Origin of the sequence: Marinobacter sp. F4218 (genome assembly GCF_019443085.1) — a bacterium.
Lineage (GTDB): Bacteria > Pseudomonadota > Gammaproteobacteria > Pseudomonadales > Oleiphilaceae > Marinobacter > Marinobacter albus.
Genome location: NZ_JAHZIL010000005.1, coordinates 1 through 114,691, shown reverse-complemented (window position 1 = coordinate 114,691; position 114,691 = coordinate 1). Strand labels below are relative to the sequence as shown.

Genomic DNA, 114,691 nt, shown 5'->3' with positions numbered 1-114,691 from the left:
TTTGTCTCTGCGAACCCGACCGGCCCCCTGCACGTCGGTCACGGTCGCGGCGCCGCAATCGGTGACTGCCTCTGCCGGCTACTGGAAGCGAACGGGTATAACGTGACCCGCGAATTCTACTACAACGATGCCGGTGCCCAGATCAACAACCTGGCGCTGTCAGTGCAATCCCGGGTAAAAGGATTGACCCCCGACGATGACAGCTGGCCCGCGGATGGCTATCGCGGAGACTACATCGTCGATGTGGCAGAGGCCTACCTGGCCGGCGAGACCGTGACCGCCGACGACCGCGAGGTCACCGCCAAGGCAGATCCGGATGACCAGGACGCCATACGCGAATTCGCCGTCGCCTATCTGCGCCGGGAGCAGGACCTGGACCTGAAGGCATTTGGCGTGCATTTTGACGTTTATTTCCTTGAGTCGTCCCTGTACGACGAGGGCAAGGTGGAAGCAACGGTCAATCGTCTGCGGGATAACGGTTTCACCTACGAGCAGGACGGCGCCATGTGGCTGAAGACCACCGAATTCGGCGACGACAAGGACCGGGTGATGCGCAAGAAGGACGGTGGCTATACCTACTTCCTGCCCGATGTCGCCTACCACCTCAACAAGTGGCAACGGGGCTTCACCACCGTCATCAACGAACAGGGTGCCGACCACCACTCCACGGTTACCCGGGTCAGGGCCGGACTGCAGGCCCTCAATGCCGGCATTCCGAAGGGCTGGCCCGATTACGTTCTGCACCAGATGGTGATGGTGACCCGATCGGGCCAGGAGGTGAAAATTTCCAAGCGGGCCGGCAGTTATGTCACCGTACGGGACCTGATCGACGAAGTTGGTCGGGACGCGACGCGGTTCTTCCTCGCCGCCCGTCGCGTCGACTCGCAATTGACCTTCGATATCGATCTGGCGCGATCCCAGACCAATGAGAATCCGGTGTATTACATCCAGTATGCTCATGCTCGCATCTGCAGTGTTCTGCGAAAACTCGCGGAGGAAGGTGCAGAGCGGGAACGCAACCAGTGCGTGGGTGACCTGTCGCTGCTGACTCTGGACGAGGAGAAAGAGCTCGCCAATCAACTCGCCAAGTACCCGGAACTGATTGCTAACTCCGCAGCTCAACGGGAACCGCATCATTTGACCCACTATTTGCGGGAGTTGGCGGGCCAGTTCCATACTTACTACAACGCTCACAAGGTACTCATTGAAGATACGGCAATTCGCGATGCCCGCGTGAGCCTCTACCTTGCGATTCGCCAGGTAATTGCCAACGGCCTCGATCTGCTGGGTGTCAGCGCTCCGGAAGAGATGTAAGTAACGACCATGTCCCGAGATTACGCCCGAAAAAACCGCTCGGCCTCGCCTTCCGCGACATCACAGAAAAGGCGCGCCAAGCCTTCGCCCAGCCCAAGGAAGCGGACTGCGCCGGCGGCACCCGCACGATCTCAGCACGGGGGCCTGTCGGTGAAATGGATCCTTTCACTGGCTGCGGTTGGCGGCTTCATCGGCTTCATTGTCTACCTGAACTCCCTGCCAACCGGCAGTGCACCGCAGGCAACGCAAGCCCCGGCCACCAAGACAGAGAGCAGCCAGTCACAAACGGTCGCCGAACCCGAGGAAAAAAAGCCCGGTTTCCGCTTCTATGAAATGCTCCCGGAATCCGAGGTCGTGCCGCCCAAGGTTGACGAGTACACCCCTGGCCCTGTGAAGCAGGATTTCACCTACCTGGTGCAGTCCGGCTCCTTCCGAAGCAAGGGCGACGCCGAGCGCCAAAGAGCCCAGATCGCCTTCCAGGGCCTGCGCGCCACTGTGCAGCGCATTGACCTGGACAGCGGATCCATCTGGTACCGTGTCAACGTGGGCCCTTTCACCTCACGGAGCCAGATGAATTCGGCGATCGACAAGCTGGTATCGATCAATATCCAGCCCCTCATCCGGAAAATTCCGAAGGAAGGTTAACCTGAACCCTGGGGAGAGCTTTTCGCGCTGTCGACAGGCTCTCCACTTGAATTCTCCTCCCACGCCTCCATAACTGCCCAATACCGATTTCAATCAGGCAATTGGAGCCCAAATGACTACCATACTTTCGGTCCGCCGCGATGATGAAGTTGCCATGGGTGGCGACGGCCAGGTTTCCCTGGGCAATACGGTAATGAAGGGCAATGCCCGAAAGGTTCGCCGCTTATACAATGGCAAGGTGATTGCCGGTTTCGCCGGCGGCACTGCCGACGCGTTTACCCTGTTCGAACGATTTGAGGCCCAGCTGGAAAAACATCAGGGTAACCTGACCCGGGCGGCAGTCGAGCTGGCGAAGGACTGGCGAACAGACCGGGCCCTACGCCGCCTGGAAGCGCTTCTAGCGGTAGCAGATAAAACCGCATCTTTGATCATTACCGGCAATGGCGATGTCATCGAACCCGAGGAGGGTCTGATAGCCATCGGATCCGGCGGCCCATTTGCCCAGGCGTCAGCGCGAGCCCTGCTGGAAAACACCGAACTCTCTGCCCACGAGGTTGTGGAAAAAGGGTTGGATATCGCAGCTGATATCTGCATCTACACCAACCACAATCGCACCCTCGAAGTGCTGTCTACCAACGAGTGACCCGGAGCGACCATGTCTGCAATGACACCCCGTGAGATTGTCCACGAGCTTAATAAACACATCGTGGGCCAGGAAGAAGCCAAGCGGGCGGTGGCCATCGCCCTGAGAAATCGCTGGCGTCGGATGCAGCTGGATAGCACCCTGCGCGACGAAATCACCCCAAAAAACATCCTGATGATCGGCCCCACCGGCGTCGGTAAAACCGAAATTGCTCGACGGCTGGCGAAATTGGCCGACGCCCCGTTCCTCAAGGTGGAAGCCACCAAGTTCACCGAAGTCGGCTACGTCGGGCGGGACGTGGAGTCAATCATCCGGGACCTGGCCGACATGGCCATCAAGATGCTGCGCGAGCAGGAAATGAAACGTCATGAGCACCGTGCTCTTGATGCCGCGGAGGAACGCATTCTGGACGCCCTTCTGCCTCCGGCGAGAGATTTCCAGCAAGACAGCCAGCGCAGCGAGGATTCCTCTACCCGGCAGCTGTTTCGCAAAAAACTGCGCGAGGGCGAGCTGGACGACAAGGAAATTGAAATCGACCTCAGCAGCAGCGGGGCCGGCGTCGAGATCATGGCGCCTCCGGGAATGGAGGAAATGACGAATCAGCTCCAGAGCATGTTCTCCAACCTGTCTTCCGACAAGCGCAAGACCCGGAAAATGAAGGTAAGTGACGCGCTGAAACGGGTTAAAGACGAGGAAGCCGCCAAACTGGTTAATGAGGAAGAGATAAAGCAGAAGGCCATCCAGGTGGTAGAGCAGAATGGCATCGTTTTCATTGACGAGATCGACAAGGTCGCCAAACGCTCCGAAAACACCTCATCCGACGTTTCCCGCGAAGGCGTCCAACGGGACCTGCTCCCTTTGATCGAGGGCAGCACGGTGAGCACCAAGTACGGCTCGATTCGTACAGACCACATTCTGTTTATCGCCTCCGGTGCGTTCCACCTGTCGAAGCCTTCCGACCTGATTCCGGAGCTTCAGGGCCGGCTGCCGATCCGGGTCGAGCTGGAGGCGCTTTCACCAGAGGACTTCAAGCGCATACTTACCGAGCCAGACGCATCCCTGGTTCAGCAGTATGAGGCGCTCATGGCGACCGAAGGGGTAAAACTGACCTTTGGCGAAGGCGCCATCACCCGCATTGCGGAAGTGGCGTGGAAGGTCAACGAAACCACCGAGAATATTGGCGCCCGGCGGCTGCATACAGTGCTTGAACGGTTACTGGAGAGCCTGTCGTTCGACGCGGGCGATCAGGTCAATGATGGCTTTGAGGTGACCGCCGACTACGTGGACGAAAAGCTGGGAGCCTTGGCCGAAGACGAGGATCTCAGTCGCTACATTCTGTAACTGCGGCAAAACGGGGGGGGGTGCGGCAATCGTGCCCCCTGCCTCCGGGTTTACTGGGCCTTGCTGAACAGGTGAGTCACGTTTTCCAGGCCCGATGCGAGCTTTCCCTTCTCGGCTTTTTTCTTCCGGCCTTTGGCCACATAAAGCGGAAGCATCTCCCCGTAGAGACTGGTGCTGATGGTTCGCTGCTCGTCTTCCAGCCGATCCCGGCGAAGCGTTATGCCGTACTTCGCCAGCTTTGGCTCCAGTTCGTCGGCCCGGTTCAACAGGTCCCGACGTGTCATCTGGTAAGCATGCTCACACACCATTCGACGGGACTGGAAGCTGAAGACATTCGAGAAAAACAGCTTGGCGTCATCCCGGGTTGGCTCGAACAGCAGGATATCCTTGTCCGGATAGTCCCGCGCGTATTGCGCAATTCCAGACTGCATCCGGGAGTAAACCATGGTTCGGAACATCTGGGACAGTAAGTTGGGCATGCCAGAGCGTGTCAGCTCACCCGGTTTCATGGTGCCCGCCCGAACCGCAGCACTGGCGTCAATCGGTACCTGGGGATTAACCGCAAACACCAAGTCCGCTCCATCCTCAAACGCTACCGAGGCGTGTAGCCCCTTACGCAGAGTGCCATCGACATAATACCGACCGTCGATATCCACTGGCACATACAGGCCGGGAGACGCAGTACTTGCCTGGATTGCCTTGGAAATCGGTACGTGATCAAAACCGGGCGCACCAAAGCATACGGCCTCCGTGCTTTCGACGTCCGCCGCAACGATATACAGGCTTCGCTTCAACTGCCGGAAATCGTTGGTGCGGCCAAGCATGGTAAATGCCCGCTTGAGATACTCGTGCAAACCCTCGTTATCGAACAGGCCCGCCGGTGCCGCCTGCGCAAGGATCGTCAGTGCCTCAAGAAGACTCTGGTCGTAAGGGTTGTTCACAAACCGCTGGACCGCCGTTGAAACCAGACCCGGGACCGCCAGCAACCGACTGCCCAGCTCTCGAAATGCGGGGCGATAGAAGACTTCAGGGTGGAATGGGTGAACCTCGGCTTCATTGCGAACGAAAATGCGGCACAATTGCGCTGTGGTCATCTGGTTGGCCAGATTGGCCGCCACGAAAGACCCACCGTTAACCCCAACGTAGACATCAATCTCATTGAAATCGAGACCGTCCAGGGCTTCATCCAGCGCTCGCAAGGCACCAATCTCATAAATCCCGCCCAAAGGCCCACCACCGCCGAGGGCAAGCCCTACGCGGGGAGAAGATTTGAGATCGGCTGGAGCTGTCATGATGTTTCCTTTTCCGGTTGGCGTTTCGGGGAATGACTTCCGAATCCGCAGTTACCCATAAACCTATCAGCAGGTTTTAGAGTACTCACCCTATATTCGTTCAAAACGAGACAAACGTTCAGGAAAGGGCCTTTTCAGCAAAGGCAATCGTTGTCGACTTGCCCGGGCGCAGATACCGACCAAAGCCCGCATTCCGCAGAGCGAGGTCAACGCAGCTCTTGATCACATGGGGAGAGTCCAGCAGCAGGACATCCTCCAGCAACTGCATCGCCCATTCCCGGCTGACGCTGCGAATCACCGATTTTACCTTCGGCAGACTGGCCGCGTTCATGGACAGGGAGTCATAGCCCATGGCCATCAGAAGCAACGCGCCACCCGGATCGCCCGCCAATTCGCCGCAGATACCCACCGGCTTGCCAACGACGTGGGCGTCCTGGGCGATGCGAACCAGGGCCTGGAGTACGGCCGGGTGATAAGAGTGGTAGAGCTGGGCGACCCTCGGGTTATTCCGGTCGACCGCCAGCAGGTATTGCGTGAGGTCGTTCGATCCCACCGACAGGAAGTCGACCCGGTCCGCCAGCTCACGAATCTGGTAAACCGCGGCGGGAATCTCAACCATCACGCCCACCTTGGGCATATGGATATCGTACCCCTCCTCCCGGACTTCGTGATAAACCCGGTAGATCAGGTGCAGGGACTCCTCGACTTCCGAGATATTGCTGATCATCGGCAGCATGATCTGGAGATTATTCAACCCCTCGCTGGCCTTAAGCATGGCCCGCACCTGAACAAGGAAAATCTCCGGATGATCAAGGGTGACCCGAATGCCGCGCCAGCCCAGGAAGGGATTTTCCTCCTGAATGGGAAAATAGGTCAGTGACTTGTCGCCCCCGATATCGAGCGTCCGCATCGTGACCGGGCTCGGCGCGAATGCCTCAAGCTGCTCCCGATAATACTCTCTCTGCTCCTGCTCGGACGGGAACCGGTCCTTGATCATGAACGGCACTTCCGTGCGATAAAGACCGATGCCCTCGGCGCCGTGAGACAGGGAACGGACCACATCCGTCATCAGCCCGGTATTCACCAGCAGCGAGACCCGATGATGGTCCGTGGTTTCGCAGGGCTTGTCTCGCAGCACCTCCAGCCCACGAATGAGCTCATCCTCCTCGTCACAAATAGCCTGGTAGAACGCTCTCAGGTCATCCGATGGCGACGCAAATATCTGCCCCTCGAAGCCATCGACCACCAACTCCTTGCCATCCAACTGGTTAACCGGAATATCCACCAGCCCCATGACCGTGGGCACACCCATGGCTCGGGCAAGAATGGCTACGTGAGAGTTACTGGACCCCTTGACGGACACCAGCCCAACGAGCTGCCCCTTCGGCACCTCACCCAACATGGCCGGCGTCAGCTCCTCACTGACCAGTACCGTACGGGCGGGGTACTCCAGGTGAAGCTGCTCACCCTCCTGAAGGTGGGAGAGCAGGCGGCGACCGAGGTCGCGCACGTCGACCGCCCGCTCCTGCAAATAGTGATCATCCATCATTTCGAAATGGCGAATATACTGCTGCACTACTTGTTTCAGAGCCCCCTGAGCCCAAACGCCTTCCCGAATCTGGTTGGCCACTTCCCCGGGCATGGCCTCGTCGCCCAGCATTCTCAGATAGACATCGAACAGGGCCTGTTCCTCGGGGCGTAACTGTGAAGCCAGCCGCTTGGCAACCCGCTCGATGTCTTCGCGCACCGCCTTTACAGCCTCGCGGAAAAGCTCAAGTTCCTGCTCTATGTCCTCGGTGGGCTTTTCCGGCACCACATCAAGATCGGCAGCCGGGTAAACCACAACTCCCTCACCAATCGCCACCCCCGGAGCACCTGGCACACCGCTAAAGCTGACGTCCCGGGCCTCTTCGCCGGTCAATGAAAGCCCGCTGATGGCTCCAGTTGCTTCACTGTGGGCAATAACGCCCGCCAGCTGCGCGGAGACCGTGACCAGAAACGCTTCCTCGCCCTCGTCGAAACAACGGGAGCTTTCCCGTTGCTGCACTACCAGGACGCCGAGCACCCGGCGGTGGTGAATAATGGGAACGCCAAGGAATGACCGGAAACGTTCCTCACCGGTTTCGGGGAAATAGCGATAACGGGGATGGGACGGCGCATCTTCGAGGTTGATCGGCTCCTCTCGAGAACCGACGAGACCAACCAGGCCCTCGGAGTAGGCCAGACTGACCTTGCCCACCGCCTCCCGGTAGAGGCCCTCGGTGGCCATCAGAATATAGCGATTGGTCGCCGGGTCCAGGAGATAGACAGAGCAGACCTCCGTTCCCATGGCTTTTTGCACACGCGACACGATGACATCCAGCGCCTCCTGCAAATCGCGGGCGCTGTTTACCTCTTGTACAAGACTTCGCAGTATGCTCAGCATGGCGGGGTCAATCCGTCATTTCTGGTGTTCCTTAAAGCGCCGAGTCTGCTCGCTCCGATGCCACTGCTCCATGTTGTAGAACAGTCGTGGCGCGAGTTCTCTCAGCGCACGTCGATACACTTCCCGTTTAAACGAGACTACCTGGCCGAGCGGGTACCAGTAACTAACCCACTGCCAGCCATCAAACTCCGGCGAATCGGTACCGTCCACGCACACCTGCGCGTCCGGTGACAGCATCCTCAGCAGGAACCATTTCTGTTTTTGACCCACGCAAACGGGGTGGGAATTATGGCGAACCATCCTCCGGGGAAGCCGGTACCTGAGCCAGCCTCGCGTGCAGCTGATGATTTCCACATCGCCGGCACCCAGACCGATTTCCTCACCAAGCTCCCGATACAACGCCTCTTCCGGTGATTCTTCGTGTTTGATACCACCTTGCGGAAACTGCCAGGAGTCCTGCCCAATTCGCCTCGCCCAGAGAACCTCGCCCCTGTGGTTAGCCAGAATGATTCCGACGTTGGGTCTGAAACCGTCTGAATCAATCACGGCACAGTCCTCTTAAAAGTCGGCAGACCGGTACAAAAATCAACCGGTCGGATTTATCCAAGTTGCTCTCATTCTTGCAGAAACCCAAGGGTTCGGCAAACGAAGCCGCAATCGCCGGGTCGTGATAGACTGACGCCCTCATGGCAGGCCCAGTGAACACCGGAGGTAATAGCTTGACGCTCGCAATTTTTGATCTGGACAACACCCTTCTGGCTGGGGACAGCGACCACGCGTGGGGTGAATTCCTTGTTGAAGAAGGGATCGTGGATGCTGAGGAATACCAGAAAGCCAACGACCGGTTCTACCAGGAATACCTGAACGGCGAACTGGACATCCTGCATTACCTCGGCTTTGCTCTCCAACCACTGGCGAACCACAACATGGATCAACTGGTGGCCTGGCGGGAAACCTTCATGGACAAAAAGGTCCGCCCCATGATGCAGCGCAAGGCCGGCGAGCTACTGGATCATCACCGTAACCAGGGCCATACGCTGATGATCATTACCGCCACCAACCGCTTCGTAACCGAACTAATTGCGGAAGAACTGGGCATTGAGCACCTGATTGCCACCGAGCCGGAACTGGTCAACGGCCGCTACACCGGTGAAGTCGCCGGAGTGCCGAGCTTCCAGGAGGGCAAAGTGGCGCGGCTGAATGACTGGCTGGAAGCCCACGGCAGAGATCTGGGTGGCGCCTGGTTCTACAGCGATTCCCACAATGACGTTCCGCTGCTGAAAGCCGTGGAGAATCCAGTCGCCGTGGACCCGGACCCCACTCTAGAGGCCCTGGCCCGGGAACATGGCTGGCAGATCATGTCTCTCCGGGACTGAAGAAAATCGGCCGGAGCCTTCAGAAAAAGCTGGTAAGGGACCGCACGAAACAGGATTTAATGTAATCGGTCTCGGGTATTCCCGGGATAACCGGGTGGTCCGGGGCCTGATGCCCCTGCTCCAGCAACTGCACGAAACGGTCGATCTTGCGGCCGCTGCTGCGAATGATATCGGTCAGTTTGTCCTGAGAAAGGTGCATGGAGCAGGAAGCCGAAACCAGAATGCCGTCGCGGTCCAGCAACCGCAGGCCCAGCTGGTTGAGCCGTGCGTAGGCCTGCTCCCCAGCCTTCTGGTCACGGCGACGGGGAATCAGCGCCGGCGGATCCAGCACGACGACGTCGTATTTCTCTTTTTCATCACACAGGGCTTTCAGCGCCTCAAACGCATCCCCTTCCAGGGTATCCACGTTCTCGAGGCCATTCAGACGGGCGTTGTGATGCACCGAGTCGATCGCTGATGACGAACTGTCAACACAGGTCACCTGAGAGGCGCCGGCAGAAGCGGCCTGAATGCCCCAACCGCCGACGTAACTGAAGACATCCAGAACCCGCTTGCCGGGGGCATAGGACTGCAGGCGCTGACGGTTCATCCGATGATCGTAAAACCAACCGGTTTTCTGACCGCCTTCCAGGGGCACCTCGAATCGCACCCCGTTCTCTTCCACCTCAAGCAGCGAGACCTGCGGACCGTGCGCCTGTTCCACATAAACATCGAGGCCCTCGACCTTGCGCATCTTGCCGTCGTTTTTGAGGATAATTGCCTTCGGGTGCACCAAACGCAGCACGGACCGAACAATGGTGTCTTTCAGCTGCTCCATGCCCGCCGTGGAAATCTGCACCACCACCGTGTCATTGAAGCGATCAATGACCAGTCCGGAGAGCCCATCACTGTCACCGAACACCCAGCGGTAAAACGGCTTGTCGAACAGCCTGTCCCGCAAGCTCAGTGCTGCCTCCAGACGCTGACTCAGGCGTTTCGGCGTCATGCCGTGATTTCCGTCCCGACTGATCAACCGACCACAGATTAGGGCATTCGGGTTGACGAAAACGGTACCCAAAGACTTGTCATTGGAGGCTTTCAACTCAGCCTGGACGCCGGCTTCAAATCCGGTCAGCGGCGAACGACGGGTATCGATCTCGTTGCTGTAGACCCACAGGTGGCCAGCCCGAAGCCTGCGCTCAGCGCCCTTTCGAAGATACAGAACCGGAAAATTCATAGCGACCACCTGACGGAAACAAACATGGGGCGGGGATTATACATAACCCCGAAATGACAGCACGCAGTGATGGGGGGGCGCCGGACAGGCCAGCCAGCCCTTCAACGCGGTTCCAGAGGTTATCCTTCGGCCGCCACATGCTCCGCGTAGGCCGCTGCATCCATCAAACCTTCAAGCTCACCCTGGTCAGTCAGCTTTACCCTGAACAGCCAACCATCGCCATACGGGTCGTCATTCACTTTCTCCGGCTCGTCCTCAAGCGCCTCGTTCACCGCAATGACTTCACCGGTCACCGGGCTGAACACGTCTGAGGCGGACTTGACCGATTCGGCCACGCCGGCCTCCTCACCACCATTGACCGTTATGCCCAAATCCGGCACGCCAATGTAAACGACATCACCCAGCTGTTCCTGGGCAAAGTCTGTAATGCCAACCGTGGCTGTGCCGTCATCGGAGATGCGGACCCATTGATGAGTTTCGATGTATTTGAGATCTGCAGGTATGTCGCTCATGATCGGATTCCCTGATTGGATTTTTTCGCGCAGTTTACCGCAAGAGCCTAACGCCAGCTAACATCACGTGCCATTGTCATGAACGATTTCAGGTAATCCACCTGCTGGTCCCGCTCGCGCAATCCCAGGAAGATCTGTTTTGCAATCCCGTGCTCACCCATTTGCACCGGCCTGACCGCCATTCTGGCGCCATACTCTGCCACCAGCCAGCGCGGCAGTGCTGCCACTCCTCGTCCGGCAGCAACCATCTGCAGCATAATGTCGGTGGTTTCAATCGTCTTGTGCCGAGCAGGACTGGCGTGGGCGGGCAACAGGAACCGGGCGTACACATCGAGCCGCTCGATTTCCACGGGGTAGGTGATCAGAGTCTCTTTTGCGAGGTCGGCAGGTTCTGCCCATCGAGCGTCCGCCAGCGGATGCCCGTCAGCCACCACCAGTACCTGCTCGTAATCGAACACCGGCTCGAACACCAGGCCCGGCCGGTGCAGAGGGTCCGGTGTCACGAGCATATCTATGTCGTAACCGAACAAGGCGCCGATCCCGCCAAACTGGAATTTTTGCTTCACGTCCACATCAACGCCCGGCCAACGATCCAGATAAGGACCTACCACCTTGAGTAGCCACTGGTAACAGGGATGGCATTCCATGCCGATCCTCAGGCTTCCTCGCTGCCCTGTGGCGAACTGACCGATCAGAGTCTCCGCGTGCTCGAATTGCGGCAGCAATCGGCCCGCCAGCGTGAGCAAATACTCACCAGATTGTGTCAAGCGTAACTGACGCCCTTCCCTAACCCACACTGCAGTGCCCAGTTGCTGCTCCAGCTTTCGCACTGAATGGCTGAGCGCAGATTGAGTCAGGTTCAGGGTTTTGGCAGCAGCCGTTAGGGAACCCCTCTCCGCAACGGCTCTGAGGATTTCCAGATGGTTTCGCTCAATCACGACCTCCCCCAAATAAATGAATTTTTCTCATGATTTACTGAAATAATACCATTATTTTTCATGCATAGACCGGGCTAGGCTAGAACTTCTCAATTCACTACCTGCAATCACAGGAGCACCTGGTCATGGCTACCACACACAATCTCGGCTTTCCCCGAATCGGAGCACGGCGTGAACTCAAGCATGCCCTCGAGTCGTTCTGGCAAGGCAGCCTCACCGAGAAGGAACTTCGCACTGAAGGCGCAAGCCTGCGTCGAAGAAACTGGGCAATACAGGCGGGGCTAGACCTCGCGCCCATCGGCGACTTCTCGTTTTACGATCAGGTCCTCGACATGAGCGTCACCCTCGGCAACATCCCTGAGCGGGCCGGCCTTGCTGAAGTCAGCGATCTCGATCGTTATTTCCGTGTAGCTCGAGGCCGGTCGGCAAATGACGACGACGGTTGTGCAATACACGCTGGCGAGATGACCAAATGGTTCGACACCAATTACCATTACATCGTCCCGGAATTCCACTCAGATACCGGATTTTCGCTGAATTCCGAACGCCTGATGGAGCAAATCCAGGAAGCCAGAGAACAGGGACTAACTCCCAAGCCCGTCCTCATCGGCCCGGTTACCTATCTCTGGCTGGGAAAAAGCAAAGACAGCAGCACTGACAAACTGAGTTTGCTGGATCGGTTGCTTCCCGTTTATGCCGCACTTCTGGACCGGATTGCCGCCGCAGGGGTGGAGTGGGTGCAGGTTGACGAACCGGTTCTGGTCACTGACCTCGACGCCGACTGGCGCCATGCTCTCAACCTCGCCTACCATGATCTGAAAACCTGCACGCCCAAGCTGTTAGTAACCACTTACTTCGGCGACCTGCGCGAAAACCTGCAACTGGCCTGTGAACTGCCAGTGGCGGGACTGCATCTGGACGCCATCAGCGCTCCCGAGGAAGTAGCACGGGTCGTGGATTGGCTACCTCCGCATAAAACCCTGTCACTTGGTATCATCGATGGCCGGAACATTTGGCGGACCGACCTGAATCGGACACTCGATTGGCTGGAGCAGGTGCACGACAGGCTTGGCGACCGGCTTTGGCTCGCTCCGTCCTGCTCGCTCCTGCATGTTCCGGTGGATGTCGACATTGAGCATAAACTGGACGCCGACATAAAAAGCTGGCTCGCATTCGCGGTTCAGAAACTGGACGAGCTGGACATACTTGCCCGGGCCCTGAATACCGGCCGCGCTTCCGTGCATCGTCAGCTGACAGAAAACGCCCGACTGATCCGGAGTCGGCAAGTCTCTGGACGAGCGCACTCGCCCGCAGTCACCGACGCACTGAGCAACCTGGACGGCCACACAGGCGCCCGCCAGGCACCGTACAGGGAGAGGATCGACGCACAACGCAGACAAACCGTTCTGCCGGCGTATCCCACCACAACCATCGGCTCCTTCCCGCAGACAGAGGAAATTCGTCTGGCCCGCCAGCAGTTCCGCACTGGCAATCTCACGGAAGCAGCCTACGTCGCCCGCATTCGCGAAGAGATTGCCTATTGTGTAAATCAACAGGAGGAACTCGGCCTTGATGTCCTCGTCCACGGCGAACCCGAGCGCAACGACATGGTGGAGTATTTCGGTGAACAGTTGAACGGCTATGCTTTCAGCCAGTTTGGCTGGGTCCAGTCCTATGGTTCCCGGTGCGTGAAACCGCCCATCCTGTTCGGAGACATTTCCCGTCCCAAAGCCATGACGGTGGACTGGATTCGCTATGCCCAATCCCTCACCGAGAGACCGCTCAAGGGCATGCTCACCGGCCCGGTCACCATGCTGAACTGGTCATTCGTCCGTGACGACCAACTTCGTAAAGACACAGCCCTGCAACTGGCCCTCGCGATTCGGGGAGAGGTCCTAGACCTGGAAAAAGCGGGCGTGAAAATCATCCAGATCGACGAAGCAGCACTGCGGGAAGGGCTCCCCCTTCGTCAGGCAGACCGGGCCAGCTATCTGGACTGGGCCGTCAATGCCTTCAGGGTTGCTGCCAACGGCGTCAGGGACGAAACGCAGATACATACCCACATGTGTTATTCGGAATTTAATGACATCATTGAGGCCATTGCCCGGATGGATGCAGACGTGATTACCATCGAGACCTCACGGTCCGACATGGAACTGCTCGATGCATTCAGGGGATTTGAGTACCCCAACGAACTGGGCCCTGGCGTCTACGACATCCACTCGCCCAACATCCCAAAAAAGCAGGAAATGGTGGCGCTGATGCAAAAAGCCGCGGAACGGATTCCGTCCACGCGACTTTGGGTCAACCCGGACTGCGGACTGAAAACACGGAGATGGGAAGAGGTGGTGCCAGCGTTGAGAGCGATGGTTCAGGCCGCCCGGGAGCTTCGGCAAGCCATTCAGTAGCCGGAGCTGTTCTGATCCAGTTCGAACTCAAAGTCCTCGGCCCGGCGAACTTCCGTCTTGAAGTCGCCGGATGCCATCAGCTCGAACCAGCGATAGCCCGGAGACAGCGGTTCGACTGAAAACCTGCTGGAACCGGACGTGAACTGGATACAGGTTGACGGCGTGGCCAGCAGGCTCACACCGTTTCTGTCCAGGGCGTGTTCCTGATGAATGTGCCCCCAAAGCACCATTTTCACCTGAGGGTATCGATCAACAACTTCCCAGAAGGCCTCCCGGTTACGGAGACCAATTTGTTCCATCCAGTCCGAGCCAATATTCACAGGATGGTGGTGCAGCGTGACCATGGTCGGGAGGTCCGGATGTTCGGCCAGGGCAGCCTCCAGAAAATCGAGTTCTGCCTGGGACAGCTCGCCGTAGACTTTTCCGGGCACGGATGAGTCAAGAAGGATACATTGCCAACCGCCCTCGACGATCGTCCGGCGATCAGCCTGATACTCGGCGGCAACGGATCTGAGTGCCTCGGCGCTGTCGTGATTACCCGCCAGCCAGGCGGAACCGCAGGCGAACACCCGTAAACTTTCCCCGAAAACCCGATATGCTTCCTCAGAGCCATCCTGCGCCAAATCGCCGGTCGCGAGGATGAGGTCCGGCTGACCATGAACCTTTAAGACCTCATCAATCACCGCGGACAGACTCTCCCGGGTATTCACACCCAGCAGCTCACCGTCGGCGTTCGCCATCAAATGGGGGTCAGTCAGTTGCAATACCCGGAATGGCCGGGCTTCATCCTTTGTGGTCATGGCGCTCTTGGTCAAATCAGTGCTCATCACTTGAACGTGGAACAAGTGTACGACGACAGCTTCCGGTTTTATCACTTTTGAATGCAACGGGAATCACATTCTGACCAGGCACCGGCGACATATTGCAATTTTTGACAACTATGACACACGGACCGGTTCGCGCCAGCCCACTTTAGTACTGTGTCCGGCGCCAGTTCGCCGGTCGTCAGTCCACGCCTTCACCGGCCGACCAGGCAGCGTGCTCCATCGGCAGGTGGCCGAAGCGCAGGCAGTAATCGAGCCAGTCCGCCAGGAAGCCGTTGACCTGAACTTTTTCGTCCGGATGGTGCATGAAGCGATTGGGGTAATCGTTGACCGGCGCAATCTGACGATCCCGGTAGCAACTGATGACTTCAGCCATAGCCGCATCGTGGTAGACACGCACCGTCATCTGGGGGTTATTCAGCCAGCGACCGGCATTATGGACCTGCTCAAGCAGGAGGGTTTCAGTGAATCTTGCAGTTTGCAGTACCTTGATCTGAACCCTGCCGAGGTACAGGTTTTCCCGGTGCAACTCGAACGCACACACAGGCTTGCCATCAACCTCAAGCTGGCGTAGCCGGCTCAAACGCTGGTAATTGCCGTCACACAGGGCCCCAAGCTGCCTGAGGTCCGGTACATAACGTTTCGGCTTCATGCTCCACTCTGTCATGGCGTCGCCTCTTTCCGGAGGCTTGAATGATTCAGTTCAAGCCATTGAAGAGCAATAATAGCCGCTGCGTTGTTGATCCGGCCATCGCGGATCATGCCAATTGCCTCTTCCGCACTGAAGACGTGGGCACGTATGTCTTCGTGTTCGTGCTCAACGCCAAAGAGCCCGCCGGCGCCCTCCGTGCTGATCAGGCCGCAAAACAGATGAACCATTTCCGTCGTGCCACCCGGGGAAACAAGGTAGTCGCAAATCCGGTGCAAACGACTGAACGTGAGTCCGGCCTCTTCCTGACCTTCACGCTGGGCGACATCTTCCGGGGACTCACCGTCTTCGTTCATTCCGGCCACAAGCTCCAGCAGCCAGGGCGACTGGTCGCGGCCCAGGACGCCAAGCCGGAACTGTTCCAGCAACACCACTTCGTCACGGACAGGATCGTAGGGCAGCACGCAGGTAGCATCACCACGGACAAACAGCTCTCGAGTAAACACCGGCATCTCCCGCCCGTCAAAACGCGGGTGCGTCAACCAGAGCTTGTCCATACGGAAGAAGCCCTGAAAGACGGTTTCACGTTTTTCGACTTTGACATCGCTGGCTGTGAACTGGAACGGCTTGGTCATTTTCTACCCTGTTTCGACAATGACTTTGAACGATAGCCGGTGCCCGTTGTTCATTGCAAGCTTCGTTCTGTGTCTCTGCCGCAAGGCCAAAAAAGAGCATCCCGCTCGGCTGCCCAGGCACCGCCGGAAGACGCCTGAACCCGGCCATCCCTGGCCCCGGACAGAAAACCTACACTTTGTCGTACAACTTGCTACCGGACTCAACGAACTCCCGTGACTTTTCCTGCATGCCGGCGTCCACGGCAGCAACCTCATCCAGGCCATGCTCCCGGGCGTAGTCCCGGACTTCCTGGGAAATCTGCATGGAACAAAACTTCGGCCCGCACATTGAGCAGAAGTGAGCGACCTTGGCCGATTCCTTTGGCAGGGTCTCGTCGTGGTAGGCGCGCGCCGTGTCCGGATCGAGTCCCAGGTTGAACTGGTCCTCCCAACGGAATTCAAAGCGGGCCTTGGAGAGAGCATTGTCCCGAATCTGTGCGCCGGGGTGACCCTTGGCAAGGTCGGCGGCATGCGCAGCAATCTTGTAGGTAATGATGCCGGTCTTCACGTCGTCCTTATTCGGCAGACCCAGGTGCTCCTTGGGAGTGACGTAGCAAAGCATGGCGCAGCCATACCAGCCGATCATCGCGGCGCCGATGCCGGAGGTGATGTGATCGTAGCCTGGCGCGATGTCAGTGATCAGGGGCCCGAGAGTGTAGAAAGGCGCTTCATCGCAGCATTCAAGCTGCTTGTCCATGTTCTCCTTCACCAGATGCATGGGCACATGCCCCGGGCCTTCGATCATGACCTGAACATCGTGCTTCCAGGCAATTTTGGTAAGCTCGCCCAGGGTTTCCAGCTCACCGAACTGCGCCGCATCATTGGCATCAGCAATCGAACCGGGGCGCAAGCCATCCCCCAGGCTGAAGGAAACGTCATAGGCCTTCATGATTTCGCAAATGTCTTCGAAATGCTCGTAAAGGAAGCTTTCCTGATGGTGGGCCAGGCACCATTTGGCCATGATAGAGCCGCCACGTGAGACAATCCCCGTGGTCCGGCTTGCGGTCAGTGGTACATGATGCAGCCGCACGCCGGCATGAATCGTGAAATAGTCGACCCCTTGCTCTGCCTGCTCAATCAGCGTGTCCCGAAAGATGTCCCAGTTGAGATCTTCGGCGACGCCACCGACTTTCTCCAGCGCCTGGTAGATGGGCACCGTGCCAATCGGGACCGGCGAATTACGGATGATCCATTCCCGGGTTTCATGGATATTCTTTCCAGTGGACAGGTCCATGATGGTGTCAGCGCCCCAGCGGATCCCCCAGGTCAGCTTCTCCACTTCTTCCTCAATGGAAGAACTGACCGCCGAATTTCCGATGTTGCCGTTGATCTTGACCAGAAAATTGCGGCCGATGATCATCGGTTCGGATTCGGGGTGATTGATATTGGCGGGGATAATGGCGCGCCCCCTGGCTACCTCCTCACGTACGAACTCGGGCGTGATCTCCTCCGGCAGATTCGCTCCGAAGGACCGGCCCGGGTGCTGGTCCTTCAGCAACCCCTTTTCCCGGGCCTCCTGCAGTTTCTGGTTCTCCCGGATGGCGATGTATTCCATTTCCGGAGTAATCATGCCCCTGCGGGCGTAATGCATCTGGCTGACATTGTGGCCGGTCTTCGCCCGCAACGGCTTACGCTCCTCGCTGAACCGGAGTGGATCAAGCTGCGGATCTTTCATCCGGCGACGGGTAAACTCCGAGGTGTAGCCAGGCAGGGGTTCAACATCATTGCGCTCGGCAATCCAGCCCGCGCGGACCGGCGCCAGCCCTTTGCGCAGATCGATGCTGGCCTCGGGATCGGTGTAGGGGCCCGAGGTGTCATAGACCATCACGGGGGCGTTCTCTTCTCCCCCCATTTCAGTGGGCGTATCACCGAGGGTGATTTCACGCATCGGCACGCGAAGATCGGGGCGGCTGCCCTGCACGTACACCTTCCGTGAATTTGGTAACGGTTTTATCGCTGCAGAATCTACCTGGGCGGAATCGCTGAGGTAGGAAGGTAACTCGGTCATCATTCGCTCCCGGAACTTGGGGTGGACGTCGGGTCGCGTATGACGGGGCTGGAGACCGGTTTTCCCCTGAATGCGGGGGTACTCTTGCCAATCAGCGGTGTGGTCTTAATTCCTACGCCGGTATTATCCGGATCAGGTCGCGGGTTCTGCGCTGCAATCTCAGCCGGCTGCCCTCTTTCAGTTCAGGCAGACCAGCACCCCGTCAAGACGCGAATCTTTTTTGTGCGGCACCCGAAATAGGTGCCGTTTGCAAGTGTAGAGCTGCGACTGATTATTGTCCATAATGGCCGACCAAAGCACTATCGACCGCATGTTGCAGCGCAGCTTCTGTGGTTCGGCAGCCATAACGGTGTATCCGGACGGAACGCGTACGTGCACAGGTACTCAGGAGATATAATGAAGAAACGACTGCTTTCCGGACTAGTTGGCCTCTTGGTGGCGCAGCCCACCCTTGCCATGGATTTGGTTGAGACCTATGAGAAAGCACTTTCCTATGATTCAGGAATTGCTGCCGCCCAAGCCAGCTTTGAAGCCCAGCAGGCCGCCAGCGACGTTACCCGCAGTGTGCTGTTGCCCCAGATCGGGGCATTTGGAGAGGCGAATTACATTGATGTGGACGGCCCGAACCAGGACAACGGCTATCGCGAACTCAACTACGGCGTTCAACTGAGCCAGCCCTTGTTTCAGGCCGATGCCTGGTTCCGCTACGATGCCAGCCAGTTCCAGACCGATTCTGCCCGAGCCCAATACAACCTCGCCCAACAACAGCTGATCCTGGACGTTGCGACGGCCTACTTCAACGTGCTTCGCGCCCGGGACACGGTGACCACAACGCTGGCAGCCGAGGCCGCCATCCAGCGGCAGTACGAACAGGCGCAGGAGCGTTTCGATGTTGGCCTGATTGCGATTACCGAGGTGTATGAGGCCAGAGCCAGCTACGACGACACCCGGAGCCGTCGCATTGTCGCGGAGAACCAACTGAACATTGCGCGGGAACAGGTGGCCCGTCTGACAGGCGAATACGCGGAGGATCTCGAGAACCTGCGGCAGAATTTCCCGCTGAGCCGCCCTGAGCCAATGGACCCATCGGCCTGGGAGACCAGCGCGCTTGAACAGAACTGGTCGATTCAATCCGCGCTGTATGACCTGAATGTCAGCGAAGCCAACCTGAAGGCCGCCAAGGCCGGTCATTATCCGACCCTGGACCTGAATGCCTCGTACGGGAACTCGAATACGGATGGCCTGGAGGACGGCGCCAGCTCGCCGTTCCAGCAACGGGATGGCACCACTACCCAGGGCGTCATTGGCCTGACCCTGAATGTGCCCCTCTACACCGGCGGTGGCACCCAGGCCGGCGTTCGCCAGCAGCGTTCTCTGGTGACGGTGGCCCAGGAGTCGCTGAACACGGTACGCCGGGACGTGCGGGTGAACACCCGAAGCCTGTTCCTGACCGTCAACAACAACATCGAAACCTCGTCCGCGCTGGAGCAGACAATCGTTTCCCGTCGAAGTGCGCTGGATGCCACCCGTGCCGGCTATGAAGTTGGTACACGCAATATCGTGGAGGTACTGGACGCCGAGCGCGCCTACTATGTGGCGCTTCGGGACTACGCCAATTCGCGCTACGACTACGTCATCAACACGCTACAGCTCAAGCAGGCAGCCGGGACATTGAGCCCGCAGGACCTGATCGTGCTGAACAACTGGCTGAGCGAGGACGCACCGGGCATTGAAGCCCTGGCAAACGAGGACAAGATTCTGGACGACCCAACCCAGTAAGTGCCAGAGGCGGGCGCCGGATGTCGCCCGCCCTAAACCCTCTCGATAATTCCGTCGACGACCTTCCCAAGTGCTCCACGATTCTTTTCAACCACGGCCAGGGCCCGGTCACCGATGGCTTTTCGCTCCCCGACATCATCAATGAGGGTAACGATGTGGGCGGCCAGTTCTTCAGCATTCGCAACCAGCTTGACGCCGGAATCGTCCAGCAAGCGCTGATAGATGGTTTCAAAATTGAACACGTGTGGCCCGGAGAACACCGGTATGCCCCAGGCTGCGGGTTCCAGCGGGTTATGTCCGCCGCGCTCAATCAGCGATCCCCCCACAAAGGCCATGTCACTGGCGCCGTAGAGCATCATGAGTTCACCCATGGTGTCACCGAGGTAAACCTGCGCGTCACCCGGCTCGGCCACCGCTGACCGCCTGGCCAGGTTGAACCCGGCTTTCTCGATTTTGTCCGCCACTGAGCCGAACCGTTCGGGGTGGCGCGGCACGAGAATCAGAAGCGCCTCCGGATGGGCGGCCAACACCTTCCGATGGGCCTCCAGCAATTGCACATCTTCGCCCTCGTGAGTGCTGCCTGCGATCCAGACAGCACGACCTGCCAACGTTGCCCGAAGTGCCAGGGATGCCCGTCGTACGTTCTCGGGGATGTCGACATCAAACTTCACGCTGCCGGTCACTGCCACTTTCGACGGCGCGACACCGATGCGGCAGAATCGTTCGGCATCTTTCTCTGCCTGGGCAGCCACCCAGCTAATGCTCCGCATCACGGGAAGCGCCAGACTCCGGATGCGCTCATAGCCCTGGGCCGAGCGTTCCGACAATCGGGCGTTGATGAGAAAGATGGGCACATCGAGCGCCCGGCACTGCCGTATCATGTTGGGCCAGATTTCCGTTTCCATGATCACCAGAATGCGCGGCCGGGCGCGCTTCAGGAAACGCCGGATGGAGCCGGGGGTGTCGTACGGCGCGTAGGCGTACCTCACCCGGTCGCCAAACATCTTTCGCGCCTGCGCCAGCCCCGTGTCGGTCATGGCGGTCATCAGAATGGTGATACCCGGATCTCTTGCCAGAAGCCGCCGGACCATGGGTCCCGCAGCGATGGTTTCGCCAACTGAAACAGCGTGCACCCACACAACGCTGCCCTTCGTACGAGGCACGATTCCGAGCCGCTGGTACCAGTTCCGGCGCAGTTCCGGAGCTCGGCGACCATGCCACCACAGGCGCACCAGAATGAAAGGCAGAAGTAGCCGGATCAGCTGGGAATAGATAAAGTGCAGCACAGAAGACTCCCGGTAAAACAGTACGGTATCATAGCCGAAAACCTATTGATTTACTTCTGGTTGATGCTGTTGACCGGCTCCTGGCGGCAACCAGAATTGCGAACAGGCAGGGACGTTCTTCAAGTGAAAAAGCAATACCGAAAGCTTCCAAGGAATACCGACTACAGTGCCTACCGCCACCCCCGCTGGTGGCCAACCTGGATCGGCGTGGCTCTGATGTGGGCCGTGGCGCAGCTTCCGATCCGCCTACAGTGGTGGCTTGGGAAAGTCGCAGGGCTTCTGGCCTGGCACTTGGCCCGAAGCCGCAGACACATAACCGAAACGAACATCCGACTCTGTTTTCCTGAGCTTACTTCTGCCCAGCAATCGGCGCTGGCGCGCAAATCATTCATCGCCAATGGCATCGGGCTGGTTGAACTCGGACTTGCCTGGTTCCGGAATCCGGCGGGGTTAACGGACATCACCACGGTTCATGGCCTCGAACATTTCGAACAGGCCCTGGCCCACGGCAAGGGCGTTCTTCTGCTAGGGGGCCACTACAGTACGCTGGACCTCGGAGGAAGCCTGGTCACCGAGTACATTGCTGCGGATGTCATGCAGCGGGACCACAACAACCCCTTGATGAACGCCGTAATGACCCGTGCCCGGGAGCGGCGCTACGGCACAGTGCTCGCCGCCAAGGATTTAAGAGGACTGTTCCGCAGCCTGAAAAAGAATCACGCGGTCTGGTATGCCACGGACCAGGACTACGGCCGCAAGGACATCGTCTTTGCCCCCTTCTTCAACATCCCGGCCGGCACCATCACTGCAACTTCTCGGATTGCCGAGCGCAGCGGCTGCAAGGTAGTCCCCTTCAGTCATGTTCGTCGTGACGACGCCCCCGGCTATGACATATTCTTCCACCCGGCTCTGGAAAACTTTCCGAGCGGCGACGATTTGCAGGACGCAACTTTGATCAACCGCACCATTGAGCACGAGATCCGAAGGGCGCCGGACCAGTACCTGTGGATGCATCGCAGGTTCAAGACCCGACCGGATCCCGATGACCCGGGATTCTACGGGCGTCAATAATCCGCATACTCAGAGAGGCCGGCAACCCATGACCGGGATTTATGTCCAAACCTACTGATCAGCAGAATACGGCGCCGGTGGTGTGGCTTCTGACCGACAACAAGCCGGGGCACCGCAACCAGCTAAAAGGCCTGGGAAACCGGCTTCGTGTGATCGCAGGGGCAAGCCTCTACTGGGTGGATGCCGGTCAGGTGAAGGTGTCTGTCTGGCGTGCCCTGCTGGCGATGGCTCCAAATGTTGACCAGGCCCTGCCGAAACCTGATCTGGTCGTCGCTGCGGGTACAGGTACCCACCGACTGCTGCTGTCGTTACGTCGGCTCAGGAAGGTCAAAACCCTCGTACTCATGAAGCCAGGTTTCCCACTTGGCTGGGTCAGCGCCGGCATCGTGCCTGTCCATGACGGTGTTAACGCCTCTTCCCGCGTCTTGCTCACCGACGGTGTCATCAATACCGTTACCCCGCTGGCGCGCATTACCGACAAACCCGAGGCTCTGATCCTGATTGGAGGTCCCTCTCATCATTTCGATTGGGACAGCGATGTACTGCTTGGCCAGGTCAATCACCTGATCGGACATTACCCGACCTGGCGCTGGACCATCAGCGGGTCGCGGCGAACGCCGGACGAATTGCTGTCCAGGCTGCAGGAGTTGGCGGGCCCCAAAATCACTGTGGTTGCTCCAGCCGAAACCCATGAGAACTGGCTGAGCCATCAGCTGGCAGCCTCACGAGCGGTATGGGTGAGCCCGGACAGCATGTCCATGGTATGCGAGGCGGCCACCTCAGGCGTCCCCACCGGCCTCTTCCAGTTTACGCCACACCCCGGCAGCCGGGTCGCCGAAGGCGTGAACCGGCTGGTTCAGGAGGGACGGGTGGCACGGTGGAGCGATCATGCAGCGGTGATGGCCGGCAAGACAATGCACCACGAGCCATTATGGGAAGCGGACCGGGCCGCCCGCTGGGTGATCGCACGGAATCTGCTTCCTGCATCAAAAAAGACGGAGTCAGGTAACGGGAGGAAGATCGCTTGAAGATTCTCCAGGCGCTGCCTGCGCTATACAGCGGGGGTGTCGAGCGAGGCACCGTGGAGTTCGCTTCGGATCTGGTGAAGCGGGGGCACGAGTCCTTTGTGGTATCCAAAGGTGGTCCGATGGCCGAACAGCTTCGGGGACAGGGTTCGACACACATTTTCATGCCCATACACCGAAAGTCCCCGACCTCCTTTGGTCAGATCTTGCCCATGCGCCGACTGCTGCTGGAACTGAAACCGGACGTCATTCACGTCCGCTCCAGAATGCCTGCCTGGATCATCCACCTGGCACTCCGGAGCATGGCCCCGCACCAGCGCCCCGCAGTCGTTTCGACATTTCACGGTATGTACTCGGTCAATCCATACAGCGCGATTATGACCCGGGCCGATCATCTGATTGCTGTTTCCCGATGCGTCAGGGAATACGTTCTGGACAACTACCCGGTGCCCGAGCATAAATTGACCGTGATACAGCGCGGTGTGGACATCAACGCCTTTCGACAGCGCGAACTCAGTCCGCAATGGCTGCAGCGATGGTTTCGACAGTATCCGCAACTGGCTGGCAAGAAAGTCATCATGATGCCGGGGCGCATCTCACGCTGGAAAGGCCAGATGGATTTTCTGGCCATGATGGCTAAGCTGGTTCGCCATCGCCCTGACTGTCATGGGATCATTGTTGGCGGTACCGAACCGGGCAAGGAGCGCTTTCTGGAGCAACTGGAGAGGGAACGCAGTCTGCTGGAACTGACCGACAAGGTCAGCTTTCTGGGCCAGCGCAATGACATGACCACGCTCTACCTACTGGCCGATGTTGTCTGCCACATGAGCACCAAGCCTGAGCCCTTCGGCCGAACCGTTACCGAAGCCCTTGCTTCAGGCACACCGGTCGCGGGCTACAATCGCGGAGGAGCCGCCGAAACGCTCCAGGCCTGTTTCCAGGCTGGTCTGGTCACCCCCGATGACACAACCGCATTCGCCGAAACCGTCCTCCGACTTCTTGATTCCGGGAAGTCTGCCATTGAAATTCCCCACCGGTTCCACCTCGAGGCGCAGACCGAGTCCACCCTTAAGATCTATGAACAAGTCCTTGAACGGCGCCAACTTCAGCAATGACCGACCGCGAAAAGCTCACCATCGCCCTGTTTTTTTCGACGCCCGGCACCACCTGGGGGGGCATGGAAAAGCACACGGCCGACCTGGCTCAGGCATTAGCCAAGCGTGGACACCGGATCCACGTCATCGGTCACAAGCGTTACCGGGAACACTTTCCCGATACGGTGCACTTTCACTCTGCACCGGTGAACCTTGGGCGGCGCAACCCCTGGCTCCGTTTCTACCTGAGACGGCTGGTTCTGGAGATCGTGCCGGATATCCTCCATGCCCAGGGCAACAAATCTGCCCAGTTGATCAAGACCATCAAATCGAAAAGCCGATGCATTCGCGTGGGCACAGTTCATGGCAGCAAGTCCAGTCACAAGGCGTTTCAGGGACTCGACAGCGTCATTGCCGTCAGCCCGCAGATCTTTGAAAGTCTTGATCACCCCGGCAGAAAACTGATCTTCAACGGCATCTTGCCGCCCCAAAAACGCCAGGAGGCCAGTGAGTGGCAGGTCCTGCCAAAGGGAGTGACCAACGTCGTTGCGATTGGCCGCCTTGAACCCGTAAAAGGGTTCGAGAACCTGATTCGGGCGTGGGCCGAACTGGCAGGAACCGGGACTGTCGCCCACCTCAGCATTTTCGGCGAAGGCAGCCTGCGATCCCGGCTCGACGGTCTGATTGCCGGTCTGGGGCTGAATGACCAAGTAACCCTGACCGGGTATCAGGCAGATCTGGGGTCGGTATACCAGCAGGCTGACCTGGTGGTGATCAGTTCCCAGCGTGAGGGCTTTCCCTACGTACTGATCGAAAGCCTGCTTGCCGGCTGCCCGATCATCTCAACCCCGGTTTCCGGCCCTGCATACTTGCTCCCGGAAGAGGCACTGAGCCTCGACTGGAAGCCAACCAGTCTTGCCAGCCTGCTCCGGGAGGCCCTGACCAACCTTCCTGCACTGAAGGAAGCCGAGACTGCCGCCATGGCTTTTGCGAGGGAGAAACTGACGCTTGAGCACATGGCCGATGAAACGGAACGGCTGTATCGGGACGCCCTGTCGGCAAGCAATGGTGACGGTAACTGAAGCATCCTTTTCGGGCTTACTGTTTTCGCTCAAGCTGTTCCAGAAGCTGCAGTTCTTTTGCCTTGGCCAGACGCATGAAGTTACGGTTCGCCGCCGTGATCGAGACGCTCAAACCAAACCAGCCGTTCAGGATCTGCTTGTGCAGCAGGTAATACTTCAGGAACTTCAACGGGAACTCAACGAACAGCCGAGCCCCGGATATACTGCGCCCCCGGTTTGCAATGAAACGCGCCTGTTCCGTCGAGAGTTGGCAGTATTTTCGTTCCATCTGCTCCAGCGAAATCAGCGTCCGGTGCAGGACATCGCCTTCCAGATCAAGCACGCGCCCGACCCGCACCTGCGGACGGTCGTTATTGCTATCCTTTTCCGCCTTGATGGCTGCGCGATTTCGATTATAAAGCCGGAGAATTTTCTTGGTTTTGTCATGCCGGAATGGATGCCCGGGCAGGGGCGGGGATAACACCCAGCGCATCCTGAAGCCGGCCACGTCCGGGGCAATGGGTCTGGAAAACAGCAACTTGATATTGGCAACCAGCGCGTCCGACAGCACTTCGTCCGCATCCAGATCCAGTACCCAATCATTACGACACAGGGAGGCGGCATAAGCCTTCTGGCATGCAAACCCCTCCCATTCGTGATGCACAAACCGGGCGCCAGCCTCCTCTGCAATGTCTTTCGTTTTGTCAGTACTTCCGGAGTCGACCACAATGATCTCATCGACCCAGCCGGCGACCTTCGCTAACGACTCAGGCAGCCGGGCCTCTTCATCCTGAGTGATGAAATAAACAGAAAGTGGCAGCTTCATCGTGACTCCTGATGGCAAAGTGCGGGTTTTCGGTTTGTAGCGGGACAATATTATGATACCCATGTGGTAAGATGGCGCGCCTAAATTGGTTCTTTTTCATGGCGTTCTCACACTCAAGATCGGAGTAAATTCATGATTCATCCTGTCATTATGGCCGGCGGCACCGGTTCCCGGCTCTGGCCCCTGTCACGACAATTGAATCCGAAGCAGTTCCTGAAACTGACGGACAGTCCCCTGTCCATGCTGCAATCCACGGTTGCCCGACTTGAGGGCATGAACGCTGACAAACCGCTGCTGATTTGCAATGAAGAGCACAGGTTCCTGGCGGCGGAGCAGATGCGGCAATTCGGTCAGGAAGATGTCCAGATCATCCTTGAACCCTGCGGGCGCAATACCGCTCCTGCCATTGCCCTGGCGGCCATCCAATTGTGTGAACGCGCCGGTAATGACAACCCGCTGATGCTGGTTCTGGCAGCCGACCACCTTATCCAGGATACCGAGGCATTCCAGAAAGGGGTTGCCAAAGCCGTTCCCCTGGCCGAACAGGGAAAGCTGGTCACCTTCGGCATAGTGCCAAGCCACGCGGAAACCGGCTACGGCTACATCCATCGGGGAACCGAACTGGCAAACGACTGCTATTCGGTGGATAAATTCGTCGAAAAGCCGGATGTGAATACGGCCAACGCCTACCTGACTTCAGGCGATTACCTCTGGAACAGCGGCATGTTCCTGTTTTCTGCCCGTGACTACCTGAGAGAACTAGAAACCCACCGTCCGGACATTCTCTCGGCCTGCAGGGCCGCTATCGCCGACGCAAGCAAGGACCTGCACTTCACCCGGGTAAACCCGCAACTGTTTGCGGACTGTCCATCCGAATCGGTGGATTACGCCGTGATGGAAAAAACCGACAAGGCCGCTGTTGTCGCCCTTGATGCCGGCTGGAGTGATATCGGCTCCTGGTCGGCGCTCTGGGACGTCAGCTCGAAAGACGATGCCGGCAACAGCCTGACCGGCGATGTCATTGCCAAGGACACGGCCAACACCCTCGTTCGTGCCGACAGTCGGCTCGTGGCAACGGTCGGTGTCGACAACCTGGTCATTATCGAAACCAAGGATGCACTTCTTGTGGCTCACAAGGACAAGGTGCAGGACGTGAAATCCGTGGTCGAACAGATTCGCAATGATGGTCGCCACGAGCACATGAACCACCGGGAAGTTTACCGGCCCTGGGGCGTATACGACTCCATCGACAACGGCGCCCGGTATCAGGTCAAACGCATTACGGTAAAGCCGGGGGCCAAACTCTCGGTTCAGATGCACCACCATCGTGCTGAGCACTGGATCGTGGTGAGTGGCACGGCGCAAGTGACCAATGGCGAAAAAACCTATCTGGTCACAGAGAACCAGTCCACCTACATCCCGGTTGGCCAGGTGCACTCACTGGAGAATCCGGGGGTGATCGACCTTGAGTTGATTGAGGTGCAGTCGGGCTCCTACCTCGGCGAAGACGACATTGTCAGGTACGAGGACCGGTACGGGCGCAAATGAGTAAACTCAAATACTTCGTGATCGCCGGCCTGCTGAGAATCGCCGGCGGTTTATCGCTGGCCAATGCCCAGAGAATCGGAAAATGGCTGGGCCTGTTGATCTGGAAACTGCCAACCAAGTCGCGACAGGTGACGGATACGAACCTCGCCATATGCCTGCCCGAACTAACCGACACGGAACGCGAAGCGATGTCCCGGGCCTCGATGATCCAGACCGGACAAACCATGCTTGAAGTTCCACTGATGTGGGAATGGCCGGTTCAGAGATGTCTGGCTCTGATCAAGGAAACCGAAGGCCTGGAGCTCATTGACGAAGCCATGTCCGAGGGCAAGGGACTGATCCTTCTGGCGCCTCATCTCGGGAACTGGGAACTGGCCGGATTATTCTTCTCGTCACGTTACAAGATGGCCGCCCTGTATAGCCCACCCAACATGCCCGAATTTGAAGATTATATGATCAAGGTTCGCGGGCGCCTCGGCTCGGAACTCGTTCGCGGTGACCGGCGCGGACTGGCGAGACTGGCTTCCATACTTCGGGAAGGTGGGGTAGCCGGCATATTGCCGGACCAATCGCCCAGAGGCAAAGGCAACGCCTTCGCCCCTTTTTTTGGCATGGAAGTGAAAACCATGACCCTGGTTTCCAAGCTGATTCAGCGTACCGGCGCGAACGCTCTTATCACCTACGCTGAACGCCTTCCGGACTCCAGTGGCTTCCGTATCGTGGTCAGGAAAACGGAAGCCCGTCTGGGTGACAAGGACCCGGTTATCGCGACAACCGCCCTGAACCGGTCGATTGAGCACTGTGTTCTTGAAATCCCTCAGCAGTACCAATGGGAATATAAACGCATGCGTCACCGCCCCCCCGGGGAGATCAATCCCTACAATCGCGATCGAGTCTGTTGATTCAGTGAGCACTGTGCCACGCCTGATCTGTTTATTCACTTTTAACTCTCGGATTTTCCTGACATGACTGTGCCCTCCCGGACTTTACCACCTGCGCTGCTTCTGGTCGGACTTGGCGGAGCTCTTCTGTCCTCGAGCATCCTGGCGGGCGCCACCCTGCTTCTGGCCATTGCCGGCGGTGTATTTATTGCCCGGAAATCCCCATACAAGGCGGGCTGGGACACGCCGAAAGAACTGCGATTGCTGCACTTCGCGTTCTGGTTCTTCGTTCTGGTCAGTGTCTGCTCGTGGCTGTTCGAAGGCTTTGACTACGAGGGAAGCAAAACCCTGGGCTCTCATGCACGGTTCCTTGTGTTCTGGCCACTGGTCATCGCCCTCAGCTACATTGGCTTGCGGGCACAAACGATGTTTGTCGCTCTTGGCCTTGTTTCGCTGTCGGCCATTGGCGCTTTCATATCAGCACTGGCAAGCCAGCTGTGGTCCGTCGACCACCTGCTGACCATGCGTTTCGGTGGTGGAATCAATCCGATAAGTTTTGGCAATCTTGCACTACTGGGGGGCATACTGACGCTGGTCGGCGCTTCGTTCTTCCTGCGAACCGGGAAAAGAGTCCCGGCCGCCCTGTTCGCCGTGGCCGGCGTTTCTGCAGCAGTCATATCCATGCTTTCCGAAACCCGAAGCAATCTGGTCGCACTGCCCTTTCTTTTGCTTGTCTGCCTACCTCTTGTCGGCAAGAAAGCACGAATTGCCGGCCTGATTCTGATTCCTGTCCTGCTGGCACTGGCTATCGTCTCCGGCGATCGCATGGCCCAATCCGTCCAGGCGCTGATGAACGGTGGTACCCTCGATAATGGCATGGCCATACGCTTGGAGGTCTGGGGACTGGCTTGGGACATGTTCATGGACCATCCATGGACCGGCGTTGGTTTGGGCGGCTACACACACGTCATTGAATCCGCTGTGGCAAATGGTGACGCGACCCAATACCTGCTCACCTGCTGTTCGGGGCACGCACACAGCGACTTCTTCAACAACGCTGCCACCAGCGGCATCCCGGGCATCCTGAGCTGGGCACTGGTGATTTTCATCCCACTGGCAATCTTCGCCCGGCATCTTTTCAGCAAACACCTCCCCACCGCACACCTGGCGACGGCGGGCGTTCTTGTCAGCGTCGGGTATTTTTTCTTTGGCTTGACGGAAGCCACGTTCAACCGGAATCTGTTTCTGACCTTTTACCTGCTTGCCATCGCGGGAATTGCCTCGGCCCTGTTTCACGAACTGAGTGCTTCGTATGTTCGGCAGCGCAACCGCAAGGTCTCTGCGACCATTATCACCAAAAACGAGGAAGCCCATATTGCCGATTGCCTGAAGTCGGCGCGACTGGTAGCCGACGAGGTCATCGTGCTCGACAGCGGCAGCTCGGACCGAACCGCAGAAATTGCGAGAGAGTATGCCGACGTAGTCGAAGTCACCGATTGGCCAGGCTTCGGCATTCAGAAGCAAAGGGCCCTGGAAAAGGCGACAGGAGAATGGGTACTTTCACTGGATGCCGACGAGCGTGTGACACCGGAACTGGCCCGGGAAATCAATCACCATCTTGCCGACCCCGACGCCGATGCCTACAAGCTGCCCTGGGCAGTTACGATCTATGGCACGCGTCTCGACTTCGGTCGCAGCGGCCGCGCGCCCCTGCGCCTGTTTCGCCGCGAGGGTGTGAGTTTTTCCGACGCCCTGGTTCATGAACGGATCCTGATTCCTGAGGGCCGAAAGGTAAAAACCCTGCGAGGCCGACTGACCCACTACACGCACCGGGATTTCGGTCACTCCCTGGAAAAAAGCGCCAAATACGCATGGCTGGGCTCACTGGAAAAACACCGCAAGGGCAAGAAAACCCGGACAATGCTATACCCGACGCTAAGAGGCCTGATGACCTTTGTTCAGGTTTATTTCATCCGGTTCGGATTTCTTGATGGCGCGGTAGGGTACTTGACGGCGGTGACCTATGCCCAGGTCACGTTCAATAAGTATGCAGGGCTATGGACGCTGTCGCGGGAGGAAAGGAGTAACAAAGCACGGGAATAGCCTGCTCTATTCCGGCACCGCGAACGAATGCAAACCCGTTGTCTTCACACCAATTTGGTGAAGCATTTCGACAATTTCGTCGTAGTAAGGAAGTCTGGATGCGAGGATCTTGTCATCAATCTGGAAAACCTGCATCTCAGGGAAAATCTTCTTGATCGTGAACAGGGCCGTTGAGGCAAAACTGTAGAACCCGAGGTAAGATTCTCCGGACAGGGCCACCTCGACCTCAATTGGGCGGCCCGCTTGCCGGATTTCCACCGGAAAGCCTCCAAGCACCTTCTCAAGCTCCTCGGGAACCTCCTTACGGTGGAGAAAATACAGGATGCGAGCATCTTTGTGGCGCTGGACTACGAGCTGCATTTGCATCTTAAGCTGCTCCAGTCGCTCCATTCCTCCAAAGGGCTGTCCGAGAAAGGCGACGACAGGCCTGTTTCCCGAACGTTGCATCTGGGTTCTGAATGTCCGTCGAAACAGGGGAAAATCGTGAACCTCTACGCTTATCCGTTCGGAATCAGACAAGGGGAAGCAAGTAAAAAAAGCGATAGCACTTGTGTCACGTGCCCGGTTGAGCTGAATACCCATGGCAGCCAGGATGCGCCGCTTCCCGCTCGAAACCCTGGAATGGAAAGTTTCATCGTGAATGGCATGGTAGTACTTGACGGTCGCCAGACCATCATCGACAAAGACCACCTGACCACTATCGAGACCAAGATAAAAGGCCTCGTGGACCCAGCTATTCTTGTTTCCGATAAAGAGGCAAGCAATCAAACGACTCGATAGCTTCCGGAAAATAGAGGCCAGCTTAAAATAAAACGATGTCTTTCCAAGAAATACTGTCTGCTGATCGTTCCAGCCCAACGAATCGGCCAGGAACGCCATCTGCGACTCCGTTTCTTTGTTGTCAGGCCTGGCCACAATCAATACACAAGAGTCAGCCGAACATCCATAATGCTCCCGAGCCTCGGAACAGCTGATGAGCTGCAACGGTGTACTGGCAACGAAAACGTTGATGGAACTCCGATTGCTGTTCAAGCTCTTGCGCTCCCGAGTCATGAAGGGTAATCGCTCATTGTACCTGCCGAAGGCCGTGCTTGAGTTCCCTTCGCAAGCGACGCCTCACCTTGACCTTTCTGAGTAGGTTTAGAGGCTTTCGTTTTAACCCCGACTGTTTGTTGACCAGAAAATCCTCTACCTCATCCAGAACCCGCTCGCTGGAACGGCCATCGCGAAAACTGTGCAGCTCATTGCAGAGCGCCCGAGTCTCGTCCATCAGATCCTGAGGGTAATTAAGCGCTTTTTCCAGTGCCGGCTCCACATCCCGCTCGTCATCCACATCTATGAGGTAGGGGCCTGGCATCTTTGTCCTGAAAGTAACCACGGGACGATCCAGGAACATGAATTCAAACATGATTGACGACGTGTCGCACAGCATGACGTCGGCTTCTGGCAGGATCGGCAGCAAGTCCTCATCACTCTCCACAAAGCGAAGGTGATCTCCCGAAAGCTTGCGATACTGCTCAACTACGGCTGGCTCCATCTTGGGATGAAGTGTCACAATAAACTTCCAACGGCCACTTGAAGCCAACTCCCCAATTTTCTTCACTAGAGCCGGCGCCGAAGTCACGGAGCGGCTAAAAGTCGATGCGTAGAACACAACAGGAAGCTCGCCCTGCCCACGAGGTCGCGGCCCTTGTGCCGCGTTTTTCAATAGCGGGTCCAGTTTCGGCCAGCCCGTGCGGGCAACCGCAAAATGTTGCTTAAGTTCAGCCAGTTGCTGGAATTTCGCAGTATCTTTCTCGGCGTGAGTGCAGTAAAGGTCAAACCAGCCCCTGATACGATAGTGGTCACTTTCATCTTCGCTACTGTGGCCACGTTTGTTGCGCGCCATTCCATGGAACACCTCGACCTTGATACCCGGGAAAAAGTAAGGAACCCAGTCTCCGGGAACAAAGGTGGCATCGGCGTTGAACTCCATGACCTCTTTCACGGTCTTGAGGTGACGCTCATCCGGACCCAGGGGCTCCGCTGTGCACCCAGCCACGAACCACGCCGCCTCTCCTCCTCGCCGGCGAATTTCGTCCTGCAGGGGACGAAGAATCGAGTAGGAATAGGGCTGATTGACAAAAAACAGATAACGGCGCATTCAGTTCCTGCCTGTTAAAGACTTATACAGATCCCCGGTCTCACGGATGGTCTGGGAGGTGTGGAAATGAGTGGCGATCCGGTTCTTGGCTGCCTGACCAAGCTGGGTCAGCAAGTCCCGATCGCGATACAGACGCTCAATCGCTTCAGCCAGCGCGGCACTACTTTTCGGAGGAATGACCAGACCGCTCACGCCATCCTCAACCAGTTCCGGCATGCCGCCCACACAAGTCACAACAGGGGTGACGCCATAAACCATCGACTCGATCACCGCTCGCGGCAACCCTTCCCGCTCTGTGGATGGCAATACAAAGACATCACTGGCAGCGGCAATAGCGGGGGCGTCGTTGCGGTAGCCGGTAAAATGAATTCGCTCAGAATGGGGTGACCGAGCGACCAGTTCTTTTATCTCCTCATTCTTGTCCACGTCACCCACCAGTAGCAAATGAGGCGCCACGCCCGACGGAAGCTCGCCCATCGCGTTCACCAGCACATCGAATCCCTTTCGAGGTGAGTTGCGCCCTGTGCAACAGACCACAAAGTCGTCTTCCTGAACGCCAAACTCACTCAGATCCGCAGGCTCCGCCTGATACCAGTCAAGATCATGCCCCTTGTAAATCCGCTGGAGTTTCGAGTCGGGAATGCGCATCCAGAGAAACTTCAGACTCGCCAGGTAGTCCTTTATGGCGTCCGCAACACAAACAATCTTGCTGACCCGCGGATGAAGGAACGTTATCCACGACTCGGGGTTGAGAAAGCTGATGTTCCCGATGACCCCGCGATAGGCAACGATCCTGATATCGGTTCCTTTCGATGCTTTAATACCGCAGGCCAGGGCTCTAGGATTATAGGCGTGAATAATCTCGTAATTTTTCTTAGTGAGCTGCTCCCGGATCGCGGCTATGCCGGCCTTGTCGAAGCGGCTTTCCAGCGCCATCGGCTGCGCAACCATGCCTTCATCAACCAGCCGCTGATAGTTCCGACCCTCGGGGTTGCACATAACGTCCACGTCGAAACCCGCCTTCTTCAGTCCGATGAACAGTTCTGTCTCCGGTCGGTCGCATGCGTCTGTCAGACACAGTACGGCTGGCAGCGAGGTATTTTTCTGTTGGTCGATCAAGCGGATTGACTCCCGTTATATCCGTTCATAAATGCATCCCAGACCTTCTGTTGCGCGGCTTCACCCGCGACTTTTCTCAGAGATCTGGCAAATCGTTCAAGGTTGGCATTTTTCCAGTTGGATGCCGATCCGGATGGCCTTATCTGCCCCTTATCGAAGTCGATCAGGTAGAACAATGATCCCTTGACCAGGACATTGAAGCAGTTCAGATCCGCGTGGCGAACGCCAGCGTCGTGGAAGCGCCGAATGGTCTGCCCCAACGAATACCAGTCATCGGGCTGAAGCTGAGTAATCAGCTCGGCAAGCGGCACCGTCTCGTCGAGCCTCTCAATAATAATGGCTGCTTGATACTGCACCGGAGACACTTTCCGGTACCAGGCAGCCACTGCCTTCGGTACCGGCAGCCCCATGTGGTGAAGTTGGTTCAACAGCCGAAACTCCGAGAACGAACGCACGTCCTGTTCCCGGGTATAGAAGTAAGCCCTTTCTGATAGCCTGGCTACCAGGCCACCACGACGATACTCCCGCAATACAAGCCGGCTTCCATCGGCATCAATGAACCAGGCAGCCCCGCGCCCTCCGCTGCTTACAGACTGGGCTTGCGCTCCCCAATAATCCGGATCGAACCAGTCAACTGTGACCCTGCCCTCGTAATCCGGATGAATGAGCAATCCTGAGCCCGCTCGCCGTTCACAGATTTCAGACTCGACCATGGATCCCCGTGCGCCAGAAAATGAGAGCCGTCCACAAGCCAGACAGGTATCGGGACGTCTGCCGGCGAGTAATATAGAATGGCGGCCAGTTTACCAATGATTAGCTGTAAACCTCTACAAACCTGTTTTCGAACATGCCATGGATCCCCTCCCAATGAAGTCGATCTGCATTCTCCGCCTGTCCGCCATTGGCGATGTCACACACGTTGTTCCCGTTGTTCTGAGCCTCCAGGAACAACTTCCCGGCGTAAAAATCACCTGGGTCATTGGCAAAATAGAAGCGAAGCTGATTGGCGACCTTCCCGGTGTCGAATTCATCATTTTCGACAAGAAGGCGGGTCGCCAAGGCTACTCGGAGCTGCGTCAAACCATGAAAGGTCACAGGTTCGACGCTTTGTTGCACATGCAGGTTGCCTTCCGCGCCAACCTGGCGTCGGCCTGCATTCGTGCCAGGCTCCGCGTGGGCTACGACAAAGCGCGGAGCAAGGACCTTCACAGCCTGTTCATCAACCGACGGATCCAGCCGGCTCACCACCAGCACGTCCGCGACTGCCTGGCGAGTTTCCTGGAGCCGCTAGGGCTCGAACCTGCCGCTCCAAAATGGATCATTCCCCTGGCCGACAGCGACCACGTCTTCGCCCGTGAGCATCTCGCGTCAGATCGACGCAATCTGGTGATCAGTCCATGTGCGAGCCACACACTGCGTAACTGGCCGGCAGACCATTATGCCCAGTTGGCCGACCACGCCATTCGCGCCCATGGAATGAAAGTAATCCTGGTGGGCAGTCCGGCGCCTTTTGAAGCCGACTATTGCGCTGCCATCGAAAACCGGATGACGGAAACCGCACACAACATCTGCGGTAAAGACACCCTGAAACAGCTCACCGCCCTCATGACACACGCCGATCTGGTGGTGGCCCCCGATACCGGTCCGGCTCACATAGCCAGCGCCGTGGGCACTGACGTCCTTGGACTGTATGCAGCCAGCAACCCTGACCGCTCGGGCCCGTACAACTCACTTCAGTGGTGTGTAAACCGTTATCCGGAGGCGCTGAAGCAATTCACCGGCAAGTCGGTCGAAGAGGCCCGATGGGGCACCAAGGCGGAGTTCGAAGGGGCGATGGAACTGGTCACGGTAAAAGACGCAACCGATAAGCTGGACCAGTGGATTGAGAGCAAAACCCGCCACTGATACGGAGCAGCCAAAGACTGCCGCCCCGTATCGGGGCTGCCGGGACTACGACTTCTTCGCGGTATAATCCTGATAGGACTTTTCTTCCACGAAACGTGAACCGAGCGCGAGGTTCACGTCTTTCTTGATCGCGGCGCGCTTGTCATTCGTTACGTATACCGCCCGGGCCAACTCAATAAAACGCGGACCAAAATCCTGTTCAGCTTCCTGGTCCCGGATATCGTCTTCGATCTCCCACAGTGCTTCATTCACGGCCTTGAGCTGTTTTCTCAGATCGGCGATGGCGCTCTGATCCTCGACGGCTTGGTCCCAGGTTGCGCTGAGCTCGTCCAGTTCCAGGCGCACATTCCTTACCTTTGCCTCATCCTTGATGCGCTCGGATTTGATTTCAAGGATCGTAATTTTGTCGAGGACCTCGCCGAAGGAGACGGGGACTTTAATGACGTCTGCCATGTGCTGTTCCTGAAAATTGAATGAATTTAAACAACAAGGCCGCCTGACTGTTCTGAACAGAAGGCGGCCTGGGGATTTCTCGCTGATCAGCTGTTAACCAGCGTCAACCAGCTGCTTCGGGCTTCGAGCTTGCCCTTGACCGCATCGAAGTACATACCCTGCAACTTCTCGGTAACCGGTCCGCGCTTGCCGGCGCCGATTACCCGGCCATCAAGTTCGCGGATCGGCAGCACTTCCGCGGCCGTGCCCGTAAAGAAGGCCTCCTCGGCGATGTACACCTCGTCACGGGTAATGCGACGCTCCTTGACCGGAATATTCAACTCGTTGGCAAAATCGAGGATGGTCTGACGGGTAATCCCCTCCAGGCACGAGGTCAGTTCCGGCGTATGCAGCACACCATCGCGAATGATGAAGATGTTCTCGCCCGACCCTTCCGCAACGTAGCCCTCGTTATCGAGCAGCAACGCTTCCTCACAGCCGCAGGCAATCGCTTCATTCAGGGCCAGCATGGAATTGATGTAGTTGCCGTTGGCCTTCGCCTTGCACATGGTGATGTTGACGTGGTGGCGGGTGTAGGAGGAGGTCCGCACCTTAATCCCCAATTCCTTGGCTTCCGGAGACATGTAGGACGGCCAGCTCCAGGCGGCAACCATCACATGAACTTTCAGGTTGTCAGCGCGAAGCCCCATGCCCTCAGAACCCAGAAACACCATGGGCCGCAGGTAGGCTTCGTCAAGATTGTTCTCCCTAACGGCTGCACACTGGGCAGCATTAAGCTCATCCTTGCTGAACGGCATCTTCATATTGAGGATGTGGGCAGAACGGAACAATCGATCGGTGTGGTCTTTCAGACGAAAAATCGCCGGACCGTTCGCGGTGTTATAGGCCCGCACACCCTCAAAACAGCCGAGGCCATAATGCAGAGTATGAGTCAGCACGTGGGTTTTGGCTTCCCGCCAGGGAACCATTTCGCCATCCAGCCAGATGAGGCCATCGCGATCAGCCATCGACATTCTTCGTTGCTCCTAAAAAAGCGGTTTTCGGGGAACCGGCATTCTAGCAGGAAATTTCTCAATAAAGAAACATAGCAAGCTAATTAATCATGATTCGTTGCCACATGGCCCGGATATACTCACGCTCTTCGGGAAAAGCAGCTGCTTCGACCTGGCTGTTGAGGTTCTGCAGAGCCCGCCGGTGAATGGTGGAGCGGAGGGCAATGAAAACATCCCGCAGCTTCTCCGTGTCCTCAACCGGCATGACCCCCACTCTCCCCAGCTCTTCCATCTGTCGAATGTTGTCTGACCACTGGGTCAGCTCGGGATGCTCTGAACTGTATGCCAGCATCAGATACTGAACCATGAATTCGATATCCACGATCCCTCCCGTGTCATGCTTGATATGAAACACTTCCTGCTGGCGATGGTCCGGTGTGCCCAGGCTGGCACGCATCCGCTCCCGCATGTCCACCACTTCCGCCCGGAGTTTATCCCGATCCCGAGGTTGGCACAGGATCTCGTGACGAATCGCTTCAAACCCGGCCAGCGTTTCCTGACAACCCGCTACCCCGCGGGCACGGGCGAGCGCCTGATGTTCCCAGGTCCAGGCATCGTTACGCTGATATTTTTCGAAGGCCTGAAGCGTACTGACCAGCAGTCCCGAATTGCCTGACGGCCGCAGCCTCATATCCACTTCGTAGAGCAAACCCGCCGGGGTCTGGGTATTGAGAATATGAACAATCCGCTGCCCCAGACGGGTATAAAAAACGGCGTTGTCGATGGCTTTCTCACCATCGGTCGAGAGCTCCGGATCGGCATTGTGTACAAACACCAGATCCAGATCGGAGGTGTACCCCATTTCGATACCGCCCAGCTTTCCGTAGCCAATGATCGCAAAGTCGGTTTCATAGGCGGAACCGTCCGCCCGCTTCGGATAGCCATGGCGACTCACCAGATTGGAAAACGCCACGTCAACAACGTGATCCAGCACCACCTCCGCAAGCCAGGTCAGATAATCACTGACCTTCATCAACGGCAGGGTCCCTTTCAGTTCAGAGGCCGCCAAGCGCAGAATATGCGCCTTCTTGAAATGGCGCAGGGATTCCATCTGCTCCTCAAGGTCCTCAAAGGGAATTCTCAGCATCTGTTGCCGCAGATCATCCTGCAATTCCTCCTTGGCCGGAGGATGGTACAGGCTTTCTGCGTTCAGAAGTTCATCCAGAAGCAATGGCGTTTCCGCAAGCTGCCGGGCAATCCAGGGGCTTTCACTACAGAGCTTGACCAGTTGGGTCCGTGCCCCGGGGTTCTCCAGCAACAGCACCATGTAGGCAGTCCGCCGGAGTATCGCGTCGACCAGTTGCAGAACCCGGAACAGAGTCTCGGAAGGGTTGTCGACCTGCGTCAGCGCCTCCAGCAAAACCGGCATGAACTGATTCAGGCGGGTGCGCCCCTGGGTCTGCATGGTCTGGACTGTCCGGTTTTCCCGAAGATCCTTCAGCGCCTGGCAGGTTGCCGGCGCATCCTCATAACCATGATCTGCCAGCCACTGCGCTGATGCAGCTTCATCGATTTCCGCCAGCCAGAGCTCATGCCAGCCTTCTTCGAGTGCCCCGGCGCCCGACTGGTCATCGTCATCGGTCGCAATGATGTTGGCAAAATGGGTTGCGACCCGCTGCCGGTGCTCATCCAGTGCCGTCTCGCACGAACGCCAGTCGTCATGCCCCATGATCAGGGCGATACGGGCCTGGCTCAGGTCATCGGCCGGTAACAGCTGGGTTTGTTTGTCTTCCATGCCCTGCAGGGCATGCTCGAGATTGCGCAAGAAAACGTACGCCTCTCTCAATTCCTTAACCACCTGCGGTGGCAACAGCTCAAGTGCCTCCAACTCCTGGAGGATAGCCAGCAATTCACGCTGCTGGAGCTCACGATCTCGGCCACCACGAATCAACTGAAATGCCTGCACCACAAACTCGATCTCACGAATACCGCCGCTGCCAAGCTTGATGTTGTTCTCAAGCCCCTTCCGGCGCACCTCACGGCTGATCATAGCCTTCATGCTGCGCAGTGATTCGAACGCACTGAAATCAATGTACTTGCGATAAACAAAGGGCCGCAGGCTTGTCATCAGAACCCGACCGGCGGACTGGTCTCCCGCCACTACCCGGGCCTTTACCATGGCGTAGCGCTCCCAATCCCGTCCCTGATCCTGGTAGTAGGCTTCGAGCGCGGCGAAACTGAGTGCAAGGGCACCACTTTGCCCATAGGGCCGCAGCCGCATGTCGACACGGAAGACAAAACCATCCGCCGTTATCTGATCCAGAGCCTGGATAAGACGTTGGCCCAGCCGGATAAAAAAGGTCTGGTTATCCAGAGAACGCGGTCCACCTTGAGTTTCCCCGTTCCCGGGGAACGCAAAAATCAAATCGATATCGGAAGAGACATTCAGCTCACGGCCACCGAGCTTACCCATTCCGAGCACGACCATTTTCTGGGGTGCTTCCTGGCCGGTGGCCGGATCCGTTCCCCAGGGCGTTCCGGACTGCTTGCAGGCATCCTCATAAAGCCAGTCGAGAGCCCCCTGAATACAGGTATCCGCAAAGGCACTGGTCGCAGCGATGGTTTCGTCCAGATCCGCCCAGCGCATCAGGTCGCGCCATATGATTCGGAACTGGGCCTCACGACGGAACTGGCGTAGCGCTGAATGCAGAGAGGCCTCATCGTTTACCCTGGCGAGGTACTCCTGCCAGCGATGCGCCAGATACTCCGGGGTCGTCGGCTCGCCGAGCGGACGGGGCTGGAGGAAGACGCGGACCTGCTCCGGGTGACGCTCGAGGGTCTGTCTCAGAAACAGACTGCGGGCCATGGCACCGGCCACCACCTCTTCAGACATCCCCTCAATTGCCTCCAGCCAGTCAGGAAAGCCCTCCGGAAATACCGATTCCCAACTGGAAGCGAGGTCTTCCGCTAAGGGTGCGGGAAGGGAGCTCCACGGCTCGGACATAATGCAAACCCCTGTCTCTCTGTTATATTTCCGGTACTGTATAACGAACTCAACCGCGACTGAACAGGCCGTACCCACGGATGCAGAGAAACCGACGCCCGCTTAATCCGGAACACCAGCAGACCCACCTCCCCATGGGGGGACTGATTCGGCACAGGATGAAACGCCTGTTCCTGATACTGGCGGGGCTCCTGTCCGTTCAGATTCTTGTCATCTGGACCGTCGAAGATCTGAACCTGTTCGAGTCAGTTTGGATTACCATGACCACGGTATCCACCGTCGGCTATGGGGATTTCGCACCCAAGACACTGGTCGGACGGTTGAGCACCATTCTGGTCATGTTCGTCGGGGCAATCACCCTGCTAACGCTGATCGTCAGTGACTTTATCGAGTACCGGTTCTATCGCCGGGAACGCATTCTTACCGGGAGGTGGATCTACAAAATGAACGACCACATCGTCATGATCAATACGCCTCAGAGTGGCGGCGAACAGTACTTTATGCGTTTTGCCTCACAGGTCCGCTCGGTACCAGGCTACGAGACCATACCGATCATGCTGCTGACCCGAAAGTTCCCAAACGGCCTGCCCACCGAACTGTCCGATGTCGGCATTGTGCACTACCATGGCTCCGGCTTCGATCCACAGGCTTTAAAAGCGGTTCATGCCGGCGGTGCGCGGCACATCATTGTTCTTGCCGCGGACGAATGCGATCCCTACTCGGACAGCTTGACCTTCGACATCGCCCACCGCCTCAGCGAGCGCAATCTGGGCGGTCGCACCACGGTGGAGTGTGTCTCCGATGACAATCGGTCGCGGTTCAAGGCACTGGGCATCCGGACCATCATCCGGCCGGTGCGAACCTACCCGGAAATCATGGTGCGCTCGGTCGTTGCGCCCGGTTCGGAAAAGGTTCTGGAAGATTTGTTCAACTATGAGCACGACCACCCCCACCGCTACGACCTGACCCTCGACGATCTCAACTGGGCGGACATTGTCAGCGCGCTGGTTCGCCATGGCATTGGCACCGCGCTGGCCTATATCGATAACGACGATGAAGTGATCTGCCACCCACCGACGACGGAGGAAATCGAAGGCAAGGGACTGATTGTCCTGGTTAAGTCCGCGAATACGCCGAGTGTCGAGCTGGTTCAGGAAGCGCTGGACAGGTACCGGGCCTTCATCGCCAGCTGGCACGAGAAAACCAAACCGGCGGCAAAGTCCTCGACGTAATCCTGAACGGCTGCTCAGCCGGCAACCAATGCCGTCTGCAGCTGCCCCAGGGTCACGCTCTCCAGCATGTCTGCAACCACCTTGCTGTCCTTTAGGGATTGGATGATGTTTTCGAACTGGACACCGACGCCATTCCGTCGGGCCGTTGCCGCGACACCGGTCAAGTCTACCTGGTCCAAAGGGAAGGGCTCTCCGGTTAACCAGCACAGACTGAGTCCATGAAGGAATTCGGTCACCGAGATCGCCTTAGCCTCACCAGCCCTGACAACCGGACCCGGAGCATAAAGCCCCGCCAGGTAATAGCCCTGCTCGGCCTTGCTCACCAGATTGAGAAAAACCGGGACTTGACTGGCCAGTTTTTGGGCCCAGCCAATCAATGCCTTTGAATCTCCGGCCTTCAGCTCGAACTCGACTTCGTTAAGCGGGCGGAAACGGGCGCCACTCAAGACCTGACCGCGATCAATGGCGACCTCAATGCTGCTGTGGTCGTCATGCAGCATGACGATCTGACGTTCGAAGTTGGTCTCGAAGACTGTTCGCAGACGCTCAAGACTGATCTGACCGGCCAGGGGCGTCTCTGCCAACAGCCCAAGATCCAGTTCAGCCGACGGTAAAGGCCATTCCCATTCCTGACGCCTGTGAGCGCCCGCCACAAAGTCGCCCTTTGTTTTCAGCGTCTGAATGAAGCGGTCACCGGACTGACGAACCCTGAGCGCGGCTTTCTGCCCGTTAAGCTCTGCATCCGGGGTGTCATAGTACCGGTTGATCAGCACTTTTTTGTTTTCCCGAGTGGCTTCGGGCTGATCCAGCAGCCAGTCCAATGCCGACGCCAGATCCTCTGGCTTGAGGGTGAGCTTTATTTCCAGCTCTTCAGCCATACAGCACTCCTGACACTATTGATCTTTTCAGAATACATAAAAAAACCGGCGACCCGAAGGTCACCGGTTTTCGATTACGACTGAATTAGTGGTTAGCTAAATCAGAAGTAGTAGACAGCACCAACTACGAGGTCAGTGGTGTCAACATCAGCAACGCCGCTGTCTGCGTTGTTCAGGTAACCTTCGACGTACACGTACATGTTGTCGGACAGGTTGTGCAGAGCCTGGGCAGTGATAGTGGAAGTTTCTTCGTCGGTGTTGTCCGCATCAGCAAACTCGTAGGACAGAGCGAAGGTGTTCGCGCCGATAGAGTAGCCACCGAACAGACCCCATGAATCGCCTACGTCCTTGCGGGTCTGGTACTGAGCAGTCACGCGCAGATCGCCAGCAGTGTAGCTACCACGAACACCATAAGTGTTTTCGTTGTTCACGCTGCTGCCATCAACGTTGCTTGAGTAAGCGCGGTCACCGTCGTTGGAATCCATGGCGACGGCCAGTTCGAATGCGTCAACTGAGTAAGTCGCAGCCAGCTGGTACGGGTAGGACTTCTCGCCCTTGTCACCGTCACCGTTGAACTGAACGGCACCGTGCAGCGCCAGGCCGCCGAAGCTCGGAGTGCTGTACTGGATCAGGTCGCCTTCACCAGTGTCGTAAGAGCCACCAACGCTCAGCGCAGCGTACTCGTAGTAGTTGGCGATTTCGTCAACGGCGCTCTCGTAGGTGGAGTCGTCAGAACCAACCCAAACCTGGCCGAAGCTGTCACCCTTCACACCGATGTAGGCTTCGTCAAATGCGTTCAGACCGCCGTTGCCAGCCTTGTCGTCCGCGTCGAATTCGAGCTCAGCCTTGAAGAAACCAGTGATGCCTGGCGCGATTTCGTGGTCGTGCTTGAAGCCGATGGTAGAACCGTTATCGTAGTGACCGATTTCGGAACCAGCGTCTTCTACGTCACGGTGGGCAACCGCCAGCTGGATGTTACCGTAAACGGTCGGCATGGAGTCCATCTTGGCTGCCAGCTCGGAAGCTGACATTTCCATCTGTGCCAGCGCGGAGCCAGAGAAGGTCGCTGCTGCAATAGCGGATGCGATGAGCGTTTTTTTCATTTTGCGTCTTCCTTTTTGAGTTAACTCAGGTTTTAGCGACGGGTTCTTATCCCGATTTTTTAAGGCATAACCAGTCTTTGCTGGATAGGCCCGATTCTGCATTACCCCTATGTCAGATTTGTTACACATGGGATAACTTTTCTTCTAGTTATGTAGACCCACTCTCCGGCAGGTCTATTTAGCTCAGTCACTTACAAGACTTTATTAAAGTCCTGCATGATGAACCTGTTTTAATACAGTGAACCTGTTTTTGCAAACATTTGGCGGTGCATTTTTAGCTCGTTTCGCACCAGAAACGCAAGTATTTATGCGATCCAGCACCAAGGAGCAACCTGAACCCTGTGTAACAATTCCGGGGCCAGATTATCTTTAACGGTTCTTAATCAACACGTTACATCAAAAAAAGTGTCACAAATACGTTACACAGGGGGGCAGAACCCGCTTTTGCGCACCAATAAAAAACATCAGGCACTGGACCGCACTTTTATTGTGCGTTACGGCCATACTAAACACCGTCATACCTCGAGCATGAACGTTACAGGGCCGTCATTGACCAGATGGACTTTCATATCGGCGCCGAATCGACCCTGCCCCACTCGTTCGCGTCCGATTTGCATCTGGGCCTCTGCAAGAAACCGGCGATACAGTTCGCTGGCGAGTTCAGGGGCGGCCGCGTAAGAAAAACCTGGACGGGTGCCCGATGACGTATCTGCGGCAAGGGTAAACTGGGGAACAACGAGAATGGATCCGCCGGTGTCGACAAGACTTCGGTTCATGCGGCCATGTTCATCGGGGAACACCCGGTAGGTGAGAATCCTGCGGCACAGGTTCCGAACTTCTGATTCGCTATCTTCACGCTCTACGCCAAGCAACAACACCAGACCGGCACCGATCGAAGCAATTTGCTCACCGCCCGTAACTACGCTGGCTTCCGATACTCGCTGGATCAGCCCTTTCATGCATCTCTCTGAGGAAAATCTTGCGGCGGAACATCAAATCGAAAACGAGTCTATCGGCGGGATTAACGAATCGCAACCGTCAAAAAGCACGACTAGCTCGCACTTTTCCCAGATTTTGCAACCACCTCTTCGACCCCTCTCAGGAGGGCGTCGACAATGGCAGGCTCGGAGGCGGAGTGTCCGGCATCCCGAATGATCCTGAGATCCGCACCGGGCCAGGCTTTGCTGAGAGCCAGAGCATTATCCAGCGGACACACCATGTCATAACGTCCGTGAACAATAATTCCCGGAATACCTGTCAGCCTATGGGCATCGCGAACTATCTGGTTTGGATCCAGAAACGCCTCATTCATGAAGTAGTGGCACTCGATTCGGGCGAGGGCTATCGCCACATGTGGGTGTCCGAAGTGCTCAACTACTCTCGGGTTCGGATGCAACGTCGCGCATCGCCCCTCCCATACAGACCAGGCCTTGGCGGCCTGAATCTGTTCCAGTTCGTTAGAGCTTGTCAGTTTTTTGTAATAGGCAGAAACCATGTCGGCACGCTCACCCTCGGGTACTTGTTCCTCGAATTCCTGCCAATAGTCCGGAAACACCCGACTGGCACCGTCCTGGTAGAACCATTGGATATCCCGCGGCCGACAAAGAAAAATGCCTCGCAACACCAGACCCAAGACTCGTTCCGGATAGGCCTGCGCGTACACCAGACTGAGCGTCGACCCCCAACTACCTCCGAACAGGAGCCAACGCTCCACGCCGAAAAACGAGCGAACGGTCTCCATGTCCTCAACGAGCTTATCCGTACTGTTGCCCTCCAGTTCCGCTAACGGAGTGGATCGGCCAGCGCCCCTCTGATCCATAAGGATGATGCGGAAACGTTCGGCATCAAAGAAGCGCCTTTGGTACTCCTCACACCCACCACCAGGCCCACCGTGAACAACGAGGACAGGGATACCTTCAGGGTTGCCGCTTTCCTCGACATACAGCTCGTGAGGGGACTCAACGGCAAGGCGATGCTGGGCATTCGGCTTGATTTCCGGGTAGAGCGTGAGCATCAGGCGCTCCTGAAAGGGGTTTAACCGGAGTGTAGCTGAACTGAACGAAAAAGGGGCAGGTCACTGCTGACCCGCCCCTTCTTTGTTACCACTGAAGACTTACTTTTTCTTCGCGCGCTTGCGCTCGTTTTCAGTCAACAGCTTCTTGCGCAGACGAATCGATTTCGGAGTCACTTCCACCAATTCATCGTCATCAATGAACTCGAGCGCCTGCTCAAGAGTGAACTTGATCGGTGGCACCAGGCCAATGACCTCATCCTTGCCGGAGGCACGCATGTTATCGAGCTTTTTGCCTTTGGTCGGGTTCATGACCAGATCGTTATCCCGACTATGAATACCACAGAGCTGACCTTCGTAAATCTCTTGCCCCGGGTCCAGGAACAGCTTGCCGCGGCTCTGGAGCGTTTCAAGTGAATAGGTCAGCGCAGTACCCGTTGCCATGGACACCAGAACGCCATTCTGGCGACTGGTGACATCACCCAACTTGATGGGGCCGTAGTGGCTGAAGGTTGATGTCAGGATACCGGTGCCTGAGGTCATGGTCAGGAAGGTATTCCGGAAGCCGATCAGACCGCGCGCAGGGATGGTGTACTCAAGACGCATGCGCCCCTTGCCATCCGGCACCATATTGGTCAGATCACCCTTTCGCAGACCCATCTGCTCCATCACGGAACCCTGATGCTGTTCCTCTATATCGACGATGACGTTTTCGTACGGCTCCTGCTTCTCGCCGTCGATTTCGCGAATGACAACTTCAGGCCGACCGACGGCAAGCTCGAAATTCTCGCGACGCATGTTCTCGATCAGAACCGACAGATGCAGTTCGCCACGCCCCGATACCTTGAACTTGTCAGCAGACTCGCCTTCTTCCACCCGCAGCGCAACGTTGTGCAGCAACTCCTTCTCGAGGCGCTCCTTGATGTTGCGGCTGGTTACAAACTTGCCTTCCCGACCGGCAAATGGCGAATCATTGACCTGGAAGGTCATTGATACGGTCGGTTCGTCGACCGTCAGCGCAGGCAATGCCTCAACGTTGGACGGATCACACAGGGTATCCGAGATGAAGAGTTCATCCATACCACTGACGCAGATGATATCGCCCGCCTGCGCTTCCTCAACCTCAACGCGCTGAAGACCGGAGTGCCCCATGATCTTGAGGATACGGCCGTTGCGTTTCTTGCCATCGGCTCCAATCGCGGTCACCGGAGAGTTGGTCTTGACCCTGCCCCGCATAATGCGACCGATGCCGATAACGCCCAGGAAGCTATTGTAATCGAGCTGGGAGATCTGCATCTGGAACGGCCCGTCCGGATCCACGTTGGGCGACGGCACGTGATCAACGATCGCCTGGAACACGGCATCCATGTTGTCGTCCAGATTCTCGTGATCGAGGCCTGCAATGCCGTTCAGGGCACTGGCATAGACAATTGGGAAATCCAGCTGTTCATCGGTGGCACCGAGGTTATCGAAGAGATCGAATACCTGGTCGACCACCCAATCCGGGCGCGCGCCGGGGCGGTCAATCTTGTTGACCACAACAATAGGGCGCAGACCCGCATCGAAAGCTTTCTGGGTTACGAATCGGGTTTGCGGCATCGGGCCATCAATGGAATCGACCACCAGGAGCACACAATCCACCATGCTCATCACCCGTTCTACTTCGCCGCCAAAATCGGCGTGACCCGGGGTGTCGACAATATTGATGTCGTAGTCATTCCACTTCAGCGCCGTGTTCTTGGCCAGAATGGTAATACCACGTTCTTTCTCCTGGTCATTGGAGTCCATCACACGCTCGTTCTCGAGCTCTTTGCGATCCAACGTACCGGACTGACGCAGCAATTTATCTACGAGCGTGGTTTTGCCATGGTCGACGTGAGCGATGATGGCGATATTACGAAGTTTCTCAATCACAACTATAATCCTGCGGCATGCTTTCCTTTGACCTGAGAGGGTCTATCAAGGAGGCCAAGCCTCTCACATGCCGTCTCAAATCCGTAAAATGAACCCATTATCCGGCACCGGGCGGCACCAGCGTCCCAAACGTGAAGCTCGGGGTAAAAATGAGGTGGCGCGCAGTATATCGAAAACTCCCTGCCGTTAATATGAAGAAAAACGCCTATTCCGGGAACACCCTTTCTGCACCATTTAAGGGCGACCCACATGGCATCCGCACCAGTTTTGTGCACCACATCGTCAATCTTGCACCAGTGGAAATCCCGCGCATGCTCCACAAATGGCCAAAACCCGCGTCATTGCTCGCTCCTGGAGCATGCCCTAAAAATTGGCAAGAGCCTTGCTTAAACGAACTCAGCCGAAATTTGCAGGTAAGTGGCAGGCGCTTTTGCTAAGCTGCGAATTCCTGAAGAAAAGATCGGATATCAGCTACCCTGAACGATCCGGCAAAACGAACATGAATGCGCCCGCTCACGCGGGATAACTTACGGAGCATGCACAATGTCCAAGACAGTTGATTTGATCAAAGAACACGAAGTTAAGTGGGTCGACCTGCGCTTCACCGACAGCCGCGGTAAGGAACAGCACGTCACCCTGCCGGCCTCCGAGGTAGACGAAGACTTTTTCGCGGACGGCAAGATGTTCGACGGCTCTTCAATTTCAGGCTGGAAGGGTATCAACGAGTCCGACATGATCCTGATGCCGGATGACTCCAGCTCCGTGCTGGACCCGTTCACCGAAGAGACCACCCTCAACATCACCTGCGACATCGTAGAGCCTTCTACCATGCAGGGATATGAGCGTGACCCGCGTTCCGTTGCCCGTCGCGCTGAAGAGTACCTGAAGTCCACCGGCATCGCCGATGGCGCCCTGTTCGGCCCGGAGCCGGAATTCTTCGTATTTGACTCGGTCAAGTGGGAAGTGGACATGAAAGGTGCGGGCTACTCCATCCACTCCGAAGAAGCGGCCTGGGTTTCCGGCGAAGATTTCGACCGCAACAACATCGGTCACCGTCCGGGCGTGAAAGGTGGCTACTTCCCGGTTCCGCCGGTCGACAGCCTGCACGACCTGCGTGGCGCGATGTGTGCCGCCATGGAGTCCATGGGCCTGAACATCGAAGTTCACCACCACGAGGTGGGTACTGCTGGCCAGTGTGAAATCGGTGTTGGCGCCAACACCCTGACCAAGAAGGCCGACGAAGTTCAGATCCTGAAGTACTGCGTACACAACGTTGCACACGCATACGGCAAGACTGCCACCTTCATGCCGAAGCCGGTTGTTGGTGACAACGGTTCCGGCATGCACGTACACATGTCCCTGAGCAAAGACGGCAAGAACCTGTTTGCGGGTGACAGCTATGCTGGCCTGAGCGAAGCGGCGCTGTACTACATTGGTGGTGTGATCAAGCACGCCAAGGCCATCAACGCCTTCACCAACAGCTCCACCAACTCCTACAAGCGTCTGGTTCCGGGCTTCGAAGCACCGGTTATGCTGGCCTACTCGGCCCGTAACCGTTCCGCCTCCATCCGTATCCCATACGTGAACAGCCCGAAGGCGCGCCGGATCGAAGTTCGCTTCCCGGACGCCTCAGCTAACCCGTACCTGGCTTTCGCCGCCCTCATGATGGCAGGCCTGGACGGCATCCAGAACAAGATCCACCCTGGCGACGCCATGGACAAGGACCTGTACGACCTGCCGAAGGAAGAGGCTCTGAACATTCCGGTCGTGGCCGAAACTCTGGCCGAAGCTCTGGATTGCCTGGAAGAAGACCACGAGTTCCTGACCCGCGGTGGCGTCTTCACTGAAGACATGATTCAGGGTTACGTCGAACTGAAGCGCGGTGAAGTCGAGCGTCTGAACATGACCACGCATCCGGTCGAGTTCGAGCTGTACTACTCCTGCTAAAAACAACCCGTTAATTCGGGATTGTGAAGAAGCCCCGCCCTGTGCGGGGCTTTTTTTGTGCACCCTCTCACAAGTGCCTGACGTCCTTAACGATATGTAACCAACAACCCGCCACACAGGCGTTGAAATGACTCCGGCGCCCGCAGATAATCAATTAAAATCATGGAAACAGGTGTGCTTATGAACCCGAGGACCGGATTAGTTGCCGCAGCCTTCCTTCTGCTGGCCGTTCCCGCAAGCGCTGAGGTCTACCGGAATGTAGACACCTACGGCAATGTCACGTACTCCGACGAACCGTCCGACGGAGCCGAGGCTATTGAGGTAAAGCCGGTTACCACGGTCACCCTGCCGAAACCCCAGAATGTTCGTGAAACCGACAAGCTCCTTGAGGAAGTGAAGCGCGAGGGCGCGGTTTATGAAAGCGTTTCCTTTGCCTACCCTGAAAATAATCAGGCGTTTAACACTGGCAGCGGTGACGTCCAGTTTGAGGTTCAAAGCACGCCCGGCCTTCAGGACGGTCATAAATACGAAGTCACCCTCGATGGCCAGCCCGTCGGCCAGACCACCTCGGGTAGCGTAACCGTCAGCAATGTGTTCCGCGGAACCCACGATGCACGCGTGCACATCGTTGATGAAAACGGCGTTCAGGTGAAAACCGGGCCAGCAATCACCTTCACCGTTCATCGCCCATCAGTCGCCAACTGAACCCAGAATCGCACCGATTTGGTGCGATCGCACCATAAACAAGCCATACTCTGACCAGCAACGGGGCGATTTGTCCGGGCTGGTCTCGATCCCTTCCTGAATACGCACCAGCTTACGGCATGTTTCAGTGCCAATTGGCGCCCATGCCCGTACTTTGCCCACTCTTTTGAGACGGACTTCCAAAGTGGTTCGCTTCTTGCAGAAGCCACGAAGTCATTACATTTACTCTGTCGGACCAACGGGATTCACGCATGGCATTGCCCACTGCCAATAAGAACGGCTACAAAAGCATTCTCGACAGTCTCACCACCGCTGTGTTGGTGCTTGAGGACAACCTGAAGATCCGTTACTTCAATCCGGCTGCAGAAAGCCTGTTCGAAACCAGCATGACCCGAAGCCAGGGCCAACCGTTTAGCGACATCCTGGTCGATTCGGAAGACGCTCTGAAAACTCTTTACGCGGCTGCTCAGAATGGCCAGTCCTATACCCGACGGGAGGCCGAATTCCGATTGACCAGCGGGGCCAATCTGACAGTCGATTATTCGGTAACGCCCATCAGCCTGGAACCGACCGAGTTGCTCATCGAGATTCAGCCCCGGGATCGGCTGCTGCGCATCAGTCGCGAAGAAGACATTATCTCGCAACAGGAAACCACCCGGATTCTGGTTCGCGGCATGGCCCATGAGATCAAAAACCCTCTGGGCGGGATTCGTGGTGCTGCGCAATTGCTCGACCGGGAGCTCAGTGATGAAGACCAACGGGAGTACACCCGCGTCATCATCGACGAGGCAGACCGCCTACGCAGTCTGGTCGACCGCATGCTCGGCCCGAACAAGGCTCTAAAAATCGCCCAAACCAATATTCACGAAGTGCTTGAGCGAGTCGGAACTCTGGTGGAGGCAGAGAGCAAGGGGCGACTGGTATTCCGCAGGGACTATGACCCCAGCATTCCGGAATTCCGCGGCGACAAGGAACAACTCATCCAGGCGTTCCTGAACATTGCACGTAACGCCATGGAAGCGGCGTTCGAGAACCAGAGCGGCCATAAGAACGAAGCACCGCCCACCATCATTTTCCGGACCCGGGCGCTGCGCCAATTCACCATAGGCCACCGGCGACATCGCCTGGTCTGTCGTGTGGATGTTATCGACAACGGACCGGGCATCCCACCGGATCTGCTGCAGAATATTTTCTACCCGATGATCAGCGGCCGTGCCAGTGGCACGGGCCTGGGTCTCTCCATAACCCAGAGCATCATTGGCCAACACCACGGACTGGTCGAATGCGAGAGCAAACCCGGCCGTACTGACTTCATCATCTTCCTGCCTCTGGAGGACACCCCATGAGCCAACCGGCAAACGTCTGGATCATAGACGACGATCGCAGTATTCGCTGGGTGCTGGAGCGCGCCCTTAACCAGGCCGGTATGCAGCCCCGCGTTTTCGAAAGTGGCGAGAGCATCATGATGCGCCTCGAACACGAACAACCAGACGCCATCATCAGCGATATTCGAATGCCCGGGGTCGACGGCATTACTCTGCTTTCGCAGATCGTCGAGGTCCACCCTGACGTGCCGGTCATCATCATGACTGCGCACTCGGACCTCGAAAGTGCAGTGACCAGCTACCAGACCGGCGCCTTTGAGTACCTGCCCAAACCCTTCGACGTGGATGACGCCGTTGCCCTGGTTAAGCGGGCCGTTGCGCACAGCCACGAAAAGAAAGCCAGCGCAGAGCCTCAGGCAGAAAGCACTCAGCGCAACGCCGAGATCATTGGCGAAGCCCCCGCCATGCAGGAAGTGTTTCGGGCAATCGGTCGCTTATCCCACTCCAACATCACGGTCCTGATCAATGGCGAAAGTGGCACAGGCAAAGAACTCGTAGCCCAGGCTCTGCATAATCACAGTCCACGAGCCAAGCACCCGTTCATCGCCCTGAACATGGCGGCGATCCCCAAGGACCTGATTGAGTCCGAACTGTTCGGACATGAGAAAGGCGCGTTTACCGGCGCGGGAGCTGCCCGGCAGGGCCGGTTTGAGCAATCCAACGGCGGCACGCTCTTCCTGGACGAGATCGGCGACATGCCCGCAGACACCCAGACACGCCTGCTGAGGGTACTGGCCGATGGCGAGTTCTACCGGGTTGGTGGCACCACCCCCATCAAGGTGGATGTGCGCATCATCGCTGCCACCCACCAGGATCTGGAAAAACTGGTTCAGGCCGGCTCCTTCCGGGAGGATCTCTTTCACCGCCTGAACGTCATCCGGGTACATTTGCCAAAGCTCGCCGAACGCCGGGAAGATATTCCTCGGTTGATGCAGCACTTCCTGAAGCGAGCAGCCAAGGAACTGGCGGTTGAGTCAAAAATTCTCCGGCCTGATGCCGAGGAATACCTCACCACCCTGCCCTGGCCCGGCAACGTCCGCCAGCTGGAGAACACCTGCCGGTGGCTCACGGTCATGGCCAGCGGTCGTGAGATCCATATCGACGACCTGCCGCCAGAGCTTCTGCATCAGGCCGAGACGCCCACCATTGGCACCACCTGGCAGGAAGGCCTGCGCAACTGGGCAGAACAGGAACTCAAACGGGGAAAGAAAGGCATTCTGGACAACGCCGTACCCGAGTTTGAAAAGATCATGATAGAAACGGCGTTGAAACACACCGGCGGCCGCCGTCGAGATGCGTCCGTTTTGCTGGGTTGGGGACGCAACACCCTGACCCGCAAAATCAATGAACTGGGACTGGACCATCCGGAAAATGATGACGATTGAGCCGCCAGGCTCTTTTTTCAGGGGCAGGTCGCAAGATCTGTCCCTTTTTTATTGCCCCGATCAACGTTCCTGCCAGTATATAACCCGGTCGTGGCCGCGATACACGCCGAACGTAGCGAGCCCGGCTGGATCGTCCAGTGAACCATCCCCATCCTGATCGGACTCAAACCAGACGGGCACATCCCAAACCAGGGTATCGGTTCCCTGCGTACCTTTCGGCTCAAGCCTGAGCGGCCCGCCACTGCCCGTCGTCAGGCTGCCTGCTCCCGCCACCAGGGCATGGTGAAGTTCAGGATCGGCGATGGGAGTCGTGGCCCAGGACGAACAGCCATCCGCCGCGTGCTCGACGAAGCGACTCCCGTTCCATACCTCAGCCCGGAAGGGCATGAACAACTCGCTCACGTTTTCGGGACCGTAGACGTTTTCTAGCTCCCAGCGCCCGTACCGGATCTCCAGGGGGGAAAATGGCGTTACGGATAACGGTGCCGCCGGCGCCATCACGCCATCGGAATCCCGAATGGCATCGACGGTTATGGTCATATTCGGAGAGAAGGCCGGCACCCGGGCGTCGACGGCCTTTTCATAGGTAAAGGAATCAGTGGTTGAAAACGAATAGGTCAGCTTCCCCGGGGCGGCAACGGACAACAGGCCGGCCTGCAGGTTTGAGGTAACGGGGTAGGCAGGGCCCGACAGGTAGGTCTGAACGTTGTCCGTTACCGGCTCGCTCCGGGCGACATCGCCAGCGGCCAGTTTCCGGAAACCGCCCTCCGTATAATTACTTGTGACATAGGTTCCTGGCCCCATCGCGAAAATGCTCAGCTCCGGTACAACGGCCCAGGACATCGGCTGACCGGAATAGACAAAGGCCGAACCGGCGCTACAGAAAGGCGCGAGCTCGCCGGATGAGACCACGACTTCAAATCGATTAGGGACGAAGCGCCCCACCGCCCCAGACTGCCCTGTGATCGCAGGCGCTACGCCAAGGTAGCTGGGGTTATCGGCGACCAATTCCAGAATTCCCACTTCGTTCCAGCCCAGGTTACTCGCAGTCGCCTCGCCATTGCTGAAGGAGGTGCCCGTTACATCCAACGTTCCCGACAGGATTCCCGCTTCGCCACCGGCGGGCCGCAAAAGGCTGTGGCTCAGGGTCACACCCTGGGGACTGCCTTCCTGGCCGTAGCTCGGTAAAACGCTGCCTTCGGCACCGACGGCGGACAGGACCAACTCAAATGTCTGCCCAGCCGACCTGAATACGGGACCATTTGCATCGGCGGCCGATGGATTGTCCGTTACCAAGAGATCAAACCGGTCCGGCCTGACAGTCCAAAGGGAGCTCTGCCCCGAGACAGTGAGCGGATTGCCGTCGGCATCGACGACAATCCCTGAGGTGTCGTCCAACAGGTTCAGTCGGTATTGCCCGACATCGCTGGTGATCAATGAGAACGCAGCGAGACCGCTATTAAAATCGAGCGTCAGGTTGTCCGACGAAGGCGCAGCGGTTCCCGGCGTGGCCGCCGAAGCACCAGTGTCCACAAGCGGCGCAGCGCCGCCCGGATCGTCGCCACTTCGTGAAAGCCAGGCCTTCACGTCCACCTGTCCGTCATAATCCGGTATCAGCCCACACTCACCATTCGCAGGATCCCGTCGGATCGCCCGCGCCACAAACAAGTGGTCACGCTCCGCCACGAGATCCAGACCGTTGGCATCGGCACTTTCGATCACCAAGACATTTTCAAGAAACTGGATCGGCGCCGAGCGGCCTTGCTGCCCATTGGCAACGCCAGTAACAACAACCCTGAGTTGGTCCGCCGTGGCATTAGCCAGGGCAAGCGATACGGTACCGTTATCGGCGCCGGCGAACTGGTAGCTCACAGTTCCATCATTATCGGTGTCCGGGCTCGGCGCCAAGGACCCGGTCGGCACATCTGACGCTGCTGCAGACCAGTTACCGCTTCCGGCGGTTGTCTGCAGGGACACCTGACCCTCGTAGTCCGTAACGACATCACCTTGTTGATCAAGAGCACGGATTGTCACCTCCACCGGTATACAGACACTGGCAGAAGATGGGGCACTTACCTCGAAGCGATCCAGGCGATTTGCCAAGGGAAGAATCGTTGCAATACCAGCCTGACTGGTGAATGTCCCAAACTGTGTTTCCGCGGAGGTTCTCGGGTTGCTCAGAACGACAAAAAATTCTGTCTGATCGGAATTACCAGAGTCAAACGTTTGCACACTTACGGTGGCCTGATCATCCCCGGCTGAAACCCGAATTGTGCCGGTCTCGGAGGAGTAGTCGGTGCCAGCTTTGGCAGAAAGATCTCGGGTCTCAAAGTCGATCAATAAATCCGAACCCTGATTCGCACTGAGGGTGACGGTGAAGACTGCGGTTTCGCCTTGAAAAACCTCAACATTATCGACACTGATGGCAGGCCCGGACACACCCTCATCGTTAGTATTACCCTCGGAGTCCTTGCCATCTGAGGCACCGGAACTCAAAGACCATTCACCATTTCCATCAGGGCTGCGACTGGCAAATTTACCACTATCGCCACCCACCAGACTCAGACGGGTATCGAAGGGCAGGTCATCGGGATCTGACGAACATGTAGGATCCTCTGAAGCATCGACTGAACTCCCTACACGAAGGTAATCAATGGTTCTGCCACTGGAATCCGAAAGCCGGACATCCATTCCTGCAAGATTAATACTCCCGCCACCCAGATTGGCCGCCCCCATCACCAACCACGGATAGGTGTTGCCAGACGCTCCGGAAACAGATTGCAGGCCACTGCAGCTGAGTGGTTTGTTGTTACCTCCCATCGCACAAAACTCCAGCTGCCAGCCACCGTAGATTGATGAGTCAACGCGCGACGAAAGGAGCTTGAGTTCAATGAATCCATCTTGTTGAGATACTTCATTGATCGTTGCCAAACCTGCGTAAGGTGAGCACTCCGCTCGCAGAAATTGTGGCAGGACCAAAAGGAACGCTGTGGTCGCTAGAGCTATGAAACGCCCTGTCAAAAGACGCTTACGAACCTTTGTCGATCTCATCGGACTTTGACCTCCACCACGCGCTCGGCCCGATCAATACCCGTTCCACATTGGCCGGTACTGGTCAGGGTGAAAATCTCTTCAGCCGGGCTTTTACCCGTCAGCTCGGCAGAAACCGATTCGCAATCCATAACGGCCCGACAACCCGACAACCCGGGAACCGTGAACGTTTTCGGCGACGAAACGGCACTGCAGCCGCTCCCCTCCAAGGCTTCACGGACACCGACCTGGGCTCCACTTTCCGCCGCAAACAGCGCTCGTTGAGACTGGATCTGCAAGCTTACAGCCTCCGCGCCGCCCTGCTGCAGTTGCGCCATGACAGCCACCAGAAGGGCCAGCACCGTGATCACAAATAACGCCACCGGTAGTCCGGCGCCGGTTTGTTTTCCTGGGCACGAATCAGGGGACATTGCGAACCTGAACCTCCTGGCTGACGTTGGTCATCTCGCCGGTTTGCTGACTTCGGACCTGGAAACGGAAACTGACAACGCCACTGCGCTGGAGTGTCGGTGGGACCACTTCAAAGTTCAGGGAGCCGGGAACCAGGTTACCGGCCACCACCTCGCGCCCCGGCATGGTTGCCGGCAATGCCGACGCCACAGCACTCTGGATTCCATACCCACGATAGCGAAACAGGAAACTGCTCTGCTGACAAAACGTGCGGGGCTCCTCAATCACAAAGAACTTCCGCTCCGGGGACTTGGCAGTGAAGCGGTGGTTGGCACCACCATTAAAGGCCACGGTCACCGGGGAAGCACCAGAGGGCAGCGTTGCCTCGGGCGAGATGGGCCCGGGATTACCGGTCGTATACAGGTTGCTACCGTATCCGTAAACGACGACTCTGCCACTGGCACTGGCGCCACCGGCCAGGGGGACCGCTTCAAAGGAGTCCGGATTCGCATTGCCGGGAAGATTCAGGTAGTTGGAGACCGCAACCACCGGCATCCATTCGATGCACGAGCCATCACCGTTCGCGCGGATGGATCCCGGCAGGGCTTCACGAAGCGCCCGGCTCAGGTGCTCGCTGATGATAACGGCGGAGAAAGACCGGAGCTGTCGCGAGCTGACATCGACGGCCCCCTGGGTTGAAAGTGCAACAAAACGAACCGAGATGGTCGCAACAATGGCCAGGAGCACGATCACCATGACCAGTTCGACGAGCGTAAACCCACGATTGCTGCCCATCAGAAATTGGCCCTGTATGCCGAGAACACAAAACGTCTGTTATCCGGGGCAGATACCAACACATCTATCCGTTTTGCCTGCGAGGCGGGCAAGCCCACCTCGCCGCCAGCACAGGTAATGGATACCTCGACCGAAAAGCCTGAATAGCCGGTGATACCACCCAACGCACTGGCGGGTGGTGTATCGCTGACGCCATCATAATCGTCGACATCGTCGAACGACGCTCGGGTCTCCGTACCGTCAGCGCCTACATTGCAGACGCCGGCATAACGGGGCACACCGCCTTGAGGCGTTTGTTCGTCGTACTTTTTCGCCAGAATTTCATCGACGTAGAGCTGCGCCAGGGCAATGGCCCGGGTTTCGTTCAATGGATCGGCACTGCGGCCGGAGATCAGTGCAAACGCACCGACTACGCCCGCGATGGCGATGCTGATGATCACAATCGTGATGACCAGTTCCACCAGAGTGGCACCCCGAATCTCCCGCCTCACGGCTGGCACCCCCCGGCATAGACGGCACCCAGGGAACTGATGCAGGTCTGGTAAGCGCTTTCGCCGTTGAAGGTGAGGCTGGTGTTGCCGCCGCCAACCACTTCGCCCCTGATGTTGAAGGTCAGGGTGAGTGGAAGTGACGCGCCGCTCAAGGTAGTCCCGGCGCGATCAAGAGAGAAGGTCCGGGCATTGGGCGTGCCCGAACCGACGGTAAACACGAAGTCTTCTGCTGTCTGATTAATCGTCAGTCGGCCTGCAGAATTCCCCGCCAGCGCTGCCTGCTGGGCAAGCAGCGTAGCAGCGGAGAGTTGCTGGGTGGCCAGCAGGGGGGAAAAGGCCGAGCGACTCAAGAACAAACTTGCTCCCACGGCTGAAATAATCCCAATCAAGACAATTACCACGACCAACTCTACAAGCGTATATCCCATGTTTTTCGAGTCACAGCACATAAACCTTTACATCCTGTGCAGAAATCGGGGCGGACTCCCTTCCCTGGGAAATCCTTTGTCATGCTAGTAGGAGTAGAATTTCAGGCTACCTTTACTCGCACGCATCGTTTATTGAAGAAACGACACCCGTGAGCTCGGAATAGCTGAAGTTGCAGTTGGGAACAACCGTAGTGCCATCGGAACCGAGCAGGGAGATAGTCACAGCATTCGAGGCTTCAGTTCCGACCTGAAATTCTGCGCTTAACTGGGCTGCAGTATCAATTCCACCGGTTGTGGCAGTTGGATAACCATTAGTGGTGTCCATATCTACCGACTGACCATCCAGGGAAACAGTACTTGCAGAGTTACCATCCGCAATCCAACGAGCGTGCGCGATCGACGCGGCGGAACGGACCGAACCCGCGGCACCGTTGATGGTTGCGCTTCTCGCATCATTCCCAAAATCCGCAAACCGCGGCAACGCAAACGCTGCCAAGATGCCCAGAATCACAATCACCATCACCAGCTCGATGAGGGTGAAGCCCTGCTCTTTTCTTGCCGCTACTGCATTCATCATATTCATGGTCGTACTCCAATTGCTCGCTTGAGTTTGTGTGTTAGTTGATCGTTGTTGTGATTTCGCCGTTATCGGCGTCATAGCTGATCGTGCTGCCCTGCCCATCCAGCTGATAGGTGAACAGGCAATCTCCGCTGGGTGCAGAGACGGCATAATCCGGTGTTCCGCCGGTGATCGTGGGCGCATTGGATTGCAGAACGCCAACCCAGACCTGTTGGCAGCGATCTACCGTCATGGCTGGATCCGTTGTGTCGTCGGTGGCTGTCGGCCAGCCATCGCCGCTCACATCAACGTTGTCGTTGCCGAATCCCTGTACATTCGCCGTCGCGACAGTCAAACCATTCGAAACCCACTGGGTTTTCGTCAGGGCCACGCCTGCCGCCAGGGCGCCCGCCGTCGCCCGGATGCTGGATTGATGCGCCTGCTCGGAAAGCTGGGCGAATCGTGGCAGGGCAAAGGCGGCGAGGATGGCCAGAATGGCAATCACCACCACCAGTTCAATCAGGGTAAACCCTTGCTGTTCCTTCACTTTTCTGTACTGCCTCATTGGTCAGCCTCATTCCCGATTTTTTGTGTTCGCTCTGTCAGTGTCCCGCATCCTGCACACGCACTGCTTCTCCTGTTAACGACACTGGCGCCAGTTTGAGGCCAGTCAATCGTTCCTGATGCTCCCGCTCTCCATTTTCGTTGCGGTCTGCATAGTCTGTTGTCACCGACCAGGCCAGAGGCTCCCCGACCGGTGCGCGCCGCCCGTTCAGGGTTATCGGCTGATTGGGGGTGAAAATTAGCCACCCACCCGTCGCTCCTCTGGATTCGTCACGCCAGAAACACCAGGTTCCCGGCTCCGATGCAGGCTTCTGACATGCCCCGGAATAGTTCGACCATCGATGCTTCACCAGATCGAAGGGGTTCAGCCCCTCCTGATCTTCCAACCGTCCATGCCGACTCAGCATCACCTCGGCCCCCTTGATGACCAGTGCAGCCCGCAGCTGGTTCATCACCATATTGGCGGCCTGCTCCTCGGCCTTTCGGGTTTCCCGCTCGAGTGCCCCGAGCAGGTACCACACCAGCGCTGCAACGACCAGCACAGAGACGCCGAACCGAAACGTTCGGGCCAGTGCGAGGCTGTCCGCATCTGACCGTTCCTGGGCCTGCACTCAACCACGCCCCATGGCGGCGGCTCCCAGATCCCAGATGGGCAGGAACACACCGAGCGCGAGAATCAGGACCAGGATGCCCATCGCCACAATCAGGATCGGTTCAATCGATTCCGCCAGCCGCTTGAGTCCGTAGTCCACGTCCTCATCGTAGAAATCCGCCACGTTATTGAGCATTTCATCGACGGAACCGGTTTCTTCACCGACCGCGATCATCTGCAGTATCAACGGCGTAAACATCTGGCTCTGCCGGGCGGTCCGGAGCAGGCTTTCACCTCGCTCGATACCCGCGCGCATTTCCTTGATATGACTGGAAATCCACGCATTGTCAGTGGCATCTGCCACGACCGTCAGCGCGTGTGTCACCGGCATTCCTGCCGACAGCATGGAGGCAAAGTTCCGGGCAAAGCGGCTCAGGGTGATCAGCTCCAGCAGCGGCCCGATGATGGGCATACGCAGCTTGTACCGGTCCCAGGTCAGCCGCCCCTTCTCCGTCTGCTTCCACTGGCGGAGCAAAAGCCCGCCTGAAGCTATCGCAAACAGCAGGACGTACCAGTAGCTCAACAGGAAGTCGGACGTTCCGACAAGCACCTGTGTCAGGAACGGCAGGTCCGCCCCCAGCTTGTTGAACACGGCCGCAAATTTCGGGATGACCAAAAAATTCACCACCATCAGGGCCGCCAGCAATGCGATTATCACAAAGGTTGGGTAGCGCATGGCCTGCTTCAGGCGGCGCTTGGTGTCCCGTTCCAACTCCAGGATATCGGACAGTCGTTTGAAGGCGTCGTCCAACATGCCGGTGTTTTCACCAACGTGGATCATCGCGACGAACAGTTCTGAGAAGACCCTGGGGTGAGCCTGCATGGCCGCGGCCATGGTGGTGCCGCCCTCCAGTCTTGAGGTTACGTCCGAAAGAACGTCCGCCAGTACCGGCGAACGGGTGGTCTCCGCCAAGCCACGCATGGTACGGATCAGGGGAATACCCGCCTTGGTCAGCGCATTCATCTGCCGGCAGAAGACGATCAGTTCGTCCAGCGTGACCCTTTTCCGGAACAGTGGAGTGCCGTTCAGGCGATCACTCAGCGAAACCTGTTCCTGTCGCTCATCAATGGTGAGCGGCGTAATGCCCCGGCGCATCAACTCGGAGGCAGCAGCGTCTGCACTCGCTGCAACCAGTAAGCCCTGTTGCACGATGCCGCGATCATCTTTACCCCGGTAGCTGTATTGCATCAGAGCAGTTCCCCAACAGGCTGATCCGGAACGGGAATCTCCACACTTTCAGAGAACTCGTCCTCTGATGTCGCGGCCACACGGGCCACTTCCTCCAGAGTCGTCATTCCCTTTAGGGCATAATCCATGGCGCACTGACCCAGGGGACGGTAGAGATCGCCTTGGCGGGCGGCCCGGGTGAACGCGGAAACATCCTGCCGGCGCAGCGCATCCAGCATCTTTTCATTCATCTCGAGCAGCTCATAAACCCCTACCCGACCCTTGTAGCCGGTGTTGCTGCACTGATAACAGCCGCGCCCCTGCATGAAACCGGCCTCCCGATCGAGAGGGTCCAGATCAAAGCTGTCGAGCCAGATATTCTCCTGCTCGGTTGGCTCATAGGCCGCTGAACAGTTGTCACACACCCGTCGCACCAAACGCTGGGCAACCACGCCAAGCAAGGAACTGGCCACCAGGAAGGGTTGTGCACCCATATCAATCAGGCGCATAGCGCTGCTGATCGAGTCATTGGTGTGCAGGGTCGACAGCACCAGGTGGCCGGTCATGGCTGCCCGGAGGCCAATTTCTACCGTTTCCCGGTCACGCATTTCCCCCACCAGGATGACATCTGGGTCCTGGCGCAACGCAGATCGTAAAACACCAGCAAACTCCAGTCCGATCTTTGGATTTACCTGAACCTGCGTAATCCTCGGCAGGCGATATTCGACAGGATCCTCGGCCGTGATGATTTTCAGCTCGGGCCGATTCAGCTCACTCAATGCCCCGTAAAGCGTGGTCGTTTTGCCGCTGCCCGTTGGTCCGGTCACCAAAATCATGCCGTGCGGTTTCCGGATCATCCGACGGAACCGTTCCAATAATTTCGGAGGCATACCGGTACCGTCAAGATTCAGAACGCCCTGACTCTGATCCAGAAGACGCATGACCACCGACTCGCCGTACTGGACCGGCATGGTGGAAACCCGGACATCGATGCTCCGCCCCTTCACCCGGACGTTGAACCGGCCATCCTGAGGCAGTCGCTTCTCCGAGATATTGAGACCGGCCATCAACTTGAGGCGCAGAACCAGAGCCGCGTTTACACGCTTCTCCTTCATCACCTGTTCCTGGAGTACGCCGTCTACCCTCTGGCGGATGCGCACGACCGTCTCATCTGGCTCAATATGGATGTCGGAGCTTCTGGCCTGCACCGCATCCTCGAACAGGGTCTGCAGCAGTTTTACAACAGGCGCTTCGGCGCTCTCCGATTCAGCAGACAGGTTGGCCAGATCGAAGGCATCGTCACCGAGTTCGTCTTCCAGCTCTTCCGCCAGGGAGGCAATTTCCTCTGTGCGTCGGTACACCAGATCGATCGTACTCAGCAGCTCACTCTCGCGAACCACGGCTTGCCGAACCGGCTGCTTGAGAATCCGAACCAGCTCGTCGTAGGCGAAGATATCCAGCGGGTCCGCCATGCCCACCAGCAGCTCACCACCTTGCTCCGCCAGCACAATGCTGCGAAACCGCCGGGCCATGGCCTCCGGCAGTTTTTTCACCAACTCATTGTTGAACTGGTAGTGCCTGAGCCGAACAAAGGGCACCTCGAGCTGTCGGGAGAGGATGTTGAGCAGATTGTCCTCATCCACATAGCCCAGCTCAATCAGGGTGCGCCCCAACTTCCGACCAGTGTTTTTCTGTTCCCGTAGCGCCGTCATTAGCTGCTGCTCGGTAATGACATCGTCCTGGACCAGCAGGTCACCAATACGGATTTTTTTCTTGGGCTCCGTCATTCCTATCCTGCCTGCAGTGTTTTCAAACGATCACGGACATAATCCGTCAGCGAAGGCGACAAACCAGGCAACCGTGCTGCCTGGAAATAAGCTTTCAGGGCTCCGGACACTTCGCCCCGGGACTCGAGGGCAATCGCCAGCCCCACCCACCACGCTGGGCGACTGTCATCCACCGAAATCAGCGCCGACCAGTGTCGTGCTGCCTCAACAGCCTGACCGGATTGCTGCAACAATGTCGCCAGGGTGACCCGGTATTCCGTGTACTCCCGAACCGATGGCACATCCCGGAGCAGAGTCGCCAGCGCCGCTTCAAGCTTGCCCAATGCCAACAATGCCCGGGCTTCCAACAACCGTAACGCGGGATACTCCTGCACTTCGGCATCGGACAACCAGCGCAGAGCTCGCTCTGGCATGTCCTGAACCAGCATGGCTCGGGCGAACACCTCCCGACTCACGGGAGCGTCCTGACGCGAAGCGATGTCGGTCAGGCGCTGCTCGGCCGCCCGGGAATCGCCGGTGCGCAGGAGGCTGGACAGCTCCCGACTGACTCGCAGGTCCACAGCCTCAGGCGTCTCGCGAACCTGTTTCACAGGGGGCTGCGAGGCTGCTGGCCGAGGCTCGGACTCTTCCGTTGCCGGGGCGTCGACCGTAAGTTGCAGCTTCCGGTCCGCTACCTCTGGCGTCTCGGCCACCTCTCCTGGCGAAGGCTCAACGGCCGTCGTTTCTGTCACCTTCCGGACTTCCTCCGGCGCAGATGGCTGCTCAACCTGAACCGTCGTGTTCTCGGCTTCGCTCGCGGGGCGTGCATTATCCGCAGCGGTTTTCGGTGGGGTTGGCGGAGCCTGGATGGCCGCTTCAGCAGGCTCTGGATTACTCTTCACCGCTGACCTCGACGCAGACCCGGCAACGTCGGACTCAATGGACTGGTCACGGAACGAATATTCGTAAACAGCAGTGGCCACCACCAGGGCGGTAAGCACAACCGAGACCGGTAACAGCCAGCGCCGTTGCTTCCGCGGCACAAAGGACTGGCCGGTATACGCGGCCGCCACGTCCGGCCTTTTCTGGCGCTGTTCAGCCGCGCGCAGCGCGTCGTTGAGCAGGCTCATAGCCACCTCGCCAGCAAACCGGGGGCCCGGACACTTTCGGTATCACGGATGGCCCGGGCGACATGGCGACGCCCGACCTGCCGGTCGCCAACACCCCAGGCCGCCAGCATTGCCTTGTGGGCAAGAATATTGACCAGGCGCGGGATGCCGCCGGAAGAGCGTGAAATAAGGCGCAGCGCACCGCTGGAAAACAGATCCCCACCGTTGTAGCCCGCCTGCGCTACTCGATGCCGAAGGTACTGGGCAACAGAGTTTCGATCCAGGGGCGCCAATCGGTAATGGAAAGTAATACGCTGCCTCAGTTGTCGTAGGCTGTCTTTCTGCAGCAGCACATCCAGCTCTGGCTGCCCGAACAAGACAATCTGCAACAGCCGCACGCTTTCTGTCTCGAGATTGGTCAGAAGACGGAGGGCCTCAATGGTCTCTTCCGGCATCGCCTGGGCTTCATCAATCACCAGAACCACCGGTTTCTGGTCCATGGCCAAGCCAATCAGCTTCTCATTCAGAGCCTTGAGAATCTGATGAGTATTGGCGCAGGCGGACACATCCACGCCCAGTTCTTCGGCCACAGCCTCGTACAGGGTTTCCGGGGTCAGGTGCGGATTGGGGATGTAAGCAGTGCGGGCCTTCAGCTCCAGCTCATTGAGCAACAGGCGGCACAACAAGGTCTTACCCGTGCCGACCTCGCCCGTAATCTTGATGAAACCCTCACGTTCACTCAGCGCAACCAGCAGCAGCTCCAGCGCATCGCTATGGCTGGGAGCCCGCAAGAAGTATCGGGTGTTTGGCGTCAATGCGAACGGTGCTTCCTGCAGTCCGAAGTGGGATTCGTACATGCTAGCGACGGGCTTTCTCCGGTTCCGGGGTAACAGACTTGGATGATTGCAGCAGTTCCCGAAGCACATTCATGCGCTCACGACTTGCGGCGATGTCCGCGTTCATACGCGCCGGCTCGGCAACAACCGGGCGCAGCAGGATCACTAGTTCACTCTTGCGGGACTGAAACCGGCGCTGCTTGAAGAGTTCGCCGACCACGGGAATGTCACTGAAAAAAGGAACCGCCGAATTCGTATCTTCGCTGGTGTTCTGTATCAGCCCTCCGATCACCACGATCTGGCCACTTTCTGCCCGGATCACGCTGTCAGTCTCCCGCACTGTACTGATGGCCAGAGGCAAGGTGACATCACGCTCACCAATGGTGATGACCTTGTTCTGATCATTAACCTCGCTGACCGACGGGTGCACGTGCAGGGTGATGCTGCCGGTATCGGAAATCTGCGGGGTGACGTCAAGGGAGATTCCGGAGAAGAACGGCGTGAGCTCAACCGATGTGGACGTGCTGTCTGAACCGGTGAGGGTCGAGTTGTCGTCGTCAAAATCGATGTCCGTGACGAAGAACTCATCGGTGCCGACCTTGATCACGGCTTTCTGATTGTTGACCGTCGAGATTCGTGGACTGGAAAGAATCTGCACATTGCCCTGTTCACCGAGCAGTTCAATAAGCGCGGTAAAATCGCCGGCGCGGACACTGGCGGAGAACAGCCCCCCGATATCGGACGTACTGATTACCTGGCCCGCCAGCGCCTGGGCAGTGAAATCTTCTGGCAAACCGTCAGAGGCGGTGATCCCTGAGGCACTTTGCAGATCGGACCAGTTGACGCCCTGCTGGTAGCCTTCGTTAAGAATGATCTCCAGGATCTTGGCTTCCAGCACGACCTGGCGCTGCATGATCAGTTCGGTGCGGCGCAGGTACTCCTCGACCAGCCTGAGATCTTCGGTACCGGCACGGACCATCACCAGGCCCGCACCCGGATTCACAACCACCTGCTGATTACTGCTGTTGCCCACAATCATCGTCAGGGCCTGACGGATATCGGACCAGAAGTTGGATTCAGTTTCCGTGGAAATGGTCGTACCGATCAGGTTCCTGCTCTCGGAGCTCCGGTTGTCACTGTTTCCGTTCGAGAACCGGTCATTGCTCTGGGTGCTGGTCACCTGGCCGGAACTGACCCGGGTTTCCGAACCACCCTTGCGCTTGAAGTGCAGGTAATCGATCGGAAACATCCGGGTCTGTATCCGATCCGCATTGACCTTGAAAAGTCGGCCGGCGCGCTGGATATCGAGGCCGTATAGATCCGCAGAAATGTCCATGACTTCCGGAACGGTCACATCTTGCAGGCGAAGATCAACAACCGTCGTCACATCCGGGTGAACCACCACGTTGTAACGGGTTCCCTCAACCAGGGATTCAAAGAAACTGCCGGCGGGAATATTGCTGGCGTTCACGTCGAAGCGTTCATCCAGATCCTCACTGCTGGACAAGGGCGGCAACAACGCGGCACTGATGTCCGCAGGCAGTGACGCCGCAGACCCGGTTGATTGCTGCTCTGTCGCGGCTTGTTGCTCCGCCTGTGCCAACGACTTGTCAATATCATCCGCAACATCCGTCGACGTCGCGGTGGACGAGCGCAGGAGCGGATTGTTACTGCATGCCGTCAGCGTGGCCGCGATCAACAGCACCGCCAGTGAGTTCTTTTTGATCATGATCGCCTGTTTCTTGGTCATTGGGTTCTGCGTACCTGAGGCAGCTCGTCCAGATACAGGGTGCGAACTCGTCCCCGGTCCACCACATCGACCCGGTCTCGATGAATCTGGCGCACCCGGACACCGTCAAAGGCCTGCCCTTCCACTCGGGGCTCACCATTGATCACCGCCAGCCGTCGCTCCGCTCCCACCAGAATGGACTGCAGCGCAAGGTCAGTCATCGGCAATGCTTGTGCCTGGGGCTCGTCGAAGCCCGGAGGTCGCGTTGGGTCCTGAAGGGCAACTGCCGGGCCAGCAAACGCCAACCAACAGCCAACGACCATCGGCGCAACGCACGTGTGCTTCAAAGCTTCAAATCGGGTCATGTCATACTCCCAGCCAGGCCGACTCTAAACTCAGTGTTCTTACCCGGATGATGGCTTTACCGGCCGGCCAGCTTTCCGAATCGTACTCAAGAATTACCCACCCAAGGCGCTCATCCAGGGCTTCCAGCCGTTCAAGGTAAGCCAAGACTTCCAGGTAGCTCCCCTGCACCGTCAACTCCACGTCATGGGCATACAGCAGCGGGCTGCCCTGCTCCCGATCAGCCGTCGGATCCGTCGGAGAATCACCCTCCGGCGCAAAAACAGGCGCCGGCGTTTTCAGATCAAGAGCCTGGAGGCCCAGAGATTCCTGGGCCGTCAGCATGTCTTTCAACACAGACACCATGGCTCGGGGTGCGATCAGCTGGCCCGTCGTTTCTGCAATCTGCCGGTCGAGTCGTGCCAACCGTTCCCGGCGCGACTCCAATTGGTCTCGCAGTTCCTGTGACGGATCGGCAGCCAGCTGATCAGTCAGGCTTTGCTGCTGAATCTGCAGGCTGTCCCGACTTGAGGCAAGAACACTGAGCCGGGATTCCAGAATCTCCTGCTTCTTGATCGCTGGCGCCACGCCCAGCTCCCAACCGATAAATGCAAGCAGCGTCAGCATGGTAACCGTGATGAGAAAGCGCTCACGGATGGGGCGGTCGTTAAACCACTGCGCCCCGTTCTGCAAAGACTCACTCCAGGGCTTTGCCATCAGTTAGCCTCCCCGGAACGTTCCGTAGCCACATGAAAGTCGATCCAACGCCCACTTTCAGGCCGTGAAAGCCTGAAGGCACCAAATGTCTTGCCGGCAAAAGCCGGTTCGTCACTCAGGTTTTCCAGATACGCCGGCACCAGGGCACTCGAACGGGCTCGGCCCTCAATGGTCACCTTGGACTGCTGCCCGTTCAGCCGGATACCCGTTAACCAGACGTTATCCGGAATCTGGCGCGCGAGAGCCGCCATCTGGGGAGAGAAACGCCCGCCACCGTGAAGCACCAGTCCCTCTACCCGCTCCAGAAGGCGTTGCCGACGCAGGAGAGCGTCGTTAACTTGTTCGAGCGCCTCCCGAACCTCGGGCGCCGGTTGCCGCGCACTGACCTCTGCCGATAACCGGGTGATGTCCTGCTCCAGGCCAATATTCTGCAACTCAAGCTCATTGACCTGTGTCGTAAGCCGGTTGTTCTGGTAATGCACAACAGCACCGGCTGCGCCTATCACCAGGATCAGTAGCCCAACCAGGCCCATTAACATCCCCGCTTGCATCCTCTCTTTGTGTGGCCGCAGTTCCTGGACGTACAGATTGACCTGTTGAATCACGAGCGCTCCCCCGTTTTTGTGCCTGAGAGACCGGCACTCCAGGCCGTAAGGCAGCGGCTGTCCAAGGGCTGATCCAGCCCCAACACCGACCAATCCAGCATTTCCACGCCTGCAGCCACATAAGACGAGACCATGGATGCAAGCGGCAAAGCACTGTCTCGGGCAACCAGACGAATGACAGCCGGGGGCACCTGTCCCAACTGACTCTCGTAATAATCGAGCGATCGCTGCAGCTCCAGGGCCAGGGACTGAACCGCGTTTTCCTGACGTGAAACATCCCGGAGATCCTCCGCCGACACATCCAGACGACGCGACAGGTAGAGTGTGTCGTCCCGACAAACAATCATCTGGCCGTAGTTTTCCCGCAGGTGAACGAGCGCGGCACCCCGCTTGGTCTCATCCAGGGCACTCACAAGGTTGCGCAAAGCCAGTTCCGCTATATCAATACGATCCAGCAGGAGATCAGATGCACCGACCAGGGCGACCAGTTCTCTCGCAAGGGATTTTCGCGCTGCGACCACATTTACAAGAGCGCCACGGCCCCGGGAAGCGTCTTCAGGGAACGGGAAGACATCAGACACGACATCGGTTGGGCTGAAGTCCAGGAAATCCTTGAGTTTCCACTTCAGGGCATCCCCAAGTTCAGACTCTTCAATCCCGTCCGGACGCTCCATCTGAAAGACCTGGTACTGATCCAGCGGCAACACCAGTGTTGTGAGCGCCCCTGACCAGCCGCGCCGCTTTACGAGTTCCTGCAACGCCTGGGTGCGCTGTGCTGGCCGACACTGAATGAAGCCAACAGGCCCACCGGAGCGCGCCGCTGCCTCGGCCCAGGCGATGCCATCCGGTCGGACCTCCAGACAGACGCGCTGAAGCCTCCCAGACCCACTGAATAAGCCGGTAATATTTTTTACGATGGATTGCTTTGTCATAGAGTACTTCAGGTGAAATCAGGACCACTCGCCGGAGCCAAGTCTTTCTTATTTTGTCCAAAAATTCAGCAATTTTTACATTGGCTCACATAATAGATGAGAAGATGAACCGAACTCTATGGTTTTCGATTTATTTCACGTCTTTTTGCAACACAGTAACAAAAAGGCCTCCGTCATACGGAGGCCTTTGAGGTCAAGGATTCAGTTTCGGTCCTAGAACGGAATATCGTCATCAAAATCATCAACCGGCTCCGGCATGCTGCCCTGGGACGGCTGACTGTAACCACCGGACTGCTGCGGTGGCGGGTTGTTGCTCTGCTGGCCCGCCGGAGCGTTGTTGCCAGACTGCTGCGGACGGCCCGCTGGCGCTCCCTGGTTCATACCACCTTCGCCACGACTGTCCAGCATCTGCATCTGGCCATTGATGTCCACTACGACTTCGGTCGTGTACCGGTCCTGACCATCCTGACCCTGCCACTTGCGAGTCTGCAGCTTGCCTTCGATGTAGACCTTGGAACCTTTACGCAGATATTGGCCGGCAACCTCGGCGACCTTGCCAAACAGCACAATACGGTGCCACTCGGTTTTCGGCACCAGCTGTCCTGTCTGACGATCCTTGTAGCTCTCGTCAGTCGCGAGGTTCAGGTTGACCACCGCATTGCCGTTGGGGGTATAACGGGTATCCGGATCCTGCCCAAGGTTCCCGATGAGTATGACTTTGTTCACGCCTCGTGCCATGTTCTGCTCCTGACTCTGTTTTCAGGGACCACCCGCGCTCCCTGCGGGCCTCCAAATTTCAAGTACTGCTACCGTGCCGGACAAACGAAAAGTCCGCAAGTAACGCCTCATCAAATTGCTGGCGATCCACCTTGAGATAGGCAGTCGCGGCATCCTCAACAATTACGACATCCTGTACACCGGGCAACCGGCGCAGGCTGTCATCGATATCGCTGTACTGATTACCCACAGCCTGCCGCAACTGTAACACGAAACTGGTGGTGTATCGCGGCGACGGCATGGTCAAGGCCACCAGCAACCAAAGCACCAGAACCGCAGCCATGAACCATAGAACACCGTTGATACCAAGCTGCTCCAGCAATACCCCTCCGAGTGCACCACCAAGAAACGCGCCCATGAACTGGGACGTCGAGTAGGCCCCCATCGCCGTACCCTTGGTCGCCGCAGGCGCCTCCTTGCTGATCAACGACGGCAAGCTCGCTTCGAGGAGATTGAACGCCATGAAAAAGAAGAAAAGCACGGCCCATGCCGCGAGAAGCCCCGCCGTAACACTCGTCAGTCCGGCCGTTGCCAGCGTCAGCAATGCGATCGCACCACACAGCACCGGTTTCATCTTGCGCTTTTTCTCTCCAAGGATGATGAAGGGCACCATCGCAAAGAACGAGGTCACCATGACACTGAGATAAAACCACCAGTGGGAACTGCCGGCCAGACCCAGTTGGTCCTGCAGAATAGAGGGAAAGACCAGGAACAGCGCAGTCAGAACCAGATGTAACGCAAAGATTCCGAAATCCAGCCGAAGCAGGCGACCATCCGAGAGGACCCTGCCCAGCATTTCGCGAGCCGGGTGAGTATCGGCACTGAGCTTGTGCTGATGGGGCGTCGGAACCACACGACTGACCACCACCAGCGCGAACACCGCGAGCGCGGCGGTGGTGTAAAAAATGCCGGACAACCCCCAAACAGAACCAATCAGGGGCCCAAGGACCAGGGAGACAGAAAACGACAGCCCAATGGAAATGCCCACCGTAGCCATGGCCTTGGTGCGCTGCTCCTCCCGGGTAAGATCACTCAACAGCGCCATCAACACGCTGGCAATTGCCCCGGCCCCCTGAAGAATCCGACCGAGAATCACAACGTATATCGAGTCGGTGGCGCCGGCCAGGACGCTGCCTGCAGCAAACAGGACCAAACCGATATAGATCATGCGCTTGCGACCAACCCGGTCGGACATCAAGCCAAACGGAATCTGCAGCAGGGCCTGACTGAGACCGTAGGCGCCGATGGCGAATCCCAGCAAAGCCGGCGTGGCGCCCTCGAGGTCACTACCGAGCAGCATGAACACGGGCATGACCATAAACAGCCCAAGCATACGCATGGCGTAGACAGACGCGAGAGCCGAAACCGATCGTTTTTCCAGCGCGTTCATGGAACCACTACCTCAGCCGGGGTTGAAAGCAGACAAGCAAGAAGGCACATAGCCTTCGCAGGCCGCGCATTGTAACAGAAGGTGCATCATCGCGGCACGGTGCCCGGTGCGCAGGAACAACCGGCAGTTTCGCCGCAGCCGCCCGAACGCGGTATAATTTTCGTTTTTATTTGAGCGAGGTGTTATGGACCATATCCAGATCAAAGGGGCACGCACCCACAACCTGAAGAACTTCGACCTGGATATGCCTCGGGACAAGCTGATCGTCGTCACCGGACTGTCCGGATCAGGCAAGTCCTCCCTGGCGTTCGACACCCTTTACGCAGAGGGTCAGCGCCGTTATGTGGAGTCCCTGTCTACCTACGCCCGCCAGTTCCTGTCGATGATGGAGAAGCCCGATGTCGATCACATCGAAGGTCTTTCTCCGGCAATTTCGATCGAACAGAAATCCACCTCGCACAATCCGCGTTCGACCGTTGGCACCATTACCGAAATTTACGATTACCTGCGCCTGCTGTTCGCCCGCGCCGGTGAGCCGCGCTGCCCGGATCATGACCAGCCGTTGGAGGCCCAGACCATCAGCCAGATGGTCGACCAGGTGCTGGCAATGCCCGAAGACAGCAGGCTGATGATACTTGCACCGGTGATCCGGGACCGTAAGGGTGAGCACCAGCAGGTCATCGACACCATGAAAAGCCAGGGGTTCATCCGTCTGCGCGTTGACGGAACGGTCTACGACATAGATGACATTCCGGAGCTCGACAAAAAACGCAAACACCAGATCGATGTTGTGGTCGACCGATTCAAGGTGAAGCCTGGACTGGAACAGCGATTGGCAGAGAGTTTTGAGACCACGCTTGAACTTGCAGACGGTATCGCCCTCGTGGCGCCCATGAGCGGCGATGGCGAAGAGCATACCTTCTCAGCCAGATACGCCTGTAACCAATGTGGTTACTCACTCAGTGAACTGGAACCCCGGATCTTCTCGTTCAACAATCCAGCCGGCGCATGCCCGACCTGTGATGGGCTGGGGGTAAAACAGTTCTTCGATCCGGAGAAAATCATCCAGCACCCCGAAGCCACACTGGCGGCGGGCGCCATCAAGGGCTGGGACCGCCGGGCGGTTTATTATTTCCAGATGCTCGGCAGCGTCGCCGATCACTACGGCATGGATTTGGAAACGCCATGGGCCGATCTGCCGGAAGACTTTCAGAACACGCTTCTGTACGGCTCCGGCAAGGAGGACATCCCTTTCCGGTACGTGAACTCCCGCGGCCACATCATGGAAAAGGCCCACCCCTTCGAAGGTATCCTGCCCAACCTGGAGCGTCGTTACCGGGAGACCGATTCACAAAGCATGCGTGAAGAGCTGGCCCGGAACCTGAGCACCCAGCCATGCAAGGACTGTAATGGCTCACGTCTGCGCCGCAGTGCCCGGCACGTCTTTATCGAAAACCGGAATCTCCCGGAGGTCACCGGACTGCCGGTGGGCGATGCTCACGACTATTTTGCACAGCTGACGCTACCGGGCCGAAAAGGCGAAATTGCGGAGAAGATCCTGAAGGAGGTCCGCCAACGGCTCCAGTTTCTGGTGAACGTCGGCCTGGAATACCTGACGCTGGAAAGGAGCGCCGACACGCTCTCCGGCGGCGAGGCCCAGCGCATTCGACTGGCCAGCCAGATAGGCGCAGGCCTGGTGGGCGTGATGTACATTTTGGACGAACCGTCCATTGGTCTGCACCAGAGAGACAACGATCGCCTGCTCGCCACCCTCACCCACCTGCGCGATCTTGGGAACACAGTCATCGTGGTGGAACACGATGAAGATGCGATCCGGGCGGCCGATCACGTTATTGATATCGGTCCCGGCGCCGGCGTGCATGGCGGACAGATCATCGCCCAGGGAACGCCGCAGGACATTCTGGACACCCCGGAGTCGTTGACCGGCCAATACCTGAACGGCACTCGTGAGATAGCCGTACCAAGCCGGCGCAATCCCGGGACCGGCAAGTCACTGACCCTTGCCGGGGCCAGTGGCAACAACCTACAGGACGTCACCCTGAACCTGCCACTGGGCATCATGACCTGCGTCACCGGTGTATCAGGCTCCGGCAAGTCGACCCTGATCAACAGTACGCTTTACCCGGTATCAGCCGCGAAGCTGAACAAGGCGACCAGCCTCAATCATGCCCCTTACAAGACATTGAAAGGCCTCGACCATCTGGACAAGGTCATTGATATTGACCAGAGCCCAATAGGCCGGACGCCCCGTTCGAACCCAGCGACCTACACCGGCCTCTTTACCCCCATTCGTGAACTCTTCGCCGGCACCCAGGAAGCCCGGTCACGAGGCTATAAGCCCGGGCGCTTTTCCTTCAACGTCAAGGGAGGGCGCTGCGAAGCCTGCCAGGGCGATGGCGTGATCAAGGTGGAAATGCACTTCCTGCCCGACGTGTATGTACCCTGTGACGTCTGCAAGGCCAAACGCTACAATCGGGAAACGCTGGAAGTCCGCTACAAGGGAAAGAACATCCACGAGGTCCTGGAAATGACCGTGGAGGAAGGCCGGGAATTCTTCGACGCCGTGCCATTCCTTGCCCGAAAACTCCAGACCCTGATGGACGTCGGCCTCTCCTACATCCGCCTCGGCCAAAGTGCAGTCACCCTGTCCGGTGGCGAAGCCCAACGGGTTAAACTGGCGAAGGAACTCTCCAAGCGAGACACCGGCAAGACCCTTTACATCCTTGACGAGCCCACCACCGGCCTGCACTTCTATGACATCCAGCAACTGCTTAACGTGCTTGAGCGCCTGCGAGACCACGGCAACACCATCGTGGTGATTGAACACAATCTGGACGTCATCAAGACTGCCGACTGGATCATAGATCTGGGCCCCGAGGGCGGCTCCGGTGGCGGCCAGATCGTCGCTGAAGGAACCCCAGAAGAGGTCGCCGAGAACCCGGCCTCTCACACCGGGAGATACCTGAAGCCGATGCTGAAGAAAGCCAAAGCCGTGTAGCCCGAGGCCAGGCTCGGTTACAGCACGCACTGTAGCCGGGACATAAAAAAACCGGGTTTCTTTCGAAACCCGGTTTTTCGCGGACCAATCCGAAGAGTTTAATCTTCGTCTTCGTCCACCTCTTCCGCTTCAATATCCAGCGGGCGACCGACCAGCTCTACAAATGCCATGGGGGCATTGTCGCCAGCGCGGAAACCGCACTTCAGGATACGAAGGTAACCACCCGGACGCTCGCTATAGCGCGGGCCAAGCTCGTCAAAAAGCTTGGCAACCGCAGCATCGTCACGCAGGCGCGAAAACGCCAGACGACGATTCGCGACCGAATCATTCTTGGAAAGCGTGATCAAAGGCTCCGCTACCCGACGAAGCTCTTTGGCTTTCGGCAACGTTGTTTTGATCAGCTCGTGTTCAACCAGTGACGCAGTCATGTTACGGAACATGGCCTTGCGATGCGCACTGGTCCTGCTGAACTTACGACCACTCTTACGATGACGCATTGCTCTGATTCCTTACCTTAAACTAATCGGCGATTAACCGCCCAAAACCCGGTCATCGCCACGAAGGCTAGCCGGCGGCCAGTTATCAAGACGCATTCCCAGTGACAGACCACGGGACGCAAGCACGTCTTTGATCTCGGTCAGCGACTTTTTACCAAGGTTAGGCGTCTTCAGCAGCTCAACTTCTGTGCGCTGTATCAGATCGCCGATGTAGTAAATGTTTTCAGCCTTCAAGCAGTTAGCTGAACGCACTGTCAATTCCAGATCATCAACCGGACGCAGCAGAATCGGATCGATTTCTTCCTCTTCCTCTACGCGCTCAGGCTCTTTCTCATGATCGAAATCAACAAATACCGCGAGTTGCTGCTGGAGAATGGTGGCCGCCCGGCGAATTGCCTCTTCCGGATCGATGGTGCCATTCGTTTCCAGATCAATAACCAGCTTGTCCAGATCGGTCCGCTGCTCAACCCGTGCACTTTCCACGGCGTAAGCCACACGACGAACCGGGCTGAACGTAGCGTCCAGCTGCAGGCGTCCGATGGCGCGAGTTTCGTCCTCGTCGAGACCACGCTGGTCCGCCGGCTCATAGCCGCGACCGCGATTAACACGGAGGCGCATGTTCACTTCACCGTTTTCGCTCAGGTGGCAGATCACGTGCTCCGGGTTGGCAATCTCAACGTCATGGTCGAGCTTGATATCACCGGCTGTGACAACGCCCGGGCCTTTCTTGCTGAGCGTGAGCTCAGCATCGTCCCGGCCGTTCATTTTCACGGCGACGCCCTTGAGATTCAGCAGAATCTCGATGACGTCTTCCTGGACACCCTCAATGGCGCTGTACTCGTGCAAGACGCCGTCGATCTGCGCCTCAGTCACAGCGCAGCCCGGCATCGAAGACAAGAGAATACGGCGCAGTGCGCTGCCAAGTGTATGCCCGAAGCCTCTTTCCAGAGGCTCAAGCGTTACCTTGGCACGCGTGGCGCTCGATTCCTTCACGTCAATGGTACGAGGTGTCAATAACTCATGTACTGAACGCTGCATAGACGCCCCTATCTACTATCGTTGCTAACTGGGCTTTACTTGGAGTAAAGCTCGACGATGAGGTTCTCGTTGATGTCGGCCGGCAGTTCAGTACGCTCAGGCACTGATCTGTAAACGCCGGACATCTTGTTGGCGTCGACCTCTACCCAGCTCACCGGTGCACGGCTTGCAGACAGATCCAGCGCGCCTTTAACGCGAAGCTGATTTCTGGCCTTCTCGCGCACACTCACAACGTCGCCTGGCTTGACCTGGTAGGAAGCAATATTCACTACCTTGTCATTTACCAGAATCGCCTTGTGAGAAACGAGCTGACGGGACTCAGCACGGGTAGAACCAAAACCCATGCGGTATACAACGTTATCAAGACGACCTTCCAGCAGCTGCAACAGGTTCTCACCAGTTGCGCCTTTGCCGCGGGCGGCCTCTTTATAATAGTTGCGGAATTGCTTTTCCAGTACGCCGTAGATACGACGGACCTTTTGCTTTTCACGAAGCTGCACGCCATATTCGGACAGACGGCTGCGACGCGCGCCGTGCATACCTGGCGGAGTCTCAATGTTGCACTTTGAATCGAGCGCGCGAACACCGCTCTTCAGAAAAAGATCTGTCCCTTCACGACGAGACAGCTTGCACTTCGGGCCTATGTAACGAGCCATAATTCACTGTCTCCTGTGTTAGACGCGGCGCTTTTTGGGCGGACGACAACCGTTATGGGGAATCGGCGTCACATCTGTGATGTTAGTAATCTTGTACCCGCAGCCATTCAGCGCGCGTACAGCGGATTCACGTCCGGGCCCCGGACCTTTAACCTCTACGTCCAGGTTTTTAAGGCCGTATTCAGCAGCCGCATTACCGGCTCTTTCAGCTGCTACCTGCGCAGCAAAAGGTGTGCTCTTGCGTGACCCACGAAAACCGGAACCCCCAGAGGTGGCCCAGGACAATACATTGCCCTGACGGTCAGAAATGGTCACGATAGTGTTGTTGAAGGACGCGTGAATGTGCGCGACGCCATCAACAACCGTCTTCTTCACCTTTTTACGGGTACGTGTACCTGGCTTTGCCATGATTGCCTACCTGTTACTTACGAATAGGTTTGCGAGGACCTTTACGGGTGCGTGCGTTGGTCTTTGTGCGCTGGCCACGGACCGGAAGGCCATGACGATGACGCAGACCACGGTGGCAACCGAGATCCTTCAAACGCTTAATGTTCATCTGAACTTCACGACGCAGATCGCCTTCGACAGACACCTTGCCCACTTCGGTACGAAGTGATTCAAGCTGCTCGTCGCTCAGGTCTTTGACCTTGACGTCCGGCTTAACGCCGGTTGCATCGCAAAGCTTCTGGGCTGTTGTCTTGCCAACACCAAAGATGTAGGTGAGCGAGATAACAGCATGTTTGTGATCGGGTATATTGACACCGGCTATACGTGCCATCCAAATTACTCCGCGTTCAAAGCTTTGCTGTGTGAATTTTCCGCCACTATAAAAGGGCGCGAAATAATAGCGCCTGACCCCGGCTGAGGTCAAGCGCTATAAATCGTACCCTCAACAATGTCAGTGCTGAATCCGTAAGGATTAACCCTGACGCTGCTTATGGCGAGGCTCCGAGCAAATGACTCGTACTGAGCCATTGCGACGAATTACTTTGCAGTTACGGCAAATTTTCTTTACCGAAGCGCGTACTTTCATTGTCGACTCCAGTTTTCAAGGGGAACGGCTTAGCCGTTCCGACCATAGCCCTTGAGATTGGACTTCTTCATCAGTGATTCATACTGATGGGACATCAGGTGCGACTGTACCTGCGCCATGAAATCCATCACCACGACTACAACAATCAGCAGTGACGTACCGCCCAGATAGAACGGAACATTCCCGGCCACCATCAGAAACTGAGGGAACAGGGAGACTGCTGCAATGTACATTGCACCGAACAGCGTCAGACGAGTCAGAACGCCGTCGATATACTTGGCAGTCTGATCACCCGGACGAATGCCCGGAATAAATGCGCCAGAGCGCTTGAGGTTATCCGCAACTTCCTTCGGATTGTACATCAGGGCTGTATAGAAGAAGCAGAAAAACACCACTGCCGCCGCAAACAGAATAATGTACAAAGGCTGGCTCGGAGCCAGGGCCTGGGAAACATCGCTGAGCCATTCCATGCCCTCGCCCTGACCAAACCACTGCCCGATTGACGCCGGGAACAGAAGAATGGAAGAAGCGAAAATCGGCGGAATAACCCCGGCCATATTAACCTTCAGAGGCAGATGGCTGGACTGCTGTGCAAACACACGGCGGCCCTGCTGACGTTTCGCGTAATTGATGGTCAGACGACGCTGACCGCGCTCCATGAAGACCACAAAGCCAATTACCGCAACCGCCAACACACCAATCCCAAGAACGACCAGTAGGCTCATTTCACCGTTTCTGGCCTGCTCGAGAGTCTGCCCAATAGCGCCTGGCAGGCCGGCCACGATACCCGCAAAAATCAGCAGGGAGATACCGTTACCGACGCCGCGCTCGGTGATCTGCTCACCCAGCCACATCATGAAGACCGCACCGCTGACAAACGAAACAACCGCCACGAAATGGAAGCTGAAGCTGTCATTAAAGGTGACGCCTTGCGATGCCAAACCGACAGAAATACCAGCGCCCTGAACCAGGGCGAGGATAACCGTACCATACCGAGTGTACTGACTGATCTTTCGGCGACCAGCTTCGCCTTCTTTCTTCAGCTGCTCAAGCTGCGGACTGACCGCAGTCATGAGCTGCATGATAATCGAAGCCGAAATGTACGGCATGATACCGAGAGCGAAGATACTCATGCGCTCAAGCGCACCACCGGAAAACATGTTGAACATACTCAGGATCGTGCCCTGATTCTGCTCGAACAGTGCCGCCAGACGGTCGGGGTTGATCCCCGGCACCGGAATATGGGCACCAATCCGGTACACCAACAATGCCAGGAAGACAAACCAGAGCCGCGATCGCAGCTCCGCCAGTCCTTTACCCGCGCCCGCAGGCAATGATGCTGTCTTGGCCATTTAGTCCTCGACTCGCCTTAGTCTTCGACTTTACCACCCGCGGCGGCAATTGCCTCGCGTGCGCCTTTGGTTACCCGAAGGCCCTTAACGGTTACCGCACGGCTGAGTTCGCCGGACAGGATAACCTTGGCTTCACGAATTTCTTCGCGAACGATATCTGCCTTTTTGAGGGCCTCGAGATCAACCACATCGCCTTCAACCTTCGCCAGTTCGTTCAGGCGAATTTCAGCAACGTAGCGCTGCTGGCGAGAGGTGAAACCAAACTTCGGCAGACGACGAGCCAGAGGCTGCTGACCACCCTCGAAACCGGGAGCCACGCTGCCGCCAGACCGGGCTTTCAGACCCTTGTGACCGCGACCGCCGGTTTTACCGAGACCGCTACCGATACCACGACCAACCCGCTTCGGAGCTTGGCGTGAACCGGGTTCCGGACTAAGTTCGTTCAGACGCATCTTAGTTCTCCTCAACCCGAACCAGGTAATCCACCCGGTTGATCATGCCGCGAATGGAAGGAGTATCCTCCACTTCCACGGTATGACCGATTTTACGAAGACCCAGGCCCTTGACGCACAATTTGTGCTTGGGCTGACAGCCGATAGGGCTGCGGGTCAGAGTTACTTTGATCGTTTTTGCGTTCGCCATGACTTCAACCCAGAATCTCTTCCACGGTCTTACCGCGCTTGGCTGCAATATCTTCAGGCGCTTGTGTTGCCTGGAGACCCTTGATGGTGGAACGTACCACGTTCACCGGGTTGGTAGACCCGTAACACTTGGACAGTACGTTCTGAACACCTGCCACCTCCAGGACGGCGCGCATCGCGCCACCGGCGATGATACCCGTACCTTCGGAGGCCGGCTGCATGTAGACCTTGGAGCCGCCATGCTGAGCCTTCACCGGGTACTGAAGAGTGGTGCCGTCCAGCGGTACGTCGACCATGTTCTTGCGCGCAGCTTCCATGGCCTTCTGAATGGCGACCGGCACTTCACGCGCCTTACCACGACCAAAACCAACGCGACCTTTACCATCACCCACTACAGTCAGTGCGGTGAAGGCGAAAATACGGCCACCCTTTACAACCTTGGCGACACGATTGACCTGAACCAGCTTCTCCTGGAGCTCAGGCGCCTTCTGTTCGTTAACGCTCATCTTCTCCACCTCTTAGAATTGCAAGCCAGCTTCACGGGCTGCGTCGGCCAGAGCCTGAATGCGGCCGTGATAACGGTAACCGGAGCGGTCAAAAGCAACCTGCTCAACTCCTGCTGCCTTGGCGCGTTCAGCAATCAGCTGACCGACCTTTTTGGCAGCGTCCACGTTACCGGTTGCACCCTGGCGCAGTTCCTTATCCAACGTGGAGGCAGTGGCAATAACCTTGCTGCCATCTGCAGTCGTGACCTGGGCGTACATGTGACGCGGTGTGCGATGAACACACAGACGATTGGTACCCAGTTCACGGATCTTCATGCGCACTTTGCGTGCGCGACGCAATCTTTCGTTATTCGCGCTCATAGTCCCGCCTTATTTCTTCTTGGCTTCTTTGCGTCTGACCTGCTCATCCGCATAACGAACACCTTTGCCCTTGTAAGGCTCGGGCGGACGGAACGCGCGGACATCAGCAGCGACCTGGCCAACCTGTTGCTTGTCGATACCGCGAATCACAACTTCCGTATTGGACGGAGTTTCTGCGGTAATCCCCTCGGGCAGCTCATACTCGACCGGGTGAGAAAACCCCAGTGTCAGATTGAGCTTCTTACCTTGCGCCTGGGCACGGTAACCTACGCCCGTCAGCTGGAGCTTACGCTCAAAGCCTGTGGATACACCGGTCACCATATTGTTGACCAATGCACGAGTAGTACCAGCAAGAGCGCGGGACTTTGTAGCACCATCGCGAGCAATGAAACGCAGAACATTTTCTTCCTGCGTTACTTCGACCGCCTGGTGAATGGTGAACTGAAGCGCTCCCTTGGAACCCTTCACACTAATTTCCTGTCCGTTCAGCTTAACCTCAACACCGGAAGGCAGCACGACAGGATTATTGGCAACCCTGGACATGTGTATCTCCTAGAATACGGTGCAGATGACTTCGCCACCCACGCCAGCAGCTCGTGCGGCGCGGTCTGTCATAACGCCCTTGGACGTTGAGACAATCGCGACTCCCAGACCACCGGATACTTTCGGCAGTTCCCCAGCGCCTTTGTATTGGCGCAGACTCGGACGGCTGACCCGCTTGATCTCTTCAATAACCGGCTTACCACCGAAATATTTCAGAGTGATCGTCAGCTCGGGTTTCGCGTCGGCTGAAACGGAAAATTCCTCAACGTAACCTTCGTCCTTGAGGACTTGGGCCACGGAGATCTTCATCTTTGAAGACGGCATCGTAACATCTGTCTTAGACGCCATCTGTGCATTACGGATACGAGTAAACATATCCGCAAGCGTGTCTTGCATACTCATTGGTATGAGGCTCCTGATCTTTTTAGTTGTGCAGCGGCGTGCCGCACCGCTTACCAACAGGCACCCGACCGAAGTTCGGGTGCCTATCTTACCAGCTTGCCTTGGTCAGGCCCGGAACGTCACCGCGCATGCCGTATTCACGGAGTTTAATCCGAGAAAGCTCGAACTTGCGCAGAACGCCATGGGGACGACCAGTCACCTGGCAACGATTACGAAGACGCGACGGGCTTGCGTCACGAGGAAGCTGTTGAAGCTTCATCTGCGCATCCCAACGGTCATCATCGCTGGTATTGGGGTTCTTGATAATCGCCTTGAGCTCCGCACGCTTCGCTGCAAACTTCGCAACGGTCTTTTCGCGCTTGAGCTCACGGTTCTTCATGGAAACCTTAGCCATTACACTCGTTCCTTTATCTCTTGAACGGAAAGCCGAAAGCTTTCAGCAGTTCGCGACCTTCATCGTCGGTACCGGCAGTGGTGGTAATGGTGATGTCCAGACCACGGATCTTGTCGACTTTGTCGTACTCGATCTCAGGGAAAATGATCTGCTCACGCACGCCCATGCTGTAGTTACCACGACCGTCGAACGACTTGGGATTCAGACCACGGAAGTCACGAATGCGAGGAACCGCAATGTGAACCAGGCGATCAAAAAAGTCCCACATACGTTCGCCGCGCAGAGTAACCTTGCAACCGATCGGCCAACCTTCACGGATTTTGAAACCCGCAACGGATTTACGTGCCTTGGTGACCACAACTTTCTGACCTGCCAGGCGCTCGAGATCCGCCACGGCATTTTCAATCAGTTTCTTGTCACCAACCGCTTCGCCGACACCCATGTTAAGGGTGATCTTTTCGATACGCGGCACCTGCATAACGTTCTTGTAGCCGAACTCTTTCTGCAGGGCGGGTACCACTTCCTTACTGTACTGCTCTTTCATGTTAAGCATCGTAACCACCACCGCTTACTGGTTATCGACAGCTTCGTTCGTGGACTTGAAGATCCGCACTTTCGCGCCGTCTTCCTTAATCTGGAAGCCTACACGATCGGCCTTGCCGGTCTGCGGATTAAAAATAGCCACGTTGGAAGCCTGGATAGGTGCTTCTTTTTCGACGATGCCACCTGGGGTGCCCAGCATCGGGTTCGGCTTGGTGTGCTTCTTGATCATGTTGATCCCAGAAACAACCATACGGCCATCGTCCTGAACCTTCAGGACTTTACCACGTTTGCCTTTATCTTTCCCCGTGGTGACGATTACTTCGTCATCTCGTTTGATCTTTTTCATAACCGGCCTCTGGTCCTTTAAAGTACTTCGGGTGCCAGTGAGATAATTTTCATGAACTTCTCATTACGCAGTTCACGGGTAACCGGTCCGAAGATACGGGTACCAATAGGAGCGTCCTGATTGTTCAGAAGTACTGCCGCATTTCCGTCGAAACGGATCAGCGAACCGTCGGGACGGCGAACACCCTTGCGAGTGCGTACCACGACAGCTTTCAGGACCTGGCCTTTCTTCACTTTACCGCGGGGGATGGCTTCCTTGACGGTCACCTTGATGATATCCCCTACGCTGGCATAACGCCGATGTGAACCGCCCAGGACCTTGATGCACATCACCTGACGCGCACCGCTGTTATCCGCGACTTCAAGCATTGTTTGAGTCTGAATCATGGTTGTTCTCCGGGCGAATTACACCTTAGATGCACGTTCGGTCACTTCCACCAGGGCCCAGCTCTTGGTCTTTGAGACCGGACGGGTTTCCTGAATGGTCACAGTGTCACCGACGTTGCACTGATTGCTCTCATCGTGAGCATGGATCTTGGTAGAGCGCTTCATGTACTTACCGTACAGAGGATGCTTCACCTGACGCTCGACCAGAACGACGATGGATTTCTCCATCTTGTTGCTCACGACCTTGCCGCTCAGAGTTCTGGCAGTTTGGGTAGCTTCGGTCATGTCACTGTCCTGCCTTTTCGTTCAATACTGTTTTCACGCGAGCGATCTCGCGCTTCACCTTGCCGAGAAGGTGAGACTGATTCAGCTGACCTGTCGCCTTACGCATGCGCAGGTTGAACTGCTCCTTCAGGAGGTCGATCAGCTCTTTGTTCAGCTCCTCGACTGACTTATCACGCAGCTCTGTTGCTTTCATCACATCACCGTCCTCGTTACAAAGGTGGTCTGTACCGGCAGTTTGGCCGCAGCGAGTGTGAACGCGTCGCGTGCTACGTCTTCAGCAACGCCTTCCATCTCGTAGAGCATGCGGCCTGGCTGAATTTCAGCCACCCAATACTCGACAGAACCTTTACCTTTACCCATTCGAACTTCAAGCGGCTTGCTGGAGATAGGTTTGTCCGGGAAAATCCGGATCCAGATCTTTCCGCCCCGCTTGATGCGGCGAGTCATAGTACGACGTGCCGCCTCAATCTGGCGCGCAGTTATACGCCCCCGACTGGTCGCCTTCAATCCGTATTCACCGAAGCTCACCTTGTTGGCGCGGTGAGCAAGACCGGTGTTACGGCCTTTCATTACCTTGCGGAATTTGGTGCGTTTTGGTTGCAGCATAAGAGTGCCCCTTTACTTAGAACCTTTCTTCCCAGAGGCTTTCTTGTCAGCACGGACCTGCTCCATACCACCAAGAATCTCACCTTTGAAGATCCATACCTTGACGCCGATTACGCCGTAAGTGGTATGCGCTTCGTAGGTTGCGTAATCAATATCTGCACGCAGCGTGTGCAGAGGTACACGACCTTCGCGATACCACTCGGAACGCGCAATTTCAGCACCCCCGAGACGACCGCCTACCTGGATCTTGATACCCTTGGCGCCTTGACGCATGGCATTCTGAACCGCGCGCTTCATGGCGCGACGGAACATCACACGACGCTCCAGCTGGCCGGCAACGTTTTGCGCTACCAGGCGGGCATCCAGGTCCGGTTTGCGGACTTCTTCGATGTTGATGTGCACAGGCACACCCATCATGTCGCCGACTTCACGACGCAGACGATCAACATCTTCACCCTTCTTACCGATAACAATACCGGGACGGGCAGTATGGATCGTGATACGGGCGTTCTGAGCAGGGCGCTCGATCACAATCTTGCTGACAGACGCCTTCACCAGACGCTTGTCCAGAAACTCACGAACCTGAATATCGTTCAGCAGGTTTTGTGAGTATTCCTTCTTGTCGGCATACCAGACTGAGTTGTGCTCTTTGATCACACCCAGGCGAATGCCGGTTGGATTTACTTTATGACCCATCTGAGCATCTCCTACTTGTCGGCGACCTTGACGGTGATATGGCAGGTGCGCTTGAAAATCCGATCAGCGCGCCCCTTGGCTCGAGCTTTGATTCGCTTGAGCGTCGGACCCTCATCCACCATCACGGTGGAAACCCGCAGTTCGTCAACGTCCAGACCTTCATTGTGCTCAGCGTTGGCGATGGCGGACTCAAGAGCTTTCTTGAGTACGACCGCCGCCTTCTTTGGGCTAAAAGTCAGAATGTTCAGGGCATCCTCAACAGCCTTGCCGCGTACTTGGTCAGCGACAAGACGTGCTTTCTGAGCTGAGAGGTTAGCGCCCTTATACTTGGCTGCTACTTCCATTTCTATTCCCTCACAATCAGCGTTTAGCTTTCTTGTCGGCCGCATGACCACGATAAGTACGCGTTGCCGCGAACTCACCCAGCTTATGTCCAACCATATCTTCGGTGACATAAACCGGCACGTGCTGCTTGCCGTTGTGGACTGCAATGGTCAGGCCTACCATCTCTGGGAAGACTGTCGACCGGCGGGACCAGGTTTTGATCGGCCGCTTGTCGTTAGCTTCCAGAGCTGCCTCGACCTTCTTCAACAGATGCAGGTCTATAAAAGGACCTTTCTTCAAAGAACGTGGCACAGCAATTACCTCTATGTAGTCGTTTACTTGGCCGAACGACGACGTACTATCATTTTGTCAGTACGCTTGTTCTTACGAGTCTTATGCCCTTTGGTCGGAACACCCCACGGAGTAACCGGGTGACGCCCGCCAGAGGTACGCCCTTCACCACCACCATGTGGGTGGTCAACTGGGTTCATAGCAACACCACGTACTGTTGGCCGTTTGCCGCGCCAACGTGATGCACCCGCTTTACCAAGCTGCTTGAGGCTGTGCTCGCTGTTGGATACTTCACCCAGCGTTGCACGGCAATCTACAAGCACCTTACGCATTTCACCTGAACGCAGGCGGATGGTGGCATATGCACCTTCACGCGCTACCAGCTGTACGGATGCGCCCGCAGAGCGAGCCAGCTGAGCACCTTTGCCAGGCTTGAGTTCGACGCAGTGGATCACGGAACCGACCGGAATGTTCCGGAGCGGCAGCGTGCTGCCCACTTTGATTGGCGCGTCGATACCGGAGCGCACAGGATCACCGATTTGCATACCTTTGGGAGCGATAATGTAACGACGCTCGCCATCGGCATACTTAACCAGCGCGATGTGCGCGGAGCGGTTAGGATCGTATTCCAGGCGCTCAATGACCGCCGGGATACCATCTTTGGTCCGCTTAAAATCAATAACGCGGTAGTGTTTTTTATGACCACCACCAGTGTGACGAGTAGTAATGCGGCCTGCATTATTACGACCACCCGTCTTGTTCTTTCTTTCTACCAACGGCTCGTAGGGGCGCCCAGTGTGCAGATCCGGGTTGTAAAGCTTTACAACGTGACGGCGTCCGGCAGATGTTGGTTTGGTTTTGACGATCGGCATATTACGACCCCTTTACCTTATTCCACATCCAGAAAATCGATGTCCTGACCTTCTGCCAGCTTTACGTAAGCCTTACGAATGTCATTACGCTTGCCGAACCCGCGGATAGTGCGCTTGAGCTTACCCTTACGGTTCAGAACCTGAACACCTTCTACGGTGACGTTGAACAGCTGCTCAACGGCTTTCTTGATCTCCGGCTTGGTGGCATCCGGGGCGACCCGGAACACAACCTGGCCATGCTCGGCCACCAGAGATGCTTTTTCAGATACGTGTGGTCCAAGCAGGACCTTGTAAATACGTTCCTGATTCATCCCAGCATCTCCTCGATCTTCTTCAGAGCGGGCACAGTCACCACAACATTCTCGTAGGCAACCAGGCTGACCGGGTCCAGGCCGGCAATATCGCGCACATCGACGTGTGGGATGTTGCGGGACGCCAGATGCAGGTTCTGCTCAACACTGTCTGACAGAATCAGTGCATTGCTCACACCGATGTCCTTCAGCTTGGCATTGAATGCCTTGGTCTTGGGGCTGTCGACATTCATGTCATCAACAACCACGAGACGCTCTTGGCGAACCAGCTCGGAAAAAATGGAGCGCATCGCTGCGCGGTACATTTTGCGGTTAACCTTTTGCTCAAAACCACGAGGTTTGGCCGCAAAAGTGACACCACCTGAACGCCAGATCGGGCTACGAATGGTACCCGCACGGGCACGACCGGTGCCCTTCTGACGCCAAGGCTTCTTACCGCCACCGCTGACTTCGGAACGCGTCTTCTGAGCCTTGGTGCCCTGACGGCCCGCTGCCATATAAGCAGTAACCACCTGGTGAACCAGCGACTCGTTAAAATCTTTGGCGAATGCGGCGTCGGAAACAGAAATCCCCTTGCCGCTACCTGTAATAGTCAATTCCATCGCACCGCTCCTCAGGCTTTAACTGCAGGCTTGATGACAACATCGCCGCCAGTTGCGCCGGGTACGGCACCACTCACCAGCAGCAGGTTGCGCTCGGCGTCGACACGGACAATTTTCAGGTTCTGCACGGTGACCTGTGCATTACCCATCTGGCCCGCCATCTTTTTGCCCTTGAATACCTTACCCGGAGTCTGGTTCTGACCAATGGAACCCGGAGCACGGTGAGAGAGGGAGTTACCGTGGGTAGCGTCCTGCATGGAAAAATTCCAACGCTTCACGCCGCCCTGAAAACCCTTACCTTTGGACTGACCAACAGCATCAACAACCTGGCCATCTTCAAAGACGGAAGCAGTAATCTCGCCACCGGCTGCAAGGTCTTCACCTTCGCCTTCAGCCAAACGGAACTCCCACATACCACGACCGGCTTCAACGCCCGCCTTGGCAAAATGGCCTGCTTCACTCTTGGTTACACGGGAGGAACGACGAGTGCCTACAGTAACCTGAACGGCTCGATAGCCATCGTTTTCAAGAGTCTTGATTTGGGTAATCCGGTTGGGCTCAACCTCGATTACCGTTACGGGCAGCGCCTGCCCATCTTCCGTAAAAATACGGGTCATACCGGCCTTACGACCGACAACACCAATTGCCATGTTTCACCTCTTAAGTGTACGGGGCTCTCACCCTCTATGGCCTTATGACAGTTACACAGACTAATACCGGGCGGTATTAGCCGAGGCTGATCTGAACGTCTACACCTGCAGCCAGGTCCAACTTCATCAAAGCATCTACTGTCTTTTCCGTCGGCTCAACAATGTCGAGCAAACGCTTATGCGTACGAATTTCATACTGATCGCGCGCGTCCTTGTTGACGTGCGGGGAGATCAGAATGGTGTACTTTTCCTTCCGCGTCGGCAGAGGGATTGGCCCACGCACCTGAGCGCCGGTCCGCTTTGCGGTATCGACGATCTCCTGCGTGGACTGGTCGATCAGGCGATAATCAAACGCCTTCAACCGGATTCGAATTTTTTGGCTTTGCATGATGCACCAAACTCCACTCGTAGCAGCTACTAACTAGTTAGCCGACCTTCAAAAAAAGGAGCCGCATTGTATGCATAATACCCAACCCTGTCAACAGCTAGGCTGTTTGACCGGGTCGGGCACAGGCTTTGCGACTGAAACAGAAAAAGGGGCTGAACTTTCAGCCCCTTTTTCCTGATCAAACGAGCGAATTACTCGATGATCTTGGCGACCACGCCGGCACCAACGGTACGGCCACCTTCGCGAATCGCGAAGCGCAGACCATCTTCCATGGCGATTGGAGCGATCAGGGTAACACTCATCTTGACGTTGTCACCCGGCATAACCATCTCCACACCTTCCGGCAGCTCACAGGAACCTGTGACGTCGGTGGTACGGAAGTAGAACTGCGGACGATAGCCCTTGAAGAACGGAGTATGACGACCGCCTTCTTCTTTGCTCAATACGTACACTTCGCACTCGAACTTGGTATGCGGCTTGATCGAGCCTGGCACACACAGAACCTGACCACGCTCAACGTCGTCACGCTTGGTACCACGCAGCAGAACACCAACGTTCTCACCGGCACGACCTTCGTCCAGCAGCTTGCGGAACATCTCAACACCGGTACAAGTGGTCTTCACGGTATCCTTGATACCAACGATTTCCACTTCATCGCCAACCTTGATGATGCCACGCTCAACACGACCGGTCACAACGGTACCACGACCAGAGATGGAGAATACGTCCTCGATCGGCATCAGGAACGGCTGATCAATCGCACGCTCCGGCTCCGGGATGTACTCGTCCAGGGCTTCTACCAGCTTCTTGACAGCGGTAGTACCCATCTCGTTGTCGTCCTTACCTTCCAGCGCCATCAGCGCAGAACCGGTAATGATCGGCGTGTCGTCGCCCGGGAAGTCGTACTGGCTCAGCAGATCACGAACTTCCATCTCAACCAGCTCGAGCAACTCTTCGTCGTCTACCATGTCGGCCTTGTTCAGGAACACGACAATGAACGGTACGCCAACCTGACGGGACAGCAGGATGTGCTCACGAGTCTGCGGCATGGGGCCGTCAGCTGCAGAACACACCAGGATCGCGCCGTCCATCTGCGCCGCACCAGTGATCATGTTCTTCACATAGTCAGCGTGGCCCGGGCAGTCGACGTGGGCGTAGTGACGATTCGGAGAATCGTATTCAACGTGGGAAGTCGCGATGGTGATACCACGCGCCTTCTCTTCCGGTGCGTTATCGATCTGATCGAATGCACTGGCAGAACCAGTACCCCAGACTTCGTGACACACACGAGTCAGGGCGGCGGTCAGAGTGGTCTTACCATGGTCAACGTGACCAATGGTGCCTACGTTCAAATGCGGTTTACTACGGTCAAATTTTTCTTTAGACACGGTTACACCTCTTCCTGTTTCTTAAGTCCTGGGGATCAACCCTGTTTAATGATCGCTTCGGCAATGTTCGAAGGAGCCTCGGAATAACCCGCAAACTCCATCGCATAAGACGCCCGGCCCTGTGTTGCAGAACGCAGGTCGGTGGCGTAACCGAACATCTCCGACAACGGAACTTCGGCACGAATGATCTTACCAGCAGGCGACTCATCCATGCCCTGAATGACACCACGACGGCGGTTCAGGTCACCAACAACATCGCCCATGTAGTCTTCCGGGCTCACGACCTCGACCCTCATGATCGGCTCAAGCAGAGCGGGGTCCGCTTCAAGCGCACCCTTCTTCATCGCCATGGAGCCGGCGATCTTGAACGCCATTTCGTTGGAGTCCACATCGTGGTAAGAGCCATCGTACAGCGTGGCCTTGATGCGCAGCAGCGGATAACCGGCCAAACAGCCGTTCTGCATCTGCTCTTCAATACCTTGCTGGACCGCTGGAATGTATTCCTTCGGAACCACACCGCCAACGATCTCGTTTACAAAGATGAAGTTCTCGCCATCTTCATCATCCAGAGGCAGCGGCTCAAGCTTGATCTTGACGTGACCATACTGACCACGACCACCTGACTGGCGAACAAACTTACCTTCGACATCCACCGGCTTGCGGATACGCTCGCGGTATGCAACCTGCGGCTTACCGATGTTCGCCTCTACCTTGAACTCGCGACGCATGCGGTCAACGATGATGTCCAGGTGAAGCTCACCCATACCGGAGATGATGGTCTGACCGGACTCTTCATCGGTCCGGACACGGAAAGACGGATCTTCCTGAGCCAGCTTACCCAGGGCAACACCCATCTTTTCCTGATCCGCCTTGGACTTCGGCTCAACAGCAACAGAGATAACCGGCTCCGGGAACTCCATGCGCTCGAGAATGATCTTGTGATTCTCGTCACACAGGGTGTCACCAGTGGTCACGCTCTTCAGGCCGATTGCCGCGGCGATATCACCCGCAAGCACTTCCTTGATCTCTTGGCGATCTTTGGAGTGCATCTGAACCATACGACCAACGCGCTCTTTCTTACCCTTTACAGAGTTATAGACCGCATTGCCGGACTCCAGCTTGCCAGAGTAAACCCGGAAGAAGGTCAGAGTACCAACGAACGGGTCGGTGGCAATCTTGAATGCCAGGGCCGCAAAAGGCGCATCATCGTCCGCCTGACGCGTCTCTTCGGTGCCGTCTTCATCGACTTCACCGCGAATCGCCTTGACTTCGTCCGGCGCCGGCAGGAATTCGATAACGGAATCCAGAACCGCCTGTACACCCTTGTTCTTGAACGCAGAGCCACAAGTCGCGAGAACAATCTCGTTGGCCAGCGTACGCATACGCAGACCCTTCTTGACGTCCTCAACGCTCAGGTCACCCTCGTCCAGGTAACGCTCCATGAGCTCTTCGTTAGCCTCGGCTGCCGCCTCGACCATTTGCTCACGGTACATGGCGACTTCGTCCACCATTTCGGCCGGAACGTCGCGCTGCTCGTAGGTCGCACCCGCGTCATCTTCGTTCCAGTAAATCGCCTTGTTACGAATCAGATCGACGATACCGGCAAAGTCATCCTCGGCACCGATCGGCAACTGAATGGGAACGCAGTTCGCGCCCAGACGGGTTTTGATCTGATCCACAACGCGCAGGAAGTTAGCGCCGGCACGGTCCATCTTGTTGACGAACACCATGCGGGGAACTTCGTACTTGTTGGCCTGGCGCCATACGGTTTCGGACTGCGGCTCTACACCGGAGGATCCGCAGAAAACAACAACGGCACCATCCAGCACACGCAGTGAACGCTCTACCTCGATGGTAAAGTCAACGTGCCCCGGGGTGTCGATGATATTGATCCGATGCTCCGGATATTGTTTGTCCATGCCCTGCCAGAAGCAGGTAGTCGCAGCAGAGGTAATGGTGATACCACGCTCCTGCTCCTGCTCCATCCAGTCCATGGTAGCCGCACCATCATGAACCTCACCGATCTTGTGGGAAATGCCCGTATAGAACAGAACCCGCTCGGTGGTTGTGGTTTTGCCCGCATCAACGTGCGCACAAATACCAATGTTTCTGTAACGCTTGATAGGAGTCTTGCGTGCCACTGTATTAACCTCGGCTGATTAGAAACGGAAGTGAGAGAACGCCTTGTTGGCTTCCGCCATGCGATGAACGTCTTCGCGCTTCTTAACAGCAGAGCCTTTGCTGTCAGCGGCGTCGAGAATCTCACCAGCAAGACGCTGCGCCATGGACTTCTCACCACGCTTCCGTGAAAATTCTACAAGCCAGCGCATGGCCAGCGCATTCTGACGGGAAGGCCGTACCTCGACAGGCACCTGGTAAGTAGCACCACCCACACGACGGGACTTAACCTCAACCATCGGCTGGATGTTCTCCAGGGCCTTCTCGAACATGTCGATCGGCTCTTCCTTCGATTTCTCGGCGACAATATCGAGCGCGCCATAAACAATGCGCTCTGCAACAGATTTCTTGCCACTTTCCATCACGTGGTTGATGAACTTGGCAAGACGTGCACTGCCGAACTTAGGATCCGGGATAATTTCCCGCTTTGCTGCAACTCTTCTTCTAGGCATCGATAAGCCCTTATATATCTAAAAGGTCTTCAGGAACCCCTGAGATAGCAATCTGCTACTCAGCCTTACTCTTACCGTTCTGACAAGCAACGATAAAAGACACCCGCTCGGGACATCAGGACTTGGGTCGTTTTGCACCATACTTGGAGCGGCCCTGCTTACGGTTCTGCACACCCTGGGTGTCCAGCGTTCCGCGAACAGTGTGATAGCGCACACCCGGAAGGTCCTTTACGCGACCGCCGCGGATAAGCACAACACTGTGCTCCTGAAGGTTGTGACCTTCACCACCAATGTAAGAGGAAACCTCGTAGCCGTTGGTCAGACGAACACGGCACACTTTACGCAGTGCTGAGTTCGGCTTCTTCGGCGTTGTAGTGTATACACGAGTGCACACACCACGGCGCTGAGGGCAGGCCTGCAGAGCAGGAACATCGCTCTTGGCTACCCGGCGCTTACGAGGCTTACGTACCAACTGATTAATCGTTGCCATGTAAGCAAACTCCAAAAAACCATATCAATGAAACTTACCCCCTGTGCAGGGGGTAAAATTTAAGGGACGCAAGTGTAAGCCTGCGCCCCTGGACAGTCAAGATGACTGGTCTCTTTTTAACCACCTGCCGGGTAGGTATCTACCCGGAGGCGGCGGACCGACTCAACTCAGCTTTCGCGGTTGAGTTCGGCGCTCAGCGCTTCTTCGACGTCGGCTGCGGTGACGCCCTGTGCTTCAAGGTCGCGCTTGCGGCGACGTTCAGCGTGGTAGGCAAGACCGGTACCAGCCGGAATCAGTCGACCCACCACAACGTTTTCCTTCAAGCCACGCAGGTAATCACGCTTTCCGGTAACCGCACCTTCGGTGAGTACACGGGTGGTTTCCTGGAACGAAGCCGCCGAAATGAACGACTCGGTTGCCAGCGAGGCCTTCGTGATACCGAGCAGCAGACGATCGAATCGTGCAGGCTCTTTATCGGCAGCATTGGCCTTTTCGTTCTCTTCGAAAACCTGAGTAATTTCCACCTGGTCACCGGAAAGAAGCGTGGTATCACCCGGATCGGTGATCTCTACCTTGCGCAGCATCTGCCGAACGATAACCTCGATATGCTTATCGTTGATGACAACACCCTGCAAACGGTAGACGTCCTGGATCTCATTGGTGATGTATTTGGCCAGCTCTACCACACCCAGCAGACGCAAAATGTCGTGGGGGTTGGATGGGCCATCGGAAATCACCTCGCCCTTCTCAACCGTTTCACCCTCGAACACGTTCAGCTGACGGTGCTTCGGAATCAGCACTTCGTAGGCGTCGGCATCTTTCGGCGTGATCACCAGGCGCTTCTTGCCCTTGGTCTCTTTGCCGAACGACACCATGCCGCTGATTTCCGCCAGGATGGACGATTCTTTCGGGCGACGGGCCTCGAACAGATCGGCAACCCGTGGCAGACCACCGGTAATATCACGAGTCTTCGAACTTTCCTGCGGAATCCGGGCAACAACATCACCCAGCTCGATCCGGGCGCCGTTGGCCATGGTCACCAGCGCATTGGCCGGCAGGAAGTAGATCGCGGCACCGCCACCGGGCAGCTCCACATCGTTTCCGCTGGCATCCAGCATCTGGATGGCAGGACGGATGTCCTTACCAGCCGCAGGACGCTCCTTGGGATCGATAACTTCCATGGTCGACAGGCCGGTCAGTTCGTCGGTCTGGGTGCGGACAGTAATGCCCTGGTCCATGTTGACGAATTTCGCGGTGCCTTCGGCCTCGGCAATGATCGGGTGAGTGTGCGGATCCCACTTGGCAACCGCAACACCGGCTTCAACAGTATCGCCATGCTTAACGGACAGCACTGCGCCGTAAGGCAGCTTGTACCATTCGCGCTCACGGCCCTGCTCGTCGGCAATCGCCAACGCGGAGGAACGCGATACCACGACCAGTGAGCCATCACTCTTCTCGATAGACTTCAGATTGTGCAGGCGTACGGTACCGCCGTGCTTGACCTGGATGTTGTCTACAGCTGATGCCCGGCTCGCAGCACCACCAATGTGGAAGGTACGCATCGTGAGCTGGGTACCCGGCTCACCGATGGACTGGGCGGCGATAACACCAACGGCTTCACCGACGTTGACCCGATGGCCACGGGCCAGGTCGCGGCCGTAACACTTGGAACAGATGCCGTGACGGGTCGCACAGGTGATCGCAGAGCGCACCCAGACTTCGTCCACACCCGCACGCTCAAGAGATTCAACAGTCTTCTCGTCAAGCAGCGTTCCGGAAGGAACAACGGCGTTGTCCTTATCGGTTGGTGTAAAGGCATCGCGCGCTGTCACACGCCCCAGCACACGATCGCCCAGCGGCACAACAACGTCGCCACCTTCGATGTGCGGCGTCATCAACAGGCCTTCATCGGTGCCACAGTCTTCTTCGGTTACGACCAGATCCTGAGACACGTCGACCAGACGACGAGTCAGGTAACCGGAGTTCGCGGTCTTCAGGGCGGTATCCGCCAGCCCCTTACGTGCACCGTGGGTCGAGATGAAGTACTGAAGTACGTTCAGGCCTTCCCGGAAGTTTGCGGTAATCGGCGTCTCGATGATGGAGCCATCCGGCTTCGCCATCAGGCCACGCATACCGGCCAGCTGACGAATCTGGGCCGCGGAACCCCGGGCACCGGAATCCGCCATCATGTAGACCGAGTTGAAGGACTCCTGCATGACGAACTCGCCATCCTCGCCCTTCACAGGCTTCCCATCAGGGCCAATCACCTGCTCCTTGGCCAGACGCTCCATCATGGCCTTGGAGACCTTGTCGTTGGCGCGGGACCAGATGTCGATCACCTTGTTGTACTTCTCACCCTGGGTCAGCAGACCGGACGCATACTGGGTTTCGATGTCCTTAACTTCCTCGGAAGCGGCATCAACCAGCTCGTATTTCTCAGGGGGAATCTCGAAATCGTTGAAGCCGATGGAGATACCGGAAACCGTCGCGTAGTGATAACCCATGTACATGAGCTGATCCGCGAAGATAACCGTGTCTTTGAGGCCGGCGTCCCGATAGCAGGTGTTGATCAGGTTCGAGATCGCCTTCTTGACCATCGGCTTGTTGACCAGCTCGAAGGAGAGGCCATCAGGCACGATATCAAACAGCAGGGCGCGCCCAACCGTGGTATCAACAATGTTATAGGCTTGAGTGCGCGAACCATCTTCGGCAATGGCAACTTCCTTGACCCTCACCTTGACGCGCGCCTGGAGGTCTACCTTACCGGCACCGTAGGCGCGGTGAACTTCTTTCACATCCGCGAAGGTCATCCCCTCACCGACCGCATTCTTGCGCTCACGAGTCATGTAATACAGGCCCAGAACCACGTCCTGGGACGGCACGATGATCGGCTCGCCGTTGGCCGGCGACAGTACGTTGTTGGTGGACATCATCAACGCACGGGCTTCCAGCTGGGCTTCCAGGGTCAGCGGCACGTGGACCGCCATCTGGTCGCCGTCGAAGTCGGCGTTATAGGCCGCACAGACCAGCGGGTGCAACTGAATCGCCTTGCCTTCAATCAGTACCGGCTCGAACGCCTGAATCCCCAGACGGTGCAAAGTCGGAGCACGGTTCAGCATGATCGGATGCTCGCGGATCACTTCGTCCAGGATATCCCAGACCACGCCTTCCTCGCGCTCGACCATCTTCTTGGCAGCCTTGATAGTCGTTGCGAGACCACGGTGCTCAAGCTTGGAGAAAATAAACGGCTTGAACAACTCCAGCGCCATCTTCTTGGGCAGACCACACTGATGCAGACGCAGGTATGGACCGACCACGATCACCGAACGACCGGAGTAATCCACGCGCTTACCGAGCAGGTTTTGACGGAAACGACCCTGCTTGCCCTTGATCATGTCAGCCAGGGACTTGAGCGGGCGCTTATTGGTACCGGTGATGGCACGACCGCGACGACCGTTATCCAGCAGCGCGTCGACGGCTTCCTGCAGCATCCGCTTCTCGTTGCGCACGATGATGTCCGGGGCGTTGAGCTCCAGCAGGCGCTTGAGGCGGTTGTTCCGGTTGATCACACGACGGTAAAGATCGTTGAGATCCGAAGTCGCGAAACGACCACCGTCCAGGGGAACCAACGGACGCAGATCCGGCGGCAGAACCGGCAGCACGGTCATTACCATGTCGCCCGGCTTGTTACCGGAGTACAGGAAGGCCTCAAGAATCTTCAGACGCTTACTGAATTTCTTGATCTTGGTTTCGGAATTGGTCTGCGGGATTTCCTCACGCAGCGCATCCACCTCGGCCTGCAGATCGATGCCCTCGAGCAGCTCCTTGACCGCCTCGGCACCCATGCGGGCATCGAATTCGTCGCCGAACTCTTCCAGGGCTTCGTAATACTGCTCGTCGTTCAGCAGTTGCCCTTTCTCGAGGGTGGTCATGCCCGGCTCGATCACGATGAACGACTCGAAGTACAGCACCCGTTCGATATCGCGCAGGGTCATGTCCAGCATCAGACCGATGCGGGACGGCAGTGATTTCAGGAACCAGATGTGCGCGACCGGACTGGCCAGCTCGATGTGACCCATGCGCTCACGGCGAACACTCGCCAGTGCCACTTCAACGCCGCACTTCTCGCAGATCACACCGCGATGCTTGAGGCGCTTGTACTTACCGCAAAGGCACTCGTAGTCCTTGATCGGGCCGAAAATCTTGGCACAGAAAAGACCGTCACGCTCCGGTTTGAAGGTACGGTAGTTGATGGTCTCAGGCTTCTTCACTTCACCAAAAGACCATGAGCGAATCATGTCAGGCGATGCCAGGCCAATGCGGATGGCATCAAATTCCTTGCTTTGGTTCTGGCTCTTGAGAAGATTCAGCAAATCTTTCATCAGTAAAAGCTCCGGATGGCGTTAATCTCGGGCGGGCACAGGTTGTGCCCGCTCACGCTGCCAAAAACAATTCGGCTCACTCGGATTCCAGCTCGATGTCGATACCCAACGAGCGGATTTCCTTGACAAGAACGTTGAAGGACTCGGGCATGCCCGGCTCCATACGATGATCGCCATCGACAATGTTCTTGTACATCTTGGTCCGACCGTTCACGTCATCAGACTTGACGGTGAGCATTTCCTGCAGCGTATACGCCGCACCGTAAGCCTCAAGGGCCCACACTTCCATCTCACCGAAGCGCTGGCCACCGAACTGCGCCTTACCACCCAGCGGCTGCTGGGTAACCAGGCTGTAGGAGCCGGTGGAACGAGCGTGCATCTTGTCGTCGATCAGGTGGTTCAGCTTCAGGATATACATGTAGCCGACAGTCACCGGACGATCAAATGCGTCACCGGTACGGCCGTCGTACAACATTGTCTGGCCCGTCGTGTCCAGTCCGGCAAGCTCAAGCATCCGCTTGACCTCGGCTTCCTTGGCGCCGTCGAAGACCGGCGTTGCCATAGGAACACCCGTGCGCAGGTTGCCGCACATTTCAAGGATTTCCTTGTCGCTCAGCGAATCCAGGTCCACCTTGAACACTTCGTCCGAGTGGTTGTAGATCTCATCCAGCAACTGGCGAAGCTCAGCGACCTTACGCTGCTCGTCCAGCATCCGGCTGATACGCTCACCCAGGCCCTTGGCCGCAGCACCCAGATGGGTCTCGAGCACCTGCCCGACGTTCATCCGTGACGGTACACCCAGCGGGTTCAGCACAACGTCGACCGTGTTGCCGTGTTCGTCGTAAGGCATGTCCTCAATCGGCATAACCGATGAGATAACACCCTTGTTACCGTGACGCCCGGCCATTTTGTCACCCGGCTGGATGCGACGCTTGATAGCCAGGTAAACCTTGACGATCTTGAGCACGCCCGGAGCAAGGTCATCGCCCTGCTGCAACTTGCCCTTCTTGTCGTCAAACCGTGCCTCATGCTCTTTCTTGCGGTCATCCAGGCCCTGCTCGGATTTCTCGAGCAGCTCGTTCAGACCGTCATCTTTCATGCGCAGCTTGAACCACTCGGGGCGCGGCAACTCGGCAAGGTAAGCCTCGTCCAGCGTGGCACCCTTCTTCAGGCTCGGACCACTGATAACTTCCTGGCCTTTCAGCGCGTTCATCAGACGCTCAAAGGTTGCACCCTCAACAATGCGGTATTCGTCCTTCAGATCCTTGCGGTACTGATCCAGCTGCTCTTTTTCGATGGACTGGGCACGCTGATCCTTCTCGATACCGTCACGGGTGAAGACCTGCACGTCGATCACGGTACCGCGGGTACCGGTCGGAACACGCGAAGAGGTATCCTTCACGTCCGAGGCCTTCTCACCAAAGATGGCACGCAGGAGCTTCTCCTCCGGCGTCAGCTGGGTCTCCCCTTTCGGCGTTACCTTGCCGACGAGGATATCGCCCGGGCCAACTTCAGCACCGATGTAGACAATACCGGACTCATCCAGCTTGGACAGCGCGCTTTCACCGACGTTCGGAATGTCCGCCGTGATTTCTTCACTTCCCAGCTTGGTATCCCGGGCCACACAGGTCAGTTCCTGAATGTGGATGGTGGTCAGACGGTCTTCCTGAACCACTTTCTCGGAGATAAGGATGGAGTCCTCGAAGTTGTAACCGTTCCAGGGCATGAACGCGATGCGCATATTCTGCCCCAGCGCAAGCTCACCCAGATCAACCGACGGGCCATCGGCGAGCACGTCGCCCCGGGCGATCACGTCACCCTGACGCACAATCGAACGCTGGTTGATACAGGTGTTCTGGTTCGAGCGGGTGTACTTGGTGAGGTTGTAGATATCCACACCGGCATCACCTGCCTCGGTTTCCTCGTTGTCAACGCGCACCACGATACGGGCCGCATCCACACTTTCAATCACACCGCCTCGACGGGCAGTCACACAAACCCCGGAATCCTGGGCCACGGTGCGCTCAACACCGGTGCCTACCAGAGGCACTTGCGAACGCAGGGTCGGCACAGCCTGACGCTGCATGTTCGCACCCATCAAGGCGCGGTTGGCGTCATCATGCTCAAGGAACGGAATCAGGGACGCAGCCACGGAAACAACCTGACGCGGCGACACATCCATGAAGTTCACGCTTTCCGGAGGCGTGACGGTAAATTCGTTCTGGTGACGAACGGTAACCAGCTCATCGGTGAGGCGCTTGCTCTCCTCGTCCATGGCCGCACTGGCCTGGGCGATGACGTAATTGCTCTCTTCGATGGCAGACAGGTACACCACTTCGTCGGTAACCACACCATCAACCACCTTCCGGTACGGACTCTCCAGGAATCCGTAGGAATTGGATCGGGCGTAGGTGGCCAGCGAGTTGATGAGACCGATGTTCGGACCTTCCGGCGTCTCGATTGGACATACCCGCCCGTAATGGGTCGGATGCACGTCCCGAACCTCAAAACCGGCTCGCTCACGAGTCAGACCGCCCGGCCCAAGGGCCGAAATACGACGCTTGTGAGTCACCTCGGACAGCGGGTTATTCTGGTCCATGAACTGGGACAGCTGGCTGGAACCAAAGAATTCCTTAACCGCAGCCGCCACTGGCTTGGCATTGATCAGGTCCTGCGGCATCAGGCCTTCGCTCTCGGCAAGACTCAGACGCTCACGCACGGCACGCTCAACACGGACCAGGCCAACCCGGAACTGGTTCTCGGCCATTTCACCAACACAACGCACACGCCGGTTGCCGAGGTTATCGATATCGTCCACGTTGCCCTGACCGTTACGAATATCGATCAGTGTCTTCAGGACATCAATGATATCGGCATGCGTGAGAATGCCTTCCCCGGTGCTTTCCTCACGACGCAGGCGACGATTGAGCTTCATGCGACCAACGGCAGACAGGTCGTAACGCTCCTCGGAGAAGAACAGGTTATTAAACAGGTTCTCGGCCGACTCCTTCGTAGGCGGCTCGCCAGGGCGCATCATGCGATAGATCTCAACCAGCGCCTCCAGCGGAGTGCGGGTCGGATCGATACGCAGGGTATCGGACATGAACGGACCGCAGTCCAGGTCGTTGGTGTACAGAGTCTCAATCTCGGTAACACCCGCATCCAGGATCTTGGTGATCAGCTCTTCGGTCAGTTCGGAGTTACACTCAACCAGGATTTCTCCGGTCTTGGTGTCCACCATATCCTTGGCCAGTACCCGGCCATAGAGATACTCAGTCGGAACCTCGAGCTCATTTATGCCCGCTTTTTCCAACTGCTTGATATGGCGCGCTGTAATACGACGACCTTCCTCAGCAATCACGTTACCGTCATTGTCCTTGATGTCGAAGGTCGCAATGTCGCCCCGCAGACGACTTGGAACCAGCTCCAGCTTGCAGACCTCGGCACCCAGGCTGAACTTACTGGTTTCGAAGAACATCTCCAGCATCTGCTCGGAGGTATACCCGAGACCACGCAGAAGAATCGAGGCTGGCAGCTTCCGGCGACGGTCGATACGAACGAACACGGCATCTTTCGGATCGAACTCGAAATCAAGCCAGGAGCCACGGTAAGGAATCACCCGGGCCGAATACAGCAGCTTGCCGGAAGAGTGGGTCTTACCCTTGTCGTGATCGAAGAACACGCCAGGAGAACGGTGCAACTGGGAAACAATAACACGCTCGGTACCGTTGATAACGAAGGTACCGTTCTCAGTCATCAGGGGCATTTCGCCCATGTAGACTTCCTGCTCTTTAATGTCCTTGATCGCCTTGTTGGACGATTCCTTATCGTAGATGATAAGTCGGACTTTCACCCGCAGCGGCGCTGCGTAGGTTACGCCCCTAAGCTGGCATTCCTTGACATCGAAAACCGGCTCTCCGATACGGTAACTCACGTATTCGAGCGCGGCGTTGCCAGAGTAACTGACAATCGGGAATACGGATTTGAATGCTGCGTGAAGACCGGTTTCCCGGCGGTCTTCAGGAGCGGCTTCCATTTGGAGGAAGTCCCGGAACGAATCCAGCTGAATAGACAGCAAATAGGGGACGTCCATCACGGAAGGCAATTTACTAAAATCTTTGCGAATCCGCTTTTTCTCAGTGTAGGAGTAAGTCATCTGCATTCCCCAGCTTTAGACCTGATACCTGGTATCAAGAAGCAACCATTGTTCTGCTTCGGGGCCGAATTGCTCGGCTTATCGCGCCGTCTTGAACAAGACTCTGGCAGTAGGTTGTAGATTCAACACCAACCTGTATTCACCGGCCAGACTCTATAGCATATACAACAGAAAAAGGCCGGTGGCACAAAGCCACCAGCCTGTCCATGCTTAATGCACGGTTTCGATCAACAGCCGACTCTTACTTGAGCTCAACAGAAGCGCCTGCTTCCTCAAGCTTCTTCTTGGCTTCTTCAGCGTCAGCCTTGCTAGCAGCTTCCTTGATAGTGGAAGGTGCGCCGTCGACCATTTCCTTAGCTTCTTTCAGACCCAGGCCGGTAAGTTCACGAACGGCCTTGATTACGTTGACTTTCTTCTCACCAGGACCGGTAAGAACAACGTCAAATTCGGTCTGCTCTTCAACAGCGGCGGCTTCGCCACCAGCGGCTGCAGGCGCAGCAGCAACAGCTGCAGCGGCAGATACACCGAACTTCTCTTCCATTGCTTCAACAAGCGCAACAACGTCCATTACGCTCATTTCTGCGATTGCGTTCAAAATGTCTTCGTTAGACAGAGCCATGACTTTCTCCCAAAAATATAAAAAATGGTGTTCAACAGAATCAAGCAGCTTCTTGCTTCTGGTCGCGAACTGCCGCTACAGCACGAGTCACTTTCGAAGGAACTTCGTTCAGTGTCCGTGCCAGCTTGGTGATCGGTGCCTGTGTAACAGCGGCCAGCATTGTCAACGCTTCGTGACGTGTTGGCAGCTTGGCAAGGCGATCAATCTGGTCTGCACTCATCAGCTCACCGCCGACGGCCAGTCCCTTGATCTCAAACACCTCTTTCTCTTTGGCAAAATCCTTCAACAGACGCGCTGCCGCGCCTGGATCTTCCATAGAGAACGCCAGAATGGTCGGGCCGACCAGGGCCTCATCGATGCACTCAAACTCGGTACCGCGAATAGCAATCTTTGCCAGGTTGTTACGAACAACCTTAAGACGCACATTCTCGGCACGAGCTTTGGCACGAAGAGCCGTCATGTCACCAGAGGTGACACCACGGTAGTCAGCCAGAACCACAGACAGAGCACCACCGGCAGTCTCGTTGACTTCAGCGACGATCGCTTTCTTGTCTTCGAGTCTAATTGCCACTGGATTTCTCCTCGATTTCGCCGGGTTTATCCCGGCAAACCCATCATTGCCCTTGCGGGCGCCTTAACGGTGTTTGGGTTCAGAGAGAACGTCTTCACACCGTCTGCGCAGGCGTTACTTTAACCCTTGCGGCCCTTTTGAACAGAGGGCTTCGGGGGCCTGCGGTCTTTGACAGCCTTGGCTTCCGCCCAGACTACAAAGTGACTACCGTTCAGAGGATCAGATTGCCAGACCGCCCTGATCGATAGTCAGGCCAGGACCCATAGTCGACGAAACGGTGATCTTCTTCAGATACACACCTTTCGCCGAAGACGGCTTGGCCTTTTTCAGATCTGCGATCAGAGCTTCAAGGTTTTCCTTGATGTTCTGCGCAGAGAATTCAACGTTACCCAGAGGAGCGTGGATAATACCGTTCTTGTCGGTACGGTAACGAACCTGACCGGCCTTGGCGTTTTTCACCGCGGTCTCAACGTCAGGGGTTACGGTGCCGACTTTCGGGTTCGGCATCAGGCCACGGGGGCCGAGGATCTGGCCCAACTGACCAACAACACGCATGGCGTCGGGAGTGGCAATAACCACATCGAAGTCCATCTTGCCTTTTTTAACTTCGTCGGCCAGATCGTCCATACCTACCACGTCAGCGCCCGCTGCTGTGGCTTTCTCGGCATTCGCGCCCTGGGTAAATACAGCTACGCGCACGGTTTTACCGGTACCGTGGGGCAGAACAGTGCTGCTACGAACCACCTGGTCCGATTTACGAGCATCAACCCCCAGGTTTACGGCAACGTCCACAGACTCCTTGAACTTCACGTTCTGTCCCAGCTCAACGAGCAGGGCAACGGCTTCGTCTACGGAGTAGGCGCGAGTCGGATCGACCTTTTCACGAATCAGCTTCTGACGCTTGCTCAGCTTTGCCATGTTACAGGCCCTCCACGTTCAGGCCCATGCTACGGGCTGTTCCTGCAATGGTACGAACCGCTGCGTCCATATCGGCAGCAGTCAGATCCGGCTCCTTGGTCTTGGCAATCTCTTCCAGCTGCTCACGGGTCACGGTTCCGACCTTTTCGGTGTTCGGACGTCCAGAGCCGCTCTTGATGCCAGCTGCCTTCTTGAGCAGAACCGGTGCAGGCGGAGTCTTGGTGATAAAGGTAAAGCTGCGATCACTGTAAACCGTGATAACAGTTGGAATCGGCAGGCCCGGCTCCATATCCTGGGTCTGGGCATTGAACGCCTTGCAGAATTCCATGATATTCACACCACGCTGACCCAGCGCAGGACCAACGGGGGGGCTCGGGTTGGCCTTACCGGCAGCAACCTGAAGCTTGATGTAGGCTTCAATCTTCTTAGCCATGATAAATCTCCTTTGGGTTCAAACGCCTTTCGGCTCCCCTGGTTTCATAACTGCTAAGTGCAGACACAAAAAGCCCGCGTCGCCAGAGCGCGCGAGCTTTCAGCTTATAAGCCGCTGATCAGTCCTTTTCGACCTGCCCAAACTCCAACTCTACCGGAGTTGAACGACCGAAAATCAATACAGCAACCTTGACCCGACTCTTGTCGTAGTCAACTTCCTCAACCACGCCATTAAAGTCCGCAAACGGCCCTTCAACAACGCGAACAATTTCACCCGGTTCAAACAGGGTCTTGGGCTTCGGCTTTTCGGCGCCACTTTCAACCCGGCGTAGAATTGCTTCAGCTTCACGCTCGGTAATCGGCGCCGGCTTATCCTTAGTGCCACCAATAAAGCCCAGCACCCGCGGAGTATTCTTCACAAGGTGCCACGTACCGTCGTCCATTTCCATCTGCACGAGTACGTATCCGGGGTAGAATTTCCGCTCGCTTTTGCGCTTTTTACCTTCGCGCATTTCGACAACTTCTTCGGTCGGGACGAGGATCTCGCCGAACTTGTCTTCCATGCCGTTAAGCGCTACGCGCTCTTTCAGAGTGCGCATCACGTGCTTTTCGAAGCCAGAATACGCATGAACGACGTACCAGCGCTTAGCCATTGCCCACTCCCGTTAACCGATAAACCCGGCGACCAGCATACTGATCAGCGAATCCATACCCCACAACAACAGCGCCACAACCAGCACAAACACCACCACAATGGCGGTAGTCTGCACGAGCTCGGGCCTGGTGGGCCATACCACTTTCCGGATCTCAACCCTCGCCTCTTTCAACAGTGTCGCAAAACGACGACCGCGATCAGTTTGGAGCGCCACAAGGGCCGCAACAATAGCGAGACCCACGAGAGCCAGAACCCGATACAGCAGAGACTCGGCACTAAAATACTGATTGCCCACCACACCGATGGCAATCAGAGCAAAAACAACCAGCCACTTCAAAAAATCGAAACGACTGGTTGACTGAACGGCTTTTGACTCCATAGGAATCAACTTATGTATCCGGATGTTTAAAAATGGCAGGCCAGGAGGGAATCGAACCCCCAACCTGCGGTTTTGGAGACCGCTGCTCTGCCAATTGAGCTACTGGCCTGCACCGAAACAACTCAGTGCACTTACTTCGAGTCTATTACTCGATGATCTTGGCGACCACGCCGGCACCAACGGTACGGCCACCTTCGCGAATCGCGAAGCGCAGACCATCTTCCATGGCGATTGGAGCGATCAGGGTAACACTCATCTTGACGTTGTCACCCGGCATAACCATCTCCACACCTTCCGGCAGCTCACAGGAACCTGTGACGTCGGTGGTACGGAAGTAGAACTGCGGACGATAGCCCTTGAAGAACGGAGTATGACGACCGCCTTCTTCTTTGCTCAATACGTACACTTCGCACTCGAACTTGGTATGCGGCTTGATCGAGCCTGGCACACACAGAACCTGACCACGCTCAACGTCGTCACGCTTGGTACCACGCAGCAGAACACCAACGTTCTCACCGGCACGACCTTCGTCCAGCAGCTTGCGGAACATCTCAACACCGGTACAAGTGGTCTTCACGGTATCCTTGATACCAACGATTTCCACTTCATCGCCAACCTTGATGATGCCACGCTCAACACGACCGGTCACAACGGTACCACGACCAGAGATGGAGAATACGTCCTCGATCGGCATCAGGAACGGCTGATCAATCGCACGCTCCGGCTCCGGGATGTACTCGTCCAGGGCTTCTACCAGCTTCTTGACAGCGGTAGTACCCATCTCGTTGTCGTCCTTACCTTCCAGCGCCATCAGCGCAGAACCGGTAATGATCGGCGTGTCGTCGCCCGGGAAGTCGTACTGGCTCAGCAGATCACGAACTTCCATCTCAACCAGCTCGAGCAACTCTTCGTCGTCTACCATGTCGGCCTTGTTCAGGAACACGACAATGAACGGTACGCCAACCTGACGGGACAGCAGGATGTGCTCACGAGTCTGCGGCATGGGGCCGTCAGCTGCAGAACACACCAGGATCGCGCCGTCCATCTGCGCCGCACCAGTGATCATGTTCTTCACATAGTCAGCGTGGCCCGGGCAGTCGACGTGGGCGTAGTGACGATTCGGAGAATCGTATTCAACGTGGGAAGTCGCGATGGTGATACCACGCGCCTTCTCTTCCGGTGCGTTATCGATCTGATCGAATGCACTGGCAGAACCAGTACCCCAGACTTCGTGACACACACGAGTCAGGGCGGCGGTCAGAGTGGTCTTACCATGGTCAACGTGACCAATGGTGCCTACGTTGAGGTGCGGCTTACTGCGATCAAACTTTTCTTTAGACATTCGACCAATCTCCCTAATCAACCTGGATCATAACGTTGACCGGATTAATAATGGAGCTCATGGGCGGATTTGAACCGCCGACCTCACCCTTACCAAGGGTGTGCTCTACCAACTGAGCTACATGAGCATTGCTTGCTAAATTGGAGCGGGCAGCGGGAATCGAACCCGCGTCATCAGCTTGGAAGGCTGAGGTAATAGCCACTATACGATGCCCGCGAGCAATTAGTGGTGGAGGGGGCAGGATTCGAACCTGCGAAGGCGATGCCGTCAGATTTACAGTCTGATCCCTTTGGCCACTCGGGAACCCCTCCGAGTCGATCCCGTTAACACGAAACCGTCAAAACAAAAAAGTGGAGCTGGCGGACGGAATCGAACCCCCGACCTGCTGATTACAAGTCAGCTGCTCTACCAACTGAGCTACGCCAGCTCACAATCGCCTCGTCAGCGAGGGCGGTATACTACGGATTTTTTGGGGGCGTTGCAACACCCTCACAAGGGTTGATTTCGACGAAATCGAAATTGCCCCCGTAATCCGCTTTCACCGCCTCAACCAGCTCTTTAGCAAGCCCTGGCTCAGCCTCAAAAACGAGCGCGTAGCTTATCTGATTTCGGGGGAAGTTGGCCAGTACCGCATTAAAATTCTGGCGCTTTTTTTCTTCCAGCACGGATATTGCTGCTTCCCGCGACTCAAACAGGCCGAGAGAGATCGCGTTCCGGTTCTCGCCCTCCGTGACCAGATACGAATCTATGCCCTGACGCTGAATGTCCCGGAACTGTTTCAAGGCTACCGCTCTGGGTTGGGGCGGGATAATGACCCAGTGGTACGGGGTCAGCTCCCGCTCCACCTCCTCGACGGTCACATCAACCTGGTCAGCAAGAGGCTGGTTAGCCACCAGGGCGCGAGCCGCATTCAGGGAACCAAACCACCCCATTCGGACACAGTCTGGCGGAACAGCAGCCGGTTCCGCGACCACCGCCTCCTGTTCGTTATTCTGACCAGGCTGTGCGGCACCCACCGCGACTTCGGAACCGTCGTCCCCGGCAGGGGCATCTTCCGGAGCCGGAGGTTCCACGTCCGGCACTTCAGGATCCGAGGGTTTCGACGCTGCCTCCTCCGTAGATTTCAGACTGGCAACACGAGGCAGGTTCCCGGCGGCACCAGACGCCGAATTTGCGGGCCCCTGAAGGGTACCGGCGAAATGCCATACCAACAGGTTCAGAATTAACAGAAGGAAAGCCAGCCACTTCATTGCGCCTGATCCTCATTGTCGATCAACGCAAGCCCGTCAAGAACCAGTTGCGGCCGATTGGCCGCGGACAGCCCGAGACCCAGAAGCCGATCAGCATCGCCCCCGGTAACAACGATGCGGTCCAGACCAAAGGCCTGCGCATCCTTATGTATCTGATCCACTACGGCCGCCGACAGCCAGGCCAGACCATGATTCACACACTCGCCGGTAGATTTACCCGGGCGGGTATCCAGGACCTGGTCCGGATCGAAACCGATTCGTGCGGCATCACTCTTGAGGCTACGAAGCATCATATGCAGACCCGGTAGAATAAACCCTCCAAGGTGTTGGCCCGAAGGGGCCACATAATCCACGGTCACCGCACTCCCGGCATCCACTACAACAAAGCCGGCGTTGATTGAGCGCCACGCCCCATACATTGCGTGCCAACGATCTGCCCCCATCATTCGAGGGTCGGCGTAGGCATTAACAAGCCCGCCGCGACGGGTCTCGGCCCAGTAAAATCGGATTGGGGCGGCGGTCCGCGCGGACAGCTGTTCCATCAAATTCAGACGCCTCTCCTCGGACGCGACCGTCGAGACAGCCACACCGGTGAGGTTTCTTGCATCAATGGAAAGCCCCGGAAGCGGATCCGCGTCGTCAAGGGTACCAACCCCCTGCTCCAGAATCCGGCCATCCTGATCCAGGCGCCACTTCAACCTGGAGTTTCCGGCATCGATCAACAGCTTCATGGCGCCATCCTCAAACTTATCTCGCCCGCCCGCACCGGGACGACGCCTTCGTCCGTTCGCAACAGGTAATTGCCAGACTCATCAATACCGAGCCCGGTTCCCCGAACACTTCCTCCTTTCGCCTCCAGTGGCCGCCCCTGAAAAATGTCCCGGCGCTGCCAGGGCTCGCGAAAATCCCGAAAGCCAACGTCCGAGAACAAATGGGCTGCGTCGAGAACAGCGTTGATGATCGAACCGGCGATCTCGCTCCGGGACCAGTCAACCGCGGGGTATGCCCGAGCCAGACTGCTCCAGGGCTGGTTGACACCTTCGACTTCCGACATATGAACGTTGATACCAATGCCGGCTATCACCTGGACAACCCCTTCCTGCAACTCCCCTTGCAGCTCCACCAGAATTCCCCCCAACTTGCCTTGGGGCAGAAAAATATCGTTCGGCCATTTGAGACCAATGTCGGATGCCCCCAGCCCCTCGAGGGCATTGGCAACAGCTACCCCGAGAACCAGGCTCAAACCATCAAGAACCGAGAACCCACCGTGAAAGGTAAGCCCCATGCTCATGTACAGGTTCTGCCCACGGGGACTGCTCCACGTTCGTCCCCGGCGACCCCGCCCTTCGGTCTGACACTCGGCGATGGCTACCGGAATGCCGCTGATACCCCGGCCCACCTGGCGAACGACTTCGGCGTTGGTCGAGTCCACCTCCTCCAGAATCGCGAGGTTCAGATCCGGTCGATGAGGCTGGTCCACGACACTCAGAATGACGTCATGCTGCAGCAGGTCAACTACAGATATCAGCTGGTACCCGCGACCGCGTATGGTGTCAATCTTGAAGCCCTCGTCCATCGCCCGCCGGATCTGCTTCCAGACCGCTGTTCGGCTCACGCCGAGCTGACCCGCGAGAGATTCTCCGGAGTGAACTTCGCCATCGCTCAGTAGGGTAATCAGTGCCTTGGATTTCATCAGAGATTTTCCGGCCAGGAGAGTGAGTAACGCCGGATTAAACAACAGGAGAGCGCAAAAGACAAAACTGGCGACCCACGTCTGTGCGACCGACCACTAAAACCCTCACGGAATAGGCGTGGCTGTCAGGTTAGCTTTTATATCAAAGTTCTGCATCTTGACCCCGTAAACCGCCGTCTGTGCTCCCCCGCCCGGATGGACCAGATCAATAGTGCTGATCGACAACTCCTTGAACCGGCTCCGGGCCTGTACCGCAAAGCCGAGGGGACGGTCGGAACGGTCGGCCGCAGTTGGCTCGGAGACATAGCGATAGCCCTCAGGTGCGGCCGCATCCATGACCTTCTCGTCGCCCCGGGCACCAACCACACCCAACGAATCCGCCCCCGTAGCCTTCTTGACGACCCTGGTCTGATAGATATCTGCCGACAGATCAGTACGGACCCCGAAAGTATTATCATCGACTCCATCGCCGTCGTAATCTCCTCCGTCACTGGTGTGGATATCGTCAATAATCAGGCGGGTACCGGTTCCGTTCACTGGGTTGTCACTGCCATCTTTGTCGCGGTTGGTTTCCCAGGTCAGGGCGTTCTTCCTGCTATCGCTGGCGGCCCGGGCGAGGACCTGCTTCAACTGGATTGTGATCCCCTCGTCCCCACGATTCTCCCAAAAGCCGCCTGAAGCCAGACACGAAGTCTCGTCACTGCCGGCCCCGCCGGCACAGACCAATCCCGCCCCACCCGGGATAATAGTCATGCTGCTCCCGGTTTCGTATTTCTGCAAGACAAAGCGACCGAAGCTCTGACCGGTGGACTTATCACCGAGTCTCAGGTTCCCGATATCCATGGTGCTCCAGGTCTCGCCTTTGCCAATGACCAGCCCGTCCTCCGTCAGATCCAGGGTCATGTCACGGACGTGACCATCGTATTCAAGCTCTCCAATCCAGAGCCCTTTCTGACCGATTTCACCACTTCCTTCATCGTAAGGTGCGGCAATAATTGCGGCTTTGCCATTGCTAATCCTGATATCGGAATTGATCGTCAGGCCCTCCCCGGTGGCACCCCCGGGGCCCAGGGTCATGTGACCATCGAGCTCGAACTCATAAGACGGATAGAATCCAAGCGCGAGCAACAACTCAGTACCACCCTGCAGTGGCGCATCGTCATTCCCGACCCGCAACCCGTTGATCAGGTATCCAGCCCGGATTCCCTCGAACCCCACACGGAGCCCATCATAGAACCGGGTACCGTTGCGAACTTCCTCCCGAGTCACGTTAACCGTGACATCGCCCTGCCCCCACGATTGCAGACCACTGAAGATCACCCGATTGCCATTTTCCGTGTAACTGAGATCAGCCAGGCGCAAGCTCCACTCCGCCGCGAGACGCAGACCCTGGGGACCGGCATCCGCATGGCCACCGCCTTGCAGATACAGGGCGTTGGTATAGGTGCGCCCGCCGAACGACTGGTCTTCGAACAGAAAACTTACGTTCACGGCCCCCATGCTTTTCCCATTGCCACCCATTTCGATCGCACCCACGGAAAACTGACCATCTATCGAGTCTACGGTGAAGGCCAGGGCCGCGCGGCCCTGGTCGTCGGTGGACACATCAAGCCGAAAGTCATCGATGACATAGCCACCGGTGATGTCCCGGAATGCCAGGGTGTTACCGTCATCGTGATACCGAAACGCGGCGCTGTGGATGGTGGTTTCGTTATCGATACGCAAACCTTCACCATTGCGGCCACCGGCTGTGATTCCTGTAGAGGAGGACAACTCGTAGTCACCGCTCAATCCGCCGAACGACGGCAGGGGCTGCCCCGACGAAACGTCCACACTCACGCCGTGATTCCGGGGGTTATTACTGTACCGGATGGCACCAACGGTCCAGTCAGCCGCTACCCTCGGCGCATTGAGTTGCAGGGTATCGCCCGCCACATTCAGCGTGACGCCCAGGGCTTCGATATCAATGCTGACATCATCGAGAAAAACTTCGTTGCCGTTCGTCCGATAGCCGAGCCGTCCACCGGTCATGGTGTAAGCAGAGTCAAAGGTGTACCCGGCCCCACCCACTGCACCGCCCGGCCGTATACTCAATGTGCCCCGGAGGGAATGGTCGAAGAACACACCACCCATGCTTACACCGGGCGCCCCGGCCAGGCGGACATCTCCGAATTCAATGCGGCGGTCTTCCACCAGGTAATCCAGATTAAGGGAGGCATCGGCACCGATATCAATCACCACCAGATGATACGCCTGCCCCGCTGGATCAACTGCAGACCCCACCCGAAAACCTTCGAGATTGATGCCATTGCCGTCATCAACAAAGGAGATCCGATTCGCCGACAATCCTAACCCCAGCTCCATCGTCAAGCCGCGCTGGCCGCTGATACCGGCCATTGCGGAATCGTCGAGACGCTTCAACTCGGCCGAAGCCTCCGACGCCAACCCACCGCAGAACGCAATTGTGCTGATCGTGACTGCCGCCACATATCGGCTTCTCTTTGTCATAACCATCCTCACAGCCCGCGACTATGGGCTCCCGGTTGGGAAGACCAGCAGATTGCCTTCCATGACGACCTCACCCTGCATTTCTACCGAGAACATGTCGGTCTGCTGAAAGCCCGGCTCGGTCGGACGAGCCGTACTACTGGCAGCGATCTTGAATCGAGCGTCGTTAAAACGGACGGTATTCGGAAGCCCCAGCTCGAGCACGTCACGATTGAACAGTTCGCCATCCCCTCCAAACCCGGAATCGACTGTTCGTATCCGCAGTGTCAGGCCCTCAAAAGCAAAGGTCCCCCGAATATCATCCAGCACCATCCAACCGCCGTTTTCCTTTAACCGGTAGGCAAACCGGGCCCCGCATTTTTTCCCTGCATCGTCGCAGCGTCCAAAGTAGCTGGTTTCCAACGGGCCACCCGCCTCATTGATACTGATATCACCGGATAGGTAGATGCCGCTCTGGCCAGCAACCCGGGACATGGCCTCGTCTCCCATACGGGACATCTCGGCAGAAACCGGAAACCCCATCATGAGTGGCAACAATGAGCACGCCCGGACTGTCCATTTTCGGGCAGTCATTGCGCCAGATCCCTGGTTCGAATGTTCAGGTGTTGAATGAGCATGCCCTGAACCCGGGCGGACCCGAAGTCCCGGGTACCGACACTGAAATTCCCGATGTTCAGATCACTCCGGTATTCCGGATTGGTGTAGTAGGCTTCGTAGAAATCCCAGCTTTCGGTGTTGCTGCTGTTTCTAAGCCCATTGGCCGCGATCTCTCCCGCTGCGGGCGGACGGATCGAGGCCACGTCCACCAGGAAATTACCCGCGCCATCCACATCAAAGAAAACCGGTTGGAACTGATTGCCGATGGCCAGCTGCAGGGCAAAATCAGTCATCAGAATGCGCGATCCGCAAGAGCTGCCATCCTGGGAACAGGCATTTATGGAGAGCTCGGGTGAATAAAAATTGAGCCTGAATTGCCCGACCATCTGGCGGCGTTCGTTATCCCCCCACAAGCGCAGGAAACTTCCATCGAAGACCGCGGTCTTCGCATGGACATTGATATTGGCGGAGCGGTCCTCACCAACCGCAACATTCATCTGCAGGCCAATATCAGGTCGCTCCCCGATATAATCGGCGCTGGCCGGGCGACTGGAGCAGGCGCCGCTGCCAGCCACTGCGCTGCCGTTCATGCAGTCGTATCCCTGGGATGCCGCGACCATGCCCGGAGCGGCGAATTCAACTACGGCCTTGTTCGCAACTCCGATCGTATTGCCATCGACGATATCGATGCTCCATGGGTTGACCAAGCGCCCAAGATTCACGGGACTCAGGTTTTCGCCGTAGTCACTGCCGGCGCCGGAGATATAGAGGTGATTAACCGTTATATCGACCTCCCGCCCATCGGTGCTCCGGATGCCACCGATGCGGAAAATACGCGCCTGGTTACTGCTGGCGTCGGGCTTATCCGTACCATGGGAGAACTTGAAGTTTTCCAGGACAAACCCGATCCCGGCGCCGCCGACATTGGACATTTCATTTTCCGAAAGCCCCTTAAGCTCAGCACGAGCCGGCAGCGAGCCCGATACCGTCGCAGCCATCACCAGCAGGAAAACGGCACAGCCCCGGACGGATGCCATCGCGGTTTTCGTCATGACGCCTTCCTCAGAAAAGACCTTTTCCACGGTCGATATACTCGGTTCGATGGCGCTGGGTACCGTAAAGTGCTTCGCTCAGGTTTACCTCTGTGGCCCCGTTTGGAATATTGAAAAAGGCGCCGGAGGTCGCGCGCATGAAATCCTCCTGGGACAGGTCGGTTTTGCTGACGTCCTTGAGCCAATCGAGATCCCTGGTCTGAAAAGAAATAAATGCCCCATCGGCGGGCCCGGTAATCCTCCGTTCCCCGTCAACTTCGCCGACTTGTCCGATGGGGAAGCTGTTGTAGATATCCAGATCGAAGCAGGAGTCGATACCAAGCACCAGGCAATCTTCCGCGTAGACGTTAATATCGCCACTGCCACAACTGAAAAACGAGCAGTCCGGGACCTCAATTCGAGAAGTGGAACCCCAGCCAATCAGGTTCTTTACCGACCACCGCGTGAAACCGCTGGCCCCCTCAAGTACAAATTTTTCACCATCGGGAATACCGATGTACTCGGCCCTAACCGGGTCCAGGGCTCCGATGTTCGGGTCGCCCTCTTCACCGTACACCAGCTCCGCCCTGGTCGAGAGCGGACTTCCCCCTTCCAGAAGGGGCGTCAACAAGACGATTACCTGGTCAAAAAAATTGCCACTGGAACTGGCTTCGCTCAGCCCCTCTCCCCGATCAATAATGTCGACGTTTACATTTCCGGTGAGCGTTTTGATCTTCCCGGAAAGAATGCCCATGGACTCACCAAAGCCCAGCCGAAAGCCTACGATTTCTTCGCTGGACTCATCGAAGGCAAATTCAAAATAGGGGTTCTGTATCAAAAAGGGGACGATTTCGCCTTCGGCGTACGCCGAGCCGTCAGGCTTACGCTGCCGGGGTGCATCGGGATTAACGTTGTAGTAGGCCTGATTGTTGATATAACCGAGGGCGAAATCCTCTATGTACACATCGGAGGTGCCGGGCTTTTCGCCATCACGCTCGTAACGCCCCAGTTCAAGGGTGTCCACGTTGGTCTGGATATCGATACCCATCCCAAGGTTGACCCGGGTATAAGCGGTGTTGTCATTCGTACCTGGGTGATATTGCCGATCAATGGAAACGAAGGCCTGGCCCCTAACCTCCGCCATCTGCTGGTCGGAAATTGGACGAAGACCGGCTACGGCTCCCGCACTGACGAGCGGCAACAGAAGGCAGGAAACTGCTTTCATACTCATAGTCTCATTCCTTTGAAGCCGCATTATTCTTATTCACGGCGTAGTCAAATGATGACTGATGAGCGTCTCTGAGGCTGGCTGGGAGTTTTTAGGTTATTTGGCCAGTTCTTTTACGTAAGGTTAATCTTTTTTACGAATTGTCACTGTGAGGCACTTCAAGAAATAGGTGCTTGAGTCCAATGCCAAACTTTTCTCCGGGCAATAAAAAACCCCAGCCTCGAGGAAGCTGGGGTTTTTGGTATTAGGAGTCTGACGATGACCT

General features: G+C 57.0%; 112 protein-coding genes, 5 tRNA genes and 1 riboswitch (1 of these 118 cut by a window edge). Of the genes, 21 read left to right on the top strand and 96 right to left on the bottom strand.

Annotation, left to right across the window (positions count from 1 at the left end; all coding sequences use genetic code 11):
• The 4 genes from argS to hslU form a co-directional block, all read left to right on the top strand.
• On the top strand, positions 1-1,314 hold the 3' portion of the coding sequence (gene argS / locus K0B93_RS18785) for an arginine--tRNA ligase (RefSeq protein ID WP_219868770.1). Its footprint begins 372 nt before the window's first position; 1,314 of the gene's 1,686 nt are visible here — the last part of the coding sequence; the start codon falls outside the window, past its left edge; the stop codon is at positions 1,312-1,314.
• Positions 1,315-1,323: 9 nt separating this feature from the next.
• Positions 1,324-1,959, top strand: coding sequence for an SPOR domain-containing protein (locus K0B93_RS18780; RefSeq protein WP_219868769.1), 636 nt, complete (start codon positions 1,324-1,326; stop codon positions 1,957-1,959).
• Positions 1,960-2,071: 112 nt separating this feature from the next.
• Positions 2,072-2,602: an ATP-dependent protease subunit HslV gene (gene hslV, locus K0B93_RS18775; protein WP_219868768.1), complete on the top strand. Its 531-nt coding sequence runs from the start codon at positions 2,072-2,074 to the stop codon at positions 2,600-2,602.
• 12 nt (positions 2,603-2,614) lie between these two features.
• Complete coding sequence (hslU, locus tag K0B93_RS18770; RefSeq protein ID WP_219868767.1) at positions 2,615-3,943, top strand: HslU--HslV peptidase ATPase subunit; 1,329 nt, start codon at positions 2,615-2,617, stop codon at positions 3,941-3,943.
• Between the two features lie 50 nt (positions 3,944-3,993).
• Here the strand turns inward: hslU and K0B93_RS18765 are convergent, their stop codons facing one another.
• From K0B93_RS18765 to K0B93_RS18755, 3 genes are all read right to left on the bottom strand, one after another.
• Positions 3,994-5,235, bottom strand: a complete 1,242-nt coding sequence (locus K0B93_RS18765; RefSeq protein ID WP_219868766.1) for a patatin-like phospholipase family protein — start codon at positions 5,233-5,235, stop codon at positions 3,994-3,996.
• 118 nt (positions 5,236-5,353) lie between these two features.
• A complete protein-coding gene (gene ptsP, locus K0B93_RS18760; RefSeq protein ID WP_219868765.1) occupies positions 5,354-7,660 on the bottom strand; it encodes a phosphoenolpyruvate--protein phosphotransferase in 2,307 nt (768 codons plus the stop codon).
• Between the two features lie 15 nt (positions 7,661-7,675).
• Positions 7,676-8,206: an RNA pyrophosphohydrolase gene (locus tag K0B93_RS18755; protein WP_219868764.1), complete on the bottom strand. Its 531-nt coding sequence runs from the start codon at positions 8,204-8,206 to the stop codon at positions 7,676-7,678.
• 173 nt (positions 8,207-8,379) lie between these two features.
• Here K0B93_RS18755 and K0B93_RS18750 point away from each other — a divergent pair, with 173 nt between their 5' ends.
• Positions 8,380-9,036 (top strand): HAD family hydrolase, encoded by a 657-nt coding sequence (locus K0B93_RS18750; RefSeq protein WP_219868763.1) that lies wholly within the window; start codon positions 8,380-8,382, stop codon positions 9,034-9,036.
• A gap of 19 nt (positions 9,037-9,055) precedes the next feature.
• Here the strand turns inward: K0B93_RS18750 and K0B93_RS18745 are convergent, their stop codons facing one another.
• From K0B93_RS18745 to K0B93_RS18735, 3 genes are all read right to left on the bottom strand, one after another.
• Positions 9,056-10,252: a class I SAM-dependent rRNA methyltransferase gene (locus K0B93_RS18745; protein ID WP_219868762.1), complete on the bottom strand. Its 1,197-nt coding sequence runs from the start codon at positions 10,250-10,252 to the stop codon at positions 9,056-9,058.
• 119 nt (positions 10,253-10,371) lie between these two features.
• Positions 10,372-10,764 carry a glycine cleavage system protein GcvH gene (gene gcvH, locus K0B93_RS18740; RefSeq protein ID WP_219868761.1) on the bottom strand — a complete coding sequence of 131 codons (393 nt, stop codon included), beginning with the start codon at positions 10,762-10,764 and terminating at the stop codon, positions 10,372-10,374.
• 47 nt (positions 10,765-10,811) lie between these two features.
• Entirely contained in the window at positions 10,812-11,702 is an 891-nt protein-coding gene (locus K0B93_RS18735) for a LysR family transcriptional regulator (RefSeq protein WP_219868760.1), read from the bottom strand.
• A gap of 125 nt (positions 11,703-11,827) precedes the next feature.
• Here K0B93_RS18735 and metE point away from each other — a divergent pair, with 125 nt between their 5' ends.
• Positions 11,828-14,110, top strand: a complete 2,283-nt coding sequence (metE, locus tag K0B93_RS18730; RefSeq protein WP_219868759.1) for a 5-methyltetrahydropteroyltriglutamate--homocysteine S-methyltransferase — start codon at positions 11,828-11,830, stop codon at positions 14,108-14,110.
• Here the strand turns inward: metE and cpdA are convergent.
• The 4 genes from cpdA to thiC form a co-directional block, all read right to left on the bottom strand.
• On the bottom strand, positions 14,104-14,910 hold the full coding sequence (cpdA, locus tag K0B93_RS18725) for a 3',5'-cyclic-AMP phosphodiesterase (protein ID WP_219868758.1): 807 nt from the start codon (positions 14,908-14,910) through the stop codon (positions 14,104-14,106). The genes metE and cpdA overlap by 7 nt on opposite strands.
• Positions 14,911-15,115: 205 nt before the next feature.
• A complete protein-coding gene (locus K0B93_RS18720) occupies positions 15,116-15,601 on the bottom strand; it encodes a DUF1249 domain-containing protein (RefSeq protein WP_219868757.1) in 486 nt (161 codons plus the stop codon).
• Positions 15,598-16,218: an NUDIX domain-containing protein gene (locus tag K0B93_RS18715; protein ID WP_219868756.1), complete on the bottom strand. Its 621-nt coding sequence runs from the start codon at positions 16,216-16,218 to the stop codon at positions 15,598-15,600. Before K0B93_RS18715 ends, K0B93_RS18720 begins: the two co-directional genes overlap by 4 nt.
• A gap of 169 nt (positions 16,219-16,387) precedes the next feature.
• Positions 16,388-18,265, bottom strand: a complete 1,878-nt coding sequence (thiC, locus tag K0B93_RS18710) for a phosphomethylpyrimidine synthase ThiC (RefSeq protein WP_219868755.1) — start codon at positions 18,263-18,265, stop codon at positions 16,388-16,390.
• A 92-nt stretch (positions 18,266-18,357) separates the two neighbouring features.
• Positions 18,358-18,477, bottom strand: a riboswitch (TPP riboswitch).
• Between the two features lie 184 nt (positions 18,478-18,661).
• Between thiC and K0B93_RS18705 the strand changes: the two genes are divergently transcribed.
• Positions 18,662-20,044, top strand: coding sequence for a TolC family outer membrane protein (locus tag K0B93_RS18705; protein WP_219868754.1), 1,383 nt, complete (start codon positions 18,662-18,664; stop codon positions 20,042-20,044).
• A gap of 32 nt (positions 20,045-20,076) precedes the next feature.
• Here K0B93_RS18705 and waaA read toward each other — a convergent pair whose 3' ends face one another.
• Entirely contained in the window at positions 20,077-21,330 is a 1,254-nt protein-coding gene (gene waaA / locus K0B93_RS18700) for a lipid IV(A) 3-deoxy-D-manno-octulosonic acid transferase (protein ID WP_219868753.1), read from the bottom strand.
• 123 nt (positions 21,331-21,453) lie between these two features.
• On the opposite strand from waaA, the gene lpxL reads away from it, so the two are divergent.
• The 4 genes from lpxL to K0B93_RS18680 are packed head-to-tail and all read left to right on the top strand — an operon-like array spanning position 21,454 to position 25,602.
• Positions 21,454-22,401, top strand: a complete 948-nt coding sequence (gene lpxL, locus K0B93_RS18695) for an LpxL/LpxP family Kdo(2)-lipid IV(A) lauroyl/palmitoleoyl acyltransferase (protein ID WP_324125941.1) — start codon at positions 21,454-21,456, stop codon at positions 22,399-22,401.
• A gap of 41 nt (positions 22,402-22,442) precedes the next feature.
• Entirely contained in the window at positions 22,443-23,429 is a 987-nt protein-coding gene (locus tag K0B93_RS18690; protein WP_219868752.1) for a mitochondrial fission ELM1 family protein, read from the top strand.
• A complete protein-coding gene (locus K0B93_RS18685; RefSeq protein ID WP_219868751.1) occupies positions 23,426-24,541 on the top strand; it encodes a glycosyltransferase family 4 protein in 1,116 nt (371 codons plus the stop codon). The genes K0B93_RS18690 and K0B93_RS18685 overlap by 4 nt, the downstream gene beginning before the upstream one ends.
• Entirely contained in the window at positions 24,538-25,602 is a 1,065-nt protein-coding gene (locus tag K0B93_RS18680; protein ID WP_219868750.1) for a glycosyltransferase, read from the top strand. Before K0B93_RS18685 ends, K0B93_RS18680 begins: the two co-directional genes overlap by 4 nt.
• Before the next feature lie 16 nt (positions 25,603-25,618).
• Here K0B93_RS18680 and K0B93_RS18675 read toward each other — a convergent pair whose 3' ends face one another.
• Positions 25,619-26,407 carry a glycosyltransferase family 2 protein gene (locus tag K0B93_RS18675; protein ID WP_219868749.1) on the bottom strand — a complete coding sequence of 263 codons (789 nt, stop codon included), beginning with the start codon at positions 26,405-26,407 and terminating at the stop codon, positions 25,619-25,621.
• Between the two features lie 132 nt (positions 26,408-26,539).
• On the opposite strand from K0B93_RS18675, the gene K0B93_RS18670 reads away from it, so the two are divergent.
• The 3 genes from K0B93_RS18670 to K0B93_RS18660 all read left to right on the top strand — a co-directional run bounded on the left by K0B93_RS18670 (position 26,540) and on the right by K0B93_RS18660 (position 30,939).
• The gene (locus K0B93_RS18670) at positions 26,540-27,955 is read left to right on the top strand and encodes a mannose-1-phosphate guanylyltransferase/mannose-6-phosphate isomerase (RefSeq protein ID WP_219868748.1); all 1,416 of its coding nucleotides are present in this window, start codon (positions 26,540-26,542) and stop codon (positions 27,953-27,955) included.
• Positions 27,952-28,857, top strand: a complete 906-nt coding sequence (locus K0B93_RS18665; protein WP_219868747.1) for a lysophospholipid acyltransferase family protein — start codon at positions 27,952-27,954, stop codon at positions 28,855-28,857. The genes K0B93_RS18670 and K0B93_RS18665 overlap by 4 nt, the downstream gene beginning before the upstream one ends.
• 63 nt (positions 28,858-28,920) lie before the next feature.
• A complete protein-coding gene (locus K0B93_RS18660) occupies positions 28,921-30,939 on the top strand; it encodes an O-antigen ligase family protein (RefSeq protein ID WP_219868746.1) in 2,019 nt (672 codons plus the stop codon).
• A 6-nt stretch (positions 30,940-30,945) separates the two neighbouring features.
• Here K0B93_RS18660 and K0B93_RS18655 read toward each other — a convergent pair whose 3' ends face one another.
• From K0B93_RS18655 to K0B93_RS18640, 4 genes are all read right to left on the bottom strand, one after another.
• A complete protein-coding gene (locus tag K0B93_RS18655; protein WP_219868745.1) occupies positions 30,946-31,818 on the bottom strand; it encodes an alpha-2,8-polysialyltransferase family protein in 873 nt (290 codons plus the stop codon).
• A 187-nt stretch (positions 31,819-32,005) separates the two neighbouring features.
• Positions 32,006-33,082: a CDP-glycerol glycerophosphotransferase family protein gene (locus K0B93_RS18650; RefSeq protein WP_219868744.1), complete on the bottom strand. Its 1,077-nt coding sequence runs from the start codon at positions 33,080-33,082 to the stop codon at positions 32,006-32,008.
• Positions 33,083-34,201, bottom strand: coding sequence for a glycosyltransferase family 4 protein (locus K0B93_RS18645; RefSeq protein WP_219868743.1), 1,119 nt, complete (start codon positions 34,199-34,201; stop codon positions 33,083-33,085).
• Positions 34,198-34,914 carry a 3-deoxy-D-manno-octulosonic acid kinase gene (locus tag K0B93_RS18640; protein ID WP_219868742.1) on the bottom strand — a complete coding sequence of 239 codons (717 nt, stop codon included), beginning with the start codon at positions 34,912-34,914 and terminating at the stop codon, positions 34,198-34,200. Before K0B93_RS18640 ends, K0B93_RS18645 begins: the two co-directional genes overlap by 4 nt.
• A gap of 154 nt (positions 34,915-35,068) precedes the next feature.
• On the opposite strand from K0B93_RS18640, the gene K0B93_RS18635 reads away from it, so the two are divergent.
• The gene (locus K0B93_RS18635) at positions 35,069-36,106 is read left to right on the top strand and encodes a glycosyltransferase family 9 protein (protein WP_219868741.1); all 1,038 of its coding nucleotides are present in this window, start codon (positions 35,069-35,071) and stop codon (positions 36,104-36,106) included.
• 45 nt (positions 36,107-36,151) lie between these two features.
• On the opposite strand, the gene K0B93_RS18630 is transcribed toward K0B93_RS18635, so the two are convergent.
• From K0B93_RS18630 to glnE, 3 genes are all read right to left on the bottom strand, one after another.
• The gene (locus K0B93_RS18630) at positions 36,152-36,559 is read right to left on the bottom strand and encodes a DUF6165 family protein (protein ID WP_219868740.1); all 408 of its coding nucleotides are present in this window, start codon (positions 36,557-36,559) and stop codon (positions 36,152-36,154) included.
• A gap of 86 nt (positions 36,560-36,645) precedes the next feature.
• Positions 36,646-37,572, bottom strand: a complete 927-nt coding sequence (locus tag K0B93_RS18625; RefSeq protein ID WP_219868739.1) for a branched-chain amino acid transaminase — start codon at positions 37,570-37,572, stop codon at positions 36,646-36,648.
• Between the two features lie 79 nt (positions 37,573-37,651).
• On the bottom strand, positions 37,652-40,555 hold the full coding sequence (gene glnE / locus K0B93_RS18620) for a bifunctional [glutamate--ammonia ligase]-adenylyl-L-tyrosine phosphorylase/[glutamate--ammonia-ligase] adenylyltransferase (protein WP_219868738.1): 2,904 nt from the start codon (positions 40,553-40,555) through the stop codon (positions 37,652-37,654).
• An 80-nt stretch (positions 40,556-40,635) separates the two neighbouring features.
• Between glnE and K0B93_RS18615 the strand changes: the two genes are divergently transcribed.
• The gene (locus K0B93_RS18615) at positions 40,636-41,787 is read left to right on the top strand and encodes a potassium channel protein (protein ID WP_219868737.1); all 1,152 of its coding nucleotides are present in this window, start codon (positions 40,636-40,638) and stop codon (positions 41,785-41,787) included.
• A 14-nt stretch (positions 41,788-41,801) separates the two neighbouring features.
• On the opposite strand, the gene K0B93_RS18610 is transcribed toward K0B93_RS18615, so the two are convergent.
• The 5 genes from K0B93_RS18610 to typA form a co-directional block, all read right to left on the bottom strand.
• Complete coding sequence (locus K0B93_RS18610) at positions 41,802-42,665, bottom strand: CYTH domain-containing protein (protein ID WP_219868736.1); 864 nt, start codon at positions 42,663-42,665, stop codon at positions 41,802-41,804.
• Between the two features lie 101 nt (positions 42,666-42,766).
• Positions 42,767-43,768: a porin gene (locus K0B93_RS18605; RefSeq protein WP_219868735.1), complete on the bottom strand. Its 1,002-nt coding sequence runs from the start codon at positions 43,766-43,768 to the stop codon at positions 42,767-42,769.
• A 515-nt stretch (positions 43,769-44,283) separates the two neighbouring features.
• Positions 44,284-44,727: a D-aminoacyl-tRNA deacylase gene (gene dtd, locus K0B93_RS18600; RefSeq protein ID WP_219868734.1), complete on the bottom strand. Its 444-nt coding sequence runs from the start codon at positions 44,725-44,727 to the stop codon at positions 44,284-44,286.
• 92 nt (positions 44,728-44,819) lie between these two features.
• Positions 44,820-45,782, bottom strand: a complete 963-nt coding sequence (gene pip / locus K0B93_RS18595; RefSeq protein ID WP_219868733.1) for a prolyl aminopeptidase — start codon at positions 45,780-45,782, stop codon at positions 44,820-44,822.
• Between the two features lie 99 nt (positions 45,783-45,881).
• Positions 45,882-47,693, bottom strand: a complete 1,812-nt coding sequence (typA, locus tag K0B93_RS18590) for a translational GTPase TypA (RefSeq protein ID WP_285369069.1) — start codon at positions 47,691-47,693, stop codon at positions 45,882-45,884.
• 543 nt (positions 47,694-48,236) lie between these two features.
• Here typA and glnA point away from each other — a divergent pair.
• The 4 genes from glnA to ntrC all read left to right on the top strand — a co-directional run bounded on the left by glnA (position 48,237) and on the right by ntrC (position 53,115).
• Positions 48,237-49,640 carry a glutamate--ammonia ligase gene (gene glnA, locus K0B93_RS18585; protein ID WP_219478235.1) on the top strand — a complete coding sequence of 468 codons (1,404 nt, stop codon included), beginning with the start codon at positions 48,237-48,239 and terminating at the stop codon, positions 49,638-49,640.
• A gap of 180 nt (positions 49,641-49,820) precedes the next feature.
• Positions 49,821-50,345 (top strand): DUF4124 domain-containing protein, encoded by a 525-nt coding sequence (locus K0B93_RS18580; protein WP_219868732.1) that lies wholly within the window; start codon positions 49,821-49,823, stop codon positions 50,343-50,345.
• 251 nt (positions 50,346-50,596) lie between these two features.
• A complete protein-coding gene (glnL, locus tag K0B93_RS18575; protein ID WP_219868731.1) occupies positions 50,597-51,691 on the top strand; it encodes a nitrogen regulation protein NR(II) in 1,095 nt (364 codons plus the stop codon).
• On the top strand, positions 51,688-53,115 hold the full coding sequence (ntrC, locus tag K0B93_RS18570; protein ID WP_219868730.1) for a nitrogen regulation protein NR(I): 1,428 nt from the start codon (positions 51,688-51,690) through the stop codon (positions 53,113-53,115). The genes glnL and ntrC overlap by 4 nt, the downstream gene beginning before the upstream one ends.
• Positions 53,116-53,175: 60 nt before the next feature.
• Here ntrC and K0B93_RS18565 read toward each other — a convergent pair whose 3' ends face one another.
• From K0B93_RS18565 to K0B93_RS18475, 19 genes are all read right to left on the bottom strand, one after another.
• Positions 53,176-55,935 carry a DUF6701 domain-containing protein gene (locus tag K0B93_RS18565; protein WP_219868729.1) on the bottom strand — a complete coding sequence of 920 codons (2,760 nt, stop codon included), beginning with the start codon at positions 55,933-55,935 and terminating at the stop codon, positions 53,176-53,178.
• A gap of 227 nt (positions 55,936-56,162) precedes the next feature.
• A complete protein-coding gene (locus K0B93_RS18560) occupies positions 56,163-56,528 on the bottom strand; it encodes a hypothetical protein (protein WP_324125920.1) in 366 nt (121 codons plus the stop codon).
• A gap of 37 nt (positions 56,529-56,565) precedes the next feature.
• Entirely contained in the window at positions 56,566-57,351 is a 786-nt protein-coding gene (locus K0B93_RS18555) for a type II secretion system protein (RefSeq protein WP_219868727.1), read from the bottom strand.
• Complete coding sequence (locus K0B93_RS18550; RefSeq protein ID WP_219868726.1) at positions 57,351-57,842, bottom strand: prepilin-type N-terminal cleavage/methylation domain-containing protein; 492 nt, start codon at positions 57,840-57,842, stop codon at positions 57,351-57,353. The genes K0B93_RS18555 and K0B93_RS18550 overlap by 1 nt, the downstream gene beginning before the upstream one ends.
• Positions 57,839-58,270, bottom strand: a complete 432-nt coding sequence (locus tag K0B93_RS18545) for a prepilin-type N-terminal cleavage/methylation domain-containing protein (RefSeq protein ID WP_228743635.1) — start codon at positions 58,268-58,270, stop codon at positions 57,839-57,841. The genes K0B93_RS18550 and K0B93_RS18545 overlap by 4 nt, the downstream gene beginning before the upstream one ends.
• 112 nt (positions 58,271-58,382) lie before the next feature.
• On the bottom strand, positions 58,383-58,853 hold the full coding sequence (locus K0B93_RS19435; RefSeq protein ID WP_285369075.1) for a type II secretion system protein: 471 nt from the start codon (positions 58,851-58,853) through the stop codon (positions 58,383-58,385).
• A 34-nt stretch (positions 58,854-58,887) separates the two neighbouring features.
• Positions 58,888-59,394, bottom strand: a complete 507-nt coding sequence (locus K0B93_RS18535; RefSeq protein WP_228743634.1) for a prepilin-type N-terminal cleavage/methylation domain-containing protein — start codon at positions 59,392-59,394, stop codon at positions 58,888-58,890.
• Positions 59,395-59,431: 37 nt separating this feature from the next.
• The gene (locus K0B93_RS18530; protein WP_219868724.1) at positions 59,432-60,004 is read right to left on the bottom strand and encodes a hypothetical protein; all 573 of its coding nucleotides are present in this window, start codon (positions 60,002-60,004) and stop codon (positions 59,432-59,434) included.
• Positions 60,005-61,234 carry a type II secretion system F family protein gene (locus K0B93_RS18525; protein ID WP_219868723.1) on the bottom strand — a complete coding sequence of 410 codons (1,230 nt, stop codon included), beginning with the start codon at positions 61,232-61,234 and terminating at the stop codon, positions 60,005-60,007.
• Complete coding sequence (locus K0B93_RS18520; RefSeq protein WP_219868722.1) at positions 61,234-63,000, bottom strand: GspE/PulE family protein; 1,767 nt, start codon at positions 62,998-63,000, stop codon at positions 61,234-61,236. The genes K0B93_RS18525 and K0B93_RS18520 overlap by 1 nt, the downstream gene beginning before the upstream one ends.
• Positions 63,001-63,002: 2 nt before the next feature.
• Entirely contained in the window at positions 63,003-64,109 is a 1,107-nt protein-coding gene (locus K0B93_RS18515; protein ID WP_219868721.1) for an MSHA biogenesis protein MshN, read from the bottom strand.
• Positions 64,106-64,945 carry an ExeA family protein gene (locus K0B93_RS18510; RefSeq protein WP_219868720.1) on the bottom strand — a complete coding sequence of 280 codons (840 nt, stop codon included), beginning with the start codon at positions 64,943-64,945 and terminating at the stop codon, positions 64,106-64,108. Before K0B93_RS18510 ends, K0B93_RS18515 begins: the two co-directional genes overlap by 4 nt.
• A 1-nt stretch (position 64,946) precedes the next feature.
• The gene (gene mshL / locus K0B93_RS18505; RefSeq protein WP_219868719.1) at positions 64,947-66,674 is read right to left on the bottom strand and encodes a pilus (MSHA type) biogenesis protein MshL; all 1,728 of its coding nucleotides are present in this window, start codon (positions 66,672-66,674) and stop codon (positions 64,947-64,949) included.
• Positions 66,671-67,018: a hypothetical protein gene (locus tag K0B93_RS18500; protein ID WP_228743633.1), complete on the bottom strand. Its 348-nt coding sequence runs from the start codon at positions 67,016-67,018 to the stop codon at positions 66,671-66,673. Before K0B93_RS18500 ends, mshL begins: the two co-directional genes overlap by 4 nt.
• A 1-nt stretch (position 67,019) precedes the next feature.
• On the bottom strand, positions 67,020-67,712 hold the full coding sequence (locus K0B93_RS18495; protein WP_219868718.1) for an MSHA biogenesis protein MshJ: 693 nt from the start codon (positions 67,710-67,712) through the stop codon (positions 67,020-67,022).
• Positions 67,712-68,317 carry a PilN domain-containing protein gene (locus K0B93_RS18490; RefSeq protein ID WP_324125909.1) on the bottom strand — a complete coding sequence of 202 codons (606 nt, stop codon included), beginning with the start codon at positions 68,315-68,317 and terminating at the stop codon, positions 67,712-67,714. Before K0B93_RS18490 ends, K0B93_RS18495 begins: the two co-directional genes overlap by 1 nt.
• Positions 68,314-69,249 (bottom strand): biogenesis protein MshI, encoded by a 936-nt coding sequence (locus tag K0B93_RS18485; protein WP_219868717.1) that lies wholly within the window; start codon positions 69,247-69,249, stop codon positions 68,314-68,316. Before K0B93_RS18485 ends, K0B93_RS18490 begins: the two co-directional genes overlap by 4 nt.
• Positions 69,250-69,462: 213 nt before the next feature.
• Complete coding sequence (gene ssb / locus K0B93_RS18480) at positions 69,463-69,987, bottom strand: single-stranded DNA-binding protein (RefSeq protein ID WP_219868716.1); 525 nt, start codon at positions 69,985-69,987, stop codon at positions 69,463-69,465.
• A gap of 58 nt (positions 69,988-70,045) precedes the next feature.
• Entirely contained in the window at positions 70,046-71,416 is a 1,371-nt protein-coding gene (locus K0B93_RS18475) for an MFS transporter (RefSeq protein ID WP_219868715.1), read from the bottom strand.
• A gap of 184 nt (positions 71,417-71,600) precedes the next feature.
• On the opposite strand from K0B93_RS18475, the gene uvrA reads away from it, so the two are divergent.
• Positions 71,601-74,435: an excinuclease ABC subunit UvrA gene (gene uvrA, locus K0B93_RS18470; RefSeq protein ID WP_219868714.1), complete on the top strand. Its 2,835-nt coding sequence runs from the start codon at positions 71,601-71,603 to the stop codon at positions 74,433-74,435.
• A gap of 98 nt (positions 74,436-74,533) precedes the next feature.
• On the opposite strand, the gene rplQ is transcribed toward uvrA, so the two are convergent.
• The 53 genes from rplQ to K0B93_RS18205 all read right to left on the bottom strand — a co-directional run bounded on the left by rplQ (position 74,534) and on the right by K0B93_RS18205 (position 114,423).
• Positions 74,534-74,932, bottom strand: a complete 399-nt coding sequence (rplQ, locus tag K0B93_RS18465; RefSeq protein WP_064230334.1) for a 50S ribosomal protein L17 — start codon at positions 74,930-74,932, stop codon at positions 74,534-74,536.
• 33 nt (positions 74,933-74,965) lie between these two features.
• Positions 74,966-75,970: a DNA-directed RNA polymerase subunit alpha gene (locus tag K0B93_RS18460; protein WP_218637441.1), complete on the bottom strand. Its 1,005-nt coding sequence runs from the start codon at positions 75,968-75,970 to the stop codon at positions 74,966-74,968.
• 35 nt (positions 75,971-76,005) lie between these two features.
• The gene (gene rpsD / locus K0B93_RS18455) at positions 76,006-76,626 is read right to left on the bottom strand and encodes a 30S ribosomal protein S4 (protein ID WP_219868713.1); all 621 of its coding nucleotides are present in this window, start codon (positions 76,624-76,626) and stop codon (positions 76,006-76,008) included.
• Between the two features lie 18 nt (positions 76,627-76,644).
• Positions 76,645-77,034 (bottom strand): 30S ribosomal protein S11, encoded by a 390-nt coding sequence (rpsK, locus tag K0B93_RS18450; RefSeq protein WP_004580767.1) that lies wholly within the window; start codon positions 77,032-77,034, stop codon positions 76,645-76,647.
• A 13-nt stretch (positions 77,035-77,047) separates the two neighbouring features.
• The gene (gene rpsM, locus K0B93_RS18445; RefSeq protein WP_070970491.1) at positions 77,048-77,404 is read right to left on the bottom strand and encodes a 30S ribosomal protein S13; all 357 of its coding nucleotides are present in this window, start codon (positions 77,402-77,404) and stop codon (positions 77,048-77,050) included.
• A 141-nt stretch (positions 77,405-77,545) separates the two neighbouring features.
• The gene (rpmJ, locus tag K0B93_RS18440; protein ID WP_008174902.1) at positions 77,546-77,659 is read right to left on the bottom strand and encodes a 50S ribosomal protein L36; all 114 of its coding nucleotides are present in this window, start codon (positions 77,657-77,659) and stop codon (positions 77,546-77,548) included.
• Positions 77,660-77,688: 29 nt separating this feature from the next.
• Entirely contained in the window at positions 77,689-79,011 is a 1,323-nt protein-coding gene (gene secY, locus K0B93_RS18435; protein WP_041341470.1) for a preprotein translocase subunit SecY, read from the bottom strand.
• A 17-nt stretch (positions 79,012-79,028) separates the two neighbouring features.
• Complete coding sequence (gene rplO / locus K0B93_RS18430; RefSeq protein WP_218637440.1) at positions 79,029-79,463, bottom strand: 50S ribosomal protein L15; 435 nt, start codon at positions 79,461-79,463, stop codon at positions 79,029-79,031.
• A 1-nt stretch (position 79,464) separates the two neighbouring features.
• Positions 79,465-79,653 (bottom strand): 50S ribosomal protein L30, encoded by a 189-nt coding sequence (gene rpmD, locus K0B93_RS18425; protein ID WP_012139786.1) that lies wholly within the window; start codon positions 79,651-79,653, stop codon positions 79,465-79,467.
• Positions 79,654-79,657: 4 nt separating this feature from the next.
• Positions 79,658-80,158 carry a 30S ribosomal protein S5 gene (gene rpsE, locus K0B93_RS18420; protein WP_048497752.1) on the bottom strand — a complete coding sequence of 167 codons (501 nt, stop codon included), beginning with the start codon at positions 80,156-80,158 and terminating at the stop codon, positions 79,658-79,660.
• Positions 80,159-80,170: 12 nt separating this feature from the next.
• Positions 80,171-80,518 (bottom strand): 50S ribosomal protein L18, encoded by a 348-nt coding sequence (gene rplR, locus K0B93_RS18415; RefSeq protein WP_218637439.1) that lies wholly within the window; start codon positions 80,516-80,518, stop codon positions 80,171-80,173.
• A 9-nt stretch (positions 80,519-80,527) separates the two neighbouring features.
• Positions 80,528-81,061 (bottom strand): 50S ribosomal protein L6, encoded by a 534-nt coding sequence (gene rplF / locus K0B93_RS18410; protein WP_219868712.1) that lies wholly within the window; start codon positions 81,059-81,061, stop codon positions 80,528-80,530.
• A 9-nt stretch (positions 81,062-81,070) separates the two neighbouring features.
• Positions 81,071-81,463: a 30S ribosomal protein S8 gene (gene rpsH, locus K0B93_RS18405; RefSeq protein ID WP_218637437.1), complete on the bottom strand. Its 393-nt coding sequence runs from the start codon at positions 81,461-81,463 to the stop codon at positions 81,071-81,073.
• Positions 81,464-81,551: 88 nt separating this feature from the next.
• Positions 81,552-81,857, bottom strand: coding sequence for a 30S ribosomal protein S14 (gene rpsN, locus K0B93_RS18400; protein ID WP_008174884.1), 306 nt, complete (start codon positions 81,855-81,857; stop codon positions 81,552-81,554).
• A 13-nt stretch (positions 81,858-81,870) separates the two neighbouring features.
• Entirely contained in the window at positions 81,871-82,410 is a 540-nt protein-coding gene (rplE, locus tag K0B93_RS18395) for a 50S ribosomal protein L5 (protein WP_218637436.1), read from the bottom strand.
• A 15-nt stretch (positions 82,411-82,425) separates the two neighbouring features.
• A complete protein-coding gene (gene rplX, locus K0B93_RS18390; protein ID WP_069185083.1) occupies positions 82,426-82,746 on the bottom strand; it encodes a 50S ribosomal protein L24 in 321 nt (106 codons plus the stop codon).
• A gap of 17 nt (positions 82,747-82,763) precedes the next feature.
• Entirely contained in the window at positions 82,764-83,132 is a 369-nt protein-coding gene (gene rplN / locus K0B93_RS18385) for a 50S ribosomal protein L14 (RefSeq protein ID WP_007154005.1), read from the bottom strand.
• Between the two features lie 18 nt (positions 83,133-83,150).
• Positions 83,151-83,417, bottom strand: coding sequence for a 30S ribosomal protein S17 (gene rpsQ, locus K0B93_RS18380; RefSeq protein WP_012139774.1), 267 nt, complete (start codon positions 83,415-83,417; stop codon positions 83,151-83,153).
• Between the two features lies 1 nt (position 83,418).
• Positions 83,419-83,610: a 50S ribosomal protein L29 gene (rpmC, locus tag K0B93_RS18375; RefSeq protein WP_219868711.1), complete on the bottom strand. Its 192-nt coding sequence runs from the start codon at positions 83,608-83,610 to the stop codon at positions 83,419-83,421.
• Entirely contained in the window at positions 83,610-84,023 is a 414-nt protein-coding gene (gene rplP, locus K0B93_RS18370; protein WP_069185082.1) for a 50S ribosomal protein L16, read from the bottom strand. Before rplP ends, rpmC begins: the two co-directional genes overlap by 1 nt.
• Before the next feature lie 12 nt (positions 84,024-84,035).
• Positions 84,036-84,719 (bottom strand): 30S ribosomal protein S3, encoded by a 684-nt coding sequence (gene rpsC, locus K0B93_RS18365; RefSeq protein ID WP_219868710.1) that lies wholly within the window; start codon positions 84,717-84,719, stop codon positions 84,036-84,038.
• Between the two features lie 11 nt (positions 84,720-84,730).
• Positions 84,731-85,063, bottom strand: coding sequence for a 50S ribosomal protein L22 (rplV, locus tag K0B93_RS18360; RefSeq protein WP_041341430.1), 333 nt, complete (start codon positions 85,061-85,063; stop codon positions 84,731-84,733).
• Between the two features lie 16 nt (positions 85,064-85,079).
• Positions 85,080-85,355 carry a 30S ribosomal protein S19 gene (gene rpsS, locus K0B93_RS18355; RefSeq protein WP_007154011.1) on the bottom strand — a complete coding sequence of 92 codons (276 nt, stop codon included), beginning with the start codon at positions 85,353-85,355 and terminating at the stop codon, positions 85,080-85,082.
• A gap of 23 nt (positions 85,356-85,378) precedes the next feature.
• The gene (gene rplB / locus K0B93_RS18350) at positions 85,379-86,206 is read right to left on the bottom strand and encodes a 50S ribosomal protein L2 (RefSeq protein WP_138441845.1); all 828 of its coding nucleotides are present in this window, start codon (positions 86,204-86,206) and stop codon (positions 85,379-85,381) included.
• A 17-nt stretch (positions 86,207-86,223) separates the two neighbouring features.
• Complete coding sequence (rplW, locus tag K0B93_RS18345; protein WP_041341428.1) at positions 86,224-86,517, bottom strand: 50S ribosomal protein L23; 294 nt, start codon at positions 86,515-86,517, stop codon at positions 86,224-86,226.
• On the bottom strand, positions 86,514-87,119 hold the full coding sequence (gene rplD / locus K0B93_RS18340; RefSeq protein WP_219868709.1) for a 50S ribosomal protein L4: 606 nt from the start codon (positions 87,117-87,119) through the stop codon (positions 86,514-86,516). The genes rplW and rplD overlap by 4 nt, the downstream gene beginning before the upstream one ends.
• Positions 87,120-87,130: 11 nt before the next feature.
• Positions 87,131-87,769 carry a 50S ribosomal protein L3 gene (gene rplC / locus K0B93_RS18335; protein WP_219868708.1) on the bottom strand — a complete coding sequence of 213 codons (639 nt, stop codon included), beginning with the start codon at positions 87,767-87,769 and terminating at the stop codon, positions 87,131-87,133.
• 76 nt (positions 87,770-87,845) lie between these two features.
• Positions 87,846-88,157, bottom strand: a complete 312-nt coding sequence (gene rpsJ / locus K0B93_RS18330) for a 30S ribosomal protein S10 (RefSeq protein ID WP_077529290.1) — start codon at positions 88,155-88,157, stop codon at positions 87,846-87,848.
• A gap of 191 nt (positions 88,158-88,348) precedes the next feature.
• The gene (gene tuf / locus K0B93_RS18325; protein WP_219868700.1) at positions 88,349-89,545 is read right to left on the bottom strand and encodes an elongation factor Tu; all 1,197 of its coding nucleotides are present in this window, start codon (positions 89,543-89,545) and stop codon (positions 88,349-88,351) included.
• A 35-nt stretch (positions 89,546-89,580) separates the two neighbouring features.
• Complete coding sequence (gene fusA, locus K0B93_RS18320) at positions 89,581-91,686, bottom strand: elongation factor G (protein ID WP_219868707.1); 2,106 nt, start codon at positions 91,684-91,686, stop codon at positions 89,581-89,583.
• 18 nt (positions 91,687-91,704) lie between these two features.
• Positions 91,705-92,175 carry a 30S ribosomal protein S7 gene (rpsG, locus tag K0B93_RS18315; RefSeq protein ID WP_099619739.1) on the bottom strand — a complete coding sequence of 157 codons (471 nt, stop codon included), beginning with the start codon at positions 92,173-92,175 and terminating at the stop codon, positions 91,705-91,707.
• A gap of 115 nt (positions 92,176-92,290) precedes the next feature.
• Entirely contained in the window at positions 92,291-92,665 is a 375-nt protein-coding gene (rpsL, locus tag K0B93_RS18310; protein WP_148607559.1) for a 30S ribosomal protein S12, read from the bottom strand.
• Positions 92,666-92,832: 167 nt separating this feature from the next.
• Positions 92,833-97,047: a DNA-directed RNA polymerase subunit beta' gene (gene rpoC / locus K0B93_RS18305; RefSeq protein ID WP_219868706.1), complete on the bottom strand. Its 4,215-nt coding sequence runs from the start codon at positions 97,045-97,047 to the stop codon at positions 92,833-92,835.
• 76 nt (positions 97,048-97,123) lie between these two features.
• On the bottom strand, positions 97,124-101,203 hold the full coding sequence (gene rpoB, locus K0B93_RS18300) for a DNA-directed RNA polymerase subunit beta (protein ID WP_219868705.1): 4,080 nt from the start codon (positions 101,201-101,203) through the stop codon (positions 97,124-97,126).
• A 241-nt stretch (positions 101,204-101,444) separates the two neighbouring features.
• On the bottom strand, positions 101,445-101,822 hold the full coding sequence (gene rplL, locus K0B93_RS18295; RefSeq protein WP_219868704.1) for a 50S ribosomal protein L7/L12: 378 nt from the start codon (positions 101,820-101,822) through the stop codon (positions 101,445-101,447).
• Between the two features lie 40 nt (positions 101,823-101,862).
• Complete coding sequence (gene rplJ / locus K0B93_RS18290; RefSeq protein WP_219868703.1) at positions 101,863-102,393, bottom strand: 50S ribosomal protein L10; 531 nt, start codon at positions 102,391-102,393, stop codon at positions 101,863-101,865.
• Between the two features lie 219 nt (positions 102,394-102,612).
• A complete protein-coding gene (gene rplA / locus K0B93_RS18285; RefSeq protein WP_219868702.1) occupies positions 102,613-103,311 on the bottom strand; it encodes a 50S ribosomal protein L1 in 699 nt (232 codons plus the stop codon).
• Between the two features lies 1 nt (position 103,312).
• Positions 103,313-103,744, bottom strand: coding sequence for a 50S ribosomal protein L11 (rplK, locus tag K0B93_RS18280; RefSeq protein ID WP_041343263.1), 432 nt, complete (start codon positions 103,742-103,744; stop codon positions 103,313-103,315).
• Positions 103,745-103,862: 118 nt separating this feature from the next.
• A complete protein-coding gene (nusG, locus tag K0B93_RS18275) occupies positions 103,863-104,396 on the bottom strand; it encodes a transcription termination/antitermination protein NusG (RefSeq protein ID WP_218637423.1) in 534 nt (177 codons plus the stop codon).
• Positions 104,397-104,408: 12 nt separating this feature from the next.
• Positions 104,409-104,777, bottom strand: coding sequence for a preprotein translocase subunit SecE (secE, locus tag K0B93_RS18270; RefSeq protein ID WP_219868701.1), 369 nt, complete (start codon positions 104,775-104,777; stop codon positions 104,409-104,411).
• A gap of 33 nt (positions 104,778-104,810) precedes the next feature.
• A tRNA-Trp gene (locus K0B93_RS18265) sits at positions 104,811-104,886 on the bottom strand.
• 36 nt (positions 104,887-104,922) lie between these two features.
• Positions 104,923-106,119, bottom strand: coding sequence for an elongation factor Tu (gene tuf, locus K0B93_RS18260; RefSeq protein WP_219868700.1), 1,197 nt, complete (start codon positions 106,117-106,119; stop codon positions 104,923-104,925).
• A gap of 51 nt (positions 106,120-106,170) precedes the next feature.
• A tRNA-Thr gene (locus K0B93_RS18255) sits at positions 106,171-106,246 on the bottom strand.
• Between the two features lie 14 nt (positions 106,247-106,260).
• Positions 106,261-106,335 (bottom strand) — tRNA-Gly (locus K0B93_RS18250).
• Between the two features lie 10 nt (positions 106,336-106,345).
• Positions 106,346-106,430: transfer RNA gene (locus K0B93_RS18245), tRNA-Tyr, on the bottom strand.
• 40 nt (positions 106,431-106,470) lie between these two features.
• Positions 106,471-106,546: transfer RNA gene (locus tag K0B93_RS18240), tRNA-Thr, on the bottom strand.
• 31 nt (positions 106,547-106,577) lie between these two features.
• Complete coding sequence (locus tag K0B93_RS18235) at positions 106,578-107,369, bottom strand: hypothetical protein (RefSeq protein ID WP_228743632.1); 792 nt, start codon at positions 107,367-107,369, stop codon at positions 106,578-106,580.
• A complete protein-coding gene (locus K0B93_RS18230) occupies positions 107,366-108,100 on the bottom strand; it encodes a type III pantothenate kinase (protein ID WP_219868699.1) in 735 nt (244 codons plus the stop codon). Before K0B93_RS18230 ends, K0B93_RS18235 begins: the two co-directional genes overlap by 4 nt.
• Positions 108,097-109,062, bottom strand: a complete 966-nt coding sequence (locus tag K0B93_RS18225; RefSeq protein ID WP_219868698.1) for a biotin--[acetyl-CoA-carboxylase] ligase — start codon at positions 109,060-109,062, stop codon at positions 108,097-108,099. The genes K0B93_RS18230 and K0B93_RS18225 overlap by 4 nt, the downstream gene beginning before the upstream one ends.
• A gap of 105 nt (positions 109,063-109,167) precedes the next feature.
• The gene (locus K0B93_RS18220) at positions 109,168-111,570 is read right to left on the bottom strand and encodes a DUF6160 family protein (protein WP_219868697.1); all 2,403 of its coding nucleotides are present in this window, start codon (positions 111,568-111,570) and stop codon (positions 109,168-109,170) included.
• A gap of 21 nt (positions 111,571-111,591) precedes the next feature.
• On the bottom strand, positions 111,592-112,143 hold the full coding sequence (locus K0B93_RS18215) for a hypothetical protein (protein WP_228743631.1): 552 nt from the start codon (positions 112,141-112,143) through the stop codon (positions 111,592-111,594).
• Entirely contained in the window at positions 112,140-113,219 is a 1,080-nt protein-coding gene (locus tag K0B93_RS18210) for a hypothetical protein (RefSeq protein ID WP_219868696.1), read from the bottom strand. Before K0B93_RS18210 ends, K0B93_RS18215 begins: the two co-directional genes overlap by 4 nt.
• Before the next feature lie 10 nt (positions 113,220-113,229).
• Complete coding sequence (locus K0B93_RS18205; RefSeq protein ID WP_219868783.1) at positions 113,230-114,423, bottom strand: hypothetical protein; 1,194 nt, start codon at positions 114,421-114,423, stop codon at positions 113,230-113,232.
• Positions 114,424-114,691 lie beyond the last annotated feature (268 nt).

Bases quoted from the DNA above. Each gene is read 5' to 3' on its own strand.
- rplO (WP_218637440.1), bottom strand. From the start codon at position 79,463: ATGCGTCTGAACGAACTTAGTCCGGAACCCGGTTCACGCCAAGCTCCG.
- rplL (WP_219868704.1), bottom strand. From the start codon at position 101,822: ATGGCTCTGTCTAACGAAGACATTTTGAACGCAATCGCAGAAATGAGC.
- K0B93_RS18715 (WP_219868756.1), bottom strand. From the start codon at position 16,218: ATGACCAAGCCGTTCCAGTTCACAGCCAGCGATGTCAAAGTCGAAAAA.
- secY (WP_041341470.1), bottom strand. From the start codon at position 79,011: ATGGCCAAGACAGCATCATTGCCTGCGGGCGCGGGTAAAGGACTGGCG.
- K0B93_RS18610 (WP_219868736.1), bottom strand. From the start codon at position 42,665: ATGGCTGAAGAGCTGGAAATAAAGCTCACCCTCAAGCCAGAGGATCTG.
- K0B93_RS18510 (WP_219868720.1), bottom strand. From the start codon at position 64,945: ATGTACGAATCCCACTTCGGACTGCAGGAAGCACCGTTCGCATTGACG.
- rpsL (WP_148607559.1), bottom strand. From the start codon at position 92,665: ATGGCAACGATTAATCAGTTGGTACGTAAGCCTCGTAAGCGCCGGGTA.
- rplK (WP_041343263.1), bottom strand. From the start codon at position 103,744: ATGGCTAAGAAGATTGAAGCCTACATCAAGCTTCAGGTTGCTGCCGGT.
- ptsP (WP_219868765.1), bottom strand. From the start codon at position 7,660: ATGCTGAGCATACTGCGAAGTCTTGTACAAGAGGTAAACAGCGCCCGC.
- K0B93_RS18475 (WP_219868715.1), bottom strand. From the start codon at position 71,416: ATGAACGCGCTGGAAAAACGATCGGTTTCGGCTCTCGCGTCTGTCTAC.
- rplX (WP_069185083.1), bottom strand. From the start codon at position 82,746: ATGAAAAAGATCAAACGAGATGACGAAGTAATCGTCACCACGGGGAAA.
- glnL (WP_219868731.1), top strand. From the start codon at position 50,597: ATGGCATTGCCCACTGCCAATAAGAACGGCTACAAAAGCATTCTCGAC.
- rpoC (WP_219868706.1), bottom strand. From the start codon at position 97,047: ATGAAAGATTTGCTGAATCTTCTCAAGAGCCAGAACCAAAGCAAGGAA.
- rpsQ (WP_012139774.1), bottom strand. From the start codon at position 83,417: ATGACCGAAGCTACCCAAACTGCCAGAACTCTGAGCGGCAAGGTCGTG.
- rplW (WP_041341428.1), bottom strand. From the start codon at position 86,517: ATGAATCAGGAACGTATTTACAAGGTCCTGCTTGGACCACACGTATCT.
- K0B93_RS19435 (WP_285369075.1), bottom strand. From the start codon at position 58,853: ATGAATATGATGAATGCAGTAGCGGCAAGAAAAGAGCAGGGCTTCACC.
- gcvH (WP_219868761.1), bottom strand. From the start codon at position 10,764: ATGAGCGACATACCTGCAGATCTCAAATACATCGAAACTCATCAATGG.
- rplR (WP_218637439.1), bottom strand. From the start codon at position 80,518: ATGAGCGCGAATAACGAAAGATTGCGTCGCGCACGCAAAGTGCGCATG.
- K0B93_RS18670 (WP_219868748.1), top strand. From the start codon at position 26,540: ATGATTCATCCTGTCATTATGGCCGGCGGCACCGGTTCCCGGCTCTGG.
- rpsG (WP_099619739.1), bottom strand. From the start codon at position 92,175: ATGCCTAGAAGAAGAGTTGCAGCAAAGCGGGAAATTATCCCGGATCCT.
- K0B93_RS18555 (WP_219868727.1), bottom strand. From the start codon at position 57,351: ATGGGCAGCAATCGTGGGTTTACGCTCGTCGAACTGGTCATGGTGATC.
- K0B93_RS18675 (WP_219868749.1), bottom strand. From the start codon at position 26,407: ATGAAGCTGCCACTTTCTGTTTATTTCATCACTCAGGATGAAGAGGCC.
- K0B93_RS18565 (WP_219868729.1), bottom strand. From the start codon at position 55,935: ATGGGAGGTAACAACAAACCACTCAGCTGCAGTGGCCTGCAATCTGTT.
- K0B93_RS18635 (WP_219868741.1), top strand. From the start codon at position 35,069: ATGAAGTCGATCTGCATTCTCCGCCTGTCCGCCATTGGCGATGTCACA.
- rpsE (WP_048497752.1), bottom strand. From the start codon at position 80,158: ATGAGCGTTAACGAACAGAAGGCGCCTGAGCTCCAGGAGAAGCTGGTT.
- nusG (WP_218637423.1), bottom strand. From the start codon at position 104,396: ATGGCTAAGCGCTGGTACGTCGTTCATGCGTATTCTGGCTTCGAAAAG.
- K0B93_RS18705 (WP_219868754.1), top strand. From the start codon at position 18,662: ATGAAGAAACGACTGCTTTCCGGACTAGTTGGCCTCTTGGTGGCGCAG.
- thiC (WP_219868755.1), bottom strand. From the start codon at position 18,265: ATGACCGAGTTACCTTCCTACCTCAGCGATTCCGCCCAGGTAGATTCT.
- rplF (WP_219868712.1), bottom strand. From the start codon at position 81,061: ATGTCCAGGGTTGCCAATAATCCTGTCGTGCTGCCTTCCGGTGTTGAG.
- glnE (WP_219868738.1), bottom strand. From the start codon at position 40,555: ATGTCCGAGCCGTGGAGCTCCCTTCCCGCACCCTTAGCGGAAGACCTC.
- rplP (WP_069185082.1), bottom strand. From the start codon at position 84,023: ATGCTGCAACCAAAACGCACCAAATTCCGCAAGGTAATGAAAGGCCGT.
- rpsJ (WP_077529290.1), bottom strand. From the start codon at position 88,157: ATGCAAAGCCAAAAAATTCGAATCCGGTTGAAGGCGTTTGATTATCGC.
- K0B93_RS18680 (WP_219868750.1), top strand. From the start codon at position 24,538: ATGACCGACCGCGAAAAGCTCACCATCGCCCTGTTTTTTTCGACGCCC.
- K0B93_RS18720 (WP_219868757.1), bottom strand. From the start codon at position 15,601: ATGACAGAGTGGAGCATGAAGCCGAAACGTTATGTACCGGACCTCAGG.
- rplD (WP_219868709.1), bottom strand. From the start codon at position 87,119: ATGGAATTGACTATTACAGGTAGCGGCAAGGGGATTTCTGTTTCCGAC.
- rplQ (WP_064230334.1), bottom strand. From the start codon at position 74,932: ATGCGTCATCGTAAGAGTGGTCGTAAGTTCAGCAGGACCAGTGCGCAT.
- K0B93_RS18650 (WP_219868744.1), bottom strand. From the start codon at position 33,082: ATGCGCCGTTATCTGTTTTTTGTCAATCAGCCCTATTCCTACTCGATT.
- rpsC (WP_219868710.1), bottom strand. From the start codon at position 84,719: ATGGGTCATAAAGTAAATCCAACCGGCATTCGCCTGGGTGTGATCAAA.
- mshL (WP_219868719.1), bottom strand. From the start codon at position 66,674: ATGACCAAGAAACAGGCGATCATGATCAAAAAGAACTCACTGGCGGTG.
- K0B93_RS18640 (WP_219868742.1), bottom strand. From the start codon at position 34,914: ATGGTCGAGTCTGAAATCTGTGAACGGCGAGCGGGCTCAGGATTGCTC.
- hslU (WP_219868767.1), top strand. From the start codon at position 2,615: ATGTCTGCAATGACACCCCGTGAGATTGTCCACGAGCTTAATAAACAC.
- pip (WP_219868733.1), bottom strand. From the start codon at position 45,782: ATGCTCACGCTCTACCCGGAAATCAAGCCGAATGCCCAGCATCGCCTT.
- K0B93_RS18625 (WP_219868739.1), bottom strand. From the start codon at position 37,572: ATGTCGATGGCTGATCGCGATGGCCTCATCTGGCTGGATGGCGAAATG.
- K0B93_RS18660 (WP_219868746.1), top strand. From the start codon at position 28,921: ATGACTGTGCCCTCCCGGACTTTACCACCTGCGCTGCTTCTGGTCGGA.
- dtd (WP_219868734.1), bottom strand. From the start codon at position 44,727: ATGAAAGGGCTGATCCAGCGAGTATCGGAAGCCAGCGTAGTTACGGGC.
- K0B93_RS18220 (WP_219868697.1), bottom strand. From the start codon at position 111,570: ATGACAAAGAGAAGCCGATATGTGGCGGCAGTCACGATCAGCACAATT.
- rplN (WP_007154005.1), bottom strand. From the start codon at position 83,132: ATGATTCAGACTCAAACAATGCTTGAAGTCGCGGATAACAGCGGTGCG.
- K0B93_RS18615 (WP_219868737.1), top strand. From the start codon at position 40,636: ATGCAGAGAAACCGACGCCCGCTTAATCCGGAACACCAGCAGACCCAC.
- K0B93_RS18580 (WP_219868732.1), top strand. From the start codon at position 49,821: ATGAACCCGAGGACCGGATTAGTTGCCGCAGCCTTCCTTCTGCTGGCC.
- rplC (WP_219868708.1), bottom strand. From the start codon at position 87,769: ATGGCAATTGGTGTTGTCGGTCGTAAGGCCGGTATGACCCGTATTTTT.
- rpsN (WP_008174884.1), bottom strand. From the start codon at position 81,857: ATGGCTAAGGTTTCCATGAAGAACCGTGAGCTCAAGCGCGAAAAGACC.
- metE (WP_219868759.1), top strand. From the start codon at position 11,828: ATGGCTACCACACACAATCTCGGCTTTCCCCGAATCGGAGCACGGCGT.
- K0B93_RS18545 (WP_228743635.1), bottom strand. From the start codon at position 58,270: ATGGGATATACGCTTGTAGAGTTGGTCGTGGTAATTGTCTTGATTGGG.
- K0B93_RS18690 (WP_219868752.1), top strand. From the start codon at position 22,443: ATGTCCAAACCTACTGATCAGCAGAATACGGCGCCGGTGGTGTGGCTT.
- tuf (WP_219868700.1), bottom strand. From the start codon at position 106,119: ATGTCTAAAGAAAAGTTTGATCGCAGTAAGCCGCACCTCAACGTAGGC.
- K0B93_RS18205 (WP_219868783.1), bottom strand. From the start codon at position 114,423: ATGAAAGCAGTTTCCTGCCTTCTGTTGCCGCTCGTCAGTGCGGGAGCC.
- K0B93_RS18515 (WP_219868721.1), bottom strand. From the start codon at position 64,109: ATGAGCCTGCTCAACGACGCGCTGCGCGCGGCTGAACAGCGCCAGAAA.
- K0B93_RS18525 (WP_219868723.1), bottom strand. From the start codon at position 61,234: ATGCAATACAGCTACCGGGGTAAAGATGATCGCGGCATCGTGCAACAG.
- rplB (WP_138441845.1), bottom strand. From the start codon at position 86,206: ATGCCGATCGTCAAAACCAAACCAACATCTGCCGGACGCCGTCACGTT.
- K0B93_RS18780 (WP_219868769.1), top strand. From the start codon at position 1,324: ATGTCCCGAGATTACGCCCGAAAAAACCGCTCGGCCTCGCCTTCCGCG.
- rpmC (WP_219868711.1), bottom strand. From the start codon at position 83,610: ATGAAAGCAACAGAGCTGCGTGATAAGTCAGTCGAGGAGCTGAACAAA.
- rpmD (WP_012139786.1), bottom strand. From the start codon at position 79,653: ATGGCGAACGCAAAAACGATCAAAGTAACTCTGACCCGCAGCCCTATC.
- rplV (WP_041341430.1), bottom strand. From the start codon at position 85,063: ATGGAAGTAGCAGCCAAGTATAAGGGCGCTAACCTCTCAGCTCAGAAA.
- rpoB (WP_219868705.1), bottom strand. From the start codon at position 101,203: ATGACTTACTCCTACACTGAGAAAAAGCGGATTCGCAAAGATTTTAGT.
- K0B93_RS18495 (WP_219868718.1), bottom strand. From the start codon at position 67,712: ATGGCAAAGCCCTGGAGTGAGTCTTTGCAGAACGGGGCGCAGTGGTTT.
- K0B93_RS18460 (WP_218637441.1), bottom strand. From the start codon at position 75,970: ATGCAGCGTTCAGTACATGAGTTATTGACACCTCGTACCATTGACGTG.
- K0B93_RS18215 (WP_228743631.1), bottom strand. From the start codon at position 112,143: ATGACTGCCCGAAAATGGACAGTCCGGGCGTGCTCATTGTTGCCACTC.
- K0B93_RS18520 (WP_219868722.1), bottom strand. From the start codon at position 63,000: ATGACGGAGCCCAAGAAAAAAATCCGTATTGGTGACCTGCTGGTCCAG.
- rplE (WP_218637436.1), bottom strand. From the start codon at position 82,410: ATGCTTAACATGAAAGAGCAGTACAGTAAGGAAGTGGTACCCGCCCTG.
- glnA (WP_219478235.1), top strand. From the start codon at position 48,237: ATGTCCAAGACAGTTGATTTGATCAAAGAACACGAAGTTAAGTGGGTC.
- K0B93_RS18765 (WP_219868766.1), bottom strand. From the start codon at position 5,235: ATGACAGCTCCAGCCGATCTCAAATCTTCTCCCCGCGTAGGGCTTGCC.
- K0B93_RS18230 (WP_219868699.1), bottom strand. From the start codon at position 108,100: ATGAAGCTGTTGATCGATGCCGGAAACTCCAGGTTGAAGTGGCGCCTG.
- rpsK (WP_004580767.1), bottom strand. From the start codon at position 77,034: ATGGCAAAGCCAGGTACACGTACCCGTAAAAAGGTGAAGAAGACGGTT.
- K0B93_RS18500 (WP_228743633.1), bottom strand. From the start codon at position 67,018: ATGACCCGATTTGAAGCTTTGAAGCACACGTGCGTTGCGCCGATGGTC.
- K0B93_RS18745 (WP_219868762.1), bottom strand. From the start codon at position 10,252: ATGAATTTTCCGGTTCTGTATCTTCGAAAGGGCGCTGAGCGCAGGCTT.
- ntrC (WP_219868730.1), top strand. From the start codon at position 51,688: ATGAGCCAACCGGCAAACGTCTGGATCATAGACGACGATCGCAGTATT.
- K0B93_RS18210 (WP_219868696.1), bottom strand. From the start codon at position 113,219: ATGACGAAAACCGCGATGGCATCCGTCCGGGGCTGTGCCGTTTTCCTG.
- rpsD (WP_219868713.1), bottom strand. From the start codon at position 76,626: ATGGCTCGTTACATAGGCCCGAAGTGCAAGCTGTCTCGTCGTGAAGGG.
- rpsH (WP_218637437.1), bottom strand. From the start codon at position 81,463: ATGAGTATGCAAGACACGCTTGCGGATATGTTTACTCGTATCCGTAAT.
- rpsM (WP_070970491.1), bottom strand. From the start codon at position 77,404: ATGGCACGTATAGCCGGTGTCAATATACCCGATCACAAACATGCTGTT.
- K0B93_RS18225 (WP_219868698.1), bottom strand. From the start codon at position 109,062: ATGAAATCCAAGGCACTGATTACCCTACTGAGCGATGGCGAAGTTCAC.
- K0B93_RS18630 (WP_219868740.1), bottom strand. From the start codon at position 36,559: ATGGCAGACGTCATTAAAGTCCCCGTCTCCTTCGGCGAGGTCCTCGAC.
- K0B93_RS18535 (WP_228743634.1), bottom strand. From the start codon at position 59,394: ATGAGGCAGTACAGAAAAGTGAAGGAACAGCAAGGGTTTACCCTGATT.
- rpmJ (WP_008174902.1), bottom strand. From the start codon at position 77,659: ATGAAAGTACGCGCTTCGGTAAAGAAAATTTGCCGTAACTGCAAAGTA.
- cpdA (WP_219868758.1), bottom strand. From the start codon at position 14,910: ATGACCACAAAGGATGAAGCCCGGCCATTCCGGGTATTGCAACTGACT.
- K0B93_RS18665 (WP_219868747.1), top strand. From the start codon at position 27,952: ATGAGTAAACTCAAATACTTCGTGATCGCCGGCCTGCTGAGAATCGCC.
- K0B93_RS18235 (WP_228743632.1), bottom strand. From the start codon at position 107,369: ATGAAGTGGCTGGCTTTCCTTCTGTTAATTCTGAACCTGTTGGTATGG.
- rplA (WP_219868702.1), bottom strand. From the start codon at position 103,311: ATGGCAAAGCTGAGCAAGCGTCAGAAGCTGATTCGTGAAAAGGTCGAT.
- K0B93_RS18605 (WP_219868735.1), bottom strand. From the start codon at position 43,768: ATGAAAAAAACGCTCATCGCATCCGCTATTGCAGCAGCGACCTTCTCT.
- K0B93_RS18485 (WP_219868717.1), bottom strand. From the start codon at position 69,249: ATGACAAAGCAATCCATCGTAAAAAATATTACCGGCTTATTCAGTGGG.
- uvrA (WP_219868714.1), top strand. From the start codon at position 71,601: ATGGACCATATCCAGATCAAAGGGGCACGCACCCACAACCTGAAGAAC.
- hslV (WP_219868768.1), top strand. From the start codon at position 2,072: ATGACTACCATACTTTCGGTCCGCCGCGATGATGAAGTTGCCATGGGT.
- ssb (WP_219868716.1), bottom strand. From the start codon at position 69,987: ATGGCACGAGGCGTGAACAAAGTCATACTCATCGGGAACCTTGGGCAG.
- secE (WP_219868701.1), bottom strand. From the start codon at position 104,777: ATGGAGTCAAAAGCCGTTCAGTCAACCAGTCGTTTCGATTTTTTGAAG.
- K0B93_RS18655 (WP_219868745.1), bottom strand. From the start codon at position 31,818: ATGGCGTTCCTGGCCGATTCGTTGGGCTGGAACGATCAGCAGACAGTA.